The sequence below is a fragment of the Burkholderia sp. AW49-1 genome, from assembly GCF_053427845.1.
On the sequence record NZ_JBSAXF010000002.1, the window covers coordinates 1 to 115,343 of the forward strand.

Sequence of the window (115,343 nt, forward strand, 5' to 3'; positions counted from 1 at the left end):
CTTTTTCGATACGGCTACTGGCATCTGGTGCGCGACGTCGGCGGGATTTCCCGGTTTGACGGCCATCGGCGGCGGGGCGCGCTGCGGCCTCATTTGAATAATTTACTAACGTGTCTTATAACTTTGAAGCCGATCAAGTCGGAATGTGTTTATCTTAGCGCGGCTCGAAGGGGACCTTCAGGCAATCGTTTTGTTGGTGTAAAGAAAGAAAATTGATTGTTTTTCGTAATTATCGAGTGCCGGACTGAATGCAGACGCGCCGCGCATTTGGGAGCGAGGTGCCATTCGAGTCGACCGTTGTTCGTCGCGGGTGTTGTTGACCCGTAGTCAACCGAATTATCGGACGTCGGTACGCGGCAGCCGGGAGACGGTTTCGCTGGTCATTTTCAGCGGATATCGATCATGGGTGTGAGCGATTGGCGACAGGCGGCGATTTTGACGTCGACGACGTGGTGCCGGGGTATGCTGCTTGTGGTGATAGCCATGCTCGCAGCATGCGGTGACCACCATGTATCGCGCGATGCGGTAGGCGTCGCGCCCGTTCCCGATCTTCCGACGGCCCAGATCGTGTCAGTCGATCCACACGAGCCGACGGTGGCCGTCCCGGTGAGTTTTCACGGCGTAGGCACCGGCACGGGCATCCGGTACGGCTGGCAGTTCGGCGATGGTGCGAGCGCGGCCGGTCCGCAGGTATCCCACACCTACGCATCGGCCGGCACGTTTGAGGCTACGTTGACAGTGGTTGACGTCCATGGAGTGGTTGCCACGTCCACGACCACCGTCACGGTTTCGGCACTGCCTGCCCCGCCTTCACCCCCGTCGATTGTGACGCTTAGTGGTGCTTCTCCGGTTCCTGGCAGTGCATTGTCGTTCCTCGCGATCTCGACCAACAACAAAGGTGGGCCGCTGACATATGCATGGAGTTTCGGTGATGGACAAGGCGAAACGGGAGCCCATACTCAACACGCGTACGGTGCAGTGGGACGTTACCTGGTGTCGGTGACGGCGACCAATCCTGCCGGTTTGAGTTCGGCCAGCACGACCACAGTCACGATCGTGGCCGGACCGGTTAATCCGCCTGTTCCGCCGCTTTTGCCGACGATCGTTGCGCCCGACGAGATTCGGGCGCAGAGTGCAATCACGTTTTTGGGCGATGCGCAACCGCCATCGAATGGTAGCGTGACGTCCTACACGTGGGATTTCGGCGATGGTTCGAGCGGTGCGACCGGGCAGAATGTCGTACACACCTATGCTGCAGCGGGTCCCAGAGTGGTCACGCTGACTGTCACGGACAGTCTTGGCCGTACTGAAACGGCAACAGCGAACATCGAGGTTCTGCCTTTGCAGCCGCCTCACGGTGTCGTGATTCACGGGCCGCTGGAAGTTCCGCTGGGAGATTCGGCCGACTTCACTGTAAGCTTCGAGAATCCGGGAGGCGGCGCTGTCACGTACGCCTGGGAGTTTGGTGATGGGGCGACGAGCGGCGATGTTTCCCCGTCGCATACATACGCGGCGGCAGGGCAATACACTGTCAGACTCACCGTGTCCAATCCCGTATCGGGATCCTCCAGTGCGTCCATGACGCTGGAAGTCGTCGGCAAGGACGAAATGGTCGACTTGCCGTGCGCGGGTAATTCGGCCGGGACGGGTTGGTGTATTGCTCCAGGCCTGCCGATCGGGCCGACATCGCTCAATACAGTTTCGTTTGGCGACGCGCGGTCCGGATGGATCGGCGGCGAGAGCGGTGCGCTGATTCATTCGACGGATGGCGGGCTGACGTGGACGATACAGATTGCATCGGGCAACGCGATCCGGAGTATCTCGGCGGTGGACAGCAATCATGTCTGGGCACTGGACGGACAGCGCAACGTCTTGTCGTCGTCCGATGGTGGGGCAACGTGGCAGGCCGTGGCAACCGGATCGCCGTCGACGCTGGTCGCCATCAAGTTCGCCGATCAGCGGCACGGCTGGGCCGTTGGCCCGAGCGAAAATATCTGGGGCACGGCCGACGGCGGTCAATCGTGGGCGCTGCAGCACAGCAATACGAGCAACCCCGCACTCAATGCGATCGACGCCATTGACGTCAATGATGCCTTTGCCGTCAGCGATAACGGATCGATCCTGCGAACGAGTGATGGTGGCCAAAGCTGGAATCTGGCTTTCCGGGCCAGCGGGACGGCGTTGAAGGGCATCTCGTTCGGCGGTTTCTCGACAGGGTTTGCCGTTGGTCGAGGCGCAAGCCAGATTTACAAGACGACCGACAGCGGGTCGACCTGGACGGCGGTGAGCGCACCGACCAGCGAAGCACTGCTAGCGGTCAAGTTCGTTACACCGTCGATTGGTTGGGTTGTGAGCGAATCCGGCCAGATTTTCCGTACCGACGATAGCGGCGGTAGCTGGCGCCTGCAGAACTTGCCTTCGCAGGCATTGGGTCTGCCCGCCCTGGATGCCGCCAACGCGATGAACGCGTGGCTCGTCACGGCAGGCGGCGCCTACTTCATCACCGGGACGGGCGGCGTCGGACAGTGATCGGGCGGCAAGTCGCGAGCGCTTCGGTCTGTGTCCGAGACACCCAACATCGACCCATCGGGTTTCGATGCCGTCACGCTGACGATCCGCCAAGATGGTGCGTTTTCCGTTCCTGGGCGCCGACCCGCGAGTTGGCCGAATTGGATCGAAGGAATCGCTGCGCCGACGAGCGCTTGCACGTCATGTCAGTGTGTATCTGCGTTGGCCCAAGCAATGGAGCTGGATTGGATACGCCAATCCGGCTCCACGCGCCACGTATCTGCGATTAACAGATCACTCAAGGATATCTATCGAACGGCGAACCGAGCTGCCGGTGAACCATTTGCGCAGTTATTGCCGTAAATAAACATATTCCTATTCTCAGAGTAGGCCGAGTAAATGATGGAATAGACTTCCTTGGCGCTGAATGAATAGACGCCATCGGCGATGGTGACTAGCAGATTGCCAGTGGTATCGGTCTCGAGCTTGTCGATCTTGCCAGCCTTGCAAAGCGCCTGTGCGGAAACGCACGAAGAGGCAAGCATCAACGCTGAAAAAAGCACGGTTGCGATCTTTTTCATGACTTTCCTTAGATAACGAGTGAGTAATGCTGTTGGACGGCCGCAGTCACGTCCGGAGTGACATGTTTTCTTTTCTGGATTTCCAATTCTGATGCTCGGTGAAATCGGCGATGACCGGGACCGATAAAAACGATCACGAATACACAAGCTAAATAACGATTGCTGCGCCTCCGCCATCCCGAAACTGCGAACGCGTGGTATTGCGGCGCACAACACAGGCTATGGATTGGGATTGTCGGAGGCCAATCGAATTAATTTATCGAAAATCTAGAATGGTAGTTTTTGATTTTGATATATATTTTGTAAATTCAGCGCGGCGTTGTATTTGTTTTTGATTATTTCGGTTGGCTTGATGATCGGGCAATCAGCGTTGAATATTCATTCGAAGGTTAATGGCGTTGCACGCAGAGCCAATGGCGAGATGGGGGCGACACCGCAAATACCGACGGCCGAGAGGAGCCGCACGGGCCGACTGTTGACGACCGATCGAATCGGTCGTGTCGGTGATCAACCGCATGCCACTATCGCGGCCGCATCGGGGGACGCTGGAAGCGGCTCATCGGTGTATCCTTGGCAGTTGATCGCATCGTTCATCCGTATCCAGCTCACCCACGGCAAGCTACCGTCGGCCATGCCAAGCCCGCGCTGACATGTTTGTACCACCTTGAATCGTCATGCCGCTCGAGATTCCAGGCAGTTCACAAGCCCTTCTGATCTTCTGACGCCGTGTGCAATACACAGCCGTATCCGCTCTGTCAATTGAAACGGTAACGCGCGAGTCAGCCGATCATGATGCCGTGGCGCATTGCTAGTTCATATTTCACTTGACGTTCGTCGTTTGCATTCTATGCTTTGCTCCACGATTCGATTGATCGATTCGGTTGTAAGTGATCGGATCATGCATGGGAATTGCCTCGCTTGAATCGCAGAAATGTTATATGTCCATGGCCTGAATGGATGTCTGAGTGCAATGAATTTATCTATTGCACTTTTTGGATTTTTGTTTCAAGAAATGAATTGAAGTGGTAATTCTTTGAGTCATATCGACATTGCCCTTGGTGGGCCTGATGCGACGACCTGCTGGGGATTGTGCTTGCCCTGGCAAATGCTGTATCACATCCATGCAGAGTGACGCCTTTTCATGCCAATGGGCGCGATATACCGAACCGATTCGGGGTGGCGAGTAGATGTGCGTCGATTGTGTTGACTGTATTCGAGAGGGAGTTTTTTTCAGAATGGCTGGTGGGGATTGTTGACGGTATTGAGTCTGCATCGGATTGAAATGTCGATGCGTATTGAAGAAGTTGGCCTTGGATTTCATGTGGCGTGACGGTGGTGGGACTTATCCATTGAAAGGAGGAACCTATCATGCATCAAATCCGGCATGGCGAAGATCAGCATTTCGATAGTGCAGTTGGAGGCTCTGCACGGGCATGTTTGCTTTTCTTGGTCCCGTTACTCACGCTTGGGGTGGCCGCGGCAGGCCATACAGCGGAGGTGCTTACCCACCATGTCCGCGCTGGCAGCGGCGTCGCTGGGGGCGCACCGGTGATGAACGTTCTCGCCGATCGACCGATGGTGCTCGATGTGGTGCTGCCGTTGCGGGACCGGAAGGGGCTCGACGCGCTCGTCGCAGACGTGACCAGCCCGGCCAGTCCGAATTTCCGTCACTACGTGACGCCCGCCGAGTTCAGTGCACGATTCGGGCCGTCACAAGCGGACTACGAGTCGGTCGTGCAGTATCTGGTCAAACATGGTCTGACCGTGACAGGCGGCAGCCTTGATGGCATGGATGTGCAAGTGAAAGGGCCTGCGTCAGCTGTCGAAGGTGCCTTCAACCTGCGGCTGCAATATTATCGTCATCCGACAGAGGACCGATTGTTTTTCGGTCCCGACCGCGAGCCGACAACGTCGATGGTCGTCCCGCTTTGGCACATCTCCGGGCTGGACAACTATTCGATCCCACATCCGCTGTTCGTCAAGAAGGGGGGCGGTGCGAATACGCACGCCATCGCCCCCGGGACGGTCGCCAACCGTGCCACGACCGGGTCGGGGCCGTCAGCGTCGTTCCTGGGAAGCGACATGCGAGCGGCTTACTATGGCGGCGCGAGCCTGACGGGCGCCGGACAGAACCTGGGGTTGCTTGAGTATGCGGGAACCGAGTTGGCCGACCTCGATACCTATTTCAATAACGTCGGCCAGACCAATCGGGTCCCAATCGAGCTGATCTCGACCGATGGCACCAGCACAGCCTGCGATCCGAGCACGTGCGACGATAGCGAACAGACGCTCGACATGACTCAGGCTCTCGGTATGGCGCCCGGGCTTGCAAGCCTGACGATGTTTGTTGGCTCCACCGATACGGCCCTCCTCAGCGCAATGACGACGCACCGGCCGTTGCCAATGACGATTGGTTGCTCGTGGGGATGGACGCCGGCCGATCCGTCCACGCTGGATCCGTACTTCAAGAAGATGGCCGCCCAAGGGCAATCGTTCTTTGCGGCCTCCGGAGACAATGCGACATGGTCGGCCTCCAACGAGGCATGGCCTGCGGACAGCGCATATGTGATATCCGTTGGCGGGACAGCGCTGATGACCGGTTCGGCGGGCGGCGCCTGGGTATCGGAGACAGCCTGGAGCGACAGCGGTGGCGGCGTCTCGCCTGCTCATGTCGCGATTCCATCCTGGCAAAAGATCAGCGGCGTGATCAATGCTCGCAACAACGGCTCCAGGACGTATCGCAACGGGCCGGACGTCTCCGCCAACGCCGATTTCACTTTTTATGTGTGCGCGAATCAGACTGATTGCACCGCCAACGAGTTTGGCGGCACCAGTTTTGCCGCACCGATGTGGGCCGGCTTTGCTGCACTGGCCAATCAGCAGGCCGCAGCCGCGGGGCAAGCGCCCGTTGGTTACTTCAATCCGGTGATCTACGCGCAGAACGAGATCAATGGGGCATTGACCCCAGCCTATACGGCCAACTTTCACGATATTGCGACCGGAACCGCAGGTAGCTACTCGGCGGTCAAGGGCTACGATCTGGTCACCGGGTGGGGCAGCCCCAAGGCGGATCTGATCATGTCGCTAACGCGCTAGTGCGCAAGGCAGTGCTGCGCCGAAAGTGAGAACGGGCGACCCACTTCGGTCGCCCGGGGGGCGTTTGTCATCCACGCCTTCCTGATTGCGACTGAATTCGTTCATCGGCTGAAAAATGACATGTCCGTTCCGTGACGAATGTGGCGTCAGGCTGCGTGATGCGTATTTGCCTGGCGTACCAATGTTCAGTGTTCGATATCGACCCGCCACTACAAAGAGGGCAAGGAAATGATGAAACATCGATATGGTGATGTGCTGCGATCGGCCGTGGCCGTTGCATCGATCGCTTTGTTGGTACGACTATCATTCGACACCGGTGAGGCTATAGCCACACCGCTTTCGCCTTCGGCTTCATCGTCGAACGAATGTCAGGCAGCATGGAAAGCCAGTCAGATCTATACGCGCGGCAACCTCGCGTCCGTCGGCGCAATCAATTATCAAGCCAACTGGTGGACCCAGGGCCAGAATCCCGCGTCGAACAGCGGCGCGATCGACAGTGGTCAGCCATGGACCGCGATCGGTTCGTGTACCGGAACGGGGAGTGGCGGTGGAAATGGCGGTGGAAACGGTGGCGGCGGTGGAGGTGGTTCGGGTATCGGTACGGCGCCGCCATTCATTTTCAGCCCATACAAGGATGCGACGACCTCGATGGATTGGAACACGAACGTCATTTCATCGGCGATTACAGGTCAGTTGAGGCCTGTTCTATCGGTGTTGCCCACTCAGGTCCGTGCACTGTCACTCGCTTTTGCGACCGGTGAATGCGGCAGCGAGAACTGGGCAGGCGTCGACGGTGCCGCCTTGGCCGCTGCCAATGTCCAACGGTTTGTCGCCGCGAATACGAATTACGTGATCTCCACGGGTGGTGCCGCGGGGACATTTACCTGCGGATCCGATTCGGGAATGGCCACGTTCATCAATCGTTACGCATCGAGCAAGCTCATCGGGATCGATTTCGACATCGAGGGCGGGCAGACCCAGCAGATGATCAACGATCTCGTGCAACGTGTGGTGGTGGCCCTGCGCAATTATCCGACACTTCGATTCAGTTTCACCCTGGCCACGCTCGCACCTTCCCAGGCGGGAGCATCCACGGCCGTTTCCTGGGGAGCAAGTGCGCCGGACAGTTTCAACGTTTATGGTGACTGGGTCATGCAGGCGATCCAGCAGTCGGGACTGAAGAACTACACCATCAACTTGATGACGATGGACTATGGCTCGGCCGGGGCGGGCAACTGCGTTGTCGCGCACGGAGCCTGCCAAATGGGGCAATCGGCAATACAGGCGGCCATGAACCTGCACGATCACTGGGGCGTACCGTACAGTCAGATTGAATTGACGCCGATGATCGGTGGCAACGATGTGGTCGGTGAGACTTTCACGCCGGCTGACGCACGGACCGTTGCCGTGTTTGTGAAGCAGAACGGGCTTGCTGGCGTTCACTTCTGGTCGCTCGATCGGGACGTCGATTGTGCGCCCGGCGCCGCGTCGTCGACGTGCAATTCGATTGGTGGCGTTGGCACGCTAGGCTATACGAACCAGTTTGCCGATGATCTCCCGCCCGGCCAATGACGTGAAACACCTGTGACCGGTTTCGATCGGTCAGGATCGCTCACACGTGCGGCCGTTGTTCGTGCGCGCCAGCTTCCCGCTTTCTTCGAGGCGGGAACCATCGTGGATAACCACCGGCTGACACCCGACGGGACGCAAACGCCGTCCCCGATTGGGTTTGGAGAACCCTTTCGGAGAACCATTTCCTTCAGCAACACCATACAGGCAGGCCACACGGCCGCCTATGCGGGGGCGCGCGCGAGACCAGACTGACAATCAGTGCCGAGTGCGCGACCGACGGGAGCCGGCTCGGACCGAACCGCACGTACAGGGTAAGCGAGAGCAATACCGCCTCGGCTGCGGATCTGAAATCGAAATGGCAAAGCGCAGTATCGATAAAAATGGAATTTTCCGTTCAAACAAAAATATCGAGCGCGGCAATTTGAGTGTGATTTATCAATGATCGAATTGCCGTATGGGGTAAACGATAGGATGTTTTCTGTATCTGATTTAAGGAAATTACCTAAGATGATTTGACGGATGCCCGAGTGACGAGGTGAGGGCGTACGTTGAATGGGGTGCATGAGCGAAATTCCTTTCGTTTTGGATTTTTATTCCTATGGAATGGTTATGGTGAATTGGGTGAGAGTCCGGGCAGGATGGCAACTCTCTCATGATGGGCCGCAGCTTGATTGGGTCAAATAACGTCCCCTTGCCCCAGGGATTCTGTATTTTTTTTGCCCATGGATCCAGAATCGATCAATCGTAAACTGAGGAGGGTTTTATGCTGAAAAGCTAGGTTCAGTAAAGTAGGGTGTGGAAAGACGGCAAATCAAACTTCCATCATGGAGGCCGAGAAATGACTGCCTATTACGTTGACTTCAATAATGACACCCAGCAGACATGGACTATGGGGGTATATCAGACCTTACCGAATTCCATCGGACTGGAGAGCGTGTCGTGGCAGCAAACGACTGTTCCGCAAAGCGGGAGCAGTGGCGTGAAGTGGGATGTTTTCTACAATGTCGCCATCGCCAATTATCGACAGGTCGGCGGCATCGGGGTCTACAAAGCCAGTCAGACATTACGTGCGGAACTGGGATCGTCTTGGAATTGTGTGTTCAAGGATAACGTCCAGCAACTGGTGCCGGGAACCGGTTCGCCGCCACCCGACTCCATTCTCATCAACAACGTGTCGGACAACCTCGCGAATCTAGGTATCGGCATGAGTGGCCAGGGCGCCGTGTTCAAGAAAGGTGTGGTCAGCGGCGCATCGGCTCAGTTTCAGGTGACGCCGACCTACTGGATTGGATTGTTCAATGCGCTCGTCCTCGGGGAAGTGATCTCGAGCAATGTCGTCGTTGGCCCCCAGCAGTTGACCTATCCGAGCGGGCAGAATCTCGCGACCGTCACGGCGTACATGGACGGCAATACGATCAAGCTCAAGGTCGAATACGGCCAACAAGTTGCCGCCGAGCGCAGTGTGGTGGAACGCATCATTGCCGCGCAACCCGTGCGATCCGGCCTGCTGCTCGAGTACGATAACTAGGTAGCCGACGCTCACCCGCCATGCGAGAGATGGGCGCTGAAACGGCGCCTATCTCCTTGCCGAATCAAACTGATCGTGGCCGACGTCGGCGTGATATCGCACTCCATGACGAGATTTCGCTAAGGCTTCGACGGTAGCCTGGATCGCCTCGGAGAACGTTCGCTTTGTGCAAGAGACAATTGCACTTGTCGGGATGACCGACGTTGCATCGAACGTATCTCGAGTTGTGTGACGTTGTCGCAATCCGGGCAGATCAGCGTGACGGCAAGCGAGGTGTCTTGCGCATCGACGACGAGGTGGCGTTTGGTGTCGCGCGCACCAGTTTGTCAGGTTCAGGCGTTTTTCAGGTGTTCATTCACCTGGAGCGGTGTGAACAGGAGGACGGGTAACGGTGGCGCGGCGAGGTCGTTGGGCTTCGCAAGTCGTCGGGAGCATCGGAATCAAGTCCCACCATCTGCCATATCCTGCGATTTCCGAGCATCGTTGCCTGGTGAACAATCGCGTTTTGCTTCTGGAGCACAGACATGCGTACTTTTATCGGGATTTTGTTTCTGATCTTGATGGTCTGTTTCGTTTTCAGTGGAGAAGCCAGTGCCGCCGAGAAATCGTTCTGCTATTACCATCACAATTGCCCTGCCGATGGCAAGCTGCCGAAAGGTCAGCCGCCCGAGCAATATACCAAGCGGCAGTGCAAGAACGGCGGAGGAAAGAGCTGGGGAGATGGTCCGACGAGTTGCGAAAACGTGAACGAATGACGGGAGCCGGGACGGGGCAAGCGTCGAGCGCCGGTCCCGTAGGCGGCTGGACACATTCCAATGAGGCCACGTGAATTTCCGAGCGGCGGCGCGGGCCTCGAATGGATTGCTGTGAATTTCTCGAATCACGAACGCGGGCGCGCTCCGGGCCAGATCCGGGGTTTGGTTCAGACATCTGGCTTCACCGGAGCCGTTCCTTCAGCTGCCGACGATAGGTGGTAACCGCAGAACACGATCACCGTGCACATCCACCGACCGCTATTGCGCGTCGGCGTTACCCGGTTGCGGCCGAGATGGTCTTAATCCGCCGTTATTGCATCATCGGTCGCCGACGCGTCCACATCCTTGGCGAGCAGCAGCAATACGTTCAGCACAATGCAGTCCACCGAGTACCCGACGAGCGCCGGCCGGATCGCTCTGCCGTGCGATACGCCGTGCGTGTCGACCAGCACGCGAACAACGTGATCGACGCGGTCGCGAGCGATGCCTTCATCGACCCGCGATCACCGTCGAGGAAGCGGAAGAAACGGCCGCGCTCGCTCGGCGGCCCGATCGTTTTCGCGCACTTGATCGCGGACACCCAGATCGTGAGGTCCGTGGTCATGCCTCAGCCGCAGAAGCCCGCCGGCCGCTTCGCTTTTGGCGGTGCACTTCGGGTACCCGAAACGGAGCGTGCCGGCACCGGCGAGCGAGGAACTGTTCAGCCGTCGCGGTGGCCGTCAGTCGGCAAACCGGATGCTGGGCAAACAACGGGTGAGGAACGTCGTGCCGAGCGGCGCATTTAGGTTGCCGAGCTGCGAGCGCCTGATCTGGAACAGGTCCAGCATCCGGTACGGGTGCAACTGCCGAAAATACGCCATTGGGTAGTTCGTGCGGGCCGAGCACACGCGCGGCGCGAGTGGAAGATAGCGGCCAGTCCCTGCGAGCTGGTTGAGTCGACGGGCCGGTTTCGAACGCAGTGTCAAGGTTGGTCACCGGTGTCATCCAGGCTGGGCGACTTCGCCCATGGCTGGCGTCGTGTGATGCGCGAGTGAATGCCCTGTGCTCGCATATGGCAGCGTGTATCCCAGGTTGCACAACCGAAACGGTTCTAGAAAATGCGGTCGCGCCCACCGACCGCCACAAGGCATTCACACTCGCATGCACGACGTTAAAAATCGACCGCTCCCGAAGGAGCCGCCGCCAAGCGGACTTCGCTATTCGAAGCACCATCGAACGTTACTCCACCGGCAGGCCTATTGTTGACGAGCACACGTCGCTTGGCCATCAGACAGGTATGAATCGTGATGCATGCCGGACCTAAATTGGACGCCAGTTAAACTTCGTCGATGGCGTGCCGGGTCAGCGTGGCGGCATGGTTTCGTTGTCTTTTGTGGAATCAAGGACGGATCGGAGTGCGACGCGTGCCGCAATGCCAGGGGTCAGCAACGATGTTGGTGGGGTGACCATGTGCATGACCTGGAGCAGCCGTTGATAGATGTCTGCGCGTTCGGCGGCAAGTCCGATCACGTGGTCCGTATAGCGTTGCGTGACGCGCGTGTACCAGGCGCGACTGGGCCCCATTGTCTTTTCATATCGATAGTCCACACCCGTCGACAGCGTCCATGCGGCGCGACGCGCGGCGACCGCCTCGCGTTGAAACGCTTGTCCGATCACGTGCTTGCCGGTTGCTGCTGCTTTCAAATGGGCATCGAGCAGTTGTGCATCGATTGCAGAAATCGTCATGCCTTGCCCGTAGACGGGGTTGAAGCCACATACGGCATCACCGACGACCACGACTCCGTCGGGCCAGAGCGCGACGCGCTCGTAGTGGCGCAGTCGGCTTTCCATGCGCCGATAGCAATGCACGGGGCCGAGCGGTTCTGCGTTCACGATCGCGTCGTGGAGCGCAGGTATGCGCAGGCTGTGTGCGAATGCGAGAAAGCCGCTCTCGTCCGCGGGCGGGTAGTCGCACGCGGCGCCCGTCAACGTGACGATCCAGCGCATGCCTTCGATAGGAAAGATCGTGCCACTGCGGACACAGGCAGGCGGGTGGCCGTGAACGACCAATGCCTTCCAGCTTGTGGCCGCATGCTCGCGCGGTATTTGATAGATGCGGCTCGCGTAGCCGACAAATGCATTGACGACCGTTTCGCGTGGTGCCTCATATCCGAGTGCGCGAAGCCAGATCGGCATATGCGACGATCGCCCGCTGGCATCCACGACGAGTGCTGCCGCGATCTCGCGAGTCAAAGGTTGTGGCGTGCGTGAGCGGACGAGTATGCCGCCGATTGTGCCAGGCCCAATACCGGGCACAAGGCCAATGACATCGCACGACGTTTGCACGGTGACGCGACTGGATGCCAACACTCGGCGACGGATGACGAACTCGAGTAGATCGCGGCTTGTCGACCAGGTGACGAAACCGCTTTCGCCATGTGCCATCCAGCCTGCAGGCCCGAACCAGCGCACATCTGCATGCCAGTCCAGTGGCACCGCACCCAGGGCGATCAGCTCGTTCTCGATGCCGGGAAAGAGCTGCTCGAGAATGAGCCGGCCTCGCATCAAAAGTTGATGGACGTAACGTGCTTGCGGCACGCCTTTGCGACTCGCTGGCTCATCCGGCAGTTCATCACGTTCGATGATGTGAACGGCGCCGAAGTGATCGGCGAGCACTCGCGCGGCAAGCAAGCCCGCGATTCCAGCACCGATGACGATGGCACGCTCCGGCGCGCCGCGACTGGGATTGTCGGTCAAGCGTGCGTCCTCGTCGTCGCTTCCGCAATGCTCAGCGCCGATCTCCGCAGTCAGCGTCTTCATGATGTCCTCGATATATGCTGCCAGAAGCGTTCCGCGCAATCCCTGTTGTCATCGGAAGTGACGAGCCAGCGTCGCTACATTGCTACCGGAACAGGCGATTGAGCGGCGTGTTCGATCGCGGTGCCGTGATGCGATCCGCGATCTGCTGATGGAATTCCGGAAGTTTTGCCCAATGCAGTCCAGGACGTAGATGATGAGCAAGGTGGTAGCCATTGTTGAAAAAGATCAGATTCAACCACCGGCTTGTTTTCGTATGAGAGGCAGCGTACGCGTCGTTCGAATAGAGGTCGATGTGATCGTCATAGGTCAGGTGAATGAAGTTCAACCAGACCAGCAGGGTCGGCGAGATGAAAAAAATCACCGCGGCAATCGGTTTCGCACTGACGACAACGGCCAGGACAAGATAACTCAAGAGCACCTGCAGTGTGCATTGCATGAGCAGGTGTGGGTGCGACAAACCGATCCGGATGACGTGGTAGTTGTATGTGAGGAAATAGTGAGCGATGTACGCCGGCCGCGACATCGCCGTCCCGTCTGATTTTACCCAGGTTGATGGATCGCGCTTCGGATTGCGGTAGTGCAAGTGGTGTCCGCAATTATGGTGGAGTGCAAACTTCGTCGTATACATTCCCGTCTGTAGGAACATCATCAGTTCGACGAGGCGGTTCAGTGCCCGATTTCTGAACATGCCGAGATGCGACTGATTGTGCACGACCGTCGAGACAGCAATCTCTGGCAGAAGAAGAAGAAGGGCGCAAACAATCATGGAGCCGATCGCGTGCACTTGCCAATAGCAGATCCATTGAGCGGCGCTCGTTGCAAACACGAGTGCCAGTGGGGCTCGGTCTGCGGGGTGGCGCAATAGATGTGGCGACGGGGCGAACATGAGGTCTTCCTTTCGGTGGTGCGCTTGATGTTCCAAACCAATCGAATCACTCGAGCAGCTCGATTGCGTGATTCGTTCACGGTTTGATGGTCGCGACATGATCCGGTCTCGGTGCAATCTGCATGTCGGGAAGCAGGGAAGCCACGAGAGGAGTGTCCGGCGAGACATCGGTATCCGTCGCGAACGGAGCCGAGCCATGACGCAAGCGCATCAGCACGGCCGGTGACGAGAAGCTCCATTTCGCGTCCATGGTACCCAGCGATCTGCCGTTCTGCATCCATTGGCTTTGGCACGTCAGACCGTTCAGATGTTGGCGGCGAAACGCTTTTTCGACAATCGTCATCTGAATTGAAACAGGGTTGGTGAGCTCCGCGAAATTGGTAAATCGCACTTCGAGGCAATTCAGTATGAAGGTGAGATCAAATGAAACGTCATAGAACAAATGCGAGATTGCGGTGCCGACCTGGCGGGTGCCCTCGATCAACATGAGTCCCGGAACGTGATCGAGCGGGTGCTCGAAGAAGAACGGATGGCGGATGTCGATGACGAGCGGTGCAAGAAAGCGATCGAGTCCGTCCGTTGTTTGCGGCAAGGTCTCGATCCGTTCCACGAATACATGTATCAACTCGGACTTGTGCACGAGCTTGCGGTGAATGCGCTCGCGGTTATCCGCGTCGAATTCGCTCGTCCATTCGAGCGATCTGTCAACGATGCTCATCATTACCTCGTATACGGATGGTCAATGAAGACGTGACTTCTGTTCGTCAGCGAGAGACTGCGTCTTCCAGAGGATCTCCGCCCGGCGACGCAATATTGCGTGCGGGGTAGGCTTTTGCTTCAATGCGCGAAACGGTTTCGCGCGCTGCGCGCATGCACGCTTCGATTGATGCACCACGCACATAGTCCCCGGTGAGGTGAAGACCTCCGATTGTGCGCGGGACGGCTTCAACCGCTTCCAGTACGCGTTGCTGGTGCGGTGCGTAGGCGCACAATCCGGGATCGAAGGTACGGGCGACGAACGCTTGCCGCTCATGACCCTTCACGGCGATGTATCGACCGAGAATGCTTTCAGCAATCTCGAGCAGCGCCTCGTTCGGCAGGCCGCGTTCAATTAGCACACGGGCCGCGCGACCGCTAAACGTATAGCGGACGATGTTGCGCGTGTCGATGCCGTACGCGCCCGCATTGCTCAGCGGTTCGTCGGGCCCGAATGTCAACGCACGGACCGCAGGGGAGAAGATGTCGCGTTTGTACTCGGCGATGAGAACCAGCACGGGGAAATAGCGGATTTGATCCAGCGCAGCAACGGTTTTGGGCAAGGCGTCACGAATGAGGCGCGCCGAGGCAGTGGCTGGCATTGCCAGCACGACCTCGTCGTAGTCGCGTGTGTGCGTTTCGCCATTGGCATCCATCACGCGAACACCCGCGACCCGGCCGTCGCGCACGATCAGGGCGTCTACGAACAATGAGAACAGCGCGGGTACCGTTCGACCGAAATCCTCAAGCAAGCGCGCCATTCCGTCTCGCAACTGATCGTAGCTATCGAACCACATGCCCAGGTTGGTGCCGATATTGCCTGTGTACACTTCGTCGGGTTCTGCGCCGTTCATCCGTACCGACATCGGACGCAACATGGCATTGCAAAAGTTGGAACTGAACGCGCGAGCGAGGGGCGAATCGTCGTAACGACGCGCGAGAGAATTGAAGAACGGCGAGCCGAGATAGCGATTTCGCTCATTCGCGAGAACGTGCGCGCTGAGGTAAGCAAATCGCGCGATATCGGTTTTTGGGCAGTCACGTAGAAAGTTGAAAGTGGAGCGCCAACGGCGAGTGCTATCGAGTGTGACGATTTTGCCATTGCGCACGCGCGAGGAGTTGATGCCGAATGGCTCATAACCATACGCTCCGAGCGATGCTGCGAAGGCACGGAACAAAGCATAGCGATGGCCAATGTTCTTGCCACCGAGGTCGATCGTGCGCCAGCCGAGCTGCGCTGCACCGACCCGGCCGCCGAGTGAGGCGTCCTTCTCGATGATCTCGACATCGATATTGCGCAGCCGCAGGAAATGTGCGGCTGCGATACCCGAAATGCCGCCACCGACGACAGCACAACGTGGGTGTCGTTCGATCCCTGTCATGGCTGAAGCGCCCCCGCTGCGCAAATCGGTTGGTCTACATGTCGGCCGGAATGCCATCCGACTTTTCATCCTACGATAGATCGACCGACTGCCTTTTTCAATGGAAATTTCGGAAAAATCAATCCTAGATATTGGGGTTGAGATGAGTTTTTCTGATTGATGTTTTAATTTGAAATATTGATATTGATTGGAAACTAGAATGAATTGGAAGCTGAATATATTGAGTAAAAGGAATGGCGTGACAGTCTTATAAAACTACCAGTTGCACTGTGCGATGGCCAAGAATTGGCGGCGACGCGATTCTCGATTTTTAAAGAATCTTCGTCCGATCGCTCGATAAGCGTGGCGTGCGGGACGACCGACTGCTTCGTGAGCATCCAGCGTGACGGCATGGGGCGCAGGCCGGATATGTGCCTGCACGCCGGGCGGCCGCTATTTTGGCGATACGGACCTCCTCGCACCTACATCAATGTTTGCTAGTGAGGGATCCAACCGGCAATTGCATCACGCCGCACCAGTTCGATTGGGGTCTAAACAAGTAGGCTGGCTACCGGTCGAGTTCGCGCCATTGCCCGGGCCATGGCAAAACCCACCGCATGATCGGATTTTGGGGAGTGGTTGTTAGACCGATGAGGAAAACTATACTGCTGATTATTTGCCGGAGACAGCACGGCTTGCGGAATCGCCACGCGATGCATCGCATGATGCACCTGCTGTCGTGGGCGACACGTCCGGAATTGGTGGCATCCACACGAGTGCGGTGTTCCGTCGTTTGAAGTCAATTCTGACCCTTATGCGTTCGGTGGAGTGGAGTTGCCATCGTTCGTAGTACTCAACCTGGAGATAGCCCACCGTCGATGCCTTGATGGCAGACCTATCCAAATTGGGGGGATCATGATTTCCGCATACACGGTGCAACACTGGCCCGCTAGGAGAGGCATACAACGTTACAGGCACCCGCCGATGACCGCGGCAAGTGCGCAAGGTCTTGGCACGCACGCAGACATAACCTGGACAGATGTGGCCGGCATCGGTACTCGTTCGAGCGCTGTCGAGTCAGGTGCGTTGGCGGTTGATGAAGCGAACATCCTCGCGGAAAACAGTCCCGTCGTCCTGTACCGGCTACGAGGCGAGCCTGCACTGCCGCTGATGTACCTGTCGCACGATGTTGTGCGGTTTGGGTTGGACCGCGATGCCCTGCTGGAGTCGCCGAACTGGATCACGGATTTGGTCGATGCGGCCGACCGGGGTAAGATCGCCGCGGCCATCGCACGCATGCTCGAACCGGATGTTCCGAGTGCATCGGTCGAGTTCCGACTGCACGCGGGGGACGGCACGCGTCGTCTGGTCGAGAACCGCTTTATTCCGGTACGCGACCGCAACGGGCGACTCGTCGAGGTTGAAGGGATCATTCGCGACGTGACCGGGAAACGGGTCGCGGAAGACGAAATTGCGCGACTCACCGGCCTCGATGCCCATACCGGACTGGCCAGCATGGCGACGTTCTGCTACCGGCTGCGTCACGCGTTTGCCTCTGCCGAACGCGGCGCGATGCCGTTTGCCGTTCTTCGTATGAGCCTTGACTACTTCCGATCGGCCCGTGACCGGCCGGGTCGCGCGGTCGATGAAGCGCTGCTGAAGGAGATCGCGAGACACTTGATGGCCTGCTTGAACCGCGACGATCTGATAGCGCGCGCGGGTGATCATGAGCTCGCCGTGCTGCACGTGGAAATGAGCGAGACCATCGATGCCGTGCGCATGGCCACAAAGTTCCAGGCAGCAGTGGCGGCAGCTCATCGCTTGAGTGGCAATGTTGGGCGGATCACGACGAGTGTCGGCATATGCCCCTACAGTCGAGGGAGCACGGCGGCGCATGCGTTACTCGCGGGAGCGGGTTGCGCCCTTCGGCGCGCCCGGCATGGTGGCGGCAATCGGATCTGTTTCGCTTCCGACGAAGTGGACCAGAGTGTGTTCGAGCGGATGGCGCTGGCGGACGATCTCGAAGGAGCAATAGGTCGCGGCGAATTCGAGCTTCAGTACCAGCCCGAGGTGGAACTGTCCTCCGGGAACATCATCGGTATGGAGGGCCTGCTGCGCTGGCATCATCCGGCGCGTGGTCTCATCCCACCTAGTGTATTCATGCCGATTGCGGAGCGATTCGGCACCATGGCAGCACTGAGCCACTGGGTTCTGGAAGAGGCGTGTCGGCAAATGCGGGCGTGGCGCGACGAAGGGGTGGCCCCGCTAATGATCGCGATCAATCTGTCGCTATGCGAACTCGATCGCTCCCGCACATTTGTCTGCGACGTTAGGGAAACCATGGCGAAATGGCAGCTGGCGCCGTCAGACCTGGAGTTCGATGTGACGGAGGCGACGCTTACCCGGCTCGCGTGGACTCACAATGACGTGCTTCGGGCGCTGCGTGAACTTGGGGTGAAGATCGCCATCGACGATTTCGGCAGCGAATTCGCGTCGTTTGACTACGTGAGCGCTTATGGCGTGAATCACCTCAAGATCTCTCGATCGATTACCGCAAACGCGACCAGTGACGCCGAGAGTGCCGAAACGATCTGCTCCATCATCGACCTTGCCAGCAAGGCTGGGATCGGTGTGATTGCGCAGGGCGTGGAGACGGAACAGCAGTGTCTGTTTCTGGCGCAAACGAATCGTGCGACCAAGGCGCAGGGCTTTCACTTCAGCAAAGCGGTGAGTGCCGCGCAGGCCGGAGAATTACTGCGTCGAGGGTACATCGCTTGACTTGGCGCAGACAAGGTCAGCACGGGGTGAGGAATTGGGCAAGCTTGTTGCACTCGGTGGCCTTTGCGTTGTACAACGCCTTGACGGTCGCGTTGATCGCGATATGAAGCCGCGGGGTGACGTGTTTCGACAATCCTTGCGGCGTCCGCGATGGATGAATCCGGCACAAGCACGACGAATTCCTCACCACAGTGTCGGGCAGCGCCGTCCGCGCAGGTGGCGGATGCTGTTGTCGATGCACCGTGCGACGGATGCCAGTGCGTCGTCGCCGGCCTGAGCCCATAGGTGTCGTTGTAAGCCTAGCGATCGATGCCGAGATGATAAATTGTTGGAATCGCAATATCGAGAATCGATATTATTTGACCATCCTCAAATTTCGCCTAGACTCAGTGTCGTCCTCTCCCGTGCCTGGAATTGGACAACATCTCTGCTACCGGTCACGGCTTCTCCCGTCAGTGACCGGTTTTTTTTTGAATTTGTGCCAACGTGCTCGGTACGTCTGATACGGTACCGGGTTTTGGGTCCCGTGCACCGTTTCGCTGTTATTGTTTCCATCGAATTCGTCAATTTCTGACGGAAAGCAAAATGAAATAATGTGAGTGTGCCAGTGGTCAAGTACTCGTCCGCAATAACAATGCTCTCAGGAAATGCAGTGAATTTAATCTGCGCGCGTTATGTCGATTATTCCGTTTTTCGGAGTATTGACTCGATCGAATGCGATAGATGTAAAAAATGTGATGCGGCTGCACGTCTATCACGGTCTGCCGAAGGGGGCGTAGCAGGACGATAGTGCGTCATATGTGCGATGTTGATCCGATACGCTGGGTGGCACGCTGCTTGGTACCCGAATGTATTGGGCGCGCTTGCCTACCGCGACCGTTGGCAGTTTCCGCCCGCCCTTCGGTTTATGCGTTTGCGAAGTCTGTGCGGTCCACGGTGTGCAGTGTCGGTTATCGTGCCGGAGCATGACTACAGGGGCAGGGCCCGGTGATGTTGCGCCAGAGGCTGGCAACCATCGAGGACTTCGTCGCGATGATTGTTCCCCCAACACGTGCTTCGCGCCGGAACTTGGCGTGACGATCGCCCATGCGATCCGCGGTAGCGCGATCAACGCGCAGAACGGTCGACATGGCGGGCTTTGGTTGCGGGATTCGCAGGGGCAGAGGAGGATGTGATCTATGAAGGCAACGCACATGGTGGCGTGCACGGCAGGAGAATAGTTGTGCGCACCAGGCGGGCTGCCAAAGGGGCGGCATGCTGATATCGCAGGTCGTGCCGCTTCCGTATTTGATCGACCATCACAGCTATTGCAGCGGTCTTTCGACTGCCTCGATCAGCCGACAGCGTGGCGTAAATTTGCGATTCATCCCACAAAGGAGAAAACGAGAAAATTGTCAGCCTGCAGCCGAAATTCGGCCACTTGGCGCATCCCCATTCGCTCGTGAGCACGAATCGATGCCGAGTTGTTTTGCCGTATGAAAAGAACACCTTCGCGCCCCGGCTCCAGTCGACGCAGCTCAGCAAACATGGCCTGCGCCAACCCTTTACCTCGCTCCGACTCATCGACACAGATGGGGCCATAGACGTACGCGTCCGATGCCCCGTAATAAGCAGCGAACATTGCTTGAACAACAGGCAAATCTGAATTCATTTCTCGTGTAGTCGTCATCAGAAAGCCCACTATGCGGCCGGCTCGACGCGCGACGATGAGTGGCATGCTTAACATCATCTCGACAACACGGGAGGGTGGCAGTTCGGCAGCCAGCAATCCCCCGCGCTCGGTCTGATTTTCCGCCTGAAGCGCCATTATTCCATTCAGATCGGCGTCGGTTGCCCGGCCCACGTCAACATCCAGATCCTTCATTGACTTCCTCCACGAGAGGATGGCAACTGTCTAAGACAATAGCAGAGTCCGTCTCCATGGCGACCGTGGGAACACTTGACCTGTTGCAGCGCGTCAAGGTCCGGGCCCCGAAGATCGTACTCATCCTGCGATCAGAATACGTTCAAGGGGAGTCGATTGCGGAGACCGTCGGCGACGAATCGATTCAAAAGCTCTTGATCAAACTGTGGGAAATGGAACCTCTGCATGAGCATATCGCCGAGTCGTTTCAATGATTCGAGCACGGTCGCGCGATCGTTGCGTCGATAGATGGCTTGATGGGGCTGGATGTCGCGCGCAACGGTGTTCGCCTATTCCTCGTCAGGTCTATTGACCCGTCGACAGTTCGCGGTCCCGCTTGAGCAGATACGCATCGGGCGCATCCAGCCCGTCAAACGCGTGCTGCCAATGACAGAAACACCCGATCGGAAATGGCGTGGCACTTGCATGAATCTTTCACCGACTCATCGATAATCGCTTTCTCAGCGTCTGTGACATACGTCGACTGATCAACGAAAAACACAAAAGGGGATTGTGTTGGCGCGGGCTGTATCGGATCTGCAAGCGGCCCGCAGCGACGACCGACGACGATCCACCGCGGCTGTGCCGTCACTATTCGCGAAGCCGTGAAATTGTCGCGACGCACGATTGGCCCGAGCGTTCAGTTCTCTTCAAGTTCTCCGGGGCCATGCGCGATACGAGAAAATGCTCTTGAATTCTTGCACTCTGCTTCCTATTGTTTACTCCGGCGACGCAATGCCGCTTTCGAGCATCTTCCTGTGTGTCAATCAGACAGAGGATGAACCGGCAAGCCTGTTTGGGCGCAGTCTTGACAGATTGCGAGTGGACTCGTGCTGACGCTGAGTTTGACGATCCACCTAGCGGAGTGAAAAAGCAGGGCTTACCGGGTGCGAAGCACGAATTTGCTCATGCGTGTGGTCGATGGTGGGGATTGCGTGGTTACGGAAGGCATGCAGCGCAGCTTCGAAGCACAGTCGAAGCAATTCGCCATATGCCTGAGTCACTACCATACCGGTCTCCGGCGCTTGCTCGATTCCACCTGACGAAGGCTGGACCTGATTCGATGAAAGATGAGTTCTATATGGATGTCCGATGACAGGAAATGCTCGAATTGCGCTCACCTGAAAATCGGAGTCGTTGCCGACAGATAGATTTTCACGTTTGTCATGGAGGCTGGTCATGGAAAAAAGGTATTTCGAAACGCCGATTGAAGTGAGATATAGAGACACCGATTCGATGGGGCACGTTATTGCCTCGGTGTACTATGAGTATATGATGCACGCGTATCTTTCGTTTATGCATAAAATCATGGAAATTCCGATGGAAGATAAAATTCCTCAAATTATGGGAAGGAGTTCGTGTGAGTATGTCAAGCCGGCTCGATACGGGGATTTGATCATTGTTAGAAGCAGTGTTACTCGCTTTGGGACAAAAAGCTTCGATATCGAGTACCTCATGGAAAGTGTCGGTGGAATAGGACATCACATCGCTACAGGAAATTCTTCTCACATTATGTACGACTATAAGGGGCGGCGACCGATCTTGATATCCGATGCATTCAAGAAATCGGTGCTCGATTTTCAGATCGAACTTTGATGGATCGAAGTTGTTGCTGTTGTATGAGTGGATTGAATTTTTTTGAATGGATCGTGAGTGCCTGTTTTTTGACTCGGGCGGTCGAAATTTTATGTCAATATCGAGGGGATGCGATGAAGAGCGAGCGGTATATCGACGGAATAGGCAGATTGCGAGAAATTTACGGGCCGGTCGGTGAGAGTGTGATCGCAAACGCGGAAGACATTGCGCCCGATTTTGCGAAATTCGTGGTGGAATCGTTCGGCGACATGTACTCGCGATCGGGGCTCGATCTGAAGACGCGAGAGCTCCTGGTCGTCACGGCGCTCGCCACACTTGGCACTGCGGCGCCTCAGCTCAAAGTGCATCTTCATGGCGCACTGAATGTTGGATGTACTCGCGCGCAAATAATCGAAGCTTTTATGCAGCTGGGATTCTACGCAGGTGTGCCCGCTGCATTGAACGCGCTCTTTGCGGCGAACGAGGTCTTTCGCATGCGTGACTCCGCACCGCGAGACCATTCCGGATTGTCGGGAGGGGACGATGGCATGTTATGAATTGGAGGGAAAGCGCCCTCGAATTGATGAGTCGTCGTTCGTCCACGAGCGTGCCGTACTGATTGGGGACGTGCATATCGGCGCCGGTTGCTACATTGGTCCGTGCGCAAGCCTGCGCGGCGATTTTGGCCGTATCGAAATTGGAGCGGGGAGCAATGTCCAGGACAGTTGTGTTCTGCATGTCGCCCCGGGAGAGATTTGTCGGCTGGACGTGAACAGTCACATCGGTCATGGTGCGATCGTCCACGGCGCGGACATCGGACGGGATGTGATGATCGGGATGAACGCAGTCGTGATGGACCGAGCGGTCATTGGGGCGACATCAATCGTCGGAGCATGCGCGTTCATTCCCGCGGGGCAGCACTTTCCGCAGGGTGTGTTGGTGATCGGCATGCCTGCGCACGTGGCGCGTGAGCTGACGCAAGATGAGATTGATCGCAAACGACGTGGCACCGAAATATATCAGCAACTTGCACGAGATTGCCTGTCTTCACTCATTCGAATTGACATTTGATCGCCGTCCGACACGGTCCGGGAGTCGACCGGTCCGGCGAATGGCCTGACCACCTGGCGCGGCCTGAAAAGCTCGGCTCCGCACTTGCCGATCGGCAGAGTTGTCCACGTGCTCGAAACCAGCGCGACTGATGCGATCGCCAACAAGTTGCTCTCGAGCTCAAGCCGAGGCGAGCTGGGTCGGTCGATTGCGTGATCGCATATGGGTCTCGAGCACGGACAGGATGCGGTTCACTACCGTTTGACATCGCCCGTCACGTAACGGTGTTGATGCACCGTTTGCGGAAGAAGAGGTAGTAATCGTCTTGGTCGATGATTTCGAAACCGTGCCGCAGATAGAATCCTGATGCCCGCTCATTTAACCGGAAGGTCTGAAGACACACATCGAGGTGGCTGTCGGATGCCATTTCGCATACGTGCCGCAGAACCTGCATGCCGATGCCTTGGCATTGAAATGCAGGGTCGATGAGCAACAGTGCGATATCGATCGCGTTTTCGTCATGCGGTTGTGTGACCAGCACGCCGCAGGGGGTGTCCGATTCGGTGACTATTGCCATGCAGCGATCAATCGGGTAGCTCAGACGAAACGCTGCGTGTCTGAAGGCGTCGTCCCAGCCTATGGTCCGACGAAAGTACTGGCTGAGCATGTCCTTGTATAGACCGAAGAAGTATTCAAGTTGATCGGTGCGGGCCGGAACGGTCCGCGCATGAATGACCGAGGAACTGATCGTGTCATGAACGGTTGGATGGATCATCGCGATTCTCTCTTTGTTGAGTTGGCAGTACGCCGTATGGACTTCCCGTGGTCACCGATCCTTGGTTTCGATACCCGATAAGGGTTTGCAAAAACGAATCTGACATGCGGGCGGTTCGACACGAAAGCGAGCACGCTTTTTCGCACACCGAAGAGTGGAATTGCAGCAAAAGAAGCGATATCGCTTGAATCTTAAACCCGTGAATCGAAATGTGATTCACCGAATGGAAAGGGTGCATCCGATGAAAACGGTGGCCCAAGGCATGATGCATCGTCGAATGATGCGCCACGTGCGCCACGTGCGCCATGTGCGGTATCGCGGTGCAATGACGCACACAAGTGCTCGGACGGTCCGGATTCGATCAGATCAGAGCTCGATGAGCCGAGGGGGTCTTTTCAGTCGTCTGTACCAACCGCCGAACATAGGTATAAGCGGTCCGGCAGGAAGGGGAAATGACAACGGCAGTACGGGAATAAACGGGGTGGGTGGGGCGGGTGCAGCTGCGACACAACTGAAGGCGCCGCAACATTCGCATGAGCAGTGGCCGTTTTTGGCAGTCTCAATGGTATGAGTGGGTGAATTTGCACCAGCGAACGCGGAATTGGCCGACGCCTCGACGAGACCGTAAGCGCTTGTCTCATGTGGCGTGGTGGCAGTGGGTGGCTGGATGAGCCAACTTCCAAATGCAACGAACAACGAAAGGACGGCGGCCAGTGTGAGTCGCATCGCGCAAAAAATGAGTGCCCGAATCAGCAGGCCATCTCGCGGCACACGTATCAAATGTTCGGTAGTGCGCTTTGAGGTGCGAGGAAAACGTGTCCGCGCTCCGGGCGCGAGTCCAACGTCGACATGATCGCCTTCCACATTGGCCAGACGGGTCTCTGTACCGGGCAAAGTATGAGCCGACGTGACCGGCGTGACTTGTGGAATCGCTGTTCGAGCTCGATGAGCGTTTTGATCTCGACACGGGTGCGCAATCATGCGCGGATCGGCCGTTTTCCGCGCACATGGCTGTTCTAGCTTTGCACGAACTTGTATAGCCTTCGGTTGGAGCGCGGGGCGAAGCCGAGTCGACTGCTGCACCTCAGGCGTGTCAGCGATGCTCATTTCGTCACAACCAAGTCGTTGCTTGTCTACTTCTTTGGAATGGAAAGCTCAGGTGTGATAGCACCTCCAACCGTGAGCGTCTCCGTCGAGGGTACGCCTGAACTGGCCAGCGAGGTCAGTGATGCAGGATGAGGCAGCTCAGTTCTTCGTCCAGGTGCAGTAGTGCGTGCGTTCTCACTCTGTTCGGAGAAGCGAATGTCCTGCAGTAGTGCCAGACAGGCGGCCGTGACCTCCTCGCGGGCTCGTCTGTTGAGGACCTCATGGTCCACGTTGTGCAGAACGAGCGCGTTCAGTCGCGGCAGCTTCTTGATGCCGCGCCGGCCGATGCCGAAATGCATGTAGAACTCATCCAGTGCATGGTCCCTTGGGCTGAACAGAAGCTGGATACGAATACCTGCCGCGTCGAGTCGTCGAAAGAGTCGATGCACCTGATAGCTCGATGTGGTCGTAAACAACATGTCGTTGGACCAGATCGAAAGCAGACTCTGGACTCGTGCCAAGGCGTGGCGCCACAAGGTATGAGCCACGGGGCCTAGGCGAACTTCCCCGCGCATGACCTGAAACCACTTTTCCGGACATATCATCGAGCGCAAATTTGCGCGGGGTGAGCCCCGCGGACGCCGAGCAGCCTGTTGGATCGTGCAACCTTCCGGTAGATTAAAGCTGGCGGGATTGACGAGCACGAGCCCGCGAAGAACAGGATTATCACGCGCTGCATTCAGCGCGGCATACGCGCCGGCGCAAATCCCGAAGATGACGACGTGTCGATAACCGCGCGCTGCCAGCCAGTCCACCCAAAGCGATAGATCTGACGAGATTGAATCGAACGTGATTTCGCCTGGAATACGGACATGTGCTGCGCCCTCGCTATCGCCCATGCCGTTCGCGTCGACGCGAAGCGACGTATAGCCGTGACTGGCCATCTCTCGTGCAAGTTCAACGCCGAAACGTCCATCGCCGACATGATGGGTTGCCGCCGTATTCGCAATCAGCAACGCGGGCGCGGCCGGTTCACATTGCTGCACCGGTTCGCACAAGATGCCCGGGAGTCGGCCATCATCAGCCTTGACCGCACGTTCGGTAGCATCGGGTACTGAGATCCGCGCCGGCGTGTGAGTCAGGGGAAGCCTGCACGAGGATTCTGCACGGAGCCCGTTCTTCATGGATAGCCAGTCTGCAGCGGCATTGAGCAGGGTAACCGGCGATTCGGTCAACCACGGTGGGCATAGCGTTTGAGCGTAATCGGGGAACTCAATCGATTCGACTCGGACACCCTGCGCCGCAAAATGTTCGGCGAGCGCGTCGCTGCCGTCACGCTGACGATTGTGTGCGATCAGCACCCGGCTAGCAGAAGATCGCGGCGCTTTGCAAAGATCGATCTCGCCAAGAGCCTCGAGTCCCTGGGCGCTGAAGAGGTGTCCGAAGATCTCGCGGGCGCCATGCGGGCTTTGAGGGGAGTTTTCCTCCAGACCGGCACGGCGGCTCCACGTCTGATGCAAGATGCTCAATTCGCGCAGGAAGCGCTGCGCCGACACGACTGGCGCAAACATGACGATCGACTCGACTTCAGTTTGCCTCGCCGCCAATGCCGCAATCGTTGCGCCGAAACGGAATCCCGCAAGCGAGACGCGTTTGGCCGACGTTGTGTGTTTCAACCAGGTGACAGCGTCTACAACCTCCGCAACCCAATCCAATGGACGTACCCAGTCTCCGGTGTCGGTTGAGTCGCCAGTCCCCAAATAGTCGAAACGCAGCACGGAAATGCCTCGCAACACCAAGTAGTGCGCGAACTGACGCATTGCATGGTGCAACCACATGGCTTCGTGTCCGAGGGGGTTGCACAGCACAACCGCGCATTCGCCGTGGGCAGCATGCAACCATCCGGCATGTCCGCTGAAAACGACTGGTTCCATATTTTTCACGGTCTCTTATCGGTGGGCATTTCTTGTCACGTCAGGATTTCATGCGAATCGCGAGGAGGCATTCATCCCATCGTTGAACGCGCTTGCCGTACGAATGTTGAACGAATCGTCACGCCTTCGACGTTGTGACTGGCTCACCCGGCAGTCGCTCTTCATGAAGATTCAGCATGCAATGTCGGTGCTCATTCCTTCGGTGCGCTTTCACACTTTTGATAGTACGGGGGCTGGATGTGCCCGAATGATGCTCGACACGCGAACGCTTGCAATACACCTGCGAACGGGCACTTTGTCGCTCATTCATGCCTTTGTTCGAAATCGAACAGAACCCTGGCATCCAACCCCTTACGTTGACGCTGTCTGCTCGTGCATTTTTGGGGTACTCGTTTTAAACATGACTCGTTGCGCCGAGCATCCGTACACCCAATCAGCAAATTTCCCGAGAGGTACGTCTCGGGAAATTTGCTGCGGGATTTGCCGGTGCGGATTGCGCAAATCCACCCGTGAGAAGGGAGCCAATCGATGATGAGCACCACGTTTGAATTTCGATCGACACAGCCTGCGAACGCGGCCGACAGCGTTTGCCTACCCATTCAACCCGTGATCCTTGCGGGTGGGGCGGGAACCAGGCTGTGGCCGCTCTCGCGAGAACAGTATCCGAAGCAGTTGCTTAGATTGCTGGGCGAAGAGTCGCTGCTCATGGCAACGGCGAAGCGCCTGGACGGTCTGTCCAAGACATGGCCGGTGTCGGATGACGTGCTTCTCGTGTGTGGCGAGAGCCATCGGTACATCAGTGCCGAGCAACTGCGCTCGTGCAGCAAGTCAGCGCGTATCGTACTGGAGCCCTATGCACGCAATACCGCACCGGCGCTCACCTCCGCCGCACTCGTGCGTACATCCGACGAGCAGGACGCCATCCTGGTCGTGATGCCCGCCGATCATGCTGTGCCGGATATCGAATCGTTCCATGCCGCGGTGTTACGCGCCGCTCGCTACGCTGCCGACGGTGCGATAGTGACAATCGGCGTTGTTCCCCGTCGCGTCGAATCGGGCTACGGTTATATTCGCGTCGGCATGCCTATCGGGCAGCACGGCGGCTTTGCCATCGATAAGTTCGTCGAGAAACCTCATCACGAACTGGCTCAGCAGTATGTGCATTCCGGCGAGTACTGGTGGAACAGTGGAGTCTTCGTGGTACGCGCGTCGGTCTGGCTTACGGCGATCGCTGCAGTCCGTCCGGATATCCTTGCTGCTTGCAGCGCAGCTTATCGAAACAGTACGCCCGACGACGAGTTTATTCGCCTTGCAAAGCAGGACTTCACGAATTGTCCTGAAGACTCGATCGACTATTCCGTCATGGAACGACTGGGCGAGTGTGGCAACATTGCTGGCGTCGTGGTTCCGATGGACGCGCCATGGTCGGATGTCGGCTCGTGGGACGCAATCTGGGAAATCCTTCCGAAGGATTCTACCGGTAACGTGGGCCAGGGACGGATCATGTTCGAGGACACCGTCGATACCTTCGCGCACTCTCAGGGGCGCTTGATCGCGTGTGTGGGACTGCGCGATGTCGTCGTCGTCGAGACCGCAGATGCAATACTGGTCGCTGACAGGAAGAATGCCCAGCAAATCAAGGCGGTTGTATCGCGCATTCGAGCCGAACACAGACCAGAAGCCGATAATCACCGAAAGGTGCATCGTCCGTGGGGACATTACGATTCGATCGACGCAGGTGAGCGGTTTCAGGTCAAGCGTATCGTCGTGAACCCCGGCGAAACCCTTTCGTTGCAAATGCACCACCATCGGGCCGAGCATTGGATCGTGGTAAAGGGAACAGCCCACGTGACGCGTGGCGACGACACCTTTCTGCTCTCGGAGAACCAGTCGACGTTTATTCCTCTCGGAACCGTGCATCGCCTCGGAAATCCTGGTAAAACGCCGCTTGAAATCATCGAGGTTCAATCAGGCACCTACCTCGGTGAGGACGATATCGTAAGGTTCGAGGACAGCTACGGAAGACTTGCGTAGCGCACGCGCGCTTCGTCAGTTCTTCGAAGTCCCCGGATTTCGCCGTAAGCCCCGCTATTCGCATGGTTCGAAGACAACGTCTTTCAGCGTAATGAGCAAGGTCCGTGATCCTTGGTGACACGTCGGGTTCGCGGAGGCCGGTGTTTTCCACGACACCATTGTCGGTAGGCGCTGCCGAGAACGCGTCCGGCAATGGCTGTCGTTGCGACTGACACGGCCCGGTCGGACCGAAATATTTCGTGAGGATAGTTGCTGCGAAGCCAACCATCTTTGCGACGCATGGCATTTGCGTCGATCACTATATGCGCAGGCAGCGAGCCCTGAGCGAACACGACGAAGCACGCACCCCAATTGCCGGGATGACTTGTGTCGCTACGAATAAGCGACGCATTCAATATGCGAGGCTTTGTTTGTCCACAAAGCCCGGCCGGGACGCTTACAAGTCGTACGTACTCATGAGTCGATACAGGGTGGCGCGCGAGACTCCCAGTTCGGCGGCCACCGGGAACAGTCGCCGTCGATGCCTCAGCAGCGAGGCTTGGATCGTGCTTTTCTCTGCGCGCTCGCGCGCCTCGGCGAGCGTCGTTGGTTGTTGTGCGGTGAACTGATCGAGGTCGAGGTCCGCAGCGGAGATCAACCGGCTGTCGGCCATGATGATCGCGCGGCGGATCCGGTTGATCAGTTCGCGCACGTTGCCTGGCCACGAATACGTGTACATCGCTTCGATTGCGTTCGGCGTGAAGCCGCGAATCTTTCGCGCGCCGTCGCCATTGAACTTCTGCAGCACGTGATGTGCGAGCAATTCGATGTCCTTGCCACGCGCGCGCAACGGCGGCTCGTCGATGCGCAGCACACACATGCGATGGAACAAGTCTCCACGAAACTGTCCGTCGCGGATGGCGGTTTCGAGATCGACGTGCGTTGCCGATATGATCCGAACGTCGATCGGAATCGACTCTTGACCTCCGAGCCGCTCAATTCTGCCTTCTTGAAGGAAACGCAGCATGCTCGCCTGACTCTCGAGTGGCATGTCGCCGATTTCGTCCAGAAATAGAGTACCGCCGTGTGCAGCCTCGACGCGGCCGATCTTCTGTTTGTTCGCGCCGGTGAATGCACCGCGCTCATAGCCGAAAAGTTCGGATTGAAGGAGGTGGTGCGGAATCGCGCCGCAATTGATGGTGATGAACGGGCCCTTGCGGCGCGCGGATTGCTTGTGGATTGCGATCGCGGTCAGTTCCTTGCCGGTGCCCGACTCACCGGAGATGAACACGGCCGCGTCAGTGTTCGCCACCTTGCGAATCGTTCGGAACAGATGCTGCATCGCGTCGCACGTACCGACCATCTCGTTGCCAGCCGTGCCCGTGGAATCAGTCTCAAATTCGCGATCGCATAACGTCACCATCCCATATGCGTGGCTGGCCAGGCAATCGATCAACGTTCGCGACAGTGGCTTTTTCACATAGTCGAAGCAGTACTGATGGATCAACTTACGGATCTCTGGCTCTGAAAGACGCTCGGCACTTGCGAGTGCTATCCAGCCGATCTGCTTGTGGCGCAGGATCGGCTCCAGTGCGGTTAGGTCGCGCGTCTTGAGGCCATCGAGGTCGATGATTCCCGCCCGGGCGGCCCCGGGATTCTCGATCCGTCGCGCATCATGCACGGATTTCTCGCATTGCACGTTCCAGTGTTGATCCTTGAGAAGAGCCACGAGTCCGGTATCGGGATGACGTGACAAATACAGGCACGGACGCATGGGCGGCGAATGCGATTGCTCACGCAGATGCGTTGTTGCATGAGATGACGCGGCGGCTTGCAAAATCTGGGGGACAACAAAGCGCGGCTCTTGCATACATTGCCCTCGGAGTTAAATAACCGCGCCTCGGGATTTGGAAGAAGCGCTGGTCGATCATGACGTTCGGTACGTCGAGCACGAATTGATCGCGACCAACGCATCCGCCGTTGAATTTTTGCTTAACAGACGAAACGACGACGATGCACGCACCGGGTAGCCCAATCCCCAGGACGTTCTGGAGTTGCCTTTCGTCAGGATCCAGAGCCGAGGCTGCATCGAACCAAGCTCGACTATTCAGTCTGCCTAATCAGTTCACCCGGTATTCGTCGGGCCTTCGTCGTCAGACTTCGTTGTTGACCGAATCTGGTCGCGATACTGCCGGCGCCAGCGCGACAGCTGACTTGGATTGACGTTGTATCGGGCCGCCACCATATGCAGTGATTTCGTGGGGTCGAAGCTCTCGCGCACGATCTCCCATTTCTTTTCCTGCGTCCAACGTCTACGACGCTTCGACGGATCATTCAATGGTTCGGCCGAGTCTTGGGAAGCAGCAGTCACAGGCACGATCATTTCCAAAATTGGTGATGTCAGTTCGAGGCCGCGCCTGGAAAATTGCAGAGCTGCACCAGTCGCGCACGACGCACTCGGGCGTGGATAGCACTTGAATAGACGTGAACGCTGATCTAATCGGATGCAATTAGATTCCGCGTCGATTGTGCTCGCATCGAGGTGAATCAGGGTTCATCCTGATGTCATAACGTGCCGCGTGCGATTTAAATCAGGTTAAGTCAGAAATCTAACCTGTCAGCATGCACACTGTGCACTCTGGCGGGTGTGGTTCATGCTAAGTCAGAAATCTAACTTGGCAATTAAATAAGCTTTCCTCACTATTATTGACTAAATTGAGGTGCAGCGGGGAAGAATGTAGGGCAGGTGAGGGGGTATTTCCAACAGAGCATTCACGAATTATTTCAATAATAAATATCGTATATAATTGCTGCCCCGTTTTTGACGCAATCTTTCATTTCAGTTTCATCTCGATCGCTCATGTCGGTGTGCGCACTGGTCGGGTTGGCAACATGAGTGCATGGCCCCTTGGGCTCGTCTGGGTGTGACCGGAGCGGGCCTCTTGATGCAATCATCTCTTCAGACGCGGGTGATTCAGAATCACCAGGCAACGGGTGAAATCCCCGAATGATACTCGCCTGTGTGCGGCGGATTGTTCATTTTTTGGGAAAAATAGGAGCGATGTGGTCCACGCAACAGATGCACCTTCGGCTTCGTATGCATATCGGCATGATCTAAATAGAACTTTAATTCGGGGCTTGACTATTGGGGATGTGAAATGGAACTGTTGATTTTTGATTGCGGCCAGTTAGTACTATTTTGTCTCTGGCGGGCGTATTTGTCTGACGTAAAACGTTTGCGTGCAGCTTGCGATAGTGTGGATGGAAATGATTTTGGGGAGAGGGGCGGAAATTGTAACCTGGGTAACGGATGACCAAAGGCGGGCGGAAATAATTACATGGAATGCTGCGGCAGGCGTTTGTATAACGCCGATCGCTAACCTGACAGAACGTAGGTCGACTCCGTGTGCATCACGGTTGCTTTTTATTTCGGTGTATTTGCTTTTGAGTGGGGGCAAGCCCAATGAATACAGTGCTCCTCATGTTGACGGAGTCGATACCGGATTGAGCGCGCGTGAGGCGTCATTTTTCAAAATCGGGGGTGCTGGACACGATCTGGTCGACCGCGATGAATTCGAATACGATGCTACGTCAATGTCAGTGGCCAGTGTAATCGACACGGATCAATGGGTCGCCGTGCCTGTCCGGAAAGTCAGTGATAAGAATTGCCATGGGATGCGAGATATTCGTAGTCCGGGGTTCGAAGGTTTCGTCGCATGACGAATCCGCAATGAACATCGGCTGACGCCGCGCTACGTCAGCGTGTCGTGTTGGCACACGCCATGTCATTGACGGAGTTTCTCGGCCTGCATCTTTCCCCATTGGGATAACTCCACTGCGTTGCGGTCGATCGATGCCGATACCGGTGCGATTTTTCCGTGGTACATGACGACGGCAGCCAGAGCCGCTGCCGCGAAAGGCGTTGGATCGGGCAGGGTCAATCCAGTGGTCCGTGCACGGGGAGCTGCACGGCGAGCATCTGAAAGCGCGAGCTGCGCGCAGGTCAGCGTAGCCACGAGAACACCTGACACCAGCCCGCTAACCACCTCTGACGTCGAATGAAAGCCGAGTAGTACGCGCGAAATGCCGATTACGCTCGCGAAGGCGAGACCATAGACATATGGTCCGATCGCCGTGGTTCTGCGTGTGCGGTCCTCGCAGATGGACAGTGCGGTGGGGTAGACCGCACTTGCAAGCATCGTATGTCCGCTGATCACCGTAAAATTCAACGCGGATACTTCCACCCCCCAGATAATGTGAACAACCCGGCTGGCCGCCACGATTGACCCGCTGATCGCCATGCCGCTCGTCCAGATGACGAGCGCTCGCGTCGAGCGCGTCATCGCGAGCCATGCCAGTATCAATCCAGCGAGCGGGACCGTGAGGTATGGATCGCCGAAATTCGTCAAGTACATGAGCAGTCGCATGAAGCGGGTCCAATCGAATGGGCGAGGGAGCTGCGTGCTGCACGGATTTCACGGAACGAAATGTAGCGTCGGCCACGTGTCGAAACTGTACGAATTCGAACACATGATCCGTCGTATGCATCATGGTGCACGGGAATCTTGTACGTTCAGAATGGTGTTCGCCGCCGGCGTCGTTGGCCGACGCACTGATGACAGCGCTACCCATGAGCTGTGGCAAACTTGCATCGCTGGCAAATCCACGTTGGCACTTGATCGACATCCACTCGAAAGCTATGCGTCTCCTGATAATCATCGCAGTGCTGGAAATCATCGCGATCATCATTGTTGCATCGCTCTGCATCGCGGCACGACGCGGGGACGTGCGCACCGAGCGCATGCTGTCGTCCGACGAGATCGAGGCACGTCGGCAAGTCACTGAGGGGCCAAGTCATATCTCAGGGATCACTGTTGCCAGGAATGCTGCGACCCGGTGGTTCAGTAGGCTGTTTCACGACAGTAGAAGCTAGCCGGCTGCGATATAGCGACTGGAAGGGAGTGTGTCGGCGCTGAAAGTCTTCAAAGCTTGATTCAGTCGACTGAACGTGAATCGCCGTACCAACGAGGCGCGGTGAGGGGGCGGGCCTTCGGTTCGCCGACATGCCTGTCTCGGTCAAACGCGACAACATTCACGAATTTGCGTGAGTTAAAGATTGTGGCGTCGCGAGCACCGCCAAGCATGAGCGCACTGCAAGCTGTACACGAGCTAGTTTGCATGACCTGCAGCAAGGAGATAGCGCGGCAACGGTCCGAGCGTCCATTCGAATGGTTGAGAGGCGACCGTGACTGGTTTTTCCACACCTTGCCAGTCTCGTTGAATGTACTGGCCCGGAGGCAAATTTATCGACGCGACGCGTTGGGCTGGGCCAACTGTCCAGCCAGCCGTGACCGTCTCGCTGTTCCCATACTGATACACCTTGACGTCATCGGTATCGATGAGTGCATCGCGCCATGGCCGGTTTGCCAGGGTCGTGGCAAGTACGGATGCCGCGACAAATGCGGGTTTAGGCGAGAGATCGTGATGCAGCAATCCGAAGTGGTGCTCAAAATTGTCGGGATCCATGCCGTCGTCCATCAAGTCATACCAGAACAGCACTCGTATTGCATCATAGCGTCGAGATAGCAAATAGCTACGTGCCAGATTGGCAGCCTGGCTCGTTTCGTCTTGTCCCGGTACCTTGCGATTCACGGGCCAGCCGAATTCCGTGACCCAGACTTGGAGCTGCCGGCCGTTTGTCTTCGGGTGCCGTACGGCGAGCGACTTCAGGTATGGCCACGTCGTCGGGATGCTGACGACGTCGATAGGGCCGCCTTTTGCCGGGTAGCCCAATTCTGGCGTGTTCGGTGACATGTAGGGATGGACGCTGAAGCCATCCTGGTCATCCAGTCCCCCGTCCTTGACAAGCTGGATCACGCAGTCGCCCCCGGGGCCGCCGCCTATGCCACCTCCACCACAAGCGATGACCTTTGCGTCCGGACTCGCTTTCTTGATGGCGGAATACGACGCCTTGAGCAGCGAGAGATAGCTCGAGTAGCTAATCTGGTCGAAGGACGGCTCGTTCCACAGCTCCCAGTGCTTGACGATCTTGCCGTAGCGCTTCACAACCTTGCTGACATAGCGGACGAACAGGGTCCGGGCTTCTGCTGTCTGCGGAAATAGCGATGATCCGAAGACGCGAGGGTATGCTCCCGCGTTGCCGTAATCGAGCACGATGAGCGGCGAAATTCCCACCCGGACGGCTTGTTGGAGGAACGCGTCATAGCGCGCCGGAAAACTGAACTGGCCGGGTACCTTTTCGATTTCCTGCCAGTAGAGCTCGTCGCGAATCCAAGAGAATCCGGCATGCCTGATCAGTGGCAGCAAGATTGACGGCGAACCTTGACCTTGTGCGAAGTGCGTGACGATGCCGAAGTCCGCAGGTGCCTCACTACTACGCTTCGGCATGACCGCGATCGTCACCGACGTATGACCGAGCGGTGTGCCCGACAACGAGTGTGACTCGGCCTCTGCCCGATAGAAGCCTGGTTTTGGCATCATGGCTACAATGCTCACGGGCTGGCGTTGCTGCGTCGCGTCGATCTTCCGACGGTAAGTGGCAACGGGGGTGGGGGCAGCTTTGCCACTTTCGTCGAATGGAAACACTTGCACGGTTAGCTTGGCACCCATCGCATCGACCGACGCCGCCTCGAATATGAGCGATATCCGCTCACCCGGCAGACGATAGAGAGATTCTGCGTCGTTGACATTGCGAAGTTGTGCAAGGCAATTTATCGGTAGCGACAGTAGCGGCAAAGCGAACAGGAGCGTGCGCAACAGTGACCGGTAGTTGGCGGAATATTGGCAGAAGTTCATCGCGCGCCTTGATCAGGATAAGCTGTTACCGTTGCAGTCGTTGGGCGCGTGACGAATCGCGAGCGCATCGGTGGCGTTCCGCGCTGGCGCCGTACGCTGAGATATGCAACGAAGCGGGACCAGTAACACAGCAGATACGCGATCGGTACGAACGATGTCACCGTCGTCATTCCCACGGTTGCCGTGATGAGCAAGCAAAGCAGTATGACGAAGCCATCGCTTGCCGTGAAGGCGAATACACCTAGCAATACGAGCCCGGCGAGCAATCCCAGATCCGCGAACAGACCTGGAATGCTGGTAAAGGTGGCGTCGCTGACGAAGTAGATATCCCGGTTAATCAACACGTACGGCAAGTAGCCGTAATCGTCAAGCAACTTGCGGGCGTTGATACCTCGGACGAGGTCGGCGAAGTGTGCATCGAGCAGGAACGGATAGCCAGCCAAGCGATGTGCGAACGTTTGCGATCCGAAGAAATCGTGCTGGCTCATATAAAGCGCAAGCACCATGGTGATGGTGAAGTAGGCGATCAGAGAAACAACGGGATGGACTGCACGTAGCTGCCTGCGAACGAGATACAGGAGCGCGAAAATCAAGAGTACAAAGGAAGACTTAGATAGACTGACGAAGAGCCCCACGCAGTACAACGCCAGCATCCATCTGTTGCGTCTTCCCTGAAAGAGATACAGCACGAACGATGCTGACAGAAGCGATGCAAAAAAACCGGCTTCACGCGAAAACCCGCTGACACGCGCGAAGTACAGGATTTCGTAGTAGTTCGTGTTGGTCTGGGTTGCCGCCTCGCCCCAAAGCATCTTCGACACTTCGTCGGGTCCCAACTGAATCGACAGCCTATAGTCGACATAGTAAAGGACGAACTGCGCAATGCCGAACAGAATGTTCACGGCCATCCATCCGTGTAGATACTCGATTCTCCGTGCGATCGTGTACATCAAATAGCCGACGCATACCGCGATGGACACGATTTTTGCCGCCATCATCGGGCTACCGAGAAGGCACACAGTGATCGCTATTCCCACGGGTACGATCCAGCGACGCAATGTCGATACCAGAAATGCGATGAAGCCAGGATCCAGAAAGGGCAGGATGGTGTATAGGTAGATGGTGACGCCGGAGACCTGCGGATTGAAGATCACACAAGTGAAGAACAAATAGAAGAGCATCGAAATCGTTCTGGCGTACATCAAACCCTCCGGCGTTGAACTGCATGAAGTCAAACACGGGCAAGGGTGTCATGCCATCCCTCGGCTTGCGATCTTGGCGGACCTACTGACGCATCCATGTAGAGATACCGAGCGTGTTGCATGCAGTATGCAACCGCACTTGTGCAGGTGCCGGATTGCCTGGGTCATCCCGCTGCTTCATCCCAGCAGGAACGTGTCATCGTATGGCGGCACAATGTCACGAATATCCGGTGCAATCCGCCGAGCAGATGCAAACCCATGCGCAAGACATCAGAGCACGGGTCCGTTCCGAGTTGCCAGTAGCGCGGCACGAACTCGTCATGAGCGAATGTGGTTGGCATCATCATCACGTTCGAGAAGGGATCCGGCGGCATTGTCTTGTTGGCCAACAACGTCCAGTCCATGAGTGCTATCTCGATCGTACACATGGCATCGACATGAACGATGCGGTGGGGACTGGTCACGCTGGACATGAGGTTTGGTGTAGCAAGCAGAGTGATTTCTGGTGTTGCGTGACCTTGCTGGTGGCCGGCATGTCGATGAGCCATATTCATGCTGCGCCCAACGTGTCGAGGAATCGGTGCGGAATCGCACTTTGCCTCATGGCACCTGCAATGAGCGACATCGTACAGTTATGGCACGTTGGAAATGGCCTAATACGTCGCACCGAAAGTGCATTGGGGAACGTGAAATTCCGTTGGTTCGCACTGTGCCGACATGTCGAACGCCTTTCCGTTTGCAATGCGAGTTTCTAACGAAACAAAGCACCATCGTGCCGAATCGCCGAGAGCCTAGCCTCATGACGCAAATGATTGCTGACTGCAACAACACCCCTGCGCAGCCGAATGCGTACGACGCATCGACCCAGATGAAAATTCTGGACGCAGGCCAGACCGTCTCCTATATGCGCGGACAGCCTGACAGGCGTGGGAATTTCGCGATCAACGGGAAATTTGCTTCACAACGAATGACTGGTGTGCAACGGGCTGGCTATGAACTCGCCGTGGCGTTCGTGCGACTTTTTCCGAACGACGGGAGCCCGCCGCTGCTAGTTCCTTCGAATGCCCGAAATGGTGTCATATTCCCCGGATCGAAGATGACCTCTCGCTGGCTCAAGGGATCGATGTGGGAACAATTTGCGCTGCCGTTTTTGATCGGCGAGCGCACCCTGCTCAGTCTTTGCAACATCGGACCGTTGTTTGCTAGGCGCCAGGTGCTGATGGTGCACGACGTTGCCGTCTATGATTTGCCGGAAAACTACTCCTGGAAGTACAAGGTATGGTATCGCGTTGCGTACGCGATCCTGACGCGAAGGGTGCGTCATATCGTGACCGTCTCGGAGTTTTCGAAGCAACGAATCTCGGAGCGCCTGAACATCGCGGCGTCACGCATCTCAGTCATACCCAATGGCGTCGATCACTTGGACCGAATCATTGCAGATGTTCGGGTTTTGTCGCGGCTGAATATCAAGAAGGATAACTATGTGTTAATCGTCGGTAGCCTTTCGGTGGGCAAGAATCTGGCTCGGGTTCTTGCTGCCGTGGAGCAGCTTGGCGGAAGTCGCGGCTGGCAGTTTGTGGTAGTGGGAGCGTGCGATCTACGTGTATTCAATTCGACGCCGCGACCAGATTTCGATTTGTCAAAAGGCGTTATCAAGGCCGGCTTTGTTTCAGATGGTGAGCTGAAGGCACTTTACAAACATGCTGGATGCTTCTTATTTCCTTCGTTATATGAAGGGTTCGGGTTGCCGCCACTGGAGGCAATGTACTGCGGCTGTCCGGTGGTAGCATCGCGCGAAGCGGCATTGCCGGAAGTATGCGGCGACGCGGCAATGTACTGTAATGCATGGTCGGTCGACGACATCGCCGAAAAAGTGGCGCTGATGATGACTGATTCCGCGATGCGCGAGTCCTTGCGCGCACGCGGATATGCGCGTGCACGCGGCTTCCGGTGGGACGCGTCGGCTCGTCAATTATTGGACATTCTCGAGCGTGAGGTCTCGTAAGTTCGAATGTTTTGTTGCTATGTGGAGATCCCCAGCGTGGCACGAATTGCACACGGAATTTATCAAGTTATCGAAATCCAAAAAAACTGTCCGATATGTGTCGGACGGGCGCCGATATGACAGCAGCGCGTCGAATGCGTGGCGCGTCATGCCGATATCACGTGTGCCTAGCGGGAACTGAGCGTCAAGCAGTCCGCTGTGAGTTGACAGGTCAAAGCGGTCGATGGACAGCACGAGATTGTCCTTCTTTATCGGCAAATCCGAACACTGTTCGTGGCGAATCGTTTGGGCAGGTGCATGGACACGTACTGCCCTGAGATCATGCCGGTACCGGACGATTTTGTCGCTCACGTTAGAACGCTGCTGCCCCGGCTGAATGCGAATCCAGCGGACTCTCAGGAGACTGCGTTGCGCGACGCGCTGGCGATCGCGTCCGCTGACTGACCGCGACAATCGATCGTCTCGCCTGGCCGGCTGATCTGTGATTTGCCGACATGCTGCCGGTGCAAACCGAGCCGGGCATCGAATTTACGCTGTCGCGGTGCGTCGCCGGCGGCAGGGCGCACCGCTGACGCTCATTTGCGCGATTCAAACGTCGATTCGAGTCGAGTTACAACTTCGTCAAGGAGAGAAACGCCGTTCTGTTCTGCCGCACGTGTCAGGTTCTCGTAGAGCGTCCCAACCGGTGTAAAGGTGGAGTCGAGTCGGCGAACCAGTTCGGAATTCTCGGAAACTTGATTATGAGAGGCTGCATCACGTAGCCGCTGATATAGCGCGAGCGGTAACGTGTATTCGGCGGTGTGCACATCTCGGTCGGGTTGATCGTCATCCGGATACGTGGACAAAAATAGCTTGAAGGCATCGTGAGCGGGCTTTCTTGTCAGTGAATCGAGCTTCAGGGATGAATTGGAACTGATTTTTTGGAATGATGTCGTGGTGGTGGAAGAGATTCCCCGTGATTTTGACCTCGCGTACGCAGAGGCAGCCATCTTCGACTTCATTGCTGCATATGCTTTTATATCCATGTTCACTGACGCCGCATTAGACATGTCAGTATCTGCATGAATCAGGCCAAAGTTGCCACTGTAGTCATCATACAGCGCATACCAGCAAGTGTTGATGACGTTGTAGTCGTCCCGATACTCACGGTACTCAGCCAATGCAGCTCTTACGTAGGTGGCTTGTAAGTCGAGATAATCATTATTCGGAATGAAGCCGAGCTCGGTGATCCAGATGGGAACGCCAAACTTGGCAAGCTCTTCCAGTACGTTGTACGGTGTGCCGGTGCCGTCATTGGCGCTGTCGATCCTTCCACTTGATTCGTACCAGTGCCAGCCGGTGTAATCCCAGCGAACCGGGGGATGACCACTTGAACCATTTGGTTCGGTGCCATACCATAACATCTTATTAAATGCCGTGAGTGTCGTTACGCCGCCGCCGATAATAATTTTCGCATCGGATTGTACGGATTTTATACCGTCTATCGCACCGCGAATTAATTCTCGGCAATTTACGTAATTTGTTTGCTTGTATCGGGATGGATCTGTCCCAGGGCCTTCGCCATTGCAATGAATTGAAATTTCGTTAGATACCTCGTAGATTGGGCAATGCTCATTCAGAATTTCAGCCGTAACCCTTCCGAAATATAATCCGGCTTCGTAATTTTCGCTATCAAACGGCGTGTGATGAGCGAGGCAAGGTACAACGAGGATGTCTTTTTTTTCCGCTTCTTTTACATGTTCAAGTACAATTTTGGCCTCGTCTTCCAGACCGTAGCAGTCTATTCGTGCGACAGTGCATCCAAGTTCGTACAGTTCGTCAATGACTTCCGCTGGTGTTTTAAACCAAGGGGCCTCGCTGTACTGTGGATGAATATTCATTCCATAGAACAGTTTTTTTGAGTCGAAAAGGCGCGTCATGGTCAGCTCCTTATAGAGTACATGGGAAATACGCTAATCAACCGGCAACGGGCCCTGCAGTTGTTGCCCCGCGCTGCGCGGATGATCCGACAGGTTTAAGCGAGAGAAATCGCTTTTCGATGAAGTGCCATGATGCTGCGGCAAGGAGAAGCGTAGGCGCCACGGATAGTGCGAAATTTAGTAGCGGATTGCCGGCGGTGTGAAAGAAAAGCGCAACGGTCTGTTGAACAGGAAACGCATAAATATAGACACCATAGGAAAAATCCCCGAAACGCCCAACCCACCCGAGCGCGGCCGGTTTCGCAAGTGAGAGCGACAGGATTGCATATGGCAGAATCAGGAAAAGACCTAGTTCGTAGGCGACGCCGCTCCCGGGGATCAACAGGAGGGCGGGTAATGCGAGCATTGCTACTTGCATCTTGAAGGCGTGTTGCGGTGCTGTGATGCGCCATGCCGCGCCGAGCAGGAAATAGGGGGCTACGTTAAAGGCATCAAGGATAGCCCGGCCGTGGCCGATGGGTTCGAGTTGCGCGATGCGAACCAGATACAGACTTGCTGCACACAGCGCGACGCAACCGATGAGGATACGCACCTTCTGTCCCGCGCCTCGCAGTACCAGTAACGGCGTAACGATATACATGCCGAACTCGACCGGCAACGTCCATAGTGACCCGTTTACGGCATCTGGGTACGGCAGGTTATGGAACACGCCTGGAAGCAATGTGGCTGGCCGCAAAATGATGTTCTCGAGATAGCGCGGCAAGAGCGGCGATCGAAAGTAATCGCCGAGTGGAAGCGTGCTGACGAGGGGGCCCAGCAAAACGACGCACACCAGTGTATTTATCACCAAACCGGGGAGTATTCGCAGAATCCTGCGGAGTAAATAGCGGCCAACAACGGGGTCGCGCCGCCAACTTTCGATTACGAGGTAGCCGCTGATCACGAAGAAGACCTTCACCGCTATCGTGGCCACCTGATTGCCGAACAGCGCCGGTAATGTGCTTCCCGTGAGGGGAAACGCATGTCCGTACAGGACAACGAGTGCCGCGATCAGGCGGATCGCATCGAAGTTGTCCTGCGGCCGCGAATCAGAGCGAGTGGCCGAGCGCTTGTTAGCGGTAGCTGGATGCTGCATGGTCGTACGACTCCTAGAGCGAAGGGGCAATCGGACCAGAGTTGATTAAAGCCGACTGAAGGCAAGCTGCCGCGATAGTTGCTTGCGTCCGGGCTTATGCAATGTCTGATGCTTGAGGTCGACGTTCCGTGCGCAAGCGCACTCATCGTCCGGCAGCCCGGGCGGGCCCTGATTTTTCGGCCTTGTGATTTTCCGACGCTCACCCCATCGTCAGGTTCTTGACGTGGAACTCGCCGAGGTCGGCAAGTCAAACGTCGTGCGAAGTACCGTCAGTAACTCGTTGGCAACGCGGCATGGCGTATGCAATCGGAGTCGACGGCGGATTGGGCCACTGGCGTGGTTCGTGCCGATACGTTCTCATGTTGCAATTGAGCGATCACCGCGGCCAGCGAATCGATGCTGGAAAAGAGCTCGTACTTGAGCATGGAATCTGGAATGCGGATGCGAAATTCGCGCTCGATTTCTATGATCAAGTGTACAGACGCCAGCGAAGTTAGGCCGACAGCATATAAGTCGCTATGGTCGGCCAGCGCGTCGATGGGAACGTCCAGGCATTTCGTATCGGAGATGATTTGTCGCAGCGTGTGTTTCATGTTTAAGTCCCCATCTGTTGATGCCGCAATTGGAAAATCATGTCGTGCGATCGGCGTGTGACGCTAGGCGTTGTCTCGACGCGGCTCGCAAGCTGCGGCGCTCGGCGGGCATGCCGATGCACAATGGATTTGGCCGTCGCAACGGATGAGAGTCAATTGGGCTCATACTGACGACGTCCATGCAATCACGTCTCGAGTTTGAGACCGAAGCACTGCAGCCTTGGCAGGAAACCAGGGTCACGAAGAGGTGCGTCCCCACAGCGTCGCACGTACTTTTTGCGGCCATTCGGCGGTATCGAAGCCATGATGTTTGAACAAACCAAGTGCCAGGCGCTCGAGCCCAAATCCGCAGCAGCCAGTGTGTGCGATTTCACCGATGTCGGTATGTATCTTCCATAGTGCGCTAAAGCGGTCCTGATGGTAATTGAAGCTGCCGCAGGCAGTGGGCTTGTCCGGATTGATACCCGAAACGAGCAGCTCGAACTTCAATGCTTTTTTGCGCTGACTATCGGCCATGAATTTCCCCACCCGACCGAAGAACGGATCGTTGGCGAGTTCGATGGACGCCGGTAGTCCGAGGGAGTCAATCATGTCCGTCGCATATTCGATCCAGTTCTCCCGAAATGCCAGAACCTGTGCGGCCGTTCCCATGCATACGAATTCGCGCTGCCGGAACATCAACATGCGCTCTGGCTCATTGGAGGGTTCGTGCCGGCAACAGTACGAGAAGATGTCGATGAGCCGGCCTCCTGCGGGAAGCGGGCCACGCTGAGCCACCACAGGGTAGACCGGATAGCAGGCGACAGGGGTGACGGCGATCTTGGTCGGTTTGACGTCTTCAGTCCAGTCTTCCTGATTGTCGAGACATTTCAGCAGACGTTGATGTCGGAGCTCGTCGCCGCTGAAACAGAATACGTTGCCGATCTGGTCGGGAAAGTTTTTCCAGTAACCGCTCTGCTCGAGAATTTGACGGTTCATCGCGGGCGGAAAGCGGAGAACTTCAACGTCTTTGTCCGCACCCCATCGGCCAATCAGCTCACTGAGCTTGTCGACAACATCCTCGAAGGTCGCGCTTCGGCCATACAGACCCTCAACTCCGGTGGAAATAAGAAGACCGGCCTTGATAAGGGTGGCGAGATAGGTCTCATTTTCGGGGACATCATGCGCCAATGCGTTGCTTGCGATGTGATGGGCTTCCGACGATGTCAGTTGGCCGGAGCCGTTGTTTCCTTCTCGGGACAGTGTACTTTCCTGGTCGAGCAATCCGGACATTCCAGCTGAATTGGACATTGCAAACTCCTTGGAGAATGGGGATACGTCGCCATGCCAGACCGAACATCATTGTTTCAGTTTCGAATCATCGACCGAACGCGTTTATCGCTTCTATGCCGAAGCCACGTTTGTTCAGGCCAACTATCGCGCCAGGACGAATGATCCATCCGTTCGGAAACGTACTGAATTTGCGACGCCAGGCAAGCATTAAGATCAACCGACCATAACGCGTCTTCCACGTTGTTGCGGGCTGTTCACTGTTACGACGTAGTGCTGGGCGAATATACTCGTAGGCTGTCCGATCCTGATCTACAGAACGGTTCAGCTGTGAGCAGCGCACATTTGAAACAGGTGATCAGTCGATATTCATCGCGACTTCGGCTTGAAGCTGATTTTGCGTTTCCGTCGCGCGGAGCGATTGGATGAGTGATGTCCGGATCGCATGTATCGTCCGCAAGTGCTGGCGAGACTCCGTTGCATTCAGGAGCGCGGTGAGGAAGCCACGCCGGAATTCAGCTTTTGAAAAGCGTTCAGCGTTGAGACGACAGCTCACTGGGGAAAAGCGACCGATATTCGACTCGAATCGCTCCACGGCGGACTGGATCGCCTCGATTGTCTGCGCCTCGAAGAACAGGCCAGTTGATTGGGGCCTTGTTTCGTCGATCACTGTTTCGCATGCCCCCCCCTTGCCAAACGCGATTACAGGGGTTCCGCAAGCCTGTGCTTCGACCACTGAAATGCCGAAATCCTCTTCCGCGGCGAAGACGAACGCGCGGGCACGTTGCAGGTGGTCCTTGAGTACGTGAAATGGCTGGTGGCCCAGGATCGTGACATTGGGGCCTGCCTTGGTGCGTATCTTGTCCATATCGGGGCCATCGCCGATGACTATCAGGTTGCGATCGGGCATCGCTGTGAATGCTTCGACGATCAGATCCATCCTCTTGTATGGCACCATCCGTGAGACGGTCACATAAAAGGGATCCTTTCGCGAGCACAGCTCGAATGCTTCGATATCGACGGGGGGGTACACGACGCGGGCGTCGCGACGGTAGACACGCTCGACGCGACGCCCGATAAATTGAGAGTTGACCAGAAACGCGTCAACACCGTTCGCGGTACGGACGTCCCACGTCCTGAGGTAATGCAACGTCGCGCGCGCCAGAAAAGAACGAATGCCTCTTACCAGACCGCTTTGATTCAGATACTGATGTTGGAGATCCCAGGCGTAACGAATGGGCGAATGGACGTAACTGACATGTAGTTGATCGGGACCAACAAGCACGCCTTTGGCGACGGCATGCGAACTGGATACGATCAAGTCGTAGTCAGAAAGATCGAACTGTTCGATCGCCAGCGGAAAAAAGGGAAGATAGCCACGATAGCGGCGCTTGGCCCAAGGTAGCTTCTGGACGAATGATGTCCTTACCTGTTTGCCTTTCAGAAACGAACGCTCCGGAATAAAGTCGACCAGACTAAATATGTCTGCATCGGGAAAGCATTCGATGATCTGTTCCAGAACTTTCTCGGACCCGCCATACGTGACCAGCCAATCGTGAACAAGCGCGACCCTCATCGCGGCACCTCCATGATCGTTCAATCTGCGCTCACACGCATCGTTGAGCCCGCTTGAGCAGGTCAAGCGATGCTATGAGGCGCCAAAGTCTTGATCGGTGCGGATGCGCACAGAGGATCGGTTGCCGACGATACTTCTTTGGATACGCCCACTTCAGGGTGTCATTGGTGTTTCGACGTGCCATTCGGCGATGAAGATTGAGCGTCGGTTCCTGGCGAGAGCTTACGCTTTACCTTCGTTCGTATCAGATCTGACGCAAATTCGATCGAATATCGCCAACTGGCTTTTGCGTTCATCCGCTGTCCGAATGCGTGGGCGTTGTGGCGGGAGTCCTTTGCAATCATGGATGGCGGGCGCCGTGAGTGCGGCGCAGCATCGCGGGCGATGTGCCGATACGCGGATGGTTCCCCGAAAAACAGCTCATTTTCGAGACATTTGTAGTAGAAATTCGAGACATGTTTTAAACGATATTTTTTTATATCTTATAAAACAAAGACTTATATCGTCTGGCATGTTTGTCGCAATACCAATTGAGTCAGCTGCAGATGGCCGTCTGCAGTCGTCCTGCACCGAAGTTGGGCCTGGTGCAGCGCGGAAACCTTCGTGCATCTTGGTCGGTCCGTTCCGCCGATTGTTGCAGCGGTATGTCAAATGACCCAGCGCAAACCTTCACGCCCGATGTCATGAATACACAATCCGAAAACCATCTTCTAGCATCGTTACCTACGTCGGAATTCGACGCGCTTGCTCCCCATCTGCAACTTGTCCAGCTCAGGTGCGGCCAGTTGTTGTCCGATGCCGGAGAAACAGTCAAGAAGGTGTACTTCCCGACGTCCGCAATCATCTCCATGATTTTCCTGATGGCCGATGGCGCTACTGCCGAGGTTGCAGCGGTTGGAAACGAGGGGGTAATCGGCGTGCCAGTGCTGACGGGGGGCTTCACGATGCCGACCCGCATCGAAGTCCGTAGCAGCGGGTATGCGTATGCGATGAATGCACAGCTTTTCAAGCGCGAGTTTGATCGGCACGGCTTCATCCACCGGCTGATGCTCTATTACATACAGGCTCTGTTGACGCAGGTCGCGCAAAACTCGCTGTGCAATCGACGTCACCACATCGACAGGCAGGTGAGTAGTTGGTTGTTGCTCACGCACGATCGGCTAAAGACCGACGAGCTGGCCGTGACCCAACAACTGATTGCCACGATGCTTGGTGTTCGCCGTGAAGGCGTGACCGAAGCTGCAGGGAAACTGCAAGACGCCGGGCTCATCTCCCAACGCCGGGGAAAAATCACCATCTTGGACCGGCGCGGTCTGGAGGGTTACGCGTGCGAGTGCTACGGCATCGTCAAGCGGGAGTTCCAGCGTCTCATCTATGACAATGCCGCGGAAAACAGCGCCGGTGGCAGGACGCTGCGTGTCGCGGAAATTCCATCGAATCCACAAGGCAGTTACCTGGCGCGTCGCATTTGTACGATCGGATGCTGAACGCGACCCCGTAGACGTCTCCACGGCCGAAAGTCGACTGGTCACACCACCGATGCTCGGCGATTCATTCCCAGTCCAACTGGCACATTGTTACCGGATAACCATCATGAGAAAAACGGGCAGGATTCTCGCGTTGTTGGCAGGTTGGGTGATGGCAGGCTGCACGTTCGCACCAGGCCCTTACCTTGATGCATCGCGAATGCAGGAAGCAACGACGGGAAACGCAACGCCACCGGTCTACTCCGTCAATTTGATTGATGCCAATGTCATTTCCAAGCAGGCTCATTTCAGCGAATCCGACACCGCAGGGCTGCCCCATGCACCGCGCCGTCAGTCTGATGACTACCGTGTCGGGCATGGCGATATCCTGGGAATTACGGTGTGGGGGCATCCGGAATTGACTGTCAGTGGCGCGGCCACCATACCGCTTCCGCCCTTTGAGAACGCGAATTCCGGAACGGGTTCAGGTGGCCCGGGCGTGCAGGTTACACCGGACGGCCAGCGCGTGTCGGCTGACGGAACCATCTATTTCCCAACGTTGGGGCGGGTACACGTAGCCGGCAGGACAACGGCTCAGATCGGCGCATTACTCGCCTCAAAGCTCGCGGGGTATGCAGTCAAACCCCAGCTCGACGTACGCGTTGTGCAGTTTCGCAGCCAGCAGATCCAGCTTGCCGGCCAGGTGAAAAATCCGGGCTCGCTTCCAATAACAGATATGAAGCTCACGGTACTCGATGCGATCACGCGCTCGGGCGGCTCTCTCGCCGATGCGGATCTGCAACGCGTACAACTCACCCGTGGTGGCAAGACCTACGTGCTGGACGTTCAGCGCACACTCGATCGCGGCGACGTTTCGCAGAATATCGCTCTAGAGACGGGCGACATCGTCTACGTTCCGGATCACAACGCGAGCCGCGTGTTCATGCTCGGTGAAGTCTCGAAGCCGCAGACCCTATTCATGGACAAGGGACGGCTGACGCTTGCCGATGCACTAGCCAATGCCAACAGCATCAACCCCCAGAGTGCGCAGCCGCGTCAGATTCTGGTCATTCGGCGTACTCCGAATGATCCGACGAAGCCGAGCATATACCGGCTCGACATGACCCAGGTCGACGCCATCCTGCTATCCACACAGTTCAACCTTCAGCCGCTCGATGTGGTCTACGTGGGCACGGCGAGTATTGCTCGACTCAACCGCTTGCTGGATCAGCTTCTGCCGACGGTGACCAGCATGTATCTCTTTTACGCTGCAACCCGATGAAGCCGAGCACCGTCACGAATCTCCTTTCAAACGATCAAGGCTTACAGGAACGACCAACGTGAACATTCCGAATTTCAACGCCCGGGATTTTGGCGGGGTGCCCGAAGACGCACCAGATGCACGAGGCGTGATCCGCCTGTTAGGTGACCATTTGTGGACCGTGGCAGGTATCACCCTCGTCGTGGTGATGCTGGCTGGCGCATACGTCTGGCTGGTTTCGCCCGTATATTCATCGAGCGCCGTGATCCGGGTTGACGCTCAGGATCGCAACGCACTCGGGTTCGCGCCTGAAGGGCAACTGGTGCTGGGACAAAAAACGCCCCGAACCGATGCCGAGATCGGCATGATGCAGAGCCGCAGGGTACTCGACCCCGTGTTGACCCACTATGGATATGACGTCACGGTCAAGCCGCACAGCGTGCCGCTCCTTGGTGCGATTGCCCGCAAGTTCGCGACACCGGGCGAGCCGTCTCGTGCCTGGCTCGGGCTCGATTCCTATGCGTGGGGAGGAGAGCGAATCGATATCGATTCGCTGCACGTTCCGACGGATCTCGAGAACAAGAAACTCCGCCTGCGCGCACTGGAGAATGGGACTTTTGAGCTGTTTGACACCAGTGACAAGGTCCTGTTGAGCGGTAAGGTCGGCGAACGGATCGAGGCCGGTGGAATATCGATACGGGTCAAACGACTTGACGCACGGCCGCATACGGAATTCGATGTCGTGGCCTGGAATGGCATCAACGCGCTGCAGCGATTTTCAAGCAACCTCAAGATCGTCGAGAAAGGACGGGAGACCGGTATCGTTCAGATTACCTTCGACAGCAACGACCCTGCAGTGTCCGCCAATGTTGCCAACGCGATCGCGCAGGGCTATGTGGCGGCGACCATTGCCGAGCGCCGGGCAAATGACAGCAAGACGCTTGACTTCATCAACAACGAACTACCGCGATTGCGCGAGGAACTGCGCGAGGCCGAGACCACCCTGATGGGGTATGAGGCTTCGGTCGGCTCGTTGCGGCCTACGGCGGAAGCTCAGTCCTACCTGCAAGGGGGGATTGACATCGAGCGGCAGATCGCCATGCTGCAGTTGCAACGCACGCAGATGTTGCAAAATTTCACACCAGACAGCGCACCGATGCGCAATATCGATCAGCAGCTCGCGCAGTTGAATGCTGCAAAGGCACAGTTCGATTCCCGCTTTACCCGTATGCCGGCATCGGAACGGACGAATGCGGATTTGAGCCGCAATGCAAAGGTGGCCGAGGCGATCTATATTGCGATGGTCAACAAGGCCGAGGAGTTGACCGTACGTCGCGCGGGCACGACTGGCGACGTGCACATCGTCGACAGCGCAATTCGTCCGGCCGACCCGGTGTCTCCCGCCGTCCCAATCGTCATGGCTGCAAGCGTGGGTATCGGCCTGATGCTTGGTAGCTTGTTCGTATGTGCCCGTAGCCGATACCTGACCGGCGTAACCGATTCAAAATTCATCGAACGGACCATGCGTGTGCCCGTATTGGGATCGATTCTCTTCAGCGCAGAGCAGGTGCGGCTCGGGCATACGATGCCTCGCAGGCTTACCTTCAAACCAGCTGAAGAAGCGAGTCATCGCCACCCGTCGCTGCTGCTTTCCAGCAACCACCGCGTTGAAAACCCGCCCGAGGAAAGTACATTACCCGCGAGCTCGCACTATTTGCTCTCTCGCCTCTTCCCGCATGACACGACCGTCGAAGCGTTGCGAGGTGTCCGCACGGCATTGCACCTTAACGAAACAGGCAAAGCCGATGACAGTGTAGTTGTGTTGACCGGCCCTACGCCCGGAACTGGGAAGAGCTTTGTTGCCGCCAATCTTGCCGTACTTGAAGCAGAAACGACAAGACGGGTCTTGCTCGTGGACGCTGACATGCGCTGCGGCAGGCTGGCCTCATTCTTTGGAAAATCCAACTCCGGGGGACTTGCCGAGTTGCTGGCAGGAAGGCTGAATATCGATCAGGCGATCCAGACGGCCAGTATTCCTGGCTTGTCGCTCCTTTCCTGCGGAAGGTATCCGAGCAATCCGTCCGAGCTACTGACGATGCCTGGCTTCAAATCGTTGCTCGAAGAATTCAAGCGGCGCTTCGATCTGGTGATCATAGACACGCCACCGCTTCTTGCTGTGAGCGACGCCGCAATCGTTGCAAACCGTGCGGGCAGGACCGTACTGGTGCTCCGCTCGGGTACGCAAACGGAAGAAGAAATCGAAGAAACCGTCACCAGACTCGAGCGTGCCGGCGCTTGGATAGTCGGTGCCGTCTTCAACGCCGTGCCGTTGCGGCGCAGTGAAAGGCGTAGCTATGGTTACACGTCCGCTTACCTGAATCATGACCAGATAGTAGTTTAGATCAGGTCAGGATATGGCCGATGTATTCGTGATCGCCGAATGTAGTCGGAAAATGGATAATGTGCGAAATCGTACTGAGGCGGTGCGGTGGTGACTATCTAATACCTCGATGCGTTGAGTGAAAAATCTGTAAAAACCTGTCTTGTCGGCTAGCCGACAAGACATGGGTTTCCTGTCAGAAGAGCAGACTTGACTTCGATCGACCCATCGCATTGCAGGTGGGGCGGGCGCCGAACAAACGCTTTCACGCGCGCCAGGTGCGAGGTCTTCCGTTGCGAACACACTGATCTTTCCAATATGGCCATTGTTTATTGGTCGCGCATACTTAAGTGGGATGACGATTGATTAATATGGGCCGGATGGTCTGGATCTGCCTTTATAGGTGATTGGTTGCGATAATTTAAGGATGGTTTGCGGTATAAATATTTCCCACTTTAGCTGAGGTTAACTTCTGGGTTGCGAATTGATTTTCGTAGGCAGAGGGGGACTCGATCGGGAGCATTTCATGATTTTTGTGACGGGTGGTTCGGGATTCATAGGTTCAAATTTCGTGATCGACTGGGGGCATGGTACGTCCGAGGCGGTGGTGAATATAGACAAGCTAACCTACGCAGGAAGTTGCGTGGCGGTGCGGAATTTCGGGAAGATTTCGAAATGCATGTTTACTCATGCCGATATTTGTGACCGAGATGAAATGGATCGAATTTTTGACAGATATCGGCCTCGGGCGATCGTGCATTTTGCAGCAGAAAGTCACGTTGACCGGTCGATAACGGCACCGGGGGAATTCGTTCGGACCAATGTTGTTGGCACCTTCACGTTACTGCAAGCAGCACATCGGTACTGGGTGGGAATGCCTGACGGCGAGAAAACGGCATTTCGCTTTCTCCACGTCTCGACGGACGAGGTATTTGGATCTCTGGGACCGGCAGATGCACCGTTTTCCGAAACCTCGCCCTATGCACCGAATAGCCCCTATTCGGCCACTAAAGCGAGCTCCGATCATCTGGTGAGAGCGTGGCATCACACGTTCGGTTTGCCAACTTTGATTACCCACTGTTCGAACAACTATGGGCCGTTCCAGTTCCCGGAAAAACTGATTCCGTTGCTGATTGTGCGGGCCCTTGAGGGGAATACGCTACCGATATACGGGGACGGAATGAACGTCCGAGACTGGCTTTACGTGGGCGATCATTGTAGCGCGATCCGCAAAGTGCTGGCGGGAGGTGCGCCCGGGGAGACCTACAACATCGGGGGCTGCAATGAACTCACCAATCTGGAAGTCGTGCACGCGCTGTGCGGTATTCTCGACCGCTTCAGACCGAAATCGTTCGGGTCATATCGGAACCAGATTGAGATGGTCCCGGACAGGCCGGGTCACGATCGGCGCTACGCGATCGATGCAAGCAAGATGCGGGCTGAGTTGGGGTGGGAGCCGGCAGAGACGTTTGAGACCGGCTTGGAAAAGACGGTGCGCTGGTATTTGGACAATCAAGCATGGGTCGACGACATTGCATCGGGCGAGGAGTGGAAACGGGAGGCGGGCAACTATGAAAGGCAGTCATAATCAGGCGGTCACCAAGCAGTTGGAAGCGGCAGCGCGGTTGCCGGTTTCGGGCTTTCGGAGATTGACCGAGGTCTGCACGTGGAGCAAGGTAACATGGCTATTCACGTGACATCGACCGTACTTCCCGAGGTGAAGATCATCGAGCCGACCGTGTTCGGCGATGGACGCGGCTCCTTCTTCGAAAGTTTTAATGCACGCGAATTCGAGGAGGGTGTCGCGCAAGGGTTCGAGTTTGTTCAGGACAATCATTCGCGTTCGACGCGCGGTGTTCTGCGCGGTCTTCACTATCAAATCGTTCGTCCACAGGGCAAGCTTGTGCGCGTGATCGCGGGCGAGGTTTTCGACGTCGCCGTAGATTTGAGAATTAGTTCTCCGAACTTTGGTAAATGGGCTGGGGTAAAATTGAGCGCTAGAAATCATAGACAGCTCTGGATTCCACCAGGATTTGCGCATGGGTTTATCGTACTGTCGGTATCGGCGGAATTCGTCTACAAGGTGACAGATTACTGGTTTCCAGAGTATGAGAGGAGCCTCCTGTGGAGCGATCCGAGAATCAATATTGACTGGCCGCTCGAATCTGAACCCGTATTGGCCGCAAAAGATGCGGAAGGCAAGCGGCTTTTCGAGGCCGAGTGCTATCCATAGATTCCAGCAGTTCATCAGAATCAGTCGTGCATGGCAGCACATCAGCGCTGTTCGAACTATTGCTGCTACCGTGACGGTGATTGCGTGGATCGACGCAGTCGTCGTGCGATCGCGACCTTCCGATCGAAATATCTCGGATCGCAACCTAGTCAGATGAACGCGATCATCTGGAGGCCGTCCTGGTGCATTGCTGCGGGCATGGCCGAAGCCCCAGCCTGCTCCATCTCGGTGCGCGATCGGGATCGTCAGCGCATTCTGGGATCTCCAGGTTTATCTGAGCAAGTTGCGTCGAGGCCGGTGCGATCGACCCAGTTAATCAGGTGCGGCATATCGCACTAATGGTCGGTCCGCATGGCTGGAGCCACTGCGTCGGTCAAAGCAGCAACGGCGGCTACCTGCCGTTGCCTTCATTTTTCCTCCGCGCGCGATATCTGTCAAAGAAGCAGCGCCATGCACAGACTGGGCAGTGTGCGAATCCGTACATTCTCGATGAATTTGCGCCACTAAATTTGCATTGCCTGGTTCGGATCGATACGTGTCGCGGGGATAACAAGCAGCTTGATAAGGCGACAGGTCTGGGCGAGTGAGTTGGTTGGCTGTATCAGCACAACGACATCGCAATTGGCGAAGGAGGTTAGTTGGACCGTTAAGTCGTATCCATCGCACCGCGCTTGACGGATGTTTAATTTCTCCTAGTAGTGTCGATGTCGATGATCTTAGTAAGTCAACATCGAATCACTCGATAAAATTCCGGAACTTCATCTACCCACGACGATGCTCAAGCGCAGCCTGATTTCAAATTACGTAGGTCAGATTGTTACCGTCGTTCTTGGCATGGTCATGGTGCCAGTTTATGTACGTCATCTCGGCGTAGAAGCGTACGGCCTGATTGCGTTCAATGCAGTACTGATCGCTTGGGTCCAATTGCTTGATCTGGGTTTGTCGCCTACGTTGTGTCGCGAGCTGGCCCGCGCGGGCAACGATGCGGAAAAGAGCGAAGTGCGAACGCTGTTGCAGTCGCTGGAGAAGTTCGTTTGCGCCATGTGCGCACTGCTCATTGTTCTGTCGTTCTTCTCGGCACCGTTTTTCGCAAGTACATGGCTCAAGGCGAAAGCGTTGCCAGCGCATGAAATCGAGGTGGCCTTCGTGATGATGGTGTTCACCGTGTCGGCACGCTGGCTGTCCTCGCTTTACCGCGGGGGAATGGTCGGCATTGACCGGCAAACTTCGCTGAACCTGGTCATCTCGATATTCTCCGTGATTCGAGCTGTCCTTGTGGTTCCGTTGATTGCAGTGTGGCCACGCGTAGACCTGTTCTTCCTGTGGCAATTGGCTGCAATCGTGGGTGAGGCGTTGACCATGCGCGTCTTGCTTGGCAGGGCGATCGGAGCTTCGATGTTCTCGCGAACGTTCTCGCGTGAGGTTCTGATAGCGCGAGCGCGACTGTCGCTGTCGATTGCATTCTCGGCGCTGATGTGGGCCACGTCGACGCAGGCGGACAAGATCATCCTGTCGAAGATCTTGCCGTTGCCAGAATTCGGTGTATTTAGTATGGCTACGCTTCTAGCAAGCGGAATTATGTTGCTTGCAAGTCCAGTCCAGCAGTCGTTTACCCCCAAATTTTCAGCCGATAGCGCTCGGGACTCCGGCTCGCTTGTGCCGGGATATTTTCTTGCCAGCGAGATCATGATGATCATCGTCATTCCTGTAGCGGTCCTGTTCGCGAGCGTACCCGACATGGTCTTCGCGATGTGGTCTCCATCCCTTCCGGTGAATCCGGATGCGTTGAAAATTTTGCAATGCTATGCCCTTGGAAATGGATGTTCGGCAATCGCTGGCTTGTCCTTTCTCATTCAGTATGCGGACGGAAACTTGTCGTTGCATATCAAGGGCAATCTTGGGTTCGTCGTGATCCTTGTGCCCGCGGTTCTGTTTGGCGCGTTCCATTACGGGGCGCGAGGCGCGGCTTATACATGGCTTGCCGTCAATGTGTTGCAGTTGTTTGTCTGGGTAGGCGTAGTACATCGCAGATTTTTGCCGGGCATCAACCCGGTCTGGTACAGGGGACTGATGGCCCGCATTGCGGTGACCGGACTGCTGGGCATCGGGTTTCACTACGGCGCGCCGTCTCAGGACGGGCGTGTCACATTGTTCTTTATGTTGTTCTGCATGTGGCTGTTGATGGTAGCCGCGACGATTGTAGTGTCGCCAATTTCTCAACGAAAGGCGCGCGATCTGGTGGGAAGATTCGCAATGAACTGAGAGGTCGAAGATGAGTGAAGTTTCCATTCAGAAGGCTGATCGGCCGATCATATCTATAGTAATCCTATGCTATAACCTTGAGCGCTATATTGGGCAATGCCTCGAAAGTGTTTTGAGTCAGGAAATCGATGTGCCGTTCGAAATCATCGTCGGAGATGATGGATCAGTCGATAAGTCGGTCGAGGTGATCGAATCGATTCGTGCGACGCATCCAAATGTCATCACGCTCGTTACACACGAACATAACATCGGATACTCCCGTAATCTCGCTGACGTCATGGCTCGTGTATCAGGCGAATACATTGCCACGATTGACGGGGACGATCTGATGCTGCCAGGCAAGCTCGCGCGCCAGTTTGAATTCCTCGAAACACAACGCGAGTTCGGCATGGTGGTGCACCGGATGCGGACGGTCGATGCCTTAACGGGTGAGCCCGTCGTCTTCCCTTTGGCCCGCATGAAGCCGGTGGTGTTTGATGCGGAATACCTGATCGAGCACGGGCCATTTTTTTTCACCAGTTCGGTCATGTTTCGCGGGGCATTGCGACGGCGCTACGCGGTCGATCTCGAGCTCAAGGTGGTCGCCGATGTGGCCAATCTCGTTCAGTGCCTGCACGGCAGCCGTGCGGCATATCTGGATCAGGACCTGGGTGTTTATCGTGTAAATCCGCAAGGTTTCACATCGACGGTCATACGTAATCCCGCACGTCACGAAACCAATATTTCGGACTTGATGCATACCTGCAACATGGCCGAAGCGATCGGCATGAAACCGGAGATCGTCGATCGAGGACGAGCGGGTATTCTGCTGCGATCAGCTATTTTATACCTGGAAAATGGCTTCTATGATCAGTTCGAGCATTGCATTCAGAAGAGTACCGAATTCGCGGATGTCGGAGTGAAGCAACAAATTCTGTACGCGATGCGTCATCGACCGAAAGTGCTTCGCTCGCTGTACGCACTCGCCAAACAGGTGGCCGCACGTTCGGCGATCCACGTATGAGCGTATTTGCCAGAAGTATTGTGAAGCTTGGGGAGTTGCGCTGGATAGACAGAATCAATGCACTGAAGTATGGCTATTTCAGATTGAAGGCGAGACTCTGGTATCCCCACGTGTTCGGGCGAATTGGAAAGGGAAGTGTGATTTTTAGACCGTGCTTTCTGTCGAATGTCCATTATGCATACCTTGGTGAAAGGGTCCTGATTCGCTCGGGAGCCAGAATCGAGCTGGTTGTGCATGAATCGTACGCGACACCTAAGCTTTCAATCGGAAGCGACGTCAATATCGAGCAGAATGTCCACATCGTGTGCGGCTCTTCGATAGAAATTCAGGACCGCGTGACGATAACCGGAGGGTGCGCAATTGTGGATGTCGAACATCCTTTTGAGGATGTTAAAGATCCGGTACGCATCGGTATGCGTCTGCGTATGCAGGGCAATCGGGTTGTGATCGGCGCAGGCAGTTTTATCGGTTTCAACTCGATCATTTTGCCAAATGTCGTAATCGGGCGCCACTCGGTGATAGGCAGTCATTCCGTCGTCACGCGCGACGTGCCTGACTACTGCGTGGTGGCCGGAAATCCGGCACGTGTCATTAGAAGATACAGCCTTGAAACGCAATCCTGGGAGCGATGCGCATCATGAAAATCCTCATTACTGGCGGTGCCGGGTTCATCGGGTCGCACCTGGCGAGAAAGCTCGTCGATCAGAACGCGACGGTTACCGTGCTGGACAATCTATCGCAGCAGATTCATGGTGCAGACCCGTACAACAATTCGGCACTGTTCCGCTCGCTGGGTAGTGCGGTACGTGTCATCGAAGGGTCGGTTTGCGATCGTGCGACGCTGGAGCGTGCGATGTCTGGTCAGGATGCGATTGTCCATCTTGCCGCGGAAACGGGCACCGGCCAGTCGATGTATGAGGTTGGTCACTACATCGATGTGAACGTCGGGGGATCCGGCCTGATCCTCGATATTCTCGTCAAGAATCGGGGCAACACCGTGCGTAAGGTTGTGGTTGCATCGTCGCGGGCGATCTACGGGGAAGGAAAGTACCGTTCGCCCGCGCTCGGCATCGTCTATCCCGATGCGCGCGACGAGCGGGATTTGCTGGCGGGTCGGTTCGACTATATCTGCCCAGTTTCGGGTGAGCTCATGGAATGTCTTCCGACGGACGAGGATTCAAAAATTCATCCATCGTCGGTATACGGGATCACGAAGTACGACCAGGAGCTCATGGTGATGACGGTCTGTCGATCCATCGGAATCGACGCGTCTGCGCTCCGATATCAAAATGTTTATGGCCCGGGTCAATCGCTGTCGAATCCGTATACGGGGATTCTCTCGATATTCTCGACGCGCATCAGAAACGGAAACGAAATCAATGTATTCGAAGACGGGAACGAGAGTCGGGATTTCGTATACATCGACGATGTCGTCGACGCGACGCAATCTGCTCTGATGAATCCGGGTGCGAACGGCCGGGTATTTGGCATCGGCTCGGGGCAACGAACGGCGGTGATCGACGTCGCGCGAAAGCTGCGGGAACTCTATCGAAGCAATGTGCCGATTACGGTGTCGGGTGCATTTCGCCTAGGCGATATTCGTCACAACTACGCCGATTTGACGCGGGCTCGCGAATTTCTTGGGTTTGAGCCGAAAGTACAATTTGACGATGGCATTGCGCGCTTTGCCGCCTGGGTCGATAAGCAAGAAGTGCAACCGGACAATTATGACAAGAGCATTGTCGAAATGTTGTCAAAGGGGTTGTACCAAGCGAGCCAGGTCGACGCGTGAATGGAGGGGGTGCGATGGACGAGAAGCATGCAAAGCCGCTGGTCGGCGTGGTGACCGTACTGTATCAATCTGATGATGTGTTACATGACTTTTTCGAAAGTCTCAAAGTACAGGTCAATGTGGAGATCAAGCTCTATGTGATCGATAACAGTCCAAAGGATAGCGGTAGCGTCATGGCCAGAAGGTTGGCATTTGAAGCAGGGATACCTGCGGAGGTCGTGTTCAGCAATGCGAATTTGGGTGTGGCACGGGGCAACAATCAGGGTATCGAAATGGCCCTCTCGGACGATTGTGAATACGTGTTGCTGGCCAACAATGACGTCGAGTTCCGCGATCCGAATACGATTTCAAACCTGCTACAACCAATCAAGGTGGGTACGTCATCGCTCGCGACGTTCCCGAAGATGCTGTATCACGGGACCAATCGGATTTGGTGTGCCGGGGGTACGATTTCGCGCGTTAAGGCGATCACATCACACCGGGGAGATGGCGATGAGGATATTGGACAGTTTGACGATCCGGGCTCCTCTGAATATGCACCCACCTGTTTCATGGCGTTGCACCGAAGTGTGTTCGAACGCGTGGGCATGATGGATGAATATTACTTCGTCTATTACGATGACACGGATTTCGTATGGCGAATGAACCATGCTGGCATTCACCTCGGGTATGTACCGGCGTCGGTCGTCGCTCACAAGGTGAGTTTTTCCACCGGTGGCGACGAGAGTCCGTTCAGCCTGTTCTACTGTACACGAAATCGTCTTTACTTCAGTCGCAAGAACCTGGGCTTCCCCTATTCCCTGATCGCGCAATCCTATTCGGTTGCGGCCATGCTGGCCAAGTGCGTGCGCTTTACCCCGGCGGGCCGGCGAAGTGTCCTTCGCGGCATTGCCGAGGGTATGCGTCTGCGCGGATTGTCGGACGCGCATTGAGCGGCAACAGGTGAGACGCATGGGCGGGCGCGCCCGTCAGGGCGAGACGACGGACTGTGCGCAAAGCAATTCGATTTCTTGCGGAGGGTTTCGGTGATCAACGAGCCAAGGTACTGGGGTGCCGATGCTACGTCATTCGGCGTCGTTTTCAATCTGATGGGCGAAAGCAATGCGTAAAGGAATCATTCTCGCTGGCGGCTCAGGTACGCGCCTTTATCCGATCACGCACGCCGTGTCCAAGCAGATACTGCCCGTCTACGACAAGCCGATGATCTACTACCCATTATGCACGTTGATGGTTGCGGGCATCAGGGACGTGCTGGTGATTTCGACACCACGAGATCTGCCTTGCTTTGCGGAATTGCTCGGCGATGGAAGTCGCTGGGGCATGAACCTGCAGTATGCGGAACAACCGTCGCCCGACGGACTGGCACAGGCTTTCATCATCGGAAGGTCGTTTGTCGGCGGTGCGCCGTCTGCATTGATCCTCGGTGACAATATTTTCTACGGCCACGACCAAGTGACACAGCTGGATCTTGCCAACCAGCGCACCGAGGGCGCAACGGTATTCGCATACCACGTCCGCGATCCCGAGCGGTACGGTGTTGTCGAATTTGACCCGCATTTCAGGGCGCTGTCTATTGAAGAGAAGCCGCTTGCGCCGCGTTCAAATTATGCGGTCACAGGGCTGTATTTCTACGATCACCACGTTTGTGACATTGCAGCCGATATTCGACCCTCAGCTCGTGGCGAGTTGGAGATTACCGATGTCAACCTTCGGTACCTTCAGCGCGAGAAGCTGCATGTCGAGATCATGGGGCGTGGCTACGCGTGGTTCGACACCGGAACACATGATTCACTGGCAGACGCGGCAAATTTCGTCGCCACAATGCAGAAACGGCAAGGCCTGATGGTGGCCTGCCCGGAGGAAGTGGCGTTTCGCAGGAAGTGGATCGACGCCGAGCAGTTGCAACGGCTTTCGATGCCCCTGGCCAAGAATGCGTACGGAAAGTATCTGCGCGACCTGCTTCAGGGTGATATCGCATAACGCACTGAAGCCGAGATATCGCCTGTCTTCACGGCGGTCACGGAACATGCGTGCGTACGGCAGACGCTCCCGCGCTCCGCCTTCTGTGCGAATCCGAACCGAACCTGAAGGTGAAAAAAAATAGGATCATCCAAGAACGATGGGGCGCGTGACACCGACGCGTGCGATCCTGAATGAGTGGCTGGTTCAATGATGACGTATTCAATCAAGTAGATCTGAATCAATATTTAGGTATGCGAATAATAAATATGGCTTAATTAATTGACGATGTGATAATTGTTTTGATTTTTGCAATTGTTGAGAATACGTTGGATAAATTGAGTGATGCAAGTTTTATTGTGTAATAGGGATTGAAATCCGGGCAACCGTACCTACGTCGATGTGAGGAAAGGTAAAGTGAATTCAACCATTGGTATTGGTAGTCTGTCAGTGCCGCAAATTGAGCTCCGCCCGTTCCCGGTTCTGACCATCAAGGTCGCGATGGCTGCCGCCGATGTGTTGGGTTTCGCCGTGGCCTTGCTCATCACGACTCGTGTGCTCGGGACTTTCGCAAGCGAACCGCAGATCAGTGTATGGAAAGCGATTAGCCAACAGCCGATGATGGTGTATCTGGTGCTCTCGTTTGCCGGAACGGCGTGGTTCTGGTTGCGAGTGCGGCACTACAGCTTTCGTCGGCCGTTCTGGCGTGAGCTGAGGGAAGTATTCGAAACACTTGTGGTTCTCGCGGTTGTTCATCTTGCGTTGACGACATTGACAAAAGGCATGTTTTCGAGAGGTTGGTGGGCGCTGACCTGGAGCGGCGCATTCATCCTTGTTCCGACATTTCGCATGTTGACGAAGAAGGTCCTGGACCTGGCCAACCTGTGGAAACGGGCGACGTTGATTGTCGGCTGTGGTGACGCTGCGATGGAAGCGAAGCGGGTGATGTCCAGCCAGTCGTATCTAGGCGCGGATGTGGTCGCCTTTGTCGCGCCAGACGCGCGAGCCGATCTGAAGTTTATCGGAGATGTACCCGTGCTGGCCGGGCTCTCGCCATTCACGCTCAATACATTGTCGGGGGCGCAGGTGGTGATTGCGCTGGAGCCCGATGATCGAGAGCTTCGCAACGCATGGGTCCGTGAGCTCACGCAGTGCGGAATTCGTGAGGTAACGGTAATGGCACCGATGCGCGGTGTGCCGTTGAGCGGAACGGACGTGTCCTATTTCTTTGGCCATGAGGTGATGATGCTGCGCGTGCAGAACAATCTCGCGCGGTTCTCGGCGAAAGTGCTCAAGAGAGTGTTCGACGTGGTAGCCGGTGGGTGCCTGCTGATCATGCTGCTCCCCGTATTTGCATTCCTTGTGGTAATGGTCGCGAGCGATGGAGGTTCGGCATTTTATGGTCACACGCGGATCGGTCAGAACGGGAAAAAATTCAAGTGCCTGAAATTTCGTTCGATGGTGCTTGACGCGGATAACATGCTCAGGGCGCTGCTCGAGCGCGATCCGGTGGCGCGAGCCGAGTGGGAACGGGACTTCAAGCTGAAGAACGATGTTCGAATCACGCCGATAGGCAGGTTGTTACGTAAAACCAGTCTAGATGAGTTGCCGCAACTCTGGAATGTGCTGCGTGGTGACATGAGCCTTGTCGGACCTCGGCCTGTCGTGGAGAAGGAAATTCAACGCTACGGCGACGACGCGGCCTATTACCTGTTGGCGAAACCGGGGATGACCGGGCTCTGGCAGGTCAGCGGTCGAAACGACACGGATTACGCCCGGCGTGTTTTCCTGGACGCTTGGTATGTGAGGAACTGGTCGCTTTGGGGCGACATCGCAATCTTGTTCAAGACGGTCGGCGTGGTGCTGCATCGCGATGGAGCTTACTAGATGGAGCTTACTAAGGTGCGCGATTGAGGGCTTGACTGCTGCAGTCGGGATTTTTCAACTGATGTGAGAAGGCATACCATGCTGAAAGTCACCAAAGCGGTATTTCCCGTTGCCGGCCTCGGGACGCGATTCCTGCCGGCCACCAAGGCCAGTCCGAAGGAAATGCTGCCGATCGTTGACAAGCCGTTGATCCAGTACGCGGTCGAAGAGGCAATCGATGCCGGCATCACCGAAATGATCTTCGTCACGGGGCGTAGCAAGCGCGCCATCGAAGATCATTTTGATAAATCTTACGAGATTGAGGCGGAACTTGAAGCACGCAACAAGGAGAAACTGCTCGATATCGTACGTAATATCAAGCCGGCCAACGTGGACTGCTTTTACGTGCGTCAACCTACGGCACTGGGTCTGGGGCACGCGGTGCTGTGCGCGGAAAAACTCGTGGGTGACAGTCCGTTTGCCGTGATCCTGGCGGACGACCTGCTGCATGGTACGCAGCCAGTCGTGAAGCAACTCGTCGACGTGTTCAACCACTATCACAGCTCGATTGTCGGCGTCGAAACCATCGCGCGCGAGGACAGCCGTTCGTACGGTGTCGTTGACGGCCGAATGTGGGGAGACAACGTGATCAAGCTCTCGGGCATCGTCGAAAAGCCAGCGCCGGATGATGCGCCGTCGCATTTCGGTGTGGTGGGGCGCTATGTGCTGATGCCGACGATCTTCCGGCATATTCGCAATTTGAGGCCGGGCGCCGGGGGCGAGTTGCAGTTGACCGATGCGTTGCAGTCGCTTCTGGCGGAGGAGCAGGTGCTTGCCTATCGCTATTTCGGTGCGAGATTCGACTGCGGCAGTAAGTTGGGATACCTGAAGGCGACTGTCGAGTTTGCGCTGCGCCACCCGGAGGTGCGGGCGGAATTTGCGGAATACCTGCAGAATTATCTGCAGGATCAACCTACCGCGGCCGTGTCCTGACGCGTTCTCTGGCGTGCAAGCATCAGGTGGCGATGTGCGCCATTGACGGCGATCGAACCGTATTGACCGGCTTGATTCACGCCAAACGGCGCATCGAGAGCTGATGCGAAATATCAGGCGATGCCGCGTCGCTCGGTTACCTGAGTGTTCGATTTGTACTTGGCGCGCGAGTAGGCGCGCGTTTCACATCATTGCGCGGAGGCGCCATGCTGAAGATTACTTCAGTGAAGGACGCGAATAACGATGTGCTTGTCGACGGGGCGACGACGTCGACGCCGTTCGTCTCGATATCCGGTGCGGCGCCCCGCAACACGAATTGGGTGGGTGTCTACAGTGAAGGAAAGACACGGATGGCGGTGGCGCCCGTGTCGGCCAGTGGGGATTGGGAAACCAGTTTCCGCATTGAGGACATTCGGGAATACCGGCTGACAGTCGGCCACGCCGGCGCGGGTGACAGGATCCCGTCCTCGAAAGCATGGACGTTGACGGCGACCTACGCAGACGAATCAGACCTGGGTCTTTTCACAGTATGTGACTTCATCACCGGGCAGGTGATACCCGACGGGGCAAAACTGCCCGATCAATCCAGGCTCTTGCGGGTGACGGGAAAACATATGCGCTCCCCCATGCAATATGTGAGCGTCAGGAGCGCCATACAGTGGACGGGCATTCCCGATCAAATCGAGCGTCGCGATTTTGCGATGTCGGGTCCAGAGAGGACTTGGGAGACCTTCCACTTTCCGGGGAACTGGCGGCAGGGCGGGAAAATCTCATTCTGGATCGCGGACGGCCGGGCCGAGAAAACAGCATCAGCGCCCGCGTGGTCAGAGCCATATGTTGTCTACTTCGACGCGGTACGCGGAATGCGAATTGCGCGGGGCTGAGGCACTGGCGGGCCACCCTTGAACGAGAGGTCGCAGCACGGTGCCACATGGCGTGATGATTGAGCCGTTGCCACATTCGATTCGGGGTGCGCAGCATCAGCAACCGCTGATTCTGGCTGAGGGCGCAGCCGATCCTGACCTTCGATCTGGCTTGCGCCGATTAGGTGCGGGTTGTACCGCAGATCCCGTATGTGTCGGTGCTGGTAGTCGTCGACAAAATGAATGCGGCCAAACGCTCGAGCGCCAACGAGCGCCAACGAGCGCTAATGCGATCAGCGTTTTCAGCATCTCTTGATCAGTTGTTTTTATTGCCCCGAGTAGACAAGGGGCTGAAATCTCGTTCATGACGTTGCCAGATAATCGAAGACCTGGATATTGCCAATGCTGTATTCGATCGCTTGGTCATCCATTTGGTGGCTCACGATACTTAATGTCTCGATCGCCCGTTCTGCCCTGAATTTTGATTCGAGGGTTTGCCAATCGCCAAATCCGACGGGCGTAGTTTCGGTCAGACCCCCGGTTCTGCTCGCCAGTGAAAGGAAGGGTTTGGGTAGGTGTTGATTATCGCGTCGGACCGATATTTTGAATACGTATTCGCGTTCGTGAATCAACGTGAAATCCTTGCTTAAGATGACGCCGTTATGTGAGGCTTGTGGCGGGATTCTGTTCTGGAACACAGACATTCCGTAGAGCTGGGTGATCGATCCGGTTTTTCCGACATCGCCTTGGGCCCAGCCGTTCAGGCCCTCATTGAATGTGGTGATGTCCAGTAGTGGCGTTCCGACGAAAATATCAGCCATGTCAAATGCGTTTCTTTTCCCCCCGGGAGACAGATTTATTAATTGAATGAGGATTTTACTGGTGTGTGCCTGAAACGGTACAAGATGCACCTTCCATTCCGTGTCGACTATTTCGATGGGGTGCGTCGAAATTTCATTGCCGGTTTTGATGAAAACGAGCGGGTACATGCCAGTTGACTCGCCGCCGCTATCATAGTAGCGAGTGCGGAGCGAGAAGAGATAGGTCGCGCCTGGTGTGAGATCATAAATCACCTTTTCAATCACAACCCCGCTCGAAATGGATTGACCTTCCGGGGCGGAAGAGCGGAGCCAGTATTGATCGTCCTCTTTCATTACGTTTGCGTATACTCCGGCGCGCCCCCTCATCCATCCGTTGGTATTCTCATTGTTGAAATCGGTGAAGTCATGGAGTGAAAAATTTTGCTCGGTATTCACGATTGATTCTCCGCGTGGTGTGAATCGCCGTGATGGGCGTGCTTGGGGCTACGACTCGACAAATCTTTCATGAGCGCGCATTGATCACAGTGCGAAAACGAACTGTGTGGCATGGGTGCTGAGTATGAATGCCGTTGAGGCCTTGGCTTGCGAGATGCCGAACTGCGAATCGAGTCGATAGACGCGTAGTCGCGCGAGGTCGCAGCAGGGGCGGGATGAAGGCTGACGCGCCGGGCATGCGACTGCACGGCGCTTGAACTGACGGGGAATGCCGCAAGTGGCCGTGCGTATTGCCGATGCCAGGGGTAGGAGTACTTCGTTTGCCGATGCGTTCAATCCGGGTTGGCCCGAGACTGAAACGGAGGTTGTCCTATCTCGTTCAAGCGTTAGAGGATGACTCGAGTTGATAGCCGGTGCCGCGTTACGCGGCAAGGCGAACGGGCGTCGCAGGATCGCCGTGCGAGTGAAGGCCTCGGTTGTGGTGCTTGCCTTGCTGGATCTTGCGCGGCTTACGGGCCGATGAGACCGAACTTGATCAGGCCGCGAAGGCGCAGAGGAACAAGGCTCGTTTGAGCACTTTGTTGTCCGGCCTGGATGGGGCGTTCTGCGTGGCTTGACGAGCCTGAGCGTCGGGGTTGCCGGCGCGAGGCCCGCGTAGGCCGGCAGATGCGTGGCGGAGCGCGAAGGCATTATGGGCAACGTCGGTCAGGAATCGGTTGACGGTTCAGACGCCGAGGCCAGGCATGCTGGTCGGGGCCGGTCAAAGAGGGGGCAGGTACCAGCCACTCAATTTCCGCGGCGACCTTGTCGCGCAGCTTGCGCAAGGCCGCAACTTGCTTGGCCACGCGTGGCATGACGACGGTGACGGCTTGCGTGTCGGGCACGATCATAGCTTGCGCGTTCAGCGCGTGGATGATCTCAACCAACCAAGTGCTTGCTCGTGCCGGCGTGGGCTTGGTCAAGCGGTGGGTGAGCGTCTGCTCGCTGGCGGTGGCTAGCGCGTTTGCGAACGGGTAGCGCTCGAGCAGATCACGCATCGATGGGGGATCGAGTCGTGGTCTGAGAACACGCCTGAGCGCCGGATGGAACTGCGGATGCAGGCCACGAATGCGATTGCTGAGCTGAGTGGCTTGGGGCAGCGCGAGCGTCGTCGTGGCCGCACAAGCTTGGTGAGTTCGGCGAGCCGCCCGTCCGCCAGGCGAAGCGAGACATGCGTATGCGGCATCGAGCCGGCGGCGTCGGCGATGATCGCGACGTCGCGGGCATTGGCCTTGAACCCTGCGTGACTATTCATTTTGCTCGCCGTGCGCGTTGGCGTGTTCGCAGGCTCTTGCTGCCGAGCGTATCTGATCCCGGTACAGGCTACGCCAACGTGACAGCTGACTTGGATTGACATCGTACCGAGCGGCCACCTCATGTAACGACTCCACGGGATCGAAGCTTTCGCGCACGATTTCCCACTTTCGTTCCACGGTCCAACGTCGACGATGTTTCGTCGGATCATTCTGCGATTCGGTCGAGTCTTGCGTAGCAGCAGTCGCGGGCACGGTCGTTTCCAAAAATGAGGAATCCAGTTCAATACCGCGCCTGACAATCTGTAGGAATACTCTTGTCGCGCGGAACGAGTACGAATGCATGGCACATGCATGCATCAAAACAGGCGTATGAAATCAGGTTGGGGGTGATCCATCGCGACACGTCCAGAGCGAATCTGGGTTTATCAGGGTGTCACAAAGCGTCGCGGAGGTTTGACTTGGCCCAAGTCGGAAAACTAGCTTAACGACAGATGAATCTTTCATTTTTATTTGTATTATTTTATATAAGTAAGCAATTGCTTCAAATTTTCGTGACTATCGGTGTGATTATTAACTGGATTGGAGGCCGTTGGGAAGGGGGGCAGGAAATTCGAAGGATGATTCAAACGGGTGGTAGTGGTGTTATCAAGATGGTAAATATCATTTACAATCTCGCCCCTTTTTTCTGGGGTGCCATCCTCTCGTCGATCCTGTCTTTCTGGCGTATCGGTTGGCTTTAACCTTTCCGGGGCTCAACGTGTCCTACAGTGACGTCGAGCCACGGAGCGCGATGTCTTGAGCGTAGCGTGGATGCCCTCGGGAAGTCGGTGGCGCAGGTCACTCGAGGATCTCGTAACCCTGCTCGTATTGCGCAGACTGCGAGCGACGTGCAATCGAAGCGGTGTCATCGGTGCGACGAGCGGGGAATCGAGGAATCGGGGAATCGGGTTGGCCTGCGCGCAGCGATGAACAATAGCGGGTCGACGCAGGGCACGTCGTCGGACGGTGCCGGTGAAATCGTCGATGGGGATGGCGCATACCGGACGGGTACGATTTGCGCAGTCGACATCAGGCGCCAGGGCCTGAATTTCATGCCTCTGTGCGGGCACTCGGATGTCGCGGATTGTGTCTTAGCCCGCAGGTTGAGGCGCGCAGCGCGATCGGCGTTCAGTGTTGCTTCAACGATTGCCGGCACTATGGCTTCGACAGGCAAGGTCGGCCGCGCGTGTTTGTCGCGGCATGGATCCTGAGCAGGGCGGGCCGATGCTCGCGTACGGGCCGATCGGGCGTGACGATGACGGTCGGCTAATGAGGGCGTGACATGATGCCGGCACGTCGGCGACGTGCTGCAACGCATGTTTATGTCGGATCGACGCTGAGCACTGACGGCGAGAACAGCGGGGCGGTGAGGCAGTGCATTGGCAGGCCACCTCCAATGCTCGGCGTGGTTACCCCCTCACTCGCCAGTAATGTGTTGGATGATCGCGTGGGGAGTTCACGATCGAGTGGCAGTTGATGTGACCTCAAACTGCGAGCGGTCCTTGCCTTCGATCCACGCTGGCGGGCGCCCGCGCCCGCTCCACGTCGCACCCGTGCTCGGGTCTCTGTAGCGCACGAGCTTTCGTCGTTTTGCAGAACGAGGAAAAGCTTCGCGCGGCTTGATTGCAAACTCGGCAATCAACGCGCGCACCGTTTCGATAGCGCCGCTTCGTTCCTGCGCCTTCGCGGCGTTGATCTGTTCGGTAAGAACGGTATGTTCTGCTAGTAGGGTTCGATACGACTTCATTGTCTCGGCTCCGTTGTGTGAAAAGCGAGCGGCACTCGCTGACTCACCCCCGTTACAGGCCTCATAAAAATCCAGTTCCAATGGCATGTAGTTCGGTTTTCGATCCCTTGAATGCCAACAAAAAAAGGCAGCTTGATCCCCTTGGGTGATTCGAACTGCCAAGTGATCAACCGAGTTTCAGGAAGGCTTCGTGAATATGATCACATTGCTCGAAATGAGTGCGTGCGATCCACCACTCATCGATGGTTATCGAGTGTGTGGCGCGCTTCGTGTCCACGGGTTCAAGGCAGCGAATGACCTAGGCGATGCCGATGCCGATGCCGTTCGCAGATGCCGCAGCGTTCGGCCTCGATGGCGGAAGTGGTTGTGTCGAGCGGTCGCGAAGGGCCGGCAGCCGTGGATGGGCGCGCACGACAGCGTACCTGTTCGAGGCTCCCATATCGGGTGTACCGAGCTGGTGCGCCGAGGCTATAGGCGATCGCTGTCATTCATGCTGGGCAGGAATGCGGAAAAACGTAAGCTTGTAGTCAGTATCGCTTTGACGGCGGCAGCCGTCATGGTGGTGTGGCCGGTGGCTCGGCAACAAGCCATGGCATCAGCTCATCGACGCGGATGCGCGTGTGATCGGGCATGCGTGAGAGCGCGAAGCGTAGGTCGGGCGGGGATGAATGCTGGTTGATCTGGCCGTGCCGAGGCCGTCGCAAATCGTAGTGACGCGCTCCCACCCGAGTCCACACTCGCGAACAGCAATTGGACCGATCTTGCTCGGGTCCGATAGTGCTCGGATCGGCATAAGCGGCCCAATTGGCTGTTCGCCCGATGGCTGCGTGAGGGGGAGCGCCCAGCTGTTGGACTATCCAATTCGCAAATGGGCGGAACGCGTCATGCGTCTTCCCCCGGCCACCAGCTCTTCGGCGCGCGATCGATCAGGTAGTCGTCGAGACGTTTCCCTTCCAGCCATTTTGGACGCGGCCCGAGGCCCGACCACGCATTTCCCGATGACGGATCGTAGTACTTCGTCGCCGCGCGACGTCTGCGCGCCTTGCGAAAACCGGCGGCGAACAACAACTCCTCTTCGGAAATGCCGTACAACGCAACCTGCTCACGAATTGCGTCCAACGTGGCTCGCTTCTCTTCTCGCCTTGCATCCGCAAGACGGCTGTTCAATTCATGCAACTGGGCCTGAAGGGTTTCGATATCAGTGGACACAATAGTCGGGATTTTCGTTTGGGATCAACGGGATGGTAGTCGATAAGCGCGGGCCGTTGGCATGCTGCAGCGGATGCGCTCGACAGCGGCTCATCGACTCTCGATCGGGACGCGTTTTGTGAGAACGAGGGTTTGCACATAGCGCTTCAATGGCCCAGGATGGGCTGCAAGGCGGGACTTGAGCTTTTGCTCAAGTACGTCGCCGAATCGCCGACGCTCGTCCTCACTGCGACCCGATTCCAGGGCACTGGCTAACGATGGAAGAAACGCCGAGCGGAAAAAGAGTGCTTGCCCGGTTGCCAGCGCCCGTGCATCCCTGTCCTGCTCGTAACCGGTCCAGGCGGGATCGGGCAATATCGACAGGCCACCAAATTCGGCCTGCAGCTCCTCAAATGATCCATCTGTCCCGTCGCGCCGGAATGGTGCCAGCAGTTCCTCTTTGCGCCGCGGATACGATGCGACGATCATTCGCAGACGTTCATGCACGGTGATAATGCCATCGTCGACCATCTCTGACAATGCGATGGCCGCGTGGTCCATCAGATCATTCAGGCCCGTGGACCCATCATCGTCGATACCGCCAAGCACAATCAGCAGACGTCCGCCAGGCCGCAATTCACGCGCGCGCAAGGACAGAAATTTCAGCCAGTCCAACGCCGCTTGCCGCTCGAACGCGGTACGCGCTGCCCCAGCAGATTGACACGGAAAGAAATGATCCGAAATGCAGTCCGGAATGGCACTCAGCCACATTGCGGCATAAGAACACCATCCGAGGTCGATGGATTCGGGGGGAAAGACGGTTTCATAAAACGATTTCCCGCTCGCGTAGGCATAGACATTCCCGCCATCCTGGACATATCGCTGCGGTGCGGTTTCCAGCACATCGAAGAGCGTGTTGAAGTCATTGCCGGGAAGATCCGTGTGGACAACGAAAATTGGACGGTATGGGCCCATGCGCTTCCGGAGTGTTTCGACGGCCGTTCGCATCGGCACCAGCGAATTCTTGCCTTGCGATGCACCATAATCAGCGATCACGACCGGTCGCGTGCCAGGTTCGATCGGTATCTCGGATGCCGCCCGCGTTAGCAGCGGTAGCGCAGTCATTCCACCGTCAGCCTGCGGAATGGCATGCAGGTTATACGATCCGTTCCCTTCCATTATGCAGTGCCTCGGTGACGGGTCCTGGTGCACGTTGTTTGGTTCTATGATCATTTGAATTATTTGTGTTGATTAAATGATGGCGGGCTGAGACGGTTTCCGGATTTCATGTATCGATCATCGCACAAATGCATTGGTCCGGAGTATATCAACTGATCGCGAATTATTAGATAAATTTCAGTGAGGTAAGGCGGAATATCGGCGCGTGCACGGAATATCCGGTGGTGCAATGGATTGGATGCGAAGTTGCGGCGCGATTTGCGAAGTGGATCAGTTGTCTTGGGTGGCGATGATCATTCTCAATATTTCGAAATATAAAAATATCGAAGGCATCGAATGTGCGCGCACCATGAGAATGCTTTGAAAAGCTGAAATACAAAGAATGGACCAGAGAAGAGCATGTGGTCGGGAGGCGCCAGCAGGCTGCGGCAGTCGCTCGGCCGGCAGATCGTGCCTCATTAGTCGAGCAATCATTGGCACGATGGCTTTGCGGTCGTAGAGGGTCTTGAGCCTGCGCGGGTGGCAGGCCGCGGGACGAATCCGGACCGGTCGCAAAATGTTCGGGCGTTGAGCGCGGTCGGTGCGGCGATCCTGCCGTTGTCGGCCCGACAGTCGGTGGTGTGGCGATGTTGGGGGGGGGGATCGCACCGAGCGTGCCTGTGGCTGGGCGAACAGCGCTGCTGCGTTTTTTCGCGCGCGTGAACTGCAGGGCTGCCTAATCAATGCATGAAATGATGGAAAGAACATTTTCACCGGTCTCCTGGTTCGATGTTTGATCATTTCCGATGTCGGGGCATTCAATGAGAAATTGGGTGCGCGTTGGTTTTCAATCGTGTGATTTGTTTTTTAAAAAATAGAATGGGCAATTTGCTCGAATTTATTGCGCGCTGCTGATGATTGGGCCGGATTTTGATATAAATTCATCAACGCAACATCAACCTTCCATTTTCATTGCAATTCCTTGCATATCGTATAGGATGGCCATCAGGTATCTCGTTTGACGTCAACCTGCTCAATCGACAGGAGATTCGTTCATGGCATCCATGTATATTACCGCCGCTCCGATAGGCGCTGTTCCGAAGTGGCTCGATCCGCTCGAGCCGACCTTCATTCCTTCCTATCTGATTCATCAACTGCTCGATACGATGCAAGCCGCGCAGCTCGCTCAGCAACTGCGCTCGGATGGCTGGGAAGTTGTGCCAGCCGGCGGCTGGTTGCTTGCATCAGGACATGATGATTCTATTTCCGATAAAGTATTAGGAATGCTATGTAATTATGAAGGTGCTGTCCATGCGTTGGAGCAGGCTGGATGGGCGCGTCGAGACCGCGTATGGCATGCGCCGGCACGGACCTTGCCGGAAGCTCCAATCGTTCGACGTGCATGGCTTGAGGAGGTGAGGTCGGTCGAGCTCGTCAGGCGACTTGTGCTGCAATTGACCACCTATGGCTGGGTGGCTGACCGACAGGGTGATCTCATCTGGACACACGCAAAGTTGCACAGCTATTTCCCGGCCGCGCTGATCGAATCAATCCGGGAAGACTGTCCAGTGCTGTTGGACAGACTCCGTCAGACGGGATGGCGAACGTGCTGCGACGGATACTGGCAAGCCGGCAAGGGACGGTCTGCGTTTTTGCCGATTACGCCGGACACAATTGTCGACGAGGCGCTGCGATCGCTGGAGGAGGGTGCTGCGATCGTTCATCTGCATACACGCGAACTTGGCGATCGGACACGACTCAAGATTCCTGGTGTGGGCACGGTCACGGTCGGCGCACAACGCAACCAGATCGTTGTCGACCAGTACGATGCGATCGTGCCGGCGGTAAAAGGGAAGGTCCCGACAGCGATCCTGAATGTGTCGACCAGTGTGCGAGGTGATCGACAAGGCGCGCGCAGTCCATTGCGGCGCGCCCATGTGAAGTCATACGGCGCGATCGATGCGCCCGAGGTTGCGTCACTGAGCCCGGCTGCCGTTATTTTTCAAGGCGGCGGTGGATACGACAATGCGCCGGATTTCCTGGCTGCGCAGTTCGAGCATTTTCGCAGTGTCGGCACGCGTCCGGAGGTCGAGGTGTTCAATCATACGATCGTCGACAATGCGACAACCTTGTACAGGGTATTTCTCGAGACGGCCGGCCAACCTGTGCTGTTCATGCTGGTGGCGGGGGTCGATCAGTATTGCCGCGATCCGGTGAGCGGCGAGGTGAGCGATGATTCGTTGATTGACCCGGGCGTGCGACAGCAGATTTCCGCATGTCTGGCAACCGATGATGCATCGGAGCGACAACGTGCCATCGATCTCGCGGCCGGGCAACTGTATCCCATTGTCGAGCGACTGCGGGCGAGTTTCCCGTCATCGCTGATTTCGCTGTTGCTGCCCGGGTCGTTGCAGATCATGTTGGCAGATCTCGCGCTGGCGTTGCAATTGGACGGGGTCCGAATCGGGCTGGAGGATGGTTTGAATGTATTTGACAGCAGCATCCCGGGCGGCGTACGCAAGGCACGTGGCACGTGGGAGCAGGTTCGCATGCTGCGTGAGGATCTGATTGCCAGAGGGATATCGGTCCAGACTTCGGGCGACGTAAGGGACTTGCTTGGTTTGCCTGCTGCGGTGCGGGGCGAGCCGCGCTTGAAGCTGGCATAACGTGGCAGGCCTGACTTGGCTACTGTTTGACTTGGCGATCGGGCGCCTGTCCGTCACGCAAGTGTGTGCGTTGCGGATTTCACTATCGGTGATAGGCGAAGTCCGATTGGCAGCCAACGTCAGTGTCTGGTTCGGCGCGATGCAGTGTGGCGATGCGGAGCCCATCATCGTCGTCGAACCGGACCTGTCCGATCTGGAATCTGCGCACTGAAATCCCGCCTGCATGTCAGGCGTTGGGGGGGGGGGGCTCGCCTTGCTGTCGGCGAGCATCGATCGTTGCCCCGATCCGGGCCACATCACTGCGTTCGAAAAATCAGGCGGACGACGGCCGCGTTCGTCACGCTACGAGTACGGGTGGGGCGGCAAACAAATGCCTGCCAGACGCCGTATCGACTACGGAACGAGTGCACAACTCTGCCACTCTTGCCGCTCCCTTTGCATGGTCGCCATCCGGGCTCAATTCACTGAGTTTACAAGCGTGCCGAATGGTTGATTTAAGCGCGCTGCATCGCTGATTCCGTCGGCATTTTCGGACTTGTCCGTAGCGCGTTGCCGGCCTGTCAGATTCACGAGGATGGGCCCCCACTAGGATGAGCGTGTCGCGAATCTCCTTCGCCAAACCGTCCGGGCCATTGGGTCCAGGCCACTGGATACGCCATGCCCACATCTCCGATGTGCCTGAGGCGCGCCTTCGCCGCCTCCCTGGTAACGGCAGCCGTGCTCATCACACTGTTCACCACATCTGCGTACGTGGCAGCCAGCGTCGAGGACCGTCCTTTCAGCCTCACGCCCGGCGCAGCCATCGACGGCAATCTGATGTCTCATGGCGGCCCACGGACCGTGGAGGGCATGCTCCCGCGCAATGGCCCGACAGGACCTGTGCGATGTCAGATTACAAACGGTCGCGGTCGTTTGCCGTAAAAGGGGCGTCGCCCATTTCAGGCTGGCGCACGAGTGAGGTCAGTCCGCGATCAAGAAGCGTTCGCGTTTCTTGCCTTTGATCCACGAGGGTTCGCGGCCAAGCCCGCTCCATGTCTTACCCGTTTTCGGGTCCTGATACTTGGGCGTCGCGGGTTGTCGGCCAGCCCCGTTGCGTGCGCGCTTGCGGCCAAAGATCTGTTCCGGGCTCAGGCCGTACTCTTGTACGCACGCACGAATCTGTTCAAGCACCGTCTCCAATTCGGCCTGCCTAGCTTCTTCTGCCTGCGCGAGTAACGCATCAGCTTGGGCTTTCAGCTCGTGATAGGTGGCCATTCTTCACTCCGCGTGTTCAATAGAAACAGGATTGATTTGCTTGCCTCGCCCCGTGCAAGTCGAGGCGACACGCAACATGAGCGATTTGCCAATGTCGGTGGCGTGATTTTCTCATCCTTTGGACGTTGAGTCGATCATTTATCGTCCGAGCTTGGCGCATCTCGAGATTGATTTGAAGGACGCACCACAGAACGGCAGGCGTCCTCCCAATCTCCATAGTTGACGTTATGCCCTAGCGGACCGAAAAAAGACGAGGAAAGTTTGACCGAAGCGATGCGTGCGGTCAGTCCAGCGCGTCAGTGGTCCGATTCCCCGCGGTGTGTGAGAAACATATCGCCGTCTATAAGGTGAGGCATGCTATGGAGCAATGCGACAATGCGTGGCAACTAGCTGATGCTAGCGCATGTTTGGCATCGTCCTGCGAGTGCGAGGTTTTGCGGCTCCGATTGCGTCGCGCCGAAACGCAAATTCGTCGTCTCACGCGGTGCGTTCAATTGAAAGACCAGAAACTAGGCGAGCTTGGACGGGTTCTGGCGAACTCGGCTGCCGCGCACTATTGCGTCGAAGAACGATTGCAGGAGGAGCTTGATGCATTACGAATCGATATGCCGGCAGACATGATGAATGTGCACGACCGACAGACAGGTGAGGATTCAGCAGACAGCGGTGTGGTTGTTCGTCTGCCTTACCTGACGGAAATCCTGTCGGTGTTGTTTGACGCAATGCACGTGTTCTGGGCTGACTGCGATCGATGCCGATTGCCGAAGTCATCGACTGTCGCCCATGCAATTGACGAACGTCTCGGATTGCGCGCGCAGGCAAGTGGCGAAGGTTCACGCACTGGCCAGGCCTACGCCTCCGCAATTCGGCCGGATTGGGTGAAGGACGCGGACAACCGGCATCACCGGCGGCGATCCACGTCGTAGTTGTGGCGTGAACGAGGCCGGTGGTGCAGCGCGCGAAGGGTGTTCGACCGCTCGCCGCACATCGCAAGATACCTGCGGGCAGTCTGTCTAACAATGCGCGTGGTGCGTTGCCGTTTTGTTCCTAGCACGGCACATGTGACGTGAATGGCCGAAGCCATGTAATCGATGATTGAAGCGTTTCGAGATCGGATCCGAGCTTGGCGAACGTCACGGGAGTGAGATCAATCGTGCAGATCAGGAACGGGAAACTCGGCGTGCCATGACCAGGTCCGGCATGATGGAGTTCAAGGCCGAAGCGGCGGTACAGTCGTGCGATGGCGTGGGTGACTGCCCCGATGATGCAGGTCGCGCCCAGCGATGCCGCCACGGCCATGGCATACGGAAAGAACTGCATGCTGGATCCGGCGAACCGTGAGAGTTCCCACACGGTTGACGAGGACGGGAGATCGAACTTCGGCGATCGCGCAAGCAGTTCTCGTAGCAAGTATGGGCAGGTCGTCGGCATCAACCGCGCGCAACCGCATACCTGCTGCTGCGACGTGAGTGCGACGATTTGAATGGTGTTTTCGCCATCGAAGTGATCCCATTCGATAGTTTCATTTTCCTTAATATCCGGTAATGGCCAGCCCAGGCGGCGGACGAAAACGTCGTACCGAAAGGTTCCGAGTCCGTCGCGAAGCTCAAACGGCAAGTCAATCAGTCTACCCGCGATAATGGACGGCATGTTTGTTCCCCATCGTTGATTGATGGGGGCCACGCTATCAAGACGGAAAAACAGTCGGAACTAGTCGAGTAGGGAGGGGAGATGGACGCAAATGAGCGTTCGCACAAGGTCTTCCGCGCCAGCAGTCTCATTCGTCCATACTTCGCTTTGCATTATTCAAAATGTGGGATTTGTGGACTTCTTGCGTGCGGTCAAATCGTAACCGTGGCTTGTGACCTATTCACGGGTGAGCGTAAAGAGCGATGGGTGAGCTCAGTGCTCAATCATCCCGTAGTGCGAGGCATTGACCGCAGCCGCTATTCTGCTATTCACGTTCAGGGTCTTCATCGCTTCGGCGATATGGTATTCGACGGTATGACGCGATATTCCGAGGATGATGCTGATTTCCCACGACGTCTTGCCGCGCGCAACCCACGAAAGGCATTCGCGTTGTCGAGGAGAAAGCTGAAGCGCCGCATTCGGATGGGGATGTGGGGCGAGGCGGTCCAGCGCCAAATGAAACAGCATGCTGATCACGCTTGCCAACTGTCGGCTGACCCCAGCATCGACATGGGGGGACGGGCCGGATAAATTGATGAGCAGAACACTGCCCCCGATCTCGCGAATGGGGATGCTGATCCCGTGTGTGAGCCCGGCGTCGCGCGCTTGCGCGAGCACATGTTGCTCGGCGTGGTTCAAGTCGGAAATATCGCCCCAGCGGTAGGGTCCGGAGGCCGTGAATGCGGCCCGATGGACGGGATCGATCAGCCCATAATCATGGTCCAGATAGTGCTGTACCCAACTATTGGGATAATGGGAGCAAATTGCCTCCATGGAGATCCTTGGTCGGGCTCGGGACCGGGTCATCGATATCCGCGTGACGGCGTAGCATGGAAAGCCCATTGAATGTACCGCGTCACCAAGCACGTCAGAAAGCGCAGACACATTTTGCGGTTTGTTAAAGGGGGCCAGGATTGGCGACATGCGCGTGGCTAATGTGCCATTCCATGGCGGCGGTCTAGATATCTTGTTGTGCTTACGATGCCGAGAACGCGATATCATGGCTGCTGCCTCGCTTATTGAAGAATGGCATTTGAAGGAAATGTCGAGGAAGGGTAACGAATATTGGGCGGCAGCTCGCATCGCCAATACGACGGCGAGGCGTCACGGGGCGGTGTGCTCTGGACGTTTGTCCGGGAATGCGCTGGCAACGCTCGATTGCCCGCCGGACGGCCCTGTCGCATAGACATTGTCGAGCGCCTGGCAAATATGAATTCTATAGTTTTGTGCGTGGCTTCGTGCGATAAATTGTGATGTTTTAATACTGTGCTTCGGCTTTTTAAGATGGGCGATGCGAGGCGGGGGCGATCATGCGAAACGTTCGTGATGACGTCTCACGCGATATGCGACAACGGTTCGATTAATGCCTCGCGGCTAGCGAATGAAGAGTGCCGCTGCGGAAAATCCTCCCACTCCGCGAGCGCATAATAGGAAAGGCTTACCGGAAACCAAATCTTTGCAGTCCGCGAGATTGATAAATGGGTCACTGACCGTCACGTGTGCGATGCGGCCAAAGTTCTCAGTAAACAGGCATTGTGCTGGAAGACCGAGCGATGCGACGATTCTGCGCCAGGTGGGCAGATCGAGATGGGACGGCAAGATGCGCTGAATCTCGGCGAGTGGTACGTCCGCGTCGTTGCACACTTGCACCAGCAATTGGCGGCCCGCCAGGAAATACTGTGCGGCGAAACGCGAATCATCTTCGCCGAGTGCGCCGCGCCAGCCTTCGCCGCTCGCGTGAAACGCCAGCGAGCGCAGTCGATTGAACGGAGCGTTGCGTTCGACGAGCATGGCACATGCGCCGTCGCTTAGGAATCCGGCCCCGTCTATTGATCGGTCGCGTGCAAGTGGCATGACGTCTGCGCCAACCAGCAGGACGCGGTTGATGGACGGACGGGCTGTGAACATCGCACGAATGATCCGTAGCGCCCCCAGTGATGAAGCGCAATGCTGCTGAGCAAACGAAAATGCCTGCGCCTGCTCGAAACCAAAGTGCTCGCATAGCAGGTGCGGCAAGGACAGCGGCGGCGAGGCGACGCTGCCCTGAAGCGTGTGAACGTAGACGAGAGCGTCGAAGGTGTCGGGAGCAAGCGCGGTTGCGCGAACGAGCGATTTGACGGCGTTGGCAGCCAGCCAGAGCGCCGTGCGTCCCCGAGCGTCGTAGAACGAGCGCACGCCAGCTTCTTCGAGGCGCTGGAGGGTCTCGGCCGACTGATTCGTTCGTTGGCGCCAACGACGGACGTCGTCGGCCGGCTCGGGCAGATAGTAAGCGGTATGTACGATCCCGATCGATACACTCATGACCGATCGCGCAGGTCGACATGGCGGCACAGGTGTGGCTTGCCATGCGATTCGAACAATGTGCAGCCGACGTAGCCCCCCAGGCCGATGCCCCACGCCAGGATGCGATGGCGCACGGGCAGGTCCCGAGATTGGACTGTACCGGCGAGGCGCACAAGAAGTTCGGCTGCGCCTAGATTGACATGGCGGCGGCGAGTCGATTCATTGACACGGTAATTGAGATGCCGGTAAATGGCGTCATCGAGCTGCGGACCTATTCCTGCTCCGATGACGGTGCCAAGGTCGTTCGGGTGAAGGCAGTGTCGGGACAGTATCGAGTCGATCGTCGATCGCAGCACGGGAACCAGATCCGTGCTGATATCGGGGCTTGAGAACGGGGCCGGTGTCGCGAACCGGTGAACGCGGCTGCAAAGCGCGTCGATCACGGCGAGTCCGCGCAGGCTGCCGACCGCGCGTTCCACCAGGACGGCACCGGCCGCATCGCCGTGCACGATATCCCGATCGGTCCATCGCGAGAATGGCGAACACCACTTTTCAGCCGTAACGATCAAGATCGTGTGAATTTCAGGCTCGGCGATCAGCAGGTCGCTGGCCAACCGTAGTGCCGTGAATGTGGAGGCACCTTGCTGTTGCGATACCGAGAATGGAAAGCAGGGCGTGCCGACCACGGCGCGCAATCGCCCGGCAGTGGTTGTGGAGACATGCTCGTTGAAACTGCTGTGGCAGAACATCACAATGTCGATTGGCGACGCATTCGGTGCGCGCGGCGCGCAAATTGCCCGCGCCACCCGGGCGGCGAGTCCGGATTGATCCGTATCGTACTCAACGGGCACGCAACAATATTCATTGGCCGCTTCGTTGACTGCCGCGTCTCTGGTCGTTGGCGCTTTTGGGGTAAGGTGGGTTGCGTAGTCTGCTTGCCACGACGCGACCCAAGCGTGCCAGCCGGAGCGTATAGGCGCGCCCTGCGTAGGCCCTATTGGGTAGCCAGGACGTAGCGCGGTAATGCGCGGCACGTAGCTCGCGAGTGCGGTGATCACGGGTGTATTCATGGTGCGCGGGGCGGGACGAGGTCCTCGGGCAGCAAGTCGTAAAGGAGCCGCCCGACGCTTGTGCCATCGACGAGATGGCAGTCTCGTTGCAGTCCGATCAGGCGAAAACCCAGGCGCGCGAGCAGGCGTTGGGACGGAGCATTGCAGTCGACGGCCCATGCGGTGATGCACCGTAGCCGGTTGCGAATGAACGCTTCATGAAGAAGGCTGCATGCGGCGTGGTAGGCCATATCGGCACTGGCCGGCCGTTGCCTGTCGCGTAGTACCCAAAATGAACCGGTTGCAAAGCGATGTGTGACATCGCTGACGGCCACTACGCCACTCGGAACCCGATAGCCGGCCGAACCAAACACACGTATTTGATGCTGTCTGCTGTGGAGCATCGCGTGCACTGCCAATGCGGGCAGGGCTTGGCGGCCGAGTCCGAAGTCGAACCACTGACTGATGGCCGGTTGGGCGAGCCAGGTGACGATGTCGTCAATATCACTTGGTCCCGGTTCGCGCAACCAGCATGTGGAGGATGCCGCGTGCGATGTGGCGTTATCCGCTGAGGTTCGAAGTCCGCCATCCGCGGGGGCACAGTCATTCATACGCCGGGCTCCGCATTGCCCGCACTTGGTTGCGTGAGCCAGGCGAGCGCTGCGCCGATGCGCAGCAGGAGGTGGGCAATCCAGTAGCTGGTCTGGAAGCGCGCTGCCGGTGGGAGACCTTCAACATAACCATGACCGCCGCACAGCTGGACCAATTCGCGGCTGACGTTGACCGACTCGGCCGCGACATGCCGCAGCAACTGCCGCACCAGTGAGATCGGCGCCGAGGGCCGCGCGCTGACGGCTTGCACAAAGAGATGGGCGCCATATGTGGAGATCAGCAGGTCGGACAGCCGTGTCGCGACGAGCTGGTGGCTTGCCAGCGGTTTGTGGAACGCTTGCCGAGTCGCCGCATAATCGAACGCGAACTGGACGCTGTGCTGCATTGTCCCGATCAGCAGCGCCGACAAATAGAGGCCCGTTTCCATCATGTATGTCTGTGCGGGCAGGCAGCCGTCACAGCTGGGCTGCGCGATGGTGGTGAGCGCGGTTCCGATTGCGGCCTCATCGAAACTCAATCGCTCAAGAACCAGGCCGCCGAGTGTGGTGATGCGTGTCGATCGCGAAGCTCGACGATCACGGGCCTGCGTCGAGACGATGAGGCGTTGGTCGCCGTCAACGCGCATCGCAAACGCCGCCGTGCCGTCGAGCGGGCCGAGTTGCCATACTGTCGCACTTTCGAACTCAGGTACGGATAACGTGATTGCCGATGTGCCATCGAAATACGCCTGAACGGGCCGGACCAGAACCGAATCGAGCGCGTCGTGCGCACGAAGTGCCATGAGCGCGGGTGCGGCCAGCGTCAATTCGATTGCGCGCTCGATCGGTCCTGCGGCCAATGCCTGTGCGACAAGTATCAGACCGCGACGATCGATTTCTGCCCCGCCGGATTTCTCGGGCAGTACCATTGTTCCAAGATCAAGGGCTGCTGCAGCCAGTTTGATCGTTTCCTGCCAGGCAGCCGAGCTGAACGGTCCGGCCAATAAGGGCTCCAGTCGATCTCGGGCAAACCGTCGGCTCGCCGAATACATATTGTGTTGATCGGCGCTCAGCGCCCATGGCGCTGAAACAGGTCCGGGCGGGAAGGTATCAGAGGCGAACATCGCGCTCCTCCACGAAAAATGACAGCTATCAGACGAGCATCTCGATTGCTTCTGGGTGACTGAGAAAGTCCCGCGGGCTGGCAGAGCGGCCATACGCGCCCGACTGGAGGACGACCACGAAGTCTCCGATGCGGGCCTCGGGAAGCAGCACGTTGTCGGCGATCCGGTCGATCGGCGTGCAGAGGCATCCGACAACGTGGCAGCGCTCGGTCGGCGCTTCTGTCAGGCGATTGCCGAGGATGACCGGGAAATTGCGGCGCAGGACCTGACCGAAATTCCCGGATGCTGCCAAATGGTGATGCAGGCCGCCGTCGGTGACCAGAAATGTCCGGCCGCGGGATACCTTGCGATCGATGACCCGGCACACGTAGATGCCGGCTTCCCCGACCAGATATCGGCCCAATTCGACAACCACACGCGTGTCCGGTAAGCGGGCGTGGAACTTGGGCAGCCAGTCGTGCATGGCACCGGTGACGGCTGCGAGATCAAGTGGCGTTTCCCCTGCAAAATAGGGGATACCGAAGCCCCCGCCAAAATTGACGTATTGCGGCGCGGTCGGTAAGTTGGCGGCCAGTCTCGTGACGAGATCCGCGCTTTTGCGTTGAGCCTCGACGACTGTCGCGGCGTGCAAGCACTGGGATCCCCAGAAAATATGGAAACCGGTCAACGTCACGTCCCGTGCGTCGAGCTCGCGCAATAGATTGCCCACTTGCTCGGCGTCGATCCCGAATGCGGTGGCCCCGCCCCCCATGCGCATACCGCTGTGATCGATTTGAAAATCCGGGTTGACGCGAATAATTATTCTGGGCTGCACGCCAAGCTCCCAACCCAGTGCTGTCACGAGATGCAGTTGGGTAATCGACTCGAGGTGAATGTTGACGCTGCTTGCGACGGCACGACGCAAGTCGTCGCGACGCTTGCCGGGGCCGGCGAAGCCGATCCGTGTTGCGGACATGCCTGTATCGAGGGCAAGCGCCATTTCGTTTGCCGATGCCACATCGAACCCGTCCATCTGCGGCGCGAGAAGATGGACGACTGCCGGCATCGGGTTGGCCTTGATCGAATAATGCAATTCGATGCCGGCCGGCAGTGTTTCACGCAATGTGCGCACGCGATCATTGATCGCCGCGCGATCATAGGCGAAGAACGGCGTGTTCCCGGCGCGATCGGCCAGGCGGCTGATCACCACGCCGCCCACGGTGAGGACGCCGTTGTGCTCGCCAAATGGGGCGTTCACGACTGCCTCGCGTCGGAGTTGGCCCGAGGGTTCGAGAAGGCGGCGCGCAATGCGGGCCGATCGAATTTTCCGTTCGGGTTGCGTGGAATCGTCTCCCGAACCACGATGCGCTGCGGCAGCATGTAGCGCGGCAGGTGCGCCACACACCAGGCCTGAAGCGTTTGAGCGTCGAAATCGGCGGTGCCCGGCACGACCAACAGGGTGATCGCTTCGCCAAGTTCGTCGTCCGGGATGCCGAGGGCAACCGTTTCGGTGACCAAGCCACTGTCGTGCACGACTTCCTCGATCTCTTCGGGGCTGATGCGGTACCCGGAGCTTTTGATTTGTGCGTCGTTGCGCGCGATGAAGTAGAGGAACCCTTGCGCGTCGCGACGCACCAGATCGCCGGACCAGACGGCTCGATCTCGCTGCGCACCACCGGGTTTCGCCTCGGGCGACGGTCGATAGCGATGGGCTGTACGCGTCGCATCGTTCCAGTATCCGAGTGTGACAGAGGCGCCGACATGGACGAGTTCTCCGGTTTCATCCGTCCCACAGGGCGAGCCATCGTCGCGTACGACCAGAATTCGAGCGTTGGGCACGGCTTTCCCGATGGAATCGGGGTGGTGATCAACCTCTGATGGCTCGAGAAACGTGGAGCGAAACGCCTCGGTCAAGCCATACATCAGGTAGGGCTTGGCCTGCGGAAACAATGCACGGAGTTGCTGCAAGACCGGTGTCGGAAGGCGTCCGCCGGTGTTCGCGAAGTAGCGCAGCGTATGGCGTGCCGCTTCGGGCCACCGCGCACGGATCAGTTGCATCCACAAGGGTGGTACAGCTGTGATTGCCGTAATGCGTTCGCATTCGCATGCATCGATAACGTCTTGCGGGGTCAGGTAATTGACGAGCACGACGGTGGCGCCGGCGGCCCACGCGGACGTGAGCTGACTCAGACCCGCATCGAAACTGAGCGGCAGGACGGCGAGGATCCGATCGGACGACTCGTGATGGAGATAGTGGGCAACGCTCCAGGCACCCTCGAGCAAGTTGCGCTGACTGAGCATCACGCCTTTCGGCAGTCCAGTGGAGCCAGAGGTGTAAAGGATGGCGGCCAGATCCGTATCGATATGCGGTGACGATGGGGCGCGCGACGGAGCTTCATCAGGGCTTTCGGTACTATCCACGCGGACAGACTCGGGCCAGCCTCGCACGCGTGTTGTGGTTCGCAGATGCCGGCTTGCAGCGCCGGCATCGTTAACGATGAGGGTGTGCGGCACGTCCGTGAGCCCATGTTCGTCAAGGACGTGCGCGCGTAACGCGCTGGTTATCAGGCAATCGGCACCGCAGTCGCGCAGGATATGCGCGACCTGCTGTGGTTTGAGCAGCGGATTGATTGGGACGAACACGCATTGCGCAGCGGTGGCACCGAGCATCGACACGACCGTTTCGATACGCTTGTCCAGATAGATCGCAATGCGCGCCCCGGCCGCGAGGCCCAGCGAGCCGAGCGCGTAACTCAAACCGCGCGCGCGACGAGCCAAGTCCTGATAGGTGATGCGGACGGGGCCGCAGACGACGGCCTCCGCGTTGGGCGCGCGCTGGGCACTCGCATGCACCAGGTCAAGGATGGTTCTCATGATGGTATCCGGATCGAATCTCGAGCGTTGAATGGAAATCGTGGCGGTCAGTGGCGGACCACCATGGCGCCGAAGCAGCCTGCCAGGCCGCACGAGAACAGCAGCGACCAACCGTCCGGTTCCCGATTCGGGCACATCTGAAAGTTGATGAAGGGATCCGCGCCGAAAACGTGGCCGACTGACGCGAAGTTTGCGGTGAAAAGCCGCTCCCGGGAAATGGCTAGCATCGTCATCAGCCTGAACCAACCCGGAAGATTGGCGTGATGGGGAAACACATGTGCAATCTCGCGTGTCGTGATGCCGGCTTGCACAATGGCGGCGCGCATGGTGGTGAATGCGGACCAGTAGTAGCGGTCGTCGGGGATCGGCTGCAGATCGTCGTCGGTACCATGGAAGAATCGCCCGTCGGTATATAGGTGCAAGCCTGCGATGGCATTGCGATCGCCGCCTCGTTCGAGCAACAACGCGCAGGCACCGTCGCTATGGAGTGCAAGATCCTGAATGGCTCGCAGCCGGTCGCATTCGGTACCGATCACGTCGGCGCAAACAATGATCGCGCGCTGGATGGTGGGCTGTCGCTTGGCGAGCGCTTGCAGCACGCGGATCGCTGCCATCGGCGAGACGCAGTGCTGCTGCGTGACTGAAAATGCCAGCGCCCGGTTCAGTTTCATGTGGGACTGAATCCGTTGGGTGGTACTCGCAGGCGGCGCGATAATGCTGGTTTGAATCGTGTGCGTGTACACGAGCGCATCGATCGTTTCGGGCGCAGTCGCGGTGTCGCGCAGGAGGAGTGATACGGCGTCCATGGCGAGTGTGACCGGCGACACGCCAGCCGCATCATGAAACTGCGTGACGCCGTTCTCGTGCAATGCGCGCGCGCGTGCAGACGGCAGGCCGCAACGTTCGGCCCAACGATGCGCATCGACTGTCCGATCAGGCAGGCTAAAGGCGATGCCCGACAGCGCAAGCGAACCAGCCTGTCGTGGCGCAATCAAGATCCACCTCCACAGAATTCAAGGAGGGCGCAGCCGGCCTGCCCGTGGAAGCCGGCTGACCAAACGAGGATATGTTGCCCCTCGTCAGGATCGATTGACCGCAGCAGCGTATCGAGCCGTGCGGGCGTGTCGGCTGCGCAGAAATGACCCGGCACATCCATGTGGATACGGCCGATACGTTCGGGACGCAGTCCGCAGCGTGTATGGATTTCTCGAGCCAGTCCAGTATCGATGGCGGCGGGCAGAATCCAATCGACGTCGGCAGCGGGCAATTCGGCTTTGGCGCATGTTTCGTTGATGATCTCTGCAAGCATTGATGTGTCGACGCGCTCGGGCTCGCTTGAGAAATGCGCGGTTGCTGGTGTCCTTAGCGTGATTGCGCGTACCCGCCACCCAGGTGCCGGCTGTCGAGCGATGAGCACGGCAGCGGCCCCGTCGCCCATCTCGATTCGTGTGCCGACCTGGCGCAAAAACGGCGGCCGCCAGCGCTCTGCAGCGACAATCACGATGATATTCAGGTGAACGTCTGCAGCCATCATCGCCAGGGCGACCTCCACGGCCATCAGGAAGGACACGCCTTGAAGCTGGCCGACCGCCAGCGGCGCGCGGCTTGATCCGAGTTCGCTGTGTAGACGGCACGCGCATGACAACGCAAGGTCGTGCTCGAAGCTGGTCGTGCACACGATGATTTGATCGGGCGCAGGCGTGGCGGTATAAGGCGACGTCTCAAGCAGGACCCGTATAGTGGCAAGTGCCATGTCAGACAGCGTCAGGCGAGATTCGACCGCCACACGATTTTCAGCCGACGGTGCAGCTTGCGATGGCGGAAGCCCCGTCCCGTCGAATGGGGCGCCGCCGCCGCGCCACCGCAGCGTATCGGCATACACGGCTTGCATCACAACCTCTCGTTCGGATATAACTGAAACCGCGATCGGTTGCGCATGCGCGTGTGATGAGCTCACGGGCGGTGCGATATATCGGGCCGTGGCGATGACGCGGGGCTCGGCGCCCGGGAAATCAGTCGAAGGAGGCATGGGATTCGACGAACGAAACGAGATTGCCGAAGCGCGTGAACAGGTCCGCGGACAGATCCTCGGGGGTCAGCGTAAAGCCGAAGCGCTGTTCCAGTTGTAGCAGCAGCTCGGTCATGTTCATCGAATCGACGCCGACATCGAAGAGGTTGGTGTCGTCTATGATGAGATCGGTGCTCAGCGTGCTGCCGAGTACCGATAGCAGGCAGGCTTTAACGGTCTCCGATACGTTTGTGGATCCGGGGGACACGGGATGGGTTGCCATGAACGATCTCCAGTGCGCAATGTCGGGTGGGTTCAGGATCAGTGCGTTTGTATGGAAAGGAGCGACGTGGGTGCGGTGGCCTCCCAGGGAAGTGACGCAGCGCGCTGCGCGGAGCGCGCAATCATGAGTCGCTGCAGGTCTCCGGTGCCTTCCATGATGTCGAATGCCTTCGCATCGCGATAGCTTTGCTCGAGCGACGGACAAGCAGCGATGCCGTCGAGTCCGACGAAATCGATAGCTGTGCGGGTGACGCGAGCGGCGACCTGCGCCGCATACGCCTTGGCCATCGATGCGTCCATGGAACTGGCGATGCCTTGATCCGTTTTCCACGCTGCTTGCTGGAAAAGCAACTGCGCCGTGGTGATCTGCCGGTCGATATCAGGGAGGAGCGCTTTCACGTCGGCCGCGAGCTGGCGTTGATTCACCGGATGTCCACCCGATTCAAAGTAAGTCGCGAGATCGTCGCGTACCCGGCGACATGCGCCGATCATGACCGCGGAAAGCAGGGGGCGGAAATAGTTCCATGCCTGCTGGGCCCCGGAGAACGCATCGTCCAGGGGTGTTTCGTCACCACGTCGGAGAAGCGCGTCTTCGGGTACCTCGCAATCGGTGAAGGAGAGAACCGCGAGCTGGCTGGCGCGCAGGCCGACCATCTGTTCGATACGGGTGACCGAGAAGCCCGGGGTGTTGCGATCGACATGGAACGCCCGGACGCCGAAACGGCCAGATTGCCGGTTGATGGTGGCGAACGTGATCACATCGTGGGCACGCGCGCCATTGGTGATGAAACACTTGGTGCCGTTGAGCACCCAGCCGTGCGCTGTCTTGCGAGCGGTGGTGCGCATCGCGGTCGCATCCGAGCCGCAATCGGGCTCGGTGATGGCGAACGCCCCCCACCGTGGCGTGTTGTCGCGAAATCGTTCGAAGAAGCGGGCCTGTTGCGCGTTGCTGCCGAGCGCGAGAACGGGCGGCATCGCGAGGCCGGGGCCGGGCAGTGCCAGCGCAAGTGCGGCGTCGGCGTACCCGAGATATTCCATCAGGGTGACGCGCGAGGTGAGCGACTGGACGTGCGCACACCCGCCGTACGCGGCCGGAACGAGATTCAGGTTTAACGCGGGTACGTCTTGACGTGTCCAAACTGCCTCCGGGATCTGCCGTGTGCGATCGGCTTCGAGGCCTTGTGCCCGCATACGTGCTGCGAGCCGATCCAGTTCCAGACCGTAAGCCGAGAGGCTCGCCCGAATGGACGCAAGCGAGGGCTGCTCAGCGGGTGGCTTCACCGACTGTGACATGAACGATTTCCTTCAGTTGGCGTACCTGTGTCGAATGAGCGCCCTGCCTGGAAGTGGCAGGTGCTTGGTACATGGTGTTCGGACTGCAGCCTAGGTGCTGGTTGTCCCCCTGACTACCTCCCAAGGTTGGGAGGGGCCGCGATACAGCGCCGGAAATCTGGCCGTGCCGGGTGCGGATGCCCGATAATGGCGCCGGGATACAGCAGCGAATGGCCAACGACGGACGTGATGGATATGGCAGGGCGAAAACCGACAACCGAAACGAAGATGTCGCCGGCGCAGCCGGACAAGCGGGGCTCGCGCGCGATCAAGCGTGGCGATCAGGTGGCCGAGCAGATCAAGCGCTGGATCAATGATGGGCAGGCACGGCCAGGAAAGCGTTTGAACAAGGAGGCCGAGCTTCAGCAGATGTTCAACGTCAGCCGAGGCTCGATGCGCGACGCGCTCAAGGCGCTGGAGATACAGGGGCTCGTGAGCTTGAGCACCGGCCCGGAGGGCGGCGCGACGATCACCCGCGTGCCGCTCGCGCGGGCGTTCCAGTCGCTGCAGAACTATCTGTTTTTCGAGAACGTCACGCTCGAGGACATCTATGCGGTGCGCCGCACACTCGAACCCATGGTGGCAGCGGGTGCGGTTCCCTATCTGAGCGACGAGGACTTCGACGCGCTTGAGCGCAGCGTGGCCGTGTGCGAGCCATTCGAGGCGCGTCATGATGAGGCGCTCGACCAGCGCCACGAGGACATCCATTTCCACGATGTATTGGCGGCCGCGCATCCGAATGCGTTTCTGCGTAGCCTGTGCCAGATCATCAACCAGATGCTGCATACGCTCGTGATCGTGGCGGGAAATGTGACGCAGCAGGACTATCAGGCGTTTGGCCGTCACACGGTTGGCGCCCACCGCGCGATCCTGGACGCTGCGCGACGCCGGGATGCCGACGCGGTCGCGCAACTCATGGCAGCGCACATGGACGAAGCGCATGCGCAGCTACGCACCGTCCACGCTGCGCTGCAGCAGAAGCTGGTATTGGATTCGGACCTGGACCTGCGTACCGACCGCGACGCGCTCTAACGCATTCGGGCGAAGTCCTGGCCCTTCTGCTCGTAGCCGGTCAGGTGGGCCTCGCAGCAGAGGCTGCGACCGAGAGGGAGCGTGCGAGCTCGGTAAACGGAGCGCACCCCAGCGCGCGTTCGAGCATATGGCTCGCCCAGAGCACCAATGCATCGGCATGGCGACCGCCTACGATCTGGATGCCGACGGGCAGGCGGGTTGCAGTCATCCCGGCATAGAGGCTCGCCGCCGGCAGTCCCAGTTGATTGCACCATGCCGTGAAATGCGGAAACAACGGTTCGCTTGAACGAACCTCGGCAAGTGAGGGGGCTACGCACGGATACACAGGGCAGATGAGAAGGTCATGTTGCTCGAAGAACGCATTCACGGCGGCGCCCAACTCACCTCGTTCGATCAGGGCGCTCAGCAACGCGTCCCGCGAGATACCGTTACCGGCTTGTGCGTATGCCTGCAGAGACGGATCGAGCTCCGCCCAACCGTCGGTCATTCCGTCCGTGAGTTGACGGCAGCAGGCACGCCAAAGCGTCGTGTGGACCGCATTGCATTGCGCGACGCCCGGCGGATCGGTGATCTGAACGAGTGCGCCCCATTCGCGAAACATTGCGGCCGCGCGTGCCACAGCGTCGTCGATCGCCGCGTCGACGGGGATCGACAATCCGAGCGTCGGGCTGCAGGCGATGCGAATGCCATCTCGCACGGGTTGGCATGACAGGCCGCGCGTATAGTCGACTCCGTCAAACGGCAAGGCGTACCAGTCGCGGCTGTCCGGACGACTGATGATCGTCAGCGTTAGCGCGGCGTCCTCAACGCAACGCGTCATCGGGCCGGCATGACTGAGCAGGCCGAACGGCCCGCGAGGCGAGTGAGGCACGCGGCCAAAACTGGGTTTGAATCCGAAGACACCAGTGAAGGCGGCCGGGATGCGAATGGATCCACCCCCGTCCGTGCCGATGGCCACGGGGCCCATGCCGAGCGCGACGGCTGCTGCCGCGCCTCCGCTGCTGCCGCCCGGAGTGCGCGAGCAGTCCCATGGATTGCGCGTGGTGCCCGTGAGCGGACTGTCGGTGACGATCTTGTGTGCGAAGTCCGGCAAGGTGGTTTTTCCAAAGCAGATCGCACCGGCATCGCGCAGGCGAGCCACGCTGGGGCTATCTGATGCCTCGGCATCGGATGTGGTTGTCCGCGACCCGTATCGCGTGGCCAGCCCCGCAATGGCGATGTTGTCTTTGATGCTAATCGGGACGCCGTCGAGCAGGCTAAGTGGTGCGCCCCGGTGCCAGCGCACTTCGGACGCACGAGCTAATTCGAGGGCGTCATCGGCGATTTGGCAGAATGCATTGACGGTTGGGTCCAGTAACTGGATGCGTTCGAGGGTGGTCTCCATCACATCGACCGGTGACGCCTGCCGGCCCGCATAGAGCGCGGACAGTTCGCGCGCGCTCAGTTCACAAAGATCGGTACTCATACCTACCTCCAAATAATTATAATAAATACACGGTAGGCGTGATCGACGTAATTTGTCAAGGCGAGCAGCGCCGAGATCGATCGCGGCGATCGGGGTATACGATGGGTCAAGTCAGCGTTGACGCGTGGTCACGACGAGCGTAGATTGATGATAATAAATAGGGCGAGACACATGCGAGATCCGAACTATGCTGAGGATCGCACCATGTCGCGTGTTTCAGTCGCGAGGTGTCGAGTCGACGCAAGCGGAGACGCGGTGTGTACTCGAGTGGGGTTTGTTCGGTGCGTATGTTGCACCGTTGCGGGTATAGATGCGCTATGACTGCTGGATCTGATAGGGATCGAGTTTGAGCGCTATTCTTGTGCGAGTGCTTCGGCGCTTGCAATGAGCGCTCTTTTCTTTTCCTTGCTGAGTCGGCCAGCAATGGAAAGAAGGTGCGCCAGCAGGTCGTCGTCCTCATAGAGGAAGCTGGTGGGGACAAGCATCGCGCGGGCGAGCCGCTGGCTGGTTTGAAGCGTGGGCGTATGTTTGCCCTTTTCGTACTGGTTGACGCGAGCGCTGGCGGAAAATTCGTCGATGCCGGCCTGAATGCCAAGTTGTTCCTGCGTTAGACCCGAACGCAAACGGGCCTGTTTCAGGCGCTTGGGAAATACTGAAGGGGTGGCGGCATCGCTGGGCATTCCTGGAGTGTCCGGGAAAGGCCCGCACATTTTGCTAAGTAACTCTTAGTCCGCGGGCTAAAAATTACTTGGTCTTGGCAGTCGAGATAGAGGTTTGTGTCAATGCTTCTGCGCTCTTGAGGAGGCTTTTCCTTTTTTCTCGAGGCAATCGCGCGGCAGTGGCGAGAAGACTTGCAAGAAGATCATCCTCTTCGTAGAGGAAACTGGTCGGGACGTTCAGTGCCCCGGCCAGGCGTTGTCCCATTTGGAGCTTGGGTGTGTGTTTCCCTTGTTCGTATTGATTCACGCGCGCGCTTGCGGAGAATTCGTCGATTCCCGCTGCGATTCCAAGTTGCTCTTGGGTGAGCCGCGCACGCAAGCGAGCCTGTTTCAGGCGCTTGGGGAAAATTGAGGATGTCGATGAGGATCGAGGCATCCTAGGAGTTTCTGTAGTTCCTCTAGAATTTTTACTAAGTATCTCTTAGTCTAAAGGCTAAGATTTTCTTAGTTTTTTTGGTGGCTCGCTAGCGATTTCGCCGTTTGCTGCAACGAGCGATTCGCACTTTTTCAAGTTGGTCAAGGAATGAAGGGCATTTGACGATGACGACAATTTTGAACATCCTCAGCTACGTGAGCATTCTTGCGCTGGTTGTGTTAGGTCTCGCAATCATCTTCGGCCTAATGGACATCGTGAACCTCGCGCATGCCGAGTGGGTCACGATCGGAGCCTACACGTTGGCCGTGGCGCAATCGTGGGGCGGGCCGCATGCGTTCTGGTTCGCGTTGTTTGCGGCACCCGCAGTGGGTGCTGTGCTCGGGTGGGGCCTTGAGCGCCTCGTGATCCGACTGCTCTATGAGCGACCGCTCGACACGCTGCTCGCGACGTATGCGATCAGCTTGATCGTCCAGAAAGCCCTCGAACTGATCTTCGGAACCCATCCGATGCTGGTGTACGCGCCCTTTGACGGCGCGCTCCCCGTGCCGGGGGGCAGCTATCCAGCTTACCGACTCTTCGTCATTGGTGTGGCAGTCACGGTCACGGTTGGTTGTTGGTGGCTGTTTGCCCACACACGTTTCGGAACACAACTGCGTGCGGTGATCCAGCACCCGTTGATGGCCGAGGCGGTGGGCATCGACACGCGACGGCTGAACCGGTTGGCGTTCTGTGGCGGTGCGGCGCTCGCGTCGCTTGCCGGCGTGCTCGTCGCGCCAATGATCTCGGTGGAATCCCACCTCGGCGTCGCCTATCTGGCCAAGGCGTTCTTCGTGATCGTCCTGGGCGGTATCGGCTCGATCGCTGGCAGTCTACTGGGCAGCGCCTTTGTCGGCACGGCCGAGACGCTGCTCAGCTATCGCGTGGATCCGTCGCTCGCCTCGGCGATCGTGCTGATCCTGTCCATCGTTTTGATCCGTTTCCGGCCACAAGGCCTGTTGCCGGGTTTCAGCGCCGCTCATCACCTTCACGGAAAAGGCTAAACCATGCGCCAACAATTTCTAGCAGGCACGCGCCGCTGGCTGTCGCAGCCGGCACTCAGCGCCGACGACACGTCACCGATGGGGATCGGTGTAGCGATTGTTGCTACCACCTTGATCTTGCCGTTTTGCCTGGGCCCGTATCTGCTTTCGACCGTGCGTGATGCGCTGATCATGGGGCTGCTCGCGCTGAGCTACGACTTGCTGTGGGGGCGGGCAGGTGCGCTCACGCTCGGTCACACGATCTTTTTCGGACTGGGCGCGTACGGATTCGCGGTCGCCACCGTGCAGTTTGGGCAGACGGCCGCTATCGGATTGATCTCGGGGCTGGTCTGCGCGATGGCCGTCGCGGTATTACTGGGCTACTTCCTGCTGTTCGCGGGTGTCCGACTGCATTTCTTCGCCATTATCAGTATGGCCGTGCTGATCGTCGGCCAACAATTGGCGACAAGCTGGCAGTCGGTCACAGGCGGTGACACGGGAATCCTCGGCATTCCGGGCTTGGCCTTCTCATGGGCCGGGCACACGCTCGATCTGAGCGGGGCACTCGGATCCTGGTATGCGGTCGCAATGGTGCTCGCCGTGTTGCTCGCCGCGACTTGGCTCGTGTGCCGCAGTCGGTACGGCACAGTGTTGACTGCGGTTGCGACCAACGAATGGCGTGCGAAGGCCTGCGGCTACCACACGTCGGGACATCTGTTGCTGGTATTTGTCGCATCGGCCGGACTCGCTGCGGTCGCAGGGACATTGATGGCCGCGTGCTCGGGCGTCGTGGCACCGGACGTGTTCTCACCGGTATTGGCAACGGAAGTCATGCTCTGGGTGGCTATCGGTGGCAGAGGCACACTCGGTGGTCCGGTGCTCTCCGCCATTGCATTGACGCTGCTCAAGCAGACGGTATCGAGCGTAAGCACGGACGGATGGCCGCTGCTGCTCGGCGCATTGTTCCTCGGCTGTGTGCTATTCCTGCCCAATGGTGTGCGGCTCGGTAGCCTTTTCGCCAGTGCCGGTCGATTTGGCCAGATTTTGGGACGCCGTTCCTTGCATCGCGCTGAACGCGTGGAAGGAGGGCGGTAATGGTCATGCCGTTGATGAAGGGCGAGGGATTACAGCGCGCGTTCGGCGGGATTCATGCAGTCGACAACGTCGATGTGTCGATTGGAGCACGCGATCTGCTGTGCGTGATTGGCCCGAACGGCGCTGGCAAGAGCACGTTGGTCGGGTTGTTGTCCGGTGCAATTGCACCCGGCGCGGGGGAGTTGTACCTCGCTGGCGAACGGGTGACCGGACGGCCGATGCACCAGTTCTGCCGACGCGGCGTGGTCCGCAAGTTCCAGGGCACCAACACGTTCCTCTCGATGAGCGTGCGTGAGAATCTCGTTGTTGCTGGCCTCGGTGTCGCCGCGCACCGGGCCGCGCCGATGCCCGACCCGGACGCGATTCTGGACGAGATCGGCCTATCGGCCCAGGCGGATCTGCACGCGATGACCCTACCACATGGCGAACGCCAGTGGCTCGAGATCGGCATGGCGATGATGTGCCAGCCCGCCTTGCTCCTGCTCGATGAACCGGCCGCCGGCTTGTCGGCCAGTGACGCCCGGCGGCTCGTGCACCTGATCCACCGTCTGCGCGAGCAGTGCGCCGTGCTCGCGATCGAGCACGACCTGAACTTTGTCGAGGCCCTGCAGTGCGAAACCTGGGTCATGCACCGCGGGCAGGTCGTTCGACAAGGTTCCTATGCAGACATCGCGCGGGACGAAGAAATCCGACGCATCTATCTCGGTCAGGGAGCCGGTCATGCTGCACATTGAAAATCTGTCCGCTGGCTATGGCGATGTCACAGTGCTGCACCAGATCGACCTAGACGTCGGGCCAAACGAAGTTGTTGGCGTGCTGGGTTGTAATGGTGCAGGCAAGACGACGTTGGTCAAAGCGATCATGGGCTTGCTGCCACGTGTGAGGGGCGATGTCCGGTTTCAGGGGCAGTCCATTACAGGCCTGCGCACCCATGCGATTGCCCGGTGCGGCATCGGACTGGTCCCGCAGGGGCGCTGGATTTTCCCCAAGCTGACCGTTCGCGAGAACCTCATGATGGGCACGCAGGCCGCGGGCGGCGGGGCGATACTCGACGAGGTGTTCGAGTATTTCCCGATTCTCAAGTCAAGGCTTGCGCAGCACGGCGGTACGCTCTCGGGCGGCGAGCAGCAGGTGTTGGCGATTGCCCGTGCGCTATGCGGCCGGCCGAAACTGCTGTTGCTCGACGAACCGTCCGACGGCGTACAGCCGAACCTGGTCGAACTCATCGGCGAGGTCATCCCGACCCTGTGTCGCCGATCGCAGCTCACCGTGCTCGTCGTCGAGCAGAACCTCGATCTCGTGCTGCGCAGCGCCCAGCGTTGCATCGTACTCAAGAACGGGCGGCTCGCGCATGCAGGCCCTGTTGCGCCTCGACGCGGTGCCGCTGGCGCTCACCCGTTAGCGCAGTATCTGTCGCCGGCCACAGAACCCGACGCGCCAGCAATGCCTTCGCCAGATTCGACACATTCCCACCTGGACCTCACCCGATGAAGATTACGATGAATCGTCGCACTTTTACCCGAGCCGCCTTGTTCAGTGCGGTGGGCGCACTCACAACGTCTGTTGTGCCGTCCTTGGCACGGGCCGCCACGCCGCTCAAGATCGGCCTGCTTGCACCGCTGAGCGGCCCGCTCACGCGTGTGGGCGAGACCAATCGCAACTGTGCGAAGTTGGCCGTCGACGAAATCAATGCCGCTGGTGGCCTGCTGGGCCGCCCGCTGCAGTTAAGCGTCGAGGACACCCAGATGTCGACTGCCGTGACGCTGCAGAAGGCGCGGCAACTGCTGATGCGCGACGAGGTCGCGGTGCTGACCGGCATGGTACTGCCGTCCGAGCGAGAAGCCGCGCTGCAGGCGGCCAAGTCCGCCGGGCGCCTCGTCATCTACCCGAACTTCGACGAGGGGCGATGCGACCCGCACCTGCTGACGACCGGTCTGACGGCCAACCAGCGCGTCGATCCATTGGTCGGCTGGTTGATGCGCGAGGGTGGTCGCTCGGTCTGCGCGGTGGTTTCGGACATCGGCAGCAACCGCAAGGTACTGGTGCCCGAACTGCAGGCTGCGATGCAGCGGCATGGCGGAAAACTGCTCAACGTGTACTGGTTGCCGTTCGGCACGCGCGACTATGGGGCGGTGCTGCAGCAGCTCGCTGGCGAGCATCCGCAGATCGTCTGGCACAGCATCGGCGACGACCCGGTCACGTTCGTGAAGCAGTATCGGTCGTTCGGCATGAAGCCGCAACTCGTGACCGACATCGCACACGAATCGCTGTCGATCGCGACTGCGGGCGCATCGACCGGAATCGTGGGGGTGTCCTCGTACTTCATGAGTCTCGAAAACCCCGAGAACCGAGACTTTCTCACGCGCTACACCGCGCAGGCGGCCGGACCACATGATCCGAAACTGGGTCCATATGCGACCGTGCTGCCACATGGCGAATGCACTTATGCCGGGCTTCGCTTATTCGCCGAGGCGGTCAGGGCGGCTGGCAGCGTTGATGTGGCACGCATCAAGACGGTGCTGCCGGGCGTGTCTCTGGACCTGCCGCGGGGCAAGACCGGTGTGAGCAGAGATGGCGATCACATGCTATGTCAAGCGCGAATAGGGCGCGCACAGCCGGACAACAGCTTTGCGATTCTGGACTCGGCAGGGCCGATTCTGCACATCTGCGAAGGATAATCGACCACGTTTCGATCTTTCTATTTTTCTTCAAGATATTAAGGATTACATATGAATGATGTGCTGGAAATCAGCGCCGATCAGTTGACGGGAGCCTATCGATGTCGCGCGCTGTCACCGGTCGAGGTCATGTGTGCAGTACTTGACCGGATAGCACGGCTCGATCCCGTCGTGAACGGCGTGTGTAGTCTCGACGAGGACAGTGTGCTCGCCGCCGCCCGCGAATCGGAGCAGCGCTGGATGCGCAGCGAGCCCTGTGGACTGCTCGATGGTGTGCCGGTCTCGGTCAAGGACCTGATCGCGGTGCGGGGATTGCCGACCCGGTTCGGGTCGCGCACGTCGGCGAGCGCCGCGGCAGTCGAGGATGCCCCCGCCGTTGCGCGGCTGCGGCAGGCCGGTGCTCTGCTGTTCGGCAAAACCACGACCTCGGAGTTTGGCAACAAGATCGTCACGGACAGCCCGCTTACCGGTATTACACGCAACCCGTGGGACTTGCGGCGCTCGCCGGGGGGCAGCAGCGGCGGGTCCGCGGTAGCGATTGCGCTCGGCATGGGGCCGCTATCGCTGGCCACCGACGGAGGCGGATCGATCCGCGTCCCAGCCTGCTGGAGCGGGGTGGTGGGAATGAAACCGTCGTTCGATCGGGTGCCCGCCGGAGCGGCAGGGAGCTGGACTGGCCTATCGACGCTTGGACCGATGGCGCGCACCGTGAGCGACGCGGCGCTGATGCTCACCGTGATGGCTCGCGAAAGCGACGCGCGCCGTCCCGCGTGTGCTTATCCGGATGTCCGTGTCGGTCTGGACGACGGTATCACTGGTCTGCGCATTGCCTATTGCCCCGCGCCTGCGGGTGTACAGGTTGAACCCGAGATTGCCAATGCCGTCCAGCACGCGGTAACGCTTCTGGAGGCGCTCGGGGGGCGCGTCGAGGAAACGGACGTGAAGCCGCTTTCGGGCTACGTGGAGAGCAGCATGCACGCGATCCAGTGGGCGGTGTTCTTTGCACAGCGGGTCCGCCAGCTCCATCCTTGCGCGCGGCCGCAGCTCGATTCGGATGTGCGTGTGCTCGCCGAGATGGGCGAGCGCGTCATCACCTCAACCTTCGTCGATGCGCTTCAGGCGCGCCACGCACTCACGGTTGCAATGACCGCGTTCTTCGACGTGTACGACCTGCTGGTGACACCGACGTTCCATTGCAGCCCGCCATTCGCGCCGGGGCTGCCCGAACATCAGCGCATGGCACCGCCTTTGACGTCATGGTGCAACCAGACCGGACTGCCGGCGGCGAGCGTGCCCTGTGGTTTGCCGGGTGGATTGCCGACCGGCTTGCAGTTCATCGGGCCGCCTGGGGGCGATGTGTTGGTGTTGCGCGCGGCACGCGCGTACGAATCCGCACGCGGTGCATTTCCGACTCCTGTAGCGGCCATGCAGAACCAGACCGGTGATGCGGAGGTTCGAACGTGAATTCACTCATTACGAAAATCGTCATTCATCTCGTCGAGCGGCGTGCCGAGTTGTGCGTGCCACTTAACCCGTCGCATCGACAGGTCGTGGCCGCGGCCGTACTGAGACTCGACGGCTGGCACACGGATGCGCCCCTTGCGGCGCTCGAGGCGCTCTACGAGCTGGGCGCCGAGCTTGGCACGTTGCTGACCGCACGCGCGCGATGGGCGCTGGATGTCGAGGCATCGGCGATCCAGGCGTACGGCAAGGCGGCGCTGGTGGGCGGCGCGGTACCGCTCGAATGTGCGGCGGCGCTCTTGCATCCGCGCATGGGCAAGGCCATGCGTGCGTGCTTGCCGGGTGCCGCATCGTTGATCCCGTCGGTCACCAAGCGAGGCGCGCCCGGCGCGTGCTTGGACATTCCGCTGCACGGGAGCACCGACATGTGGAGCTTCGAGCACTTTGACACGGTATCGCTGGCGTTGGCTGATGCGCCTGCACCGAACGAGATCGTGGTGGCGATTGCGCTGGCAGACAGCGGTCGGCCGCTCGCACGGGTGCGGCCGGACTGAATCACAGCTGCTGCCGAGGCAACCGCGACATCGACAAACAATCACAAAGATGAAGGAGACGCTATGCAGATAAGGAAATTTCGGGGTGCCGCAATGAAGTGGGCGGTGACGTTTGGCATGTGCGCATGCATCGGAATCGCACATGCACAATCATCGGTTTCGTTGTATGGGTTAGCCGACGCATTTGTTGGTGAATTGCATCCGGCTGGGGCCGCGGGCAACGCGTGGCAGGTGGGTTCCGGCGGGATGACGACGTCGTACTGGGGGATGTCAGGCGCGGAGGATTTGGGCGGCGGCACGAAGGTCGTCTTCACGCTCGAGAGCTTTTTTCGTATCAACGGCGGTCAGGTCGGCTCGTTTCCCGGGCAGTCATTCTTCGGGCGCAATGCCTTCGTCGGGCTGAGCGGCCATTTTGGGGAGCTGACGCTGGGGCGCAATACCGCGCCGCTGTTCGTCTCGACGCTGCTGTTCAATCCGTTCGGCAATTCGTTCGTGTTCTCGCCGATGGTCGTGCACGGTTTCCTTGGTTCGGCCATGGGCGCGGCGTCGCTCCAGAGCGATACGGCCATCGACAATTCGGTGCTGTATCAGACGCCGGAGGTGGCGGGTCTGTCGGCAAGCCTGCTTTACAGCAACGCCGGCATCGCCGGTCACGCCGGGCAGGCAAACTATAGCGCGAATGTGTTGTACTTCGCCGGCCCGTTCTCCGCGACGGCCGCCGTCCAGAGTCTGCATACGGCCTCGCTGTTTCTTAACGGCGCTACCGCGCAGACTGCCTGGATGGTGGGCGGTGCGTATCGTGTTCGTGCGGTCAAGCTGTTCGCGCAATACGAGCGCGTGGACAACAACAATCACGTCACGGACGACACGGTGCAACTCGGCGCCAGTATCCGCATCGGGCTTGGGAATGTACTGATGTCGTGGGCGGGAACACAGCGACGCCCATCGATCGGAGATCATCTCCGTTGGTCGACGCTCGCGCTCGGCTACGACTACCCGCTGTCCAAGCGCACCGATGTGTATGCAGCTTGGCGCTATGACACGATTACCCACGTGTCGTCAGGTAATAGCGTAGGCGCCGGGATGCGGGTCAAGTTCTGAGTTGCGCCACATCGTTGCAGCAGAAGGCGGCCGGGCCGGTATCCGACCTCGGCCGCGTCGACCATGCATTGAGTCAATGGAGCAGGATGTGTTCTGCCTCGATTTTGGGGCTCGCGGTATCATGTCTCAACATCTTCATGAACATTTCACGACTCATGGTTTTGTCGAAAGTCCGCCGCGCGAGTCGCAAGCCGCTCACGAAAGGCGACCTCCTGCCATTGCCCACCGCGAAGGTCCGTGCGTTGTCCCTCGAAAATCATATGGCGCTGGCCACTGTACGAGCTGGTCACGGGCAAGAGGAACACATCAGCTGCCTGCTACGGGTGGTCTATCTTGCGTTCTATCTGCGCGGCGAGACCGAGGCGGGCGGAGATTTGAATCTATACCGGCAGGCCGAGGCCGCGTTGGACGCCTGCATCGCACGCACAGAGCAGGGTGCCGATTGGCTGTTGCTCGATCGCGAGCAGTCCACGGTCGAGCAGATCCTGGTCATCCATGACGAGCAGTTGGCGGCCGTGCCGATGCACAGATACTGCGCTGCGTGGGAAAATCTCCAACGATTCATGACCGGACAGACATCGTCACCGATTCCGACGTTGAAGGCAGCGCGGTGAAACGGAATAGTTTCCCGTAAGCGATTCCCGAGCGCATCCTCCAAGCCTGTGGAGGGCTCACGCGGCATCCATCCATATGGACGCAAGGGCGTTGCCAGACCTTGACGCGGCGGACCACGGTCCGCCCATGTATACGCATTGCCAAGATACTGGCTTGAACCGACGGAATGTCCCGTCGGCAAGACGGGTTTGGTGCGTGGTCATCCTTGCTGCTTGAATGCCTTTCAGTTCCGGCCATGTTCGTGCCGGGTATGGAGGGCGAATCATGTCTTGGAATGATGACGGAACGCGGACGATCTTGCGCCGCCGGCAAGTCGAGCAATGCACGGGTCTATCGAGATCGACGATCTACAAGCGCATGCGAGACGGAACGTTTCCTTCGGCCATTGCGCTCGGCGGGAGGAGGGTGGGGTGGCGGGTGGCCGATATCGAACAATTCCTGGCAGATCCCACGCGGTACCGCGCACCCCGTGCGAACGAGGTAGATGAGCAGGGAAGTGGCGATGACGCGCGATGATCGGCTGGCGTCGCTCGATGAGCGCCTACGCAACTGGGGGCAGTCGAATCGCGGTTCATACGATTCCAGCGATGCCGAGCTTGTAACCCGAGCGTGGCGGACGTTGCCGCCACGAAATCGCGACCTTTTGAGGATGGTCTACCTCTGGCATGCGAATCGGGAAGTCGTGTGCCGACGGCTGAAGATTGCTCGCCATCCACGTCATCTATTCGATCTCGAGCTCCGTGCTGCGCGCTCCGCGCTTGCTCGCGCACTGGAGCAAGGAACGACACAACGTGACGTTCGGTGATGTTCGCTCGATGAACATTGGGTGATGTGAAATGGATGAGGTTGTTGCAGCACGGATGGCATGTGCTTCGTCTGCAGGGTCACGGGCACGAGGACGTCCATGGAGAGTGTGAAATAAATGCAGGAATATCGAGGAATTGCGCGGCGCGACCAGGCACTCGGGTCATCCCGTCGATGAACGTAGGCGCTTGAATCGCCGTGATGGTTGACCTACAGTGAAGCCAACAATCTGATCCGGTCAACGTGCGTTGCACGACCGAGTACGCGTTAGCGGCCCCGAAGCATCGATGTCCGTGTAATGGTGCGCCGTAGCGTGCATGAGAATGCCTGCGATTGGCCAGTGATTCGCCTGCGATTCCTCTGCAATTGGCCCGCAATCGCGGGCTTTTTGTTTTCTGGTCTGGGTCAGAGATTTCCCGTGAACTCGCGGCGGCCTTTGTGGCGCAGCGGGTTCTCTTTTCCATGCAAGGCTGTCGATGCTCGGAGCCTCATTCCGAGGAAAGACGGTCATGAAATCGCTTCTGGTGGCTTCGGCCCACGGTGGTACGGGCAGAACGACGCTGGTGTGCCAGTTCGCTCATTATCTTCGTCTCGTTCGTGGGTACCGGGTGTTGGTGCTCGATCTGGCTGAGCCGGCATCGAGTGCCAATTCGCTCACACGCGGTGCGGGCGTGCGCATGTCGAGGCGCGGGTCGCTCGATGTTCGGTCCGATCGATTGCCTGACCCAACCAGACCGTGCATGGGTGTGCTCGCCGCTTCCGAGATCGCCGGCATTGCGGATCGAGCCGACCCGACCGGCGCGCGATGTTACGCCAACTTGCGACATCTGCTGTTCCAGGTCGATCCCTTGTTCGACCTTTGCCTGATCGATAGCCCGCCGTGGCCCGATTCGCGTGCCCTATGTGCGGCAACACTCGTGGATGCGTTGATCAGTCCGGTGCTGCTGTCGCCCGACACGACGGAGCAGGTCATCGATTTCGTCAATGGCAGCAACGGTGTGCGCAGTGTACGCGCCCGACTCAATCCGTCGCTCCGCTTTATCGGCATCGTACCCAACTGTGTCGAGCCGACGCCGCAACAGCAGACCCAGCTTAAGCGGTTCGAAGCGTTCATGGGCGCGTGGCTGGTTCCACGTGATCAACGTCCGGGCAGCTTTCTACTGCTGCCCCGCTTCGACGCCATTTCGCACGCGCAGGCGCGTGGGATATCGGTTGCAGATCAGATCCAAGGCGATGTGGCGGTCCATCGCGAATGGCAGGCGATGAGTGCGTGTTTCGATGCACTTGCTCGACGATTCGAGCCCGTGCGACGAGCACCGTTGCAGCTGGAATGCAGTGAGGCGTGTCATGTGTAAGTCAACGGTAATTCCGGACGCGAGACGAACCGGGTGGTGCCGTGTGGTCTCGATTGCCGTCGTGCTTGGCGCACTGATGGGGTGGTCCGATGTAACGCAAGCGGACGATTGGGGCTGTCAGGTGATGTTGTGTCTGTCCAACCCCGGTGGTCCGGAGCAATACGCCGAATGCGTACCGCCAATCGAACGATTGTGGGCAGCGCTGCGACACAGCGATCCTTTTCCAACCTGTGATTCTGATGCAGGTGGTACGCACCGCAGATCGGTAACCGACATGTTCGCTCGTGTGGGCGGTTGCAGCGAAGACTTGCGGTACTGGGGCGGCGACCCGGAGCCGAGCGAACCGTTATGCCGAGCGATCGGTGTGGTCGATGCCAAGCTCGACAATCAACGCTATCGCCGTGTCGGGTGGGGCATCGACGGACAGGGGGCGGCGAACAGGGAATTCCACCGCGCAGGCAGCACGCAGTCGGTCCATCACCCCGCGAAGTCGGCCGCGCCTCTCCTGCAGCAGGTCGATAGGACTGTTTGGAGGAATCGATGATGCCGCTCGATTTCATGTCCCTCGCGCAACGCTGCGCGCCGCAGATCGACTCATCCACGATGGCGGCAATCGTGCGAACCGAATCAGGATTCAATCCCTACGCGATTGGCGTCGTACACGGCCGACTGCTCCGGCAACCATCGAGTGCCGCCGAAGCGGCCGCGACGGCCCGTGCACTGGCGGAAAGTGGCTGGAATTTCAGTGTCGGGCTCACGCAGGTGAATCGGGTGAACTGGGCGGCCTATGGCATGACTCCCGAAAACGCGTTCGAGCCGTGCCGAAACCTGGCGACAGGTGCGGCGATTCTTCACCGCTGCTTTGTCGCGGCGGCAAAGTCCGGACAGTTCCATGCAGTAACCGATTACCAGGTAGATGTTCAAGCCGCGCTGCGCGCGAGTCTGTCCTGCTATGCCAGCGGCAATTTCTCGGCGGGCTACCGAATGGGTTACGTACAGCGCGTTGTGGGGATGGTGGGGAGCGTCGCGACGCAATCCTCCCTGAAGCCGTCCGTACCGGCGATTGCGCCTATTCCAGTGTTGCCGATCGATTCGGTGCCGTCAATCCAGTCACCACGCTCGCGATCTCCGATTCAGCGGCGATTGCGACGGGATGACGACGAAGTGAATGCAGTGTCACCCGCTATGAGTGAGCAACGCGAACCGGGCGCGAGTGCAGTGGTGTTTTAACGCCGCGTATTAAGAGTCAGGCAGAGGGAAATCGAACCGGAGTTGGACATGTATTTAGGAATGCGACTTAATAAAACGAGATTGGATGTACGGGCGATACGATTCACATCCGATCGAAACGCGGCTCGCGAAATCGCGCTCGCCGCTGCGTTCATGATGTTTGTTGTTCCGGCATGGGCGCAAATCTCCCAGGTCAATGCGCTGCTGAACATGATCCAGACGACGCTGTTGAGCGTTGGCGGCGTGATCTGCTCAATCTCCATTATCTGGGCGGGTTTTCGGATGATGTTCCAGCACGCCCGGTTCGGCGATATCGCGAATGTATTTGTCGGCGGCCTGTTCGTGGGATGCGCGACGGTCATCGCCGGCATGTTGATCCCGACGAGCTGATCCGGGGGCGCCGAACCATGCACTCACTCAAGGATCCCGTCTTCAAAGGCTGCACGCGTCCCGCGATGCTCTGGGGTGTGCCGCTGGTTCCATTCTTGACGATCGGCGGAGGCATGCTGATTCCCGCCATCTGGGCACTGCTGGGCAGCCCACCGCTGGGCGTCGCGATCCTCTTGCTGATGGTCCCGGTGTTCGTTTTGATGCGGGCGATCACGCGTCGTGACGATCAGCGGCTGGCGCAGCGCGCGCAACGGATTCGCATGGCGCTGCACCAGCGCAATCGCCACCTCTGGGGCGCGCATGCTTACGTGCCGGTGCGCCTGAAGAGGAGGGCATGACATGCCGGCCAGATCGAAAATCGTGTCGGTCGCGAACCGGGAAGTACCGCTTGCCGGCTTTATCCCGTACTCGACGCATGTGACAGATCACGTAATCAAGACGCGCGAAGGCGATTACCTGCAGATCTGGAAGCTCGCCGGCATCGCCTTTGAGGCGGCCGATCCCGCCGACATCCTCGCACGACATGAGGGGTTCAACCAATTCGTACGCGGGCTCGCGGGCGGCCACGTGGCGCTGTGGACGCATCGTTTGCGTCGGCGGGTGTCAGATGGGCTTTCGACACACTACAGCAACCGCTTCTGCGAGGAACTGGCGACACGCTACTACGCGAGCTTTGCGGGCTACCGGATGATGGCCAACGAGTTGTATCTGACGGTTGTCTACCGGCCAAATCGAACTCGCCTGGGACGTGTCGTCAGCCGTGCAGCACGCCGCACGCGCGACGATATTCGACGCGATCAGCTTGACGCACTGAAGGTCATGGCAGAGCTTGCCGAGCAGGTCGAATCCAGCCTCAAACCGTACGAACCGATTGGGCTTGGTGTTTATCGACCGCCGAGCCCCGTCGGGCAGACTTCGCGCCGCTATTCGTCAGCGCTGGAACTGCTCGGCTATCTGGTCAATGGGGTCTGGGAGCGTGAGCCCGTGCCCGCCGGGTCGATTCGTGAGGTGCTGCCGACTTCGCGGCTCTTCGTGGGTGCCGAGAAAGTCGAGATTCGCATGCCGACGAGAACGCGCTTCGCGGCGATGCTCGACCTCAAGGATTATCCGGAAGAAACCGAACCGGGCATGCTCAATGGTCTGCTATACGAGGACTTCGAGTACGTCGAAACGCAGAGCTTCACGATCCTGGACAAACCCACGGCGAAGGAGGTGCTCGAGCGCCAGCGCAATCAGCTCATCGCCGGCGAGGATGCCGCCGTGTCCCAGGTTGAAGCGCTCGACCGCGCGCTTGATGACCTCATCAACGGCAGTTTCGTTCTCGGCGAGTATCACTATTCATTGGCGGTGCTCGGCGACACCCTGGGCGAGCTGTCCCGAAGCGTCGCCAAGGCGCGTACGCAACTGGCCGATGCCGGCTTCCAGACGGCGCTGATCGATCTCGTCGCTGACGCAGCGTGGTTCGCGCAACTGCCTGCCAACTGGCGCTACCGTCCGCGCGAGGCGAAGCTCACGTCGCGCAATTTTTGTGGCCTGTCGAGCCTGCACAACTTCGCGACGGGCAAGCGCGACGGCAACCCGTGGGGCGAGGCGATCACGATCGTCAAGACACCCAGCGGCCAGCCGCTCTATCTGAACTTCCACGCGACACCGGACAAGCAGGATTCGCTCGACGAGAAGGCGCTCGCGAACACCCAGATCATCGGTCGGGCCGGGGCCGGCAAGACGGTGCTCGAGCTGTTTCTGCTCGCGATGGCGACCAAGTTCGGCGTCACGGTGGTGCTGTTTGACAAGGATCGCGGCACGGAGATCGCGATTCGAGCAATGGGCGGGATCTATACCGTATTCCGCCGCGGCAAGCCAACCGGACTGAACCCGTTCCAAATGGCGCCGGATGAGGCAGTGATCGATTTCTGGGAGCGTCTTGTCCGCAAGCTTGTCGATGTCGGTGCGCCGTTGTCCGCGAAGGACGAGCTCGATATCTCGCGTGCCGTGCGCGAAGTCGCGCGGATGGATGAGCCGCTGCGCCGCCTGTCGATGGTCCGGCAGCTGTTGCCGAACGTCGGCGAAAACAGCCTTCATGCGCGACTGGCGAAATGGTGTGCGGGTGGGCGTCTGGGCTGGGTGCTCGACAATCCGACCGATCGCATCGATCTGGCGCAGGCGAGCCTGTTTGGTTTTGACGATACCGAACTGCTGGACGACACCGAAGTGTCGACACCCGTCACGATGTACCTGTTGCATCGGACCGAGAGCCTGATTGACGGCCGCCGCTTCATCTACGTGATGACCGAATTCTGGAAGCGGCTCAGCGATCCGGTCTTTGCAGATTTTGCGAAAAACAAGCAGAAGACGATCCGCAAACAGAACGGGCTGGGGATTTTCGACACCCAGTCGCCGGCCGATGTGCTGGGCAGCGACATCGCGCGTGCGCTGATCGAGCAGAGTGCGACATTTTTCTTCCTGCCGAATCCGCGTGCCGACTACGACGATTATGTGCACGGCTTCAAGCTGACCGAAGCTGAATTCAATATCGTGCGCAACCTGGGTGAGAGCAGTCGCCTGTTTCTCGTCAAGCAGGGCCATCGCTCGGCGATCGGCCGGCTCGATCTCGCCGGGCTCGGGGATGTGCTTGATGTGCTCTCCGGCACGACTGACAACGTGGAGCTGCTCGACACGATCCGCGCTCAGCTTGGCAACGCCCCGCAGGATTGGCTACCGGTATTCCATGACGCGCTCGCGAAGCGCCGTGCAGCGCAAGTCGGCGCGCGCCCGTCCCCTGGGCCCGCTGCAGGAGGTGCGCGATGAGCGGCCTCTTTACCGCCGTGGGCGGCACCCTCGAAAACGGTATGTCGAGCTACGTGACCAATGTGTCGTCGGCGCTGTCCGGGGCACTCGTGCCCGTTGCGACCACTGCCGTCACGATCTGGGTGCTGGCCTATGGTCTCGCGGTGGTGCGCGGCGAGGCCCACGAGGCGGTGCCGGCCTTTGCCTGGCGAGGGTTGAAAGTGGCGATCACGCTGGCGTTCGCGCTGAGCGCCGGGATCTACCAGCAGCACGTCGTCGGCGTGGTCAACGGGGCGACGGCGGGGCTGGCCCAGACCATCCAGAATACGGCGAACACGACCGGCGGGGGCAATTCGGGATGCGGCTCGGTCAACGCTGGTGGCGTGACGGGACAGGCCGGTGCGACCAGCATCTACGAGACGCTCGACTGCTACGACCAGCAAATCGACCTCGTGATGGACGCCTACTTCAACAAGGCGACGCACGAGGGAATCGGCCCGAGCGGTCTGGCCGCCGCGATGGGGGATTTCCTGTGCGGCCTGATTGCCGCGCTCGGCGGCTCGATCTTTTTGATCGTCCTGGCCTTCGAGGTCGTGATGGCGAGGATGCTGCTCGAACTCGTGCTCGGACTCGGCCCGATCTTTATCACGTGCGCGGCGTTTGCGCCGACCGCGCGGTTTTTCGAAGCGTGGACTGCGAAGCTCGCCAATTACGCGTTGCTGCAGGTTCTCGTCGCGGCTTTCCTTGGCATGGCGCTCACGGCATTTTCGGCTGATCTTACATCGCTCCATGCGACAAATGGCGCACCCGGCGCCGATTCGTCGGCCCTGATGCAGGCCATTTCCACCGCCCTTGACGATACCGCTCCGGCAGCTGCCGCGATTGGCATGTTTGCGACCGGCGTGTTCCTCGCGATGGTTGGCTGGCAATTGCCGTCGGTCGCGGCTGGCTTGTCTGGTGGCGCAACCCTGTCGGGTTTTGGGGCGTTTGCTGCCGGCGTGGCATCACGAAGCCTTGTCACGGCGATTGGACGCGCGTTTAGCCGTCGCGGACCAGGACCACGCTCCGGAGGTGAGATTCGCGACCGGACCGGTTCGGGTGGTGGATCCCGTGGCCGATCCAGTGGGGGATCGGATGACGGACAGGGTGGCGGTGCAGCGCCGGCTTACCAGCGCGTTGCGCGTGCGAATCTGGGCCAGCAGCGCGGTTGAAAGGGAGGGGGCGATCATGAACGGACGAAACGGATGGATGCGTGCCGCATGTGTGTGGGCGGCGTGGTACGCCGGCGCTCACGCGCAAGGGATCCCGGTCTATGACGCGCAGAGCGTGGTGCAGGCCATAGCCACTGTCGGTCAACTCAAGCAGCAGGTGCAGCAGGAAATCCAGATCTATCAGTCAACGGTCGGTACGCGCGGCTTCGGTACGCTGCTGAGCAATCCGGTCGTCGCCAGTTCGCTGCCGTCGAACTGGCAGAGCGTCTACACGGCAATCCAGAACGGTGGCTACGCGGGGCTGACCGGCAGCGCGCAGGCATTGCGCTCGGCCAGACGGATCTACAACTGCGAGGACCAGACCGGTGTCGATCAGCAACTGTGCCAGCGCGCACTCAACAAGCCCTACCAGGACAAGGCATTCGGCCTGCAGGCATACCAGACCGAACTGCAGGAGCTGAACCAGATCCAGCGCCTGGCGCAACAGATCGATGCGACGCAGGACCCGAAGGGCGTGGCCGAGTTGCAGGCGCGCATTCAGACGGAATCGACAGTGGTCGGCAACGAGATGACGAAGCTGCAGCTCTTCCGAATGCTGGCCGAGACGGAAGACAAGCTCGTGGCCGAGCAGCAGAGCGAACTGGTGCTGAGCCGGGCGGGCAAGACCAATCGGCCGCAGGACCGAATGGTGCCGGTGTCATTCGGAAACTGAGGGGACACCATGTCTACGCTGAGCGCGCTGATGTTGGCCGGATGCCTCGCCTGGAGTTTGACCGCCTGCAGCAGCGGGCCGCCGAAACCAGCATTGCCGGACGGTTTGCATCGCGTGCCGATCAACCGCGTGCCGCCCGTGCCGGACAAGCCAACGACGGTGCCCACCGCGCCGAGCCAGCCGGTTTCGCCGGATGGTGGAGCCCGCCCATGAGCGCCTCGCACGATTATGGCCGCGTGCTCGACATCGAGGCCTCGCTGACTGATCTGCAGGAGTGCTCCGAGCGGCGTGCGTGGTATGTCGCGTACGCGGCGGTCGGTGTCGCGGTGCTTTGTGCCACTGCGCTTGCGGTAATGGTGCCGTTTTATCGCGTCGTACCCTTGCCGATCGAGGTCGATCGATTGACGGGCGAAGCGCAAGTGATCGACGTGCTCGACGCGCGCCACGTGCATACGAAGGAAATTCAGGATAAGCACTGGGTCGAGAGCTATGTGCGCGCCCGCGAGCGCTACGACTGGGGACTGCTGCAGATGGACTACGACAGCGTGCTCGCGATGAGCGATGACGTCGTCGCTCGCGATTATCGCGCCATTTACAGCGGTGCCGACGCGCTGGACCGGCAGTTGGGGCCAGGTATCGAGCGGCGCGTCCGGATTCTCTCCATCACGCTGCCACCAGACGAACCGGGGCATGCGGTCGTGCATGTCGAGCGCACGTCGTTCAAGAACGGCGAAGCTCACGCCGAGCCCACGCAGCGTTTCGTGATCACGTTGGCATATATCTACCGCCCGCCCGTGTTCACACGTGAAAGTGTCGCGATCGCCAACCCGTTCGGTTTCAAGGTCAGCGCCTACAGCCGGGATGCGGAATATACGCCGCTGGCGTCCGCGGCAGGAGCCGCGTCATGAGGACACTGACTTTGACCACCGCGCTGGCGAGCCTGCTGTTCGCAGGGGGGGTACAGGGGGTTGATCTGCCCGGATGGAATGATGACTCACGCGTTCGCCAGGTGAGCTATCGGGCCGACGACGTGGTGCGCGTCGAGGCCCAGCGCGGCTTTGCGACGCACATCGCGCTCGGCCCACACGAGCATATTCAGGTCGTCGCGCCAGGAGACCGGGACGGCTGGCAGGTGGTGGCAAACAAGGGCGATCACGACGTGTACCTGAAGCCGCAGCTCGCCGCGCACGACTCGAATCTCGAAATTCGCACCGACCGGCACAGCTACAGCTTTGATCTGGTGGTGCTCCCGCTGAAGTCGAAGTTCGGCAACCGCCGCGTGATGTATCGCGTGACTTTCACCTATCCGGACGAGCTGGAGATGCAGACGCAGGGGAAGGTGGATGTCGAGCGGGTCGCGAAGCGCCTCGCGCAACCGGCAGCCGTGCGTAATGCACGATATTCGATGCAGGTCATGCCGAACGCCGAAGACATCGCGCCGACCGCGGCATGGGACGACGGACGCTTTACCTACTTGCGCATTCCGAACAACCGTCGCATGCCGGCGATCTTTCGGGTGGCTGACGATGGCACGCAGAGCGTCGTCGACAAGCACGTTGACGGCGACACGATCGTCGTGCACGAGGTGGCGAAGCGTTTCGTGTTGCGGCTGGCAGGAGAGGTGGTTGGAATCTGGAACGACGCTTACGACATAGACGGCGTACCGCCCCACGATGGCACGACGGTCAATGGCGTGAAGCGTGTGCTGCGGAGCCATCGCGATGAATGACGATACACCGCGCAATGCGATCGAGCCCGACGCCGCCGCTGGCTCGCCGTCCGGACACGACCAGAACGAGCAGACGTCAAGCATTTCTGCGGATCGTGGTATGCCGGAACTGGGGCATTACCGCAGTGCGCGTCCGCGCGCCTGGTGGCTCACGCCCGTCGGGATCGCGTTGGTCGTCGGCATCGGCGCAGTGTGGACCGTGCACGGTTTCCTCGCGCGGCACGATGCCGAAGCGAAGGCGCGACGCGATGCGGTGGCTGGCACATCGTCTCAAGGGCGCTTGTTCAAGGATCCGCCTGCGTCGTCGGGGAGCGCAGCTTCGGCGCTGGTGCCCGCAAGCCCGATTGCAGCTCCTCCGGCGTCCACGTCGGGTGCGCCTGCCCCTGCGCGTACGGTGCGCGCTGCGGCGCCGCGCAGCTACTACGATGCACCGTTGCTTGCGATGGGCGGTGGACAGGGCTCGGTGGGTGCGGAGCCCGGCGCGATGGAGCCGGGCGGGGTGGCGGGCGCGGCTGCTTCGCTTGCAGCCAGTGTAACGAGTGTCACAGGGACGCTGGCTCAAGGATCGGGGCTGGCTGGCGGCGCCCTCGCTCAGGCGCTGATGTCGAGCACAACGCCGCGTGTACAGGCCGGGACACTCGGCAATCGGAGTCTGGTGCTCGCCCAGGGCGCCAAGATCGACTGCGTGGGTGACACCGCATTCGACTCGACCGAGGCAGGCATTTCGACCTGTACGGTGACCAAGAACGTGTATTCCGACGATGGCAGCGTCGTGCTGATCGAACGGGGTTCGCAGATCAATAGCCAGTATCGCTCGAATCTGTCCCCGGGACAGAAGCGGGTGTTCGTATTGTCGGCGCGTGTCAAGACGCCCTACGGCGTCACGGTTGAAATCGACTCGCCGGCGGCCGATGCGCTCGGCCGCATGGGTATCGACGGCGATGTGGATAACCACTGGGGCCAGCGCTTGGGCGCGGCGATGCTGCTCGGCTCAGTTCAGGATGCGATCGGATATCTGTCCACACGCGGTGGCAATACCAACGGTTCGGTGGTGTTCGAGAGCACGCAACAGCAGGGCAACGACATGGCCACGCGCGTGCTTGACAGCACGATCAATATTGCGCCGACGCTCACCCAGAACCAGGGTACGGAGTTCACGATCGTGATTGCACGCGATCTGGACTTTGGATCGGTATATGCCCTGCAGCCGGAGGGTATACGATGACGCTGCACGAGCACTTGCCGCATATCTCTCGCGACCCCGTGCTGGCTCGGTTGCCTGATGATGCATCGGTTCGCGAGCTGATGCGACCTTTTGCGCGGCTGCTTGACGATCCCGAGGTGACCGAACTGGTGATCAATCGGCCGCAGCGTGCCTTGACCGAGGACTCGCTCGGCTGGCACGGCCACGATTGCCAGGATCTTGACTTCGACCGGCTGATGTCGTTCGCCGTGGCAGTGGCCACGCTGACCCACCAGGAAATATCGTCCCAGTATCCGGTGCTGTCGGCGCTGCTGCCGGACGACGCGCGTATTCAGATTGTGGTACCACCGGTCGTGCCGCAGCGCACGGTGTCGGTCACGATCCGTCGTCCGTCCTCGGACGAAAGGACGCTCGATGCGTGTCGGGACGAAGGGTTGTTCGACGAAACGGTATGGCACCGGCAGGAGAGACTCGATTCAGCGCTGTGCGCATTGCGAGCTGAAGACCGCAGGCTCGTCCGGTGCCTGGAGGAGCATGACTGGTGCGCCTTCTTCGACCACGCCGTCAGGGGCCGGCTCAACATTGCGGTGGTCGGCAATACAGGGTCTGGCAAGACCAGTTTCATGAAGACCTTGTGCCGTTCGATCCCGGCCACCGAGCGAATCGTGACGATCGAGGACGTTCGCGAGTTGTTCATCCGGCATATCGAGAACCGCGTGCATTTGCAGTACAGCAAGGGTGGGCATGGACACGCACGCGTGACGCCCGCGGATCTGATTGCGAGCGCGATGCGTATGCGCCCGGACCGTGTGCTGCTGGCCGAGCTGCGCGGCGCCGAAGCCTACGACTTCCTGAAACTCCTGACAACCGGGCATGCGGGTTCGATCACGAGTTATCACGCACCCAATGCGGCCGTCGCAATCGAGCGCTTCGCGCTGATGGCGAAGGAACACCCGGAGGCTGTCGCCTGGGACGATGCCGCACTCAAGAGGTTGCTGTTCCTGACCGTCGATGTCGTCGCGCACATGCAATCACGCCCGATATTCGATGCAGCAGGCGAGCAAACCGGCAGGCGTTGGGGCATGACCGAAGTCTGGTTCGATCCGGTGCGCAAAGCGCGCACCGCCTTCGTGTAGGCGCGGCAATGGACCATATGTCATCGCCTTTCGTTCAGCATATCAGGACGGCAGCCGTGACGGTGGCGGTGTTGGTTTGCCTGGTGGGCGGGCTCGCCGCGTCACTTTGGGGCGCGTCATTCATCCTGTATGCCAGTCTGCGGATCAATCCGCTGCATGCAGGAATGTGGGGCTGGCTCGATGCGACGTTGGCCTGGCGGGATGGGACGATGCCGAACATCGGTCGAAAGTTGGCGGGGGCAGCGCTCCTGGGCGGGCTCCTGTCCTTTGGCGGTCCGGGATTGGCTTTGCATGCGCTATGGACGGGTGCGAGCCGACGTCGTCTCTATGGCAGCGCGCGCTTTGCGAGCGAGTCGGAAATTCGCCGGGCGGGCCTGCTATGACGACGCGCTCCCTCCTGAATGCTCCACCGGCGATAGTCGTGGGTGTCTGGCGTGGTCGCTACCTGCGGTTTGCGGGCCAGCAGTTCGTGCTGCTCGCGGCGCCGGCACGCTCGGGCAAAGGCGTCGGTGTGGTGATCCCGAATTTGCTCACTTTTCCCGATTCGGTGGTGGCGCTCGACATCAAGCAGGAAAACTATGCAGCCACGGCAGGCTTTCGCCGAGCACATGGGCAGGATGTGTACCTGTTCAACCCGTTTGCCGAGGACGGCCGCACGCATCGCTACAACCCGCTGTCGGCGATCTCCACCGGCGTGTTCCGGGTGGGTGACATCCTCGCGATCGGTTATGCGCTGTATCCCGCTGGTGGCCACGACGACTTCTGGAAGGATCAGGCAAGAAATCTGTTCCTCGGCATTGTGCTCCTGCTCTGCGAGTGGCGCGACGCGCGCCGAGCCGGCAAGGGCGCGTCGATCTCTGACTTTCCCGTCACGATGGGGGAAGTGCTGCGGCAATCGTCGGGCAACGGCATGCCGGTCAAGGCCTACTTGCAACGTGCGCTGGTCCGGCACCGTGGGCTGCTCTCGGGGCAATGCGTCGATGCGTTGAATCGTTTTCTGTCCAACGACGACAAGGTACTGGCAAGCGTGCTGGCGACGTTCAATGCGCCACTCACGATCTGGGCCAATCCGCTCGTCGACGCGGCGACCAGCGCGAACGATTTCGATTTGCGCGACGTGCGCCGTCGCCGCATGTCGGTGTATATCGGCATCACGCCCGACCATCTGTCCGAAGCGGCTTTGCTCGTCAATCTCGTGTTTTCGCAGCTCGTCAACCTGAATACGAAACAACTGCCTGAAGCCGATGCGTCGCTGCAATTTCAGTGTCTTTTGCTGCTCGACGAGATGACCTCGATCGGGAAGATCCAGATCATTGCGCGCGCGGTCGCATATATGGCGGGCTACAACCTGCGCTTGCTGTCGATCGTGCAGTCGATCGCGCAACTCGAATCGGTGTACGGACGAGCTGACGCGCGCACGTTCATTACGAACCACGCGATGCAGATTATCTATGCGCCGCGCGAGCAGAAGGATGCAAACGACTATTCGGAAATGCTCGGCACGTTCACCGACCAGTCGCGCAGTGTGAGCCGCCCCAATGCGCTCCTTGGCCGCGGTGGCGCGAGCGAAAGCATTTCCGAACAGCGCCGCCCGTTGCTGTTGCCTCAGGAACTGAAAGAACTGGGGCATGACAAGGAAATCATCTTGCTCGAAAACACCAAGCCGATCCTGGCCGAGAAGATCTGCTACTGGCGCGATCCCGAGTTTGCATCGCGCGTCCTGACTGCGCCGGCAGTGCCGGCTCTGAACATGGCCCATTTCAATGCGGTTGTCGAGCGCCGATTGCGCGAGCTGCATCCCGATGAGATCGATCCGGACGGTGTGGGGCTCATCAGTTTGCCGCCCGAATACCTGGAAGTATTGCAGATGTGGGATCCGCGTGACCTGCCGCCGAACCTGGCCGACATCAGTGAGGAGGACGCCGTGGCTTACGTGGACCGGCATTTCGCGTTGCTGGGCGTGCCGGCCAGCAAGGTTGTCCAGGCAAGACGTCACCTGAGCGTGGCCGATCTGGAGGTGGCTGAACTCGATTTTGTTGAGTCGGCGCGGCGTGCAGCCGCGAGCGGCCCGCTCAGTATGGGAGTCCGGCAATGACGACATCAGAAGTGCATGATGCAGACCGTGCGCGTGCTGCGCTTGCGGTGATTCCGGCTAACGACTACGAGACCTGGGTCGATATGGCGTTCGCGCTCAAGCACGGCTTCGGCGAAGAGGGCTTTGAAATTTGGGATGCGTGGAGCCGGACGGCCGCCAACTATAACGAGCGCGCGGCTCGGACCACGTGGCGCTCGGTCAGCGCATCGGGCGGCAAGACGCTTGCCACGTTGTTCTGGCAGGCACGCCAGTATGGCTTTGACCTGAAGCAAGCGCATTATCCCGATCGCATGGTTGCGGTACTCGCGGCGTCTCCCGAGGTGCTGGCGCAACGCGCAAGGCAGCAGGAACTGCTGGAGGCACGTCATGCAGCAGTCGCTCGCGAGGCGGCGTCAATCTGGGCGTGGGCGAGGCCGGTCGGCCCGGAGCATCCCTATCTTGTGCGCAAGCGCCTTGTGCCGCCCGACACGCTGCGCGAGCTCGATGCGTTGGAACTACGTGCGTTGCTCGGCTATACACCGGCTTGCGAGGAGGAGTCGCTCGCGGGACGCGTGTTGATCGTGCCTGTCTGGAACGGACCGATCTCCACATTGGAGCTGATCGACGAACACGGGCGGAAATCGTCGCTGGCCGGTGGTGTGAAGAAGGGTGGCTACTGGATGACGGCGCCGACGCTCGTTCTCGGACACGAATCGTCGCAGATTCTGATCGCAGAGGGTATGGCGACGGCATTGTCCGCTTCACGTGCGACGGACTGGTTCGCAGTGGCGGCGTTGTCGAGCGGGAATCTGAGGCTGGTGGCGCAAAACTTGCGAGAAAAATTTCCCGACGCGGACCTGATCGTGCTGGGTGAGCTGGGTCGTGGCGAGACGCAGGCGCGACAGGCCGCGCAAGCAGCGCAGGCGCGGGTGGTCTGGCCGAAGTTTGTGCCGGACGCGCGCATCGAGGGCAACGTGCCGAACGACTTCAGCGACATGGTGGTGTTGTCGGGCTTTGATGTCGTTGGCGAATACCTGCGTGCCATGGTCTGTTCCGTTGAGAAGACGCATGGTCAAGCGGATATCGCCACCGTATCCGGTGTGACCGTGTTTGGGGGCGACCAGCATGAGGAGGGTGACAAAATGGGCAACGTCAAGGAACGGCCGTTAGTCGACGACGAAGGGACGTCGCGTCGGCGGTCCGCGAAGCGTCGTGCATCGAAACAGGCCGCGCC

102 protein-coding genes and 3 pseudogenes (1 of these 105 running past the window's edge) are annotated in these 115,343 nt (G+C 58.4%); 59 read left to right on the plus strand and 46 right to left on the minus strand.

The window, feature by feature from the left end:
* Together ACV22W_RS04835 and ACV22W_RS04840 are read left to right on the plus strand one after the other, a co-directional pair.
* A partial coding sequence (locus ACV22W_RS04835) for a hypothetical protein (protein ID WP_448018124.1) occupies positions 1-216 on the plus strand: 216 nt, incomplete at its 5' end.
* A 186-nt stretch (positions 217-402) separates the two neighbouring features.
* Positions 403-2,529: a PKD domain-containing protein gene (locus tag ACV22W_RS04840; protein ID WP_448018125.1), complete on the plus strand. Its 2,127-nt coding sequence runs from the start codon at positions 403-405 to the stop codon at positions 2,527-2,529.
* A 287-nt stretch (positions 2,530-2,816) separates the two neighbouring features.
* On the opposite strand, the gene ACV22W_RS04845 is transcribed toward ACV22W_RS04840, so the two are convergent.
* On the minus strand, positions 2,817-3,089 hold the full coding sequence (locus ACV22W_RS04845) for a hypothetical protein (RefSeq protein ID WP_448018126.1): 273 nt from the start codon (positions 3,087-3,089) through the stop codon (positions 2,817-2,819).
* Between the two features lie 325 nt (positions 3,090-3,414).
* On the opposite strand from ACV22W_RS04845, the gene ACV22W_RS04850 reads away from it, so the two are divergent.
* The 5 genes from ACV22W_RS04850 (at position 3,415) to ACV22W_RS04870 (ending at position 10,040) form a co-directional block, all read left to right on the plus strand.
* On the plus strand, positions 3,415-3,738 hold the full coding sequence (locus ACV22W_RS04850; RefSeq protein WP_448018127.1) for a hypothetical protein: 324 nt from the start codon (positions 3,415-3,417) through the stop codon (positions 3,736-3,738).
* Between the two features lie 902 nt (positions 3,739-4,640).
* Positions 4,641-6,185 carry a S53 family peptidase gene (locus tag ACV22W_RS04855; RefSeq protein ID WP_448018128.1) on the plus strand — a complete coding sequence of 515 codons (1,545 nt, stop codon included), beginning with the start codon at positions 4,641-4,643 and terminating at the stop codon, positions 6,183-6,185.
* A 228-nt stretch (positions 6,186-6,413) separates the two neighbouring features.
* A complete protein-coding gene (locus tag ACV22W_RS04860) occupies positions 6,414-7,757 on the plus strand; it encodes a glycosyl hydrolase (RefSeq protein ID WP_448018129.1) in 1,344 nt (447 codons plus the stop codon).
* A gap of 838 nt (positions 7,758-8,595) precedes the next feature.
* Positions 8,596-9,285, plus strand: coding sequence for a hypothetical protein (locus ACV22W_RS04865; RefSeq protein WP_448018130.1), 690 nt, complete (start codon positions 8,596-8,598; stop codon positions 9,283-9,285).
* 524 nt (positions 9,286-9,809) lie between these two features.
* On the plus strand, positions 9,810-10,040 hold the full coding sequence (locus ACV22W_RS04870; RefSeq protein ID WP_448018131.1) for a hypothetical protein: 231 nt from the start codon (positions 9,810-9,812) through the stop codon (positions 10,038-10,040).
* Between the two features lie 299 nt (positions 10,041-10,339).
* On the opposite strand, the gene ACV22W_RS04875 is transcribed toward ACV22W_RS04870, so the two are convergent.
* The 6 genes from ACV22W_RS04875 to ACV22W_RS04900 all read right to left on the minus strand — a co-directional run bounded on the left by ACV22W_RS04875 (position 10,340) and on the right by ACV22W_RS04900 (position 15,863).
* A complete protein-coding gene (locus ACV22W_RS04875; RefSeq protein WP_448018132.1) occupies positions 10,340-10,492 on the minus strand; it encodes a hypothetical protein in 153 nt (50 codons plus the stop codon).
* Between the two features lie 267 nt (positions 10,493-10,759).
* Positions 10,760-10,900, minus strand: coding sequence for a hypothetical protein (locus ACV22W_RS04880; RefSeq protein WP_448018133.1), 141 nt, complete (start codon positions 10,898-10,900; stop codon positions 10,760-10,762).
* 481 nt (positions 10,901-11,381) lie between these two features.
* Positions 11,382-12,839: an FAD-dependent oxidoreductase gene (locus tag ACV22W_RS04885; RefSeq protein WP_448018134.1), complete on the minus strand. Its 1,458-nt coding sequence runs from the start codon at positions 12,837-12,839 to the stop codon at positions 11,382-11,384.
* Positions 12,840-12,921: 82 nt separating this feature from the next.
* On the minus strand, positions 12,922-13,725 hold the full coding sequence (locus ACV22W_RS04890) for a fatty acid desaturase family protein (RefSeq protein WP_448018135.1): 804 nt from the start codon (positions 13,723-13,725) through the stop codon (positions 12,922-12,924).
* Positions 13,726-13,801: 76 nt separating this feature from the next.
* Positions 13,802-14,443 carry an AfsA-related hotdog domain-containing protein gene (locus ACV22W_RS04895; RefSeq protein WP_448018136.1) on the minus strand — a complete coding sequence of 214 codons (642 nt, stop codon included), beginning with the start codon at positions 14,441-14,443 and terminating at the stop codon, positions 13,802-13,804.
* Positions 14,444-14,489: 46 nt separating this feature from the next.
* On the minus strand, positions 14,490-15,863 hold the full coding sequence (locus tag ACV22W_RS04900; RefSeq protein WP_448018137.1) for a protoporphyrinogen/coproporphyrinogen oxidase: 1,374 nt from the start codon (positions 15,861-15,863) through the stop codon (positions 14,490-14,492).
* A 963-nt stretch (positions 15,864-16,826) separates the two neighbouring features.
* On the opposite strand from ACV22W_RS04900, the gene ACV22W_RS04905 reads away from it, so the two are divergent.
* Entirely contained in the window at positions 16,827-18,620 is a 1,794-nt protein-coding gene (locus ACV22W_RS04905; protein ID WP_448018138.1) for a putative bifunctional diguanylate cyclase/phosphodiesterase, read from the plus strand.
* 125 nt (positions 18,621-18,745) lie between these two features.
* Here the strand turns inward: ACV22W_RS04905 and ACV22W_RS04910 are convergent.
* Both ACV22W_RS04910 and ACV22W_RS04915 read right to left on the minus strand, forming a co-directional pair.
* Positions 18,746-18,919: pseudogene (locus tag ACV22W_RS04910) on the minus strand (diguanylate cyclase); the annotation flags it as partial.
* A 1,064-nt stretch (positions 18,920-19,983) separates the two neighbouring features.
* Positions 19,984-20,484: an N-acetyltransferase family protein gene (locus ACV22W_RS04915; protein ID WP_448018139.1), complete on the minus strand. Its 501-nt coding sequence runs from the start codon at positions 20,482-20,484 to the stop codon at positions 19,984-19,986.
* A 56-nt stretch (positions 20,485-20,540) separates the two neighbouring features.
* Here ACV22W_RS04915 and ACV22W_RS04920 point away from each other — a divergent pair, with 56 nt between their 5' ends.
* Positions 20,541-20,738 carry a hypothetical protein gene (locus ACV22W_RS04920; RefSeq protein ID WP_448018140.1) on the plus strand — a complete coding sequence of 66 codons (198 nt, stop codon included), beginning with the start codon at positions 20,541-20,543 and terminating at the stop codon, positions 20,736-20,738.
* Positions 20,739-21,380: 642 nt separating this feature from the next.
* Here the strand turns inward: ACV22W_RS04920 and ACV22W_RS04925 are convergent.
* Positions 21,381-21,704 (minus strand): hypothetical protein, encoded by a 324-nt coding sequence (locus tag ACV22W_RS04925; RefSeq protein ID WP_448018141.1) that lies wholly within the window; start codon positions 21,702-21,704, stop codon positions 21,381-21,383.
* Here ACV22W_RS04925 and ACV22W_RS04930 point away from each other — a divergent pair.
* From ACV22W_RS04930 to ACV22W_RS04940, 3 genes are all read left to right on the plus strand, one after another.
* Positions 21,703-22,119: an acyl-CoA thioesterase gene (locus ACV22W_RS04930; protein ID WP_448018142.1), complete on the plus strand. Its 417-nt coding sequence runs from the start codon at positions 21,703-21,705 to the stop codon at positions 22,117-22,119. The genes ACV22W_RS04925 and ACV22W_RS04930 overlap by 2 nt on opposite strands.
* 113 nt (positions 22,120-22,232) lie before the next feature.
* Positions 22,233-22,655 (plus strand): carboxymuconolactone decarboxylase family protein, encoded by a 423-nt coding sequence (locus tag ACV22W_RS04935; protein ID WP_448018426.1) that lies wholly within the window; start codon positions 22,233-22,235, stop codon positions 22,653-22,655.
* The gene (locus ACV22W_RS04940; protein WP_448018143.1) at positions 22,642-23,169 is read left to right on the plus strand and encodes an acyltransferase; all 528 of its coding nucleotides are present in this window, start codon (positions 22,642-22,644) and stop codon (positions 23,167-23,169) included. The genes ACV22W_RS04935 and ACV22W_RS04940 overlap by 14 nt, the downstream gene beginning before the upstream one ends.
* Before the next feature lie 253 nt (positions 23,170-23,422).
* Here the strand turns inward: ACV22W_RS04940 and ACV22W_RS04945 are convergent, their stop codons facing one another.
* Positions 23,423-23,923: a GNAT family N-acetyltransferase gene (locus tag ACV22W_RS04945; protein ID WP_448018144.1), complete on the minus strand. Its 501-nt coding sequence runs from the start codon at positions 23,921-23,923 to the stop codon at positions 23,423-23,425.
* Positions 23,924-25,056: 1,133 nt separating this feature from the next.
* Positions 25,057-26,943: a serine aminopeptidase domain-containing protein gene (locus ACV22W_RS04950; RefSeq protein WP_448018427.1), complete on the minus strand. Its 1,887-nt coding sequence runs from the start codon at positions 26,941-26,943 to the stop codon at positions 25,057-25,059.
* Between the two features lie 528 nt (positions 26,944-27,471).
* Here ACV22W_RS04950 and ACV22W_RS04955 point away from each other — a divergent pair.
* Positions 27,472-28,977 (plus strand): mannose-1-phosphate guanylyltransferase/mannose-6-phosphate isomerase, encoded by a 1,506-nt coding sequence (locus ACV22W_RS04955; RefSeq protein WP_448018145.1) that lies wholly within the window; start codon positions 27,472-27,474, stop codon positions 28,975-28,977.
* Between the two features lie 436 nt (positions 28,978-29,413).
* Here ACV22W_RS04955 and ACV22W_RS04960 read toward each other — a convergent pair whose 3' ends face one another.
* Both ACV22W_RS04960 and ACV22W_RS04965 read right to left on the minus strand, forming a co-directional pair.
* Complete coding sequence (locus tag ACV22W_RS04960; protein ID WP_448018146.1) at positions 29,414-30,826, minus strand: sigma 54-interacting transcriptional regulator; 1,413 nt, start codon at positions 30,824-30,826, stop codon at positions 29,414-29,416.
* Between the two features lie 255 nt (positions 30,827-31,081).
* Positions 31,082-31,333: a transposase gene (locus tag ACV22W_RS04965; RefSeq protein WP_448018147.1), complete on the minus strand. Its 252-nt coding sequence runs from the start codon at positions 31,331-31,333 to the stop codon at positions 31,082-31,084.
* Positions 31,334-32,217: 884 nt separating this feature from the next.
* Between ACV22W_RS04965 and ACV22W_RS04970 the strand changes: the two genes are divergently transcribed.
* The gene (locus ACV22W_RS04970; protein WP_448018148.1) at positions 32,218-32,676 is read left to right on the plus strand and encodes a hypothetical protein; all 459 of its coding nucleotides are present in this window, start codon (positions 32,218-32,220) and stop codon (positions 32,674-32,676) included.
* Between the two features lie 65 nt (positions 32,677-32,741).
* Here the strand turns inward: ACV22W_RS04970 and ACV22W_RS04975 are convergent.
* From ACV22W_RS04975 to ACV22W_RS04990, 4 genes and pseudogenes are all read right to left on the minus strand, one after another.
* A pseudogene (locus tag ACV22W_RS04975) lies at positions 32,742-33,407 on the minus strand (phosphatase PAP2 family protein); the annotation flags it as partial.
* 718 nt (positions 33,408-34,125) lie between these two features.
* Complete coding sequence (locus tag ACV22W_RS04980) at positions 34,126-35,772, minus strand: beta-glucosidase (protein WP_448018149.1); 1,647 nt, start codon at positions 35,770-35,772, stop codon at positions 34,126-34,128.
* Positions 35,769-36,974: a hypothetical protein gene (locus ACV22W_RS04985; protein ID WP_448018150.1), complete on the minus strand. Its 1,206-nt coding sequence runs from the start codon at positions 36,972-36,974 to the stop codon at positions 35,769-35,771. Before ACV22W_RS04985 ends, ACV22W_RS04980 begins: the two co-directional genes overlap by 4 nt.
* A 164-nt stretch (positions 36,975-37,138) precedes the next feature.
* Complete coding sequence (locus ACV22W_RS04990) at positions 37,139-37,528, minus strand: hypothetical protein (RefSeq protein WP_448018151.1); 390 nt, start codon at positions 37,526-37,528, stop codon at positions 37,139-37,141.
* 245 nt (positions 37,529-37,773) lie between these two features.
* Here ACV22W_RS04990 and ACV22W_RS04995 point away from each other — a divergent pair, with 245 nt between their 5' ends.
* On the plus strand, positions 37,774-38,979 hold the full coding sequence (locus ACV22W_RS04995; protein WP_448018152.1) for a glycosyltransferase family 4 protein: 1,206 nt from the start codon (positions 37,774-37,776) through the stop codon (positions 38,977-38,979).
* 575 nt (positions 38,980-39,554) lie between these two features.
* On the opposite strand, the gene ACV22W_RS05000 is transcribed toward ACV22W_RS04995, so the two are convergent.
* The 5 genes from ACV22W_RS05000 to ACV22W_RS05020 form a co-directional block, all read right to left on the minus strand.
* Entirely contained in the window at positions 39,555-40,898 is a 1,344-nt protein-coding gene (locus ACV22W_RS05000) for a hypothetical protein (RefSeq protein ID WP_448018153.1), read from the minus strand.
* Between the two features lie 37 nt (positions 40,899-40,935).
* Entirely contained in the window at positions 40,936-42,033 is a 1,098-nt protein-coding gene (locus ACV22W_RS05005) for an acyltransferase family protein (RefSeq protein ID WP_448018154.1), read from the minus strand.
* 269 nt (positions 42,034-42,302) lie between these two features.
* Complete coding sequence (locus ACV22W_RS05010; RefSeq protein ID WP_448018155.1) at positions 42,303-42,626, minus strand: acyl carrier protein; 324 nt, start codon at positions 42,624-42,626, stop codon at positions 42,303-42,305.
* A 237-nt stretch (positions 42,627-42,863) separates the two neighbouring features.
* On the minus strand, positions 42,864-43,916 hold the full coding sequence (locus ACV22W_RS05015; RefSeq protein WP_448018156.1) for an amino acid--[acyl-carrier-protein] ligase: 1,053 nt from the start codon (positions 43,914-43,916) through the stop codon (positions 42,864-42,866).
* Between the two features lie 337 nt (positions 43,917-44,253).
* The gene (locus ACV22W_RS05020; protein WP_448018157.1) at positions 44,254-45,471 is read right to left on the minus strand and encodes a glycosyltransferase family 4 protein; all 1,218 of its coding nucleotides are present in this window, start codon (positions 45,469-45,471) and stop codon (positions 44,254-44,256) included.
* A 683-nt stretch (positions 45,472-46,154) separates the two neighbouring features.
* Between ACV22W_RS05020 and ACV22W_RS05025 the strand changes: the two genes are divergently transcribed.
* The 14 genes from ACV22W_RS05025 (at position 46,155) to ACV22W_RS05090 (ending at position 63,570) form a co-directional block, all read left to right on the plus strand.
* Positions 46,155-46,958: a Crp/Fnr family transcriptional regulator gene (locus tag ACV22W_RS05025; protein ID WP_448018158.1), complete on the plus strand. Its 804-nt coding sequence runs from the start codon at positions 46,155-46,157 to the stop codon at positions 46,956-46,958.
* 106 nt (positions 46,959-47,064) lie between these two features.
* A complete protein-coding gene (locus ACV22W_RS05030; protein ID WP_448018159.1) occupies positions 47,065-48,219 on the plus strand; it encodes a polysaccharide biosynthesis/export family protein in 1,155 nt (384 codons plus the stop codon).
* A gap of 58 nt (positions 48,220-48,277) precedes the next feature.
* Positions 48,278-50,599: a polysaccharide biosynthesis tyrosine autokinase gene (locus ACV22W_RS05035; protein WP_448018160.1), complete on the plus strand. Its 2,322-nt coding sequence runs from the start codon at positions 48,278-48,280 to the stop codon at positions 50,597-50,599.
* A 505-nt stretch (positions 50,600-51,104) separates the two neighbouring features.
* Positions 51,105-52,166: a dTDP-glucose 4,6-dehydratase gene (rfbB, locus tag ACV22W_RS05040; RefSeq protein WP_448018161.1), complete on the plus strand. Its 1,062-nt coding sequence runs from the start codon at positions 51,105-51,107 to the stop codon at positions 52,164-52,166.
* A gap of 93 nt (positions 52,167-52,259) precedes the next feature.
* Positions 52,260-52,811, plus strand: coding sequence for a dTDP-4-dehydrorhamnose 3,5-epimerase (rfbC, locus tag ACV22W_RS05045; protein ID WP_448018162.1), 552 nt, complete (start codon positions 52,260-52,262; stop codon positions 52,809-52,811).
* Positions 52,812-53,585: 774 nt separating this feature from the next.
* Positions 53,586-55,073, plus strand: coding sequence for a lipopolysaccharide biosynthesis protein (locus tag ACV22W_RS05050; protein WP_448018163.1), 1,488 nt, complete (start codon positions 53,586-53,588; stop codon positions 55,071-55,073).
* Positions 55,074-55,083: 10 nt separating this feature from the next.
* A complete protein-coding gene (locus tag ACV22W_RS05055; protein ID WP_448018164.1) occupies positions 55,084-56,076 on the plus strand; it encodes a glycosyltransferase family 2 protein in 993 nt (330 codons plus the stop codon).
* A complete protein-coding gene (locus tag ACV22W_RS05060; protein WP_448018165.1) occupies positions 56,073-56,717 on the plus strand; it encodes an acyltransferase in 645 nt (214 codons plus the stop codon). Before ACV22W_RS05055 ends, ACV22W_RS05060 begins: the two co-directional genes overlap by 4 nt.
* Positions 56,714-57,868 carry an NAD-dependent epimerase/dehydratase family protein gene (locus ACV22W_RS05065; RefSeq protein WP_448018166.1) on the plus strand — a complete coding sequence of 385 codons (1,155 nt, stop codon included), beginning with the start codon at positions 56,714-56,716 and terminating at the stop codon, positions 57,866-57,868. Before ACV22W_RS05060 ends, ACV22W_RS05065 begins: the two co-directional genes overlap by 4 nt.
* Positions 57,869-57,882: 14 nt before the next feature.
* Positions 57,883-58,800 (plus strand): glycosyltransferase family 2 protein, encoded by a 918-nt coding sequence (locus tag ACV22W_RS05070; RefSeq protein WP_448018167.1) that lies wholly within the window; start codon positions 57,883-57,885, stop codon positions 58,798-58,800.
* 169 nt (positions 58,801-58,969) lie between these two features.
* A complete protein-coding gene (gene rfbA / locus ACV22W_RS05075) occupies positions 58,970-59,848 on the plus strand; it encodes a glucose-1-phosphate thymidylyltransferase RfbA (protein WP_448018168.1) in 879 nt (292 codons plus the stop codon).
* A 480-nt stretch (positions 59,849-60,328) separates the two neighbouring features.
* Positions 60,329-61,714 (plus strand): undecaprenyl-phosphate galactose phosphotransferase WbaP, encoded by a 1,386-nt coding sequence (gene wbaP / locus ACV22W_RS05080; protein ID WP_448018428.1) that lies wholly within the window; start codon positions 60,329-60,331, stop codon positions 61,712-61,714.
* Positions 61,715-61,792: 78 nt separating this feature from the next.
* A complete protein-coding gene (gene galU / locus ACV22W_RS05085) occupies positions 61,793-62,686 on the plus strand; it encodes a UTP--glucose-1-phosphate uridylyltransferase GalU (protein WP_448018169.1) in 894 nt (297 codons plus the stop codon).
* A 206-nt stretch (positions 62,687-62,892) separates the two neighbouring features.
* Positions 62,893-63,570, plus strand: a complete 678-nt coding sequence (locus ACV22W_RS05090; protein WP_448018170.1) for a hypothetical protein — start codon at positions 62,893-62,895, stop codon at positions 63,568-63,570.
* 341 nt (positions 63,571-63,911) lie between these two features.
* Here ACV22W_RS05090 and ACV22W_RS05095 read toward each other — a convergent pair whose 3' ends face one another.
* From ACV22W_RS05095 to ACV22W_RS05105, 3 genes and pseudogenes are all read right to left on the minus strand, one after another.
* Complete coding sequence (locus ACV22W_RS05095; RefSeq protein WP_448018171.1) at positions 63,912-64,805, minus strand: hypothetical protein; 894 nt, start codon at positions 64,803-64,805, stop codon at positions 63,912-63,914.
* Between the two features lie 466 nt (positions 64,806-65,271).
* Positions 65,272-66,090: pseudogene (locus tag ACV22W_RS05100) on the minus strand (transposase); the annotation flags it as partial.
* 1 nt (position 66,091) lies between these two features.
* Complete coding sequence (locus tag ACV22W_RS05105) at positions 66,092-66,457, minus strand: transposase (protein ID WP_448018172.1); 366 nt, start codon at positions 66,455-66,457, stop codon at positions 66,092-66,094.
* 134 nt (positions 66,458-66,591) lie between these two features.
* Between ACV22W_RS05105 and ACV22W_RS05110 the strand changes: the two genes are divergently transcribed.
* Complete coding sequence (locus ACV22W_RS05110; RefSeq protein WP_448018173.1) at positions 66,592-66,840, plus strand: hypothetical protein; 249 nt, start codon at positions 66,592-66,594, stop codon at positions 66,838-66,840.
* Positions 66,841-67,595: 755 nt separating this feature from the next.
* Here ACV22W_RS05110 and ACV22W_RS05115 read toward each other — a convergent pair.
* The 4 genes from ACV22W_RS05115 to ACV22W_RS05130 form a co-directional block, all read right to left on the minus strand.
* A complete protein-coding gene (locus tag ACV22W_RS05115; RefSeq protein WP_448018174.1) occupies positions 67,596-67,886 on the minus strand; it encodes an H-NS histone family protein in 291 nt (96 codons plus the stop codon).
* An 882-nt stretch (positions 67,887-68,768) separates the two neighbouring features.
* A complete protein-coding gene (locus ACV22W_RS05120; RefSeq protein WP_448018175.1) occupies positions 68,769-69,095 on the minus strand; it encodes an H-NS histone family protein in 327 nt (108 codons plus the stop codon).
* A gap of 90 nt (positions 69,096-69,185) precedes the next feature.
* Entirely contained in the window at positions 69,186-70,253 is a 1,068-nt protein-coding gene (locus ACV22W_RS05125; RefSeq protein ID WP_448018176.1) for an SAM-dependent methyltransferase, read from the minus strand.
* A gap of 270 nt (positions 70,254-70,523) precedes the next feature.
* Positions 70,524-71,006: a hypothetical protein gene (locus ACV22W_RS05130; RefSeq protein ID WP_448018177.1), complete on the minus strand. Its 483-nt coding sequence runs from the start codon at positions 71,004-71,006 to the stop codon at positions 70,524-70,526.
* Positions 71,007-71,287: 281 nt separating this feature from the next.
* On the opposite strand from ACV22W_RS05130, the gene ACV22W_RS05135 reads away from it, so the two are divergent.
* Entirely contained in the window at positions 71,288-72,898 is a 1,611-nt protein-coding gene (locus tag ACV22W_RS05135; protein ID WP_448018178.1) for a 3-keto-5-aminohexanoate cleavage protein, read from the plus strand.
* Position 72,899: 1 nt separating this feature from the next.
* Positions 72,900-73,109: a hypothetical protein gene (locus ACV22W_RS05140; RefSeq protein WP_448018179.1), complete on the plus strand. Its 210-nt coding sequence runs from the start codon at positions 72,900-72,902 to the stop codon at positions 73,107-73,109.
* A gap of 749 nt (positions 73,110-73,858) precedes the next feature.
* Here ACV22W_RS05140 and ACV22W_RS05145 read toward each other — a convergent pair.
* Positions 73,859-74,152: an H-NS histone family protein gene (locus ACV22W_RS05145; RefSeq protein ID WP_448018180.1), complete on the minus strand. Its 294-nt coding sequence runs from the start codon at positions 74,150-74,152 to the stop codon at positions 73,859-73,861.
* Positions 74,153-74,646: 494 nt separating this feature from the next.
* On the opposite strand from ACV22W_RS05145, the gene ACV22W_RS05150 reads away from it, so the two are divergent.
* Positions 74,647-75,078: a hypothetical protein gene (locus ACV22W_RS05150; RefSeq protein WP_448018181.1), complete on the plus strand. Its 432-nt coding sequence runs from the start codon at positions 74,647-74,649 to the stop codon at positions 75,076-75,078.
* A gap of 121 nt (positions 75,079-75,199) precedes the next feature.
* On the opposite strand, the gene ACV22W_RS05155 is transcribed toward ACV22W_RS05150, so the two are convergent.
* From ACV22W_RS05155 to ACV22W_RS05210, 12 genes are all read right to left on the minus strand, one after another.
* Positions 75,200-75,802 carry an acyl-homoserine-lactone synthase gene (locus tag ACV22W_RS05155; RefSeq protein ID WP_448018182.1) on the minus strand — a complete coding sequence of 201 codons (603 nt, stop codon included), beginning with the start codon at positions 75,800-75,802 and terminating at the stop codon, positions 75,200-75,202.
* Positions 75,803-76,054: 252 nt separating this feature from the next.
* On the minus strand, positions 76,055-76,924 hold the full coding sequence (locus ACV22W_RS05160; protein ID WP_448018183.1) for an autoinducer binding domain-containing protein: 870 nt from the start codon (positions 76,922-76,924) through the stop codon (positions 76,055-76,057).
* A gap of 291 nt (positions 76,925-77,215) precedes the next feature.
* Positions 77,216-78,142, minus strand: coding sequence for a 3-oxoacyl-ACP synthase (locus ACV22W_RS05165; RefSeq protein ID WP_448018184.1), 927 nt, complete (start codon positions 78,140-78,142; stop codon positions 77,216-77,218).
* Complete coding sequence (locus ACV22W_RS05170; RefSeq protein ID WP_448018185.1) at positions 78,139-79,182, minus strand: 3-oxoacyl-ACP synthase; 1,044 nt, start codon at positions 79,180-79,182, stop codon at positions 78,139-78,141. Before ACV22W_RS05170 ends, ACV22W_RS05165 begins: the two co-directional genes overlap by 4 nt.
* An 8-nt stretch (positions 79,183-79,190) precedes the next feature.
* On the minus strand, positions 79,191-79,784 hold the full coding sequence (locus ACV22W_RS05175) for a GNAT family N-acetyltransferase (protein ID WP_448018186.1): 594 nt from the start codon (positions 79,782-79,784) through the stop codon (positions 79,191-79,193).
* Positions 79,781-80,887: an acyl-CoA dehydrogenase family protein gene (locus tag ACV22W_RS05180; RefSeq protein ID WP_448018187.1), complete on the minus strand. Its 1,107-nt coding sequence runs from the start codon at positions 80,885-80,887 to the stop codon at positions 79,781-79,783. Before ACV22W_RS05180 ends, ACV22W_RS05175 begins: the two co-directional genes overlap by 4 nt.
* A 28-nt stretch (positions 80,888-80,915) precedes the next feature.
* Positions 80,916-82,124, minus strand: coding sequence for a pyridoxal-dependent decarboxylase, exosortase A system-associated (locus ACV22W_RS05185; protein ID WP_448018188.1), 1,209 nt, complete (start codon positions 82,122-82,124; stop codon positions 80,916-80,918).
* A complete protein-coding gene (locus ACV22W_RS05190; protein WP_448018189.1) occupies positions 82,121-83,740 on the minus strand; it encodes an acyl-CoA ligase (AMP-forming), exosortase A system-associated in 1,620 nt (539 codons plus the stop codon). The genes ACV22W_RS05185 and ACV22W_RS05190 overlap by 4 nt, the downstream gene beginning before the upstream one ends.
* Positions 83,741-83,787: 47 nt before the next feature.
* On the minus strand, positions 83,788-84,735 hold the full coding sequence (locus ACV22W_RS05195; protein ID WP_448018190.1) for a 3-oxoacyl-ACP synthase: 948 nt from the start codon (positions 84,733-84,735) through the stop codon (positions 83,788-83,790).
* Entirely contained in the window at positions 84,732-85,631 is a 900-nt protein-coding gene (locus ACV22W_RS05200) for a 3-oxoacyl-[acyl-carrier-protein] synthase III C-terminal domain-containing protein (protein ID WP_448018191.1), read from the minus strand. Before ACV22W_RS05200 ends, ACV22W_RS05195 begins: the two co-directional genes overlap by 4 nt.
* Before the next feature lie 121 nt (positions 85,632-85,752).
* Positions 85,753-86,031 carry an acyl carrier protein gene (locus tag ACV22W_RS05205; RefSeq protein WP_448018192.1) on the minus strand — a complete coding sequence of 93 codons (279 nt, stop codon included), beginning with the start codon at positions 86,029-86,031 and terminating at the stop codon, positions 85,753-85,755.
* 38 nt (positions 86,032-86,069) lie between these two features.
* Positions 86,070-87,323, minus strand: a complete 1,254-nt coding sequence (locus tag ACV22W_RS05210; RefSeq protein ID WP_448018193.1) for an acyl-CoA dehydrogenase family protein — start codon at positions 87,321-87,323, stop codon at positions 86,070-86,072.
* A gap of 234 nt (positions 87,324-87,557) precedes the next feature.
* On the opposite strand from ACV22W_RS05210, the gene ACV22W_RS05215 reads away from it, so the two are divergent.
* Positions 87,558-88,394 (plus strand): FadR/GntR family transcriptional regulator, encoded by an 837-nt coding sequence (locus ACV22W_RS05215; RefSeq protein ID WP_448018429.1) that lies wholly within the window; start codon positions 87,558-87,560, stop codon positions 88,392-88,394.
* Between the two features lie 40 nt (positions 88,395-88,434).
* Here ACV22W_RS05215 and ACV22W_RS05220 read toward each other — a convergent pair whose 3' ends face one another.
* The 3 genes from ACV22W_RS05220 to ACV22W_RS05230 form a co-directional block, all read right to left on the minus strand.
* On the minus strand, positions 88,435-89,859 hold the full coding sequence (locus tag ACV22W_RS05220; protein WP_448018194.1) for an amidase family protein: 1,425 nt from the start codon (positions 89,857-89,859) through the stop codon (positions 88,435-88,437).
* A gap of 353 nt (positions 89,860-90,212) precedes the next feature.
* The gene (locus ACV22W_RS05225; RefSeq protein WP_448018195.1) at positions 90,213-90,539 is read right to left on the minus strand and encodes a helix-turn-helix transcriptional regulator; all 327 of its coding nucleotides are present in this window, start codon (positions 90,537-90,539) and stop codon (positions 90,213-90,215) included.
* Between the two features lie 64 nt (positions 90,540-90,603).
* Entirely contained in the window at positions 90,604-90,954 is a 351-nt protein-coding gene (locus tag ACV22W_RS05230) for a helix-turn-helix transcriptional regulator (protein ID WP_448018196.1), read from the minus strand.
* Between the two features lie 164 nt (positions 90,955-91,118).
* Here ACV22W_RS05230 and ACV22W_RS05235 point away from each other — a divergent pair, with 164 nt between their 5' ends.
* The 25 genes from ACV22W_RS05235 to ACV22W_RS05355 all read left to right on the plus strand — a co-directional run.
* Positions 91,119-91,994, plus strand: a complete 876-nt coding sequence (locus ACV22W_RS05235) for a branched-chain amino acid ABC transporter permease (protein WP_448018197.1) — start codon at positions 91,119-91,121, stop codon at positions 91,992-91,994.
* A gap of 3 nt (positions 91,995-91,997) precedes the next feature.
* Positions 91,998-93,068 carry a branched-chain amino acid ABC transporter permease gene (locus ACV22W_RS05240; RefSeq protein ID WP_448018198.1) on the plus strand — a complete coding sequence of 357 codons (1,071 nt, stop codon included), beginning with the start codon at positions 91,998-92,000 and terminating at the stop codon, positions 93,066-93,068.
* Positions 93,068-93,802, plus strand: a complete 735-nt coding sequence (locus tag ACV22W_RS05245) for an ABC transporter ATP-binding protein (protein ID WP_448018199.1) — start codon at positions 93,068-93,070, stop codon at positions 93,800-93,802. The genes ACV22W_RS05240 and ACV22W_RS05245 overlap by 1 nt, the downstream gene beginning before the upstream one ends.
* Positions 93,789-94,559, plus strand: a complete 771-nt coding sequence (locus ACV22W_RS05250; RefSeq protein WP_448018200.1) for an ABC transporter ATP-binding protein — start codon at positions 93,789-93,791, stop codon at positions 94,557-94,559. The genes ACV22W_RS05245 and ACV22W_RS05250 overlap by 14 nt, the downstream gene beginning before the upstream one ends.
* 8 nt (positions 94,560-94,567) lie before the next feature.
* A complete protein-coding gene (locus tag ACV22W_RS05255; protein ID WP_448018430.1) occupies positions 94,568-95,746 on the plus strand; it encodes an ABC transporter substrate-binding protein in 1,179 nt (392 codons plus the stop codon).
* Between the two features lie 51 nt (positions 95,747-95,797).
* Positions 95,798-97,210, plus strand: a complete 1,413-nt coding sequence (locus ACV22W_RS05260; RefSeq protein WP_448018201.1) for an amidase family protein — start codon at positions 95,798-95,800, stop codon at positions 97,208-97,210.
* Complete coding sequence (locus ACV22W_RS05265; RefSeq protein ID WP_448018202.1) at positions 97,207-97,761, plus strand: amino acid synthesis family protein; 555 nt, start codon at positions 97,207-97,209, stop codon at positions 97,759-97,761. Before ACV22W_RS05260 ends, ACV22W_RS05265 begins: the two co-directional genes overlap by 4 nt.
* 93 nt (positions 97,762-97,854) lie before the next feature.
* Positions 97,855-98,862, plus strand: coding sequence for a porin (locus tag ACV22W_RS05270; RefSeq protein WP_448018203.1), 1,008 nt, complete (start codon positions 97,855-97,857; stop codon positions 98,860-98,862).
* A 155-nt stretch (positions 98,863-99,017) separates the two neighbouring features.
* Positions 99,018-99,476 (plus strand): hypothetical protein, encoded by a 459-nt coding sequence (locus tag ACV22W_RS05275; RefSeq protein ID WP_448018431.1) that lies wholly within the window; start codon positions 99,018-99,020, stop codon positions 99,474-99,476.
* 265 nt (positions 99,477-99,741) lie between these two features.
* A complete protein-coding gene (locus ACV22W_RS05280) occupies positions 99,742-99,993 on the plus strand; it encodes a helix-turn-helix transcriptional regulator (protein WP_448018204.1) in 252 nt (83 codons plus the stop codon).
* Positions 99,994-100,790: 797 nt separating this feature from the next.
* Entirely contained in the window at positions 100,791-101,636 is an 846-nt protein-coding gene (locus ACV22W_RS05285; protein ID WP_448018205.1) for a ParA family protein, read from the plus strand.
* A gap of 540 nt (positions 101,637-102,176) precedes the next feature.
* Positions 102,177-102,866, plus strand: a complete 690-nt coding sequence (locus ACV22W_RS05290; protein WP_448018206.1) for a lytic transglycosylase domain-containing protein — start codon at positions 102,177-102,179, stop codon at positions 102,864-102,866.
* Between the two features lie 48 nt (positions 102,867-102,914).
* Positions 102,915-103,256, plus strand: a complete 342-nt coding sequence (locus ACV22W_RS05295) for a TrbC/VirB2 family protein (RefSeq protein WP_448018207.1) — start codon at positions 102,915-102,917, stop codon at positions 103,254-103,256.
* 17 nt (positions 103,257-103,273) lie between these two features.
* Entirely contained in the window at positions 103,274-103,594 is a 321-nt protein-coding gene (locus tag ACV22W_RS05300; protein WP_448018208.1) for a type IV secretion system protein VirB3, read from the plus strand.
* 1 nt (position 103,595) lies between these two features.
* Positions 103,596-106,064 (plus strand): VirB4 family type IV secretion/conjugal transfer ATPase, encoded by a 2,469-nt coding sequence (locus tag ACV22W_RS05305; RefSeq protein ID WP_448018209.1) that lies wholly within the window; start codon positions 103,596-103,598, stop codon positions 106,062-106,064.
* Positions 106,061-107,254, plus strand: coding sequence for a type IV secretion system protein (locus ACV22W_RS05310; RefSeq protein ID WP_448018210.1), 1,194 nt, complete (start codon positions 106,061-106,063; stop codon positions 107,252-107,254). Before ACV22W_RS05305 ends, ACV22W_RS05310 begins: the two co-directional genes overlap by 4 nt.
* A gap of 37 nt (positions 107,255-107,291) precedes the next feature.
* Entirely contained in the window at positions 107,292-107,966 is a 675-nt protein-coding gene (gene virB5, locus ACV22W_RS05315; protein WP_448018211.1) for a P-type DNA transfer protein VirB5, read from the plus strand.
* A gap of 9 nt (positions 107,967-107,975) precedes the next feature.
* Positions 107,976-108,179, plus strand: coding sequence for a hypothetical protein (locus tag ACV22W_RS05320; protein WP_448018212.1), 204 nt, complete (start codon positions 107,976-107,978; stop codon positions 108,177-108,179).
* Positions 108,176-108,874: a virB8 family protein gene (locus tag ACV22W_RS05325; protein WP_448018213.1), complete on the plus strand. Its 699-nt coding sequence runs from the start codon at positions 108,176-108,178 to the stop codon at positions 108,872-108,874. The genes ACV22W_RS05320 and ACV22W_RS05325 overlap by 4 nt, the downstream gene beginning before the upstream one ends.
* Positions 108,871-109,695 carry a TrbG/VirB9 family P-type conjugative transfer protein gene (locus ACV22W_RS05330; RefSeq protein WP_448018214.1) on the plus strand — a complete coding sequence of 275 codons (825 nt, stop codon included), beginning with the start codon at positions 108,871-108,873 and terminating at the stop codon, positions 109,693-109,695. The genes ACV22W_RS05325 and ACV22W_RS05330 overlap by 4 nt, the downstream gene beginning before the upstream one ends.
* Complete coding sequence (gene virB10, locus ACV22W_RS05335; protein ID WP_448018215.1) at positions 109,688-110,920, plus strand: type IV secretion system protein VirB10; 1,233 nt, start codon at positions 109,688-109,690, stop codon at positions 110,918-110,920. Before ACV22W_RS05330 ends, virB10 begins: the two co-directional genes overlap by 8 nt.
* Positions 110,917-112,035: a P-type DNA transfer ATPase VirB11 gene (gene virB11 / locus ACV22W_RS05340; RefSeq protein WP_448018216.1), complete on the plus strand. Its 1,119-nt coding sequence runs from the start codon at positions 110,917-110,919 to the stop codon at positions 112,033-112,035. Before virB10 ends, virB11 begins: the two co-directional genes overlap by 4 nt.
* An 8-nt stretch (positions 112,036-112,043) precedes the next feature.
* Positions 112,044-112,418, plus strand: coding sequence for a hypothetical protein (locus ACV22W_RS05345; RefSeq protein ID WP_448018217.1), 375 nt, complete (start codon positions 112,044-112,046; stop codon positions 112,416-112,418).
* Positions 112,415-114,130 (plus strand): type IV secretory system conjugative DNA transfer family protein, encoded by a 1,716-nt coding sequence (locus ACV22W_RS05350; RefSeq protein ID WP_448018218.1) that lies wholly within the window; start codon positions 112,415-112,417, stop codon positions 114,128-114,130. The genes ACV22W_RS05345 and ACV22W_RS05350 overlap by 4 nt, the downstream gene beginning before the upstream one ends.
* Positions 114,127-115,343 carry the 5' portion of a PriCT-2 domain-containing protein gene (locus ACV22W_RS05355; protein ID WP_448018219.1) on the plus strand. 640 nt of this gene lie beyond the right edge of the window, so the window shows 1,217 of its 1,857 coding nt (coding positions 1-1,217); the start codon lies at positions 114,127-114,129; its stop codon lies off the right edge, out of view. The genes ACV22W_RS05350 and ACV22W_RS05355 overlap by 4 nt, the downstream gene beginning before the upstream one ends.

Coding starts and splice junctions, on each gene's coding strand:
- ACV22W_RS04840 (WP_448018125.1), top strand. CDS start 403: ATGGGTGTGAGCGATTGGCGACAGGCGGCGATTTTGACGTCGACGACG.
- ACV22W_RS04845 (WP_448018126.1), bottom strand. CDS start 3,089: ATGAAAAAGATCGCAACCGTGCTTTTTTCAGCGTTGATGCTTGCCTCT.
- ACV22W_RS04855 (WP_448018128.1), top strand. CDS start 4,641: ATGAACGTTCTCGCCGATCGACCGATGGTGCTCGATGTGGTGCTGCCG.
- ACV22W_RS04860 (WP_448018129.1), top strand. CDS start 6,414: ATGATGAAACATCGATATGGTGATGTGCTGCGATCGGCCGTGGCCGTT.
- ACV22W_RS04865 (WP_448018130.1), top strand. CDS start 8,596: ATGACTGCCTATTACGTTGACTTCAATAATGACACCCAGCAGACATGG.
- ACV22W_RS04870 (WP_448018131.1), top strand. CDS start 9,810: ATGCGTACTTTTATCGGGATTTTGTTTCTGATCTTGATGGTCTGTTTC.
- ACV22W_RS04880 (WP_448018133.1), bottom strand. CDS start 10,900: ATGGCGTATTTTCGGCAGTTGCACCCGTACCGGATGCTGGACCTGTTC.
- ACV22W_RS04885 (WP_448018134.1), bottom strand. CDS start 12,839: ATGAAGACGCTGACTGCGGAGATCGGCGCTGAGCATTGCGGAAGCGAC.
- ACV22W_RS04890 (WP_448018135.1), bottom strand. CDS start 13,725: ATGTTCGCCCCGTCGCCACATCTATTGCGCCACCCCGCAGACCGAGCC.
- ACV22W_RS04895 (WP_448018136.1), bottom strand. CDS start 14,443: ATGAGCATCGTTGACAGATCGCTCGAATGGACGAGCGAATTCGACGCG.
- ACV22W_RS04900 (WP_448018137.1), bottom strand. CDS start 15,863: ATGACAGGGATCGAACGACACCCACGTTGTGCTGTCGTCGGTGGCGGC.
- ACV22W_RS04905 (WP_448018138.1), top strand. CDS start 16,827: ATGACCGCGGCAAGTGCGCAAGGTCTTGGCACGCACGCAGACATAACC.
- ACV22W_RS04915 (WP_448018139.1), bottom strand. CDS start 20,484: ATGAAGGATCTGGATGTTGACGTGGGCCGGGCAACCGACGCCGATCTG.
- ACV22W_RS04920 (WP_448018140.1), top strand. CDS start 20,541: ATGGCGACCGTGGGAACACTTGACCTGTTGCAGCGCGTCAAGGTCCGG.
- ACV22W_RS04930 (WP_448018142.1), top strand. CDS start 21,703: ATGGAAAAAAGGTATTTCGAAACGCCGATTGAAGTGAGATATAGAGAC.
- ACV22W_RS04925 (WP_448018141.1), bottom strand. CDS start 21,704: ATGACCAGCCTCCATGACAAACGTGAAAATCTATCTGTCGGCAACGAC.
- ACV22W_RS04935 (WP_448018426.1), top strand. CDS start 22,233: ATGAAGAGCGAGCGGTATATCGACGGAATAGGCAGATTGCGAGAAATT.
- ACV22W_RS04940 (WP_448018143.1), top strand. CDS start 22,642: ATGGCATGTTATGAATTGGAGGGAAAGCGCCCTCGAATTGATGAGTCG.
- ACV22W_RS04945 (WP_448018144.1), bottom strand. CDS start 23,923: ATGATCCATCCAACCGTTCATGACACGATCAGTTCCTCGGTCATTCAT.
- ACV22W_RS04950 (WP_448018427.1), bottom strand. CDS start 26,943: ATGGAACCAGTCGTTTTCAGCGGACATGCCGGATGGTTGCATGCTGCC.
- ACV22W_RS04955 (WP_448018145.1), top strand. CDS start 27,472: ATGATGAGCACCACGTTTGAATTTCGATCGACACAGCCTGCGAACGCG.
- ACV22W_RS04960 (WP_448018146.1), bottom strand. CDS start 30,826: ATGCAAGAGCCGCGCTTTGTTGTCCCCCAGATTTTGCAAGCCGCCGCG.
- ACV22W_RS04970 (WP_448018148.1), top strand. CDS start 32,218: ATGGAAATGATTTTGGGGAGAGGGGCGGAAATTGTAACCTGGGTAACG.
- ACV22W_RS04980 (WP_448018149.1), bottom strand. CDS start 35,772: ATGAACTTCTGCCAATATTCCGCCAACTACCGGTCACTGTTGCGCACG.
- ACV22W_RS04985 (WP_448018150.1), bottom strand. CDS start 36,974: ATGTACGCCAGAACGATTTCGATGCTCTTCTATTTGTTCTTCACTTGT.
- ACV22W_RS04990 (WP_448018151.1), bottom strand. CDS start 37,528: ATGAATATGGCTCATCGACATGCCGGCCACCAGCAAGGTCACGCAACA.
- ACV22W_RS04995 (WP_448018152.1), top strand. CDS start 37,774: ATGACGCAAATGATTGCTGACTGCAACAACACCCCTGCGCAGCCGAAT.
- ACV22W_RS05000 (WP_448018153.1), bottom strand. CDS start 40,898: ATGACGCGCCTTTTCGACTCAAAAAAACTGTTCTATGGAATGAATATT.
- ACV22W_RS05005 (WP_448018154.1), bottom strand. CDS start 42,033: ATGCAGCATCCAGCTACCGCTAACAAGCGCTCGGCCACTCGCTCTGAT.
- ACV22W_RS05010 (WP_448018155.1), bottom strand. CDS start 42,626: ATGAAACACACGCTGCGACAAATCATCTCCGATACGAAATGCCTGGAC.
- ACV22W_RS05015 (WP_448018156.1), bottom strand. CDS start 43,916: ATGTCCAATTCAGCTGGAATGTCCGGATTGCTCGACCAGGAAAGTACA.
- ACV22W_RS05020 (WP_448018157.1), bottom strand. CDS start 45,471: ATGAGGGTCGCGCTTGTTCACGATTGGCTGGTCACGTATGGCGGGTCC.
- ACV22W_RS05025 (WP_448018158.1), top strand. CDS start 46,155: ATGAATACACAATCCGAAAACCATCTTCTAGCATCGTTACCTACGTCG.
- ACV22W_RS05030 (WP_448018159.1), top strand. CDS start 47,065: ATGAGAAAAACGGGCAGGATTCTCGCGTTGTTGGCAGGTTGGGTGATG.
- rfbB (WP_448018161.1), top strand. CDS start 51,105: ATGATTTTTGTGACGGGTGGTTCGGGATTCATAGGTTCAAATTTCGTG.
- rfbC (WP_448018162.1), top strand. CDS start 52,260: ATGGCTATTCACGTGACATCGACCGTACTTCCCGAGGTGAAGATCATC.
- ACV22W_RS05050 (WP_448018163.1), top strand. CDS start 53,586: ATGCTCAAGCGCAGCCTGATTTCAAATTACGTAGGTCAGATTGTTACC.
- ACV22W_RS05055 (WP_448018164.1), top strand. CDS start 55,084: ATGAGTGAAGTTTCCATTCAGAAGGCTGATCGGCCGATCATATCTATA.
- ACV22W_RS05060 (WP_448018165.1), top strand. CDS start 56,073: ATGAGCGTATTTGCCAGAAGTATTGTGAAGCTTGGGGAGTTGCGCTGG.
- ACV22W_RS05065 (WP_448018166.1), top strand. CDS start 56,714: ATGAAAATCCTCATTACTGGCGGTGCCGGGTTCATCGGGTCGCACCTG.
- ACV22W_RS05070 (WP_448018167.1), top strand. CDS start 57,883: ATGGACGAGAAGCATGCAAAGCCGCTGGTCGGCGTGGTGACCGTACTG.
- rfbA (WP_448018168.1), top strand. CDS start 58,970: ATGCGTAAAGGAATCATTCTCGCTGGCGGCTCAGGTACGCGCCTTTAT.
- wbaP (WP_448018428.1), top strand. CDS start 60,329: ATGGCTGCCGCCGATGTGTTGGGTTTCGCCGTGGCCTTGCTCATCACG.
- galU (WP_448018169.1), top strand. CDS start 61,793: ATGCTGAAAGTCACCAAAGCGGTATTTCCCGTTGCCGGCCTCGGGACG.
- ACV22W_RS05090 (WP_448018170.1), top strand. CDS start 62,893: ATGCTGAAGATTACTTCAGTGAAGGACGCGAATAACGATGTGCTTGTC.
- ACV22W_RS05105 (WP_448018172.1), bottom strand. CDS start 66,457: ATGCATGCATGTGCCATGCATTCGTACTCGTTCCGCGCGACAAGAGTA.
- ACV22W_RS05110 (WP_448018173.1), top strand. CDS start 66,592: ATGAATCTTTCATTTTTATTTGTATTATTTTATATAAGTAAGCAATTG.
- ACV22W_RS05115 (WP_448018174.1), bottom strand. CDS start 67,886: ATGAAGTCGTATCGAACCCTACTAGCAGAACATACCGTTCTTACCGAA.
- ACV22W_RS05125 (WP_448018176.1), bottom strand. CDS start 70,253: ATGGAAGGGAACGGATCGTATAACCTGCATGCCATTCCGCAGGCTGAC.
- ACV22W_RS05135 (WP_448018178.1), top strand. CDS start 71,288: ATGGCATCCATGTATATTACCGCCGCTCCGATAGGCGCTGTTCCGAAG.
- ACV22W_RS05145 (WP_448018180.1), bottom strand. CDS start 74,152: ATGGCCACCTATCACGAGCTGAAAGCCCAAGCTGATGCGTTACTCGCG.
- ACV22W_RS05155 (WP_448018182.1), bottom strand. CDS start 75,802: ATGCCGTCCATTATCGCGGGTAGACTGATTGACTTGCCGTTTGAGCTT.
- ACV22W_RS05160 (WP_448018183.1), bottom strand. CDS start 76,924: ATGCGAGCTGCCGCCCAATATTCGTTACCCTTCCTCGACATTTCCTTC.
- ACV22W_RS05165 (WP_448018184.1), bottom strand. CDS start 78,142: ATGAGTGTATCGATCGGGATCGTACATACCGCTTACTATCTGCCCGAG.
- ACV22W_RS05175 (WP_448018186.1), bottom strand. CDS start 79,784: ATGAATGACTGTGCCCCCGCGGATGGCGGACTTCGAACCTCAGCGGAT.
- ACV22W_RS05180 (WP_448018187.1), bottom strand. CDS start 80,887: ATGTTCGCCTCTGATACCTTCCCGCCCGGACCTGTTTCAGCGCCATGG.
- ACV22W_RS05190 (WP_448018189.1), bottom strand. CDS start 83,740: ATGAGAACCATCCTTGACCTGGTGCATGCGAGTGCCCAGCGCGCGCCC.
- ACV22W_RS05200 (WP_448018191.1), bottom strand. CDS start 85,631: ATGCAAGCCGTGTATGCCGATACGCTGCGGTGGCGCGGCGGCGGCGCC.
- ACV22W_RS05205 (WP_448018192.1), bottom strand. CDS start 86,031: ATGGCAACCCATCCCGTGTCCCCCGGATCCACAAACGTATCGGAGACC.
- ACV22W_RS05210 (WP_448018193.1), bottom strand. CDS start 87,323: ATGTCACAGTCGGTGAAGCCACCCGCTGAGCAGCCCTCGCTTGCGTCC.
- ACV22W_RS05215 (WP_448018429.1), top strand. CDS start 87,558: ATGGCAGGGCGAAAACCGACAACCGAAACGAAGATGTCGCCGGCGCAG.
- ACV22W_RS05220 (WP_448018194.1), bottom strand. CDS start 89,859: ATGAGTACCGATCTTTGTGAACTGAGCGCGCGCGAACTGTCCGCGCTC.
- ACV22W_RS05225 (WP_448018195.1), bottom strand. CDS start 90,539: ATGCCCAGCGATGCCGCCACCCCTTCAGTATTTCCCAAGCGCCTGAAA.
- ACV22W_RS05230 (WP_448018196.1), bottom strand. CDS start 90,954: ATGCCTCGATCCTCATCGACATCCTCAATTTTCCCCAAGCGCCTGAAA.
- ACV22W_RS05235 (WP_448018197.1), top strand. CDS start 91,119: ATGACGACAATTTTGAACATCCTCAGCTACGTGAGCATTCTTGCGCTG.
- ACV22W_RS05240 (WP_448018198.1), top strand. CDS start 91,998: ATGCGCCAACAATTTCTAGCAGGCACGCGCCGCTGGCTGTCGCAGCCG.
- ACV22W_RS05245 (WP_448018199.1), top strand. CDS start 93,068: ATGGTCATGCCGTTGATGAAGGGCGAGGGATTACAGCGCGCGTTCGGC.
- ACV22W_RS05250 (WP_448018200.1), top strand. CDS start 93,789: ATGCTGCACATTGAAAATCTGTCCGCTGGCTATGGCGATGTCACAGTG.
- ACV22W_RS05255 (WP_448018430.1), top strand. CDS start 94,568: ATGAATCGTCGCACTTTTACCCGAGCCGCCTTGTTCAGTGCGGTGGGC.
- ACV22W_RS05260 (WP_448018201.1), top strand. CDS start 95,798: ATGAATGATGTGCTGGAAATCAGCGCCGATCAGTTGACGGGAGCCTAT.
- ACV22W_RS05270 (WP_448018203.1), top strand. CDS start 97,855: ATGAAGTGGGCGGTGACGTTTGGCATGTGCGCATGCATCGGAATCGCA.
- ACV22W_RS05275 (WP_448018431.1), top strand. CDS start 99,018: ATGGTTTTGTCGAAAGTCCGCCGCGCGAGTCGCAAGCCGCTCACGAAA.
- ACV22W_RS05280 (WP_448018204.1), top strand. CDS start 99,742: ATGTCTTGGAATGATGACGGAACGCGGACGATCTTGCGCCGCCGGCAA.
- ACV22W_RS05285 (WP_448018205.1), top strand. CDS start 100,791: ATGAAATCGCTTCTGGTGGCTTCGGCCCACGGTGGTACGGGCAGAACG.
- ACV22W_RS05290 (WP_448018206.1), top strand. CDS start 102,177: ATGATGCCGCTCGATTTCATGTCCCTCGCGCAACGCTGCGCGCCGCAG.
- ACV22W_RS05295 (WP_448018207.1), top strand. CDS start 102,915: ATGTATTTAGGAATGCGACTTAATAAAACGAGATTGGATGTACGGGCG.
- ACV22W_RS05300 (WP_448018208.1), top strand. CDS start 103,274: ATGCACTCACTCAAGGATCCCGTCTTCAAAGGCTGCACGCGTCCCGCG.
- ACV22W_RS05305 (WP_448018209.1), top strand. CDS start 103,596: ATGCCGGCCAGATCGAAAATCGTGTCGGTCGCGAACCGGGAAGTACCG.
- ACV22W_RS05310 (WP_448018210.1), top strand. CDS start 106,061: ATGAGCGGCCTCTTTACCGCCGTGGGCGGCACCCTCGAAAACGGTATG.
- virB5 (WP_448018211.1), top strand. CDS start 107,292: ATGCGTGCCGCATGTGTGTGGGCGGCGTGGTACGCCGGCGCTCACGCG.
- ACV22W_RS05320 (WP_448018212.1), top strand. CDS start 107,976: ATGTCTACGCTGAGCGCGCTGATGTTGGCCGGATGCCTCGCCTGGAGT.
- ACV22W_RS05325 (WP_448018213.1), top strand. CDS start 108,176: ATGAGCGCCTCGCACGATTATGGCCGCGTGCTCGACATCGAGGCCTCG.
- ACV22W_RS05330 (WP_448018214.1), top strand. CDS start 108,871: ATGAGGACACTGACTTTGACCACCGCGCTGGCGAGCCTGCTGTTCGCA.
- virB10 (WP_448018215.1), top strand. CDS start 109,688: ATGAATGACGATACACCGCGCAATGCGATCGAGCCCGACGCCGCCGCT.
- virB11 (WP_448018216.1), top strand. CDS start 110,917: ATGACGCTGCACGAGCACTTGCCGCATATCTCTCGCGACCCCGTGCTG.
- ACV22W_RS05345 (WP_448018217.1), top strand. CDS start 112,044: ATGGACCATATGTCATCGCCTTTCGTTCAGCATATCAGGACGGCAGCC.
- ACV22W_RS05350 (WP_448018218.1), top strand. CDS start 112,415: ATGACGACGCGCTCCCTCCTGAATGCTCCACCGGCGATAGTCGTGGGT.